We start from the raw sequence: 105,024 nt of genomic DNA on the forward strand, positions 1-105,024 counted from the left end.
GGTTGCGATTCGTGTATTTTGTGCCGTTCTACCTGGCCAGGCTCGCGATCAGCGAGCCCCCACAGGCACAGCCCGAAGGGCCAAGCGGTCAAAGGACGGGAAGGTACCGGTCGAGCTCGAACTCGGTGACCTGCCGCCGGTAGTCGTTCCACTCCGACCGCTTGTTCCGCAGGAAGAAGTCGAACACGTGCTCCCCCAGCGTCTCCGCCACGAGCTCGCTCTGCTCCATGATCCCGATGGCCTCGTCCAGCGACTGCGGCAGCGGCCGGATCCCCAGGGCTCGGCGCTCGGAGCTGGTCAGCGCCCAGACGTTGTCCTCGGCGGCGGGAGGCATCTCGTACCCCTCCTCGATGCCCTTGAGCCCCGCGGCCAGGATGATGGCGTAGGCGAGGTAGGGGTTGCACGCCGAGTCCAGGGAGCGGAACTCGATCCGGGTGGAGCCGCCCTTGTGCGGCTTGTACATGGGCACCCGCACCAGGGCGGAGCGGTTGTTGTGCCCCCAGCAGATGTAGGAGGGCGCCTCGCCGCCCATGCCGGCGATGGCCTCGGCCCCACCCCACAGGCGCTTGTAGGAGTTGACCCACTGGTTGGTGATCGCGGTGATCTCGGCGGCGTGCTTGAGCAGCCCGGCGATGAAGGAGCGGCCGATCTTGGAGAGCTGGTACTCGGCGCCCGGCTCGTGGAAGGCGTTGCGGTCGCCCTCGAAGAGCGACATGTGGGTGTGCATGCCGGAGCCGGGGTGCTGGGTGAAGGGCTTGGGCATGAACGAGGCCCAGATGCCCTGCTCCAGCGCGACCTCCTTCATGACCAGGCGGAAGGTCATGATGTTGTCGGCGGTGGTGAGGGCGTCCGCGTAGCGCAGGTCGATCTCCTGCTGGCCGGGCGCGCCCTCGTGGTGGCTGAACTCGACGGAGATGCCCATCGACTCCAGCATCATGATCGCCTGGCGGCGGAAGTCGTGGCCGGCGCTGTGCGGGGTGTGGTCGAAGTAGCCGCCGGCGTCGATCGGCTCGGGGCGGTCGCCCGGGGCGGGCCGGTTCTTCAGCAGGAAGAACTCGATCTCCGGGTGGGTGTAGAAGGTGAAGCCCATGTCGGCGGCCTTGGCCAGCGCGCGCTTGAGCACCCAGCGCGGGTCGGCGTGCGAGGGCGAGCCGTCGGGCATCAGGATGTCGCAGAAGATGCGGGCCGCGCCGGGGGTCTCGCTGCGCCAGGGCAGGATCTGGAAGGTCGCCGGGTCGGGCTTGGCCAGCATGTCGGATTCGTAGACGCGGGCGAAGCCCTCGATCGCCGAGCCGTCGAAGCCGATGCCCTCGGCGAAGGCGCCCTCCAGTTCGGCGGGGGCGATGGCGACCGACTTCAGGAAGCCCAGGACGTCGGTGAACCACAGGCGGATGAACCTGATGTCACGCTCCTCGAGCGTGCGCAACACGAACTCCTGCTGACGGTCCACTTGCGCTCCTACAGTGTGCGGCTACCCCTACAGGATGCCCTGCCCGTGTTTCGCACACGTTACGAGGTGCGCCTCGCTGACAAACCGCCCCGCCGTTGCCTAGTGTGATCACGCAGAGTCTCGGGGGAGGCGAACATGCCTATTGACCTGCGTGATCACAAACTGGATCGCGCCTTCGGGCATCTCGACGTCGACGGTGGCGGCGAGATCGAGCGGGAGGACCTGCTGGGGCTCGGCGCGAGGTTGCTCGTGGGCTTCGGGGAGTCCCCGACCTCGCTGACCGGACGCCGCCTGGTGGACGGGTTCGACGGGATCTGGGCCGCGCTGGCGGCGGCGCTCGACCGCGACGGCGACGGGCGGCTGACCGCGGCGGAGTTCAAGGCGGGCATGACGGTCGCGTTCATCGAGGGGGGCGGGTTCGACCCGGTCTTCCTGCCCGCGGCCGAGGCGGTGGCGGATCTGTGCGACCAGAACCGCGACGGCCAGATCGGCGTGCACGAGTTCAGGATGCTGCTGTCGGCGTTCGGCACGCCGTACGACGACGTGGCTGAGGCCTTCGACCGGCTCGACCGTGACCACGACGGCACCCTGACGGTGTCGGAGCTGGTCACGGCGGTCAGGGAGTACTACACCGGCGACGATCCCCACGCCGCGGGCAACTGGCTGTTCGGTCCGCTCTAGGAGTCGTTGTGAGGTCCGTCCTGAAATCGCTGTCCAGCCTCATCCCACGGTCGCGCGTTCCCGCCCGGACCAGTGCCGAGCTGCTGCTGCCGCTGACCGAGCGGGTGCCGGCGATGGCCGCGCCCTGCCGCATGCACCCGTCGGTCTACGCGGTGGAGGCGGCGCTCATCGACTGGGCCCGGCGCACCGGCCTGCGGGCCGACGCGGGGGCCGGCTACCACCGGCTGGCGGCGCGGGCGTTCGCCGAGTTCGACGCGGCCGCGGCGGCGCTGTTCGCGCAGTGGCTGACCTGGCTGTTCCACCTCGACGACGAGCTGGACGAGGGGCCGTGCCCGCTGGAGGTCTTCCCCGGCCTGCTCAACGGTACGGCGGGGCATCCCCTGGAGGCGGCCTTCGCCGACCTGTGGCGGGTGACCAGCGCGCGGATGAGCGACCACTGGCGGTCGAGGTTCGCCGGGCACCTGAAGACCCAGTACGACGCCTGCCGTACCGAGGCGGAGAACCGGCTCACCGGGCGCACGCCGACGTTGCGCGAGTACCCGGCGCTGCGCCGGGGCACGGTCGGCCCCTACGTCTACGACCTGATCGAGCCGTGCCTGCGGGTGGAGGTCCCGGCGTGGCTGCACGGCGGGCCGCCGTGGCAGGAGCTGGTCGCGGCCTGCTCCGACGTCGTCGCCTGGTGCAACGACGTGGCCAGCCTGCCGAAGGAGCACGGGGATCCGCACAACCTGGTGGTGCTGGCGACGCACGAGTACGGGCTGGACGAGCACGCGGCGGTCGCCTGGGTGCTGGACCGCATCGCCGAGCGGTGCGCGGACATGCACGCGGCGACCATGGCGCTGCCGCTGGGCGACGTGGATCCGAAGACCGCGCGGGACGTGAGCAAGGTGGCGTGCGCGTTGCTGGCCGCGCCGCGGGCGCACCTCGACTGGCTGCTGGAGTCCAGCCGCTACGCCTAGAGCGGCAGCGGCGTGAGCCCGGCGGCGCTCAGCCTCCCGGCCACGTCGCCGGGGCGGCCGGCCGGGTAGACGACGAGGGCGCAGGGGTGGCCAGGCCGGCCGTCGAGCAGGTCGCCGAGCAGGGCGGCCGGGTCGGGGCGCACCAGGACGGCCAGCTCCAGGCGCAGGGTGTACGGCTCCGCCGTACCGAAGCGTGGTGAGGGGATGCGCGGTTCGGCCGCGGCCATGAAGGCTTCGAGGTCGAGGGCGTGGAAGCGTTCGGCGGGGTCGGGCCGGACGTCGAGTTCGACGGCGGCCAGCAGGTCGGCCCCGAGCGCGCCGGCGCGCAGGGCGGTCACCCGCACCGCGGCGATCTCGGCGGCCCGGCCGAGGACGCGCCGGGCGAGGGCGGGCGCGGCCGGGACGAGCGCCTGGGCGAGCATGGCTGGATCGCCCAGCCGCGCGAGCGCGCGGTCGCGGAAGCCGGCCATGCCCCGAGCATCGGCAGCGCCGTGAGCTGGGACAATGGGTAGCAGTACGTAGGGCACCCGGTGATCGGGCTAGGCGCAGGCCAGCGAGTCGCCGACGGAGGTGCGGCGGTACAGGACGCGCTTGCCGTCCCGCAGCCCGACGGTGAGCCCGCTGCCGGTGAGCACGCCGAGGTGCTGGCTGACCGCGCCGGGGGTGAGCGCGATGCGGCGCGCGAGGGCGGAGGTGGTGGCGGGCTCGGCCAGCGCGAGCAGGATCTGCGCGCGTGTACGGCCGATGAGCGCGGCCAGGGCGTCGGGGGCGGGCGGCGGCCCCTGCTCCCACAGCGTGCCGACGCCCTGGACCGGATAGACCAGCATCGACTGGTAGGGCGCGGTCATGACCGCCACCGACGGCCAGTAGAACGCGCTCGGCAGCAGCACCAGGCCGTCGCCGTGCAGCCCTTCGGTGGTGCACCAGGGGCGGTCGATCAGCAGCCGGTCGCCGGTCCAGACGACGGCCGGGTCAAGCGAGGAGAAGAGCGCGTGCGCCCCGCCCTGGGCCAGCAGCCGGGAACGGCGCAGCACGTCGCGTTCGAGCAGGCCGTACACCCGGGGCCAGTACTCGGCGAAGCAGGCCTCCCAGTAGGCCTCCAGCGCGTCGGCCACCCGCCGGAGCCCGGCCGCGGGGTCGGCCTTGAACCGGTCGAGCGGCCCGGACAGCAGCCCGGCCTCGTGCCGCGCCCGCTCGGGGTCGGCCCGGCGGACCCGGTCGAGCTCGGCGGCGAAGTCGGGCAGCGGGGTGTCCGGCGGCGGGGTGAGGAAGTCGGCGAGGTAGCCGTCGGCGGGCACCAGGGCGAAGAGCTCGGCCAGGTCGAGCCCGGCCAGCCGGGGCCGCACCGCCTTGATCCACGGCAGGTGGAGCGCCTGCCGGGCCGGGTCCTGGAGGGTGCGCAGGCTGGCGACCAGCTCCCACATCGGGGAGAAGGCGAAGCGGATGCGAGCCATGTCCTCCGGCTTGAGACGCCATTCGATGCCCATGCATTTAGTCTGCACTAAATCGATGGCTCCCTCGACCCGTCCCCGGCCACCATGCTTCGCATGAGCGCGACGACTTTCATGCAGGCCAAGGTCGGTGGCCTGCCCCGCCCCTTCTGGGCCCTGTGGGGCGGCACCCTGGTGAACCGCCTGGGCACGGTGGTGGCTCCCTTCATCGGCGTCTACCTGACGCAGAGCCGCGGCCTGTCGGTCACCGACGCGGGCCTGGTGCTGGGGGTCTACGGAGCCGGGACGGTCGCCTCGCAACTGGTGGCCGGCGCGCTGACCGACCGGATCGGCCGGCGGGCGACGCTCTCGGGCGGCATGCTGGCCACCGCGGCCACGCTGCTCGCGCTCGGCTACAGCACCACCATGCCGACGCTGCTGGCCTCGATGTTCCTGCTCGGGCTGGTGATCGACGTCTACCGGCCGGCCTCCAGCGCGCTGGTGGCCGACCTGATCTCGCCGCAGGACCGGCCACGGGCCTACGGGCTGCTGTTCTGGGCGATCAACCTCGGCTACGCGGTGGGCATGACGGCCGGCGGGCGGCTGGCCGAGATGGGCTTCACGCTGCTGTTCTGGATCGACGCGGTGTCCAGCGTGATCTTCGCGGTGCTGGTGTGGCGGGCCGTACCGGAGACCAGGCCCGAGCGGGTCAGGTCCGGCGGCTTCGGCGAGGTGCTGCGCGACCGACTGATGGTCGTCTTCACGCTGCTCACGGTGGCGCACGCGCTGGTCTACCTGCAGACGGTGACCATGCTCCCGGTGGCGATGGTCGAGGCCGGGCTCACCAAGAGCGAGTTCGGCCTGGCGATGGCGCTCAACGGGGTGCTGATCGTCATCGTCCAGCCGCTGGTGTCCGACCTGCTCACCCGCTACGACCTGGCCCGCGCCGAGGCGCTCGGGCTGGCGGTGATGGGCGTGGGCTTCGGGCTGACCGCCTTCGCCACCAGCACGCTCGGGCTGGCCGGCACGATCGCCGTCTGGACCTTCGGCGAGATCATCACCGCCGGCGTCGGCGGCACGATCGTCGCCACGCTGGCCCCCGCGCACCTGCGCGGGCGCTACAACGGGCTGTACGGCCTGTCCTGGGCGGTGGCCATGGTGCTGGCGCCCACCCTGGGCGGCGTGCTGCTCGGCGTGAGCAGCCAGGCGTTGTGGTTCACCGTCGCCGGGATCGGCCTGCTGGCGGCGGCGGGGACGCTGGCGATCGGCCCGGCGATCCGGCGGCGGGCGGCCGCGTTGACCGAGCATTGATCCGTCGTTGGCAGATGTCAGCTATGTTCCCCTTCAACCATGGGGAACACGCGGCTGAGCTGGCAGGCGAGCGTGGCGATCGCGATCGCCACGCTCGCCGTCATGCTGGAGGTCGCCGACATCTGGATCACCGCGCAGCTCCCGCCGGTCCCGGGCAACCCGCTGCCCTTCCAGCCCGAGGACATGGCCGGCACGACCTTCCCGGTCTTCGGCGCGATCCTGGTGCACAGCCGGCCCCGGCTGCCGATCGGCTGGCTGCTGTGCTCGGGCGGGCTGGCCTCGGCGGTCAACATCGTCTGCGGCAACCTCGACAAGCTCTACGGGCCGCACCCGCTGCGCTGGCCGCTGGCGCTGCTGGCCTGGCAGGTCTACGCGCTCGCGGTGGGCGTGCTGCTGCCGCTGCTCTACCCGACCGGCCGGCTGCCGAGCCGGCCCTGGCTCGCGGTAATCGTTGTCAGTGCCCTGCTCGCCGTCGCCGACTGGATCTCCTGGATCTGGTACGCCCCGGCGTTGCCGCAGCTCGGTGAGGTCTACCTGGCCGTGATGGCCGCCGCCGTCTCCTCGCTGGCGTTACGGCTGCGCGGCGCCGGGCCGGTCGAGCGGCGGCAGATCCTCTGGCTCCTGCTCGCCCTGCCCTTCGCGCTCGTGCCCTACCTCGCCGGCTGGCCGGCCTGGTGGCTCGCCTCGCTCACCCTGCCGCTGCTGCCGGCCGCGATGTGGGTGGCCATCCAGCGGCACCGCCTGTTCGGCATCGACACCCTGATCAGCCGGGCGCTGGTCGGCACCGGGCTCGCCGTGGTGATCGCCGGGGCCTACCTGGCCGCCGGCGCCGCCTCCAGCCTCTTCCTGGCCGACGTGGACCAGCTCGCCGGCCTCGCCGCCGCGCTCGGCGCGGGCGTCTTCCTGCAGCCGATCCGCCGCCTCATGCAACGCGGCGTCGACCGGCTGCTGTACGGCAGCACCGGCGACCCGGCCACGCTGGCCGAGGAGAGCAAGCGCCGCCTGCAGCAGGCCGATCCGGCGCAGGGCCTGCTCTCGGTGCTGGAGGTGCTGCGCGAGGGCCTGGCGGTCACCGGCGCGGCGGTGGACGTGGACGGCGTCCGCACGGTCTCCGGCGAGGTCCCGCACACCGCCCGCGCGGTCGCGCTCACCTGGCACGGCGAGCCGGTGGGCACGCTGCTGCTCGGGCCGCCCGGCAAGCGCCGCTTCCCGGCGGCGCACGACGAGCGGGTGCTGGCCACGCTGGTCCCCTTCATCGCCGACGCCACGCATGCCGTACGGCTGACCGCGGACCTGCAGCGCTCGCGCGAGCGCATCCTGTCCGCGCGCGAGGAGGAACGCCGCCGGCTGCGCCGCGACCTGCACGACGGCCTGGGTCAATCGCTCAGCGGCATGGCCATGTCGCTCAACGCGGCCCGGATCACCATGCGCCACTCCCCCGACCAGGCCGAACGGCTGCTGGCGCGGCTGCGCGAGGGGATGGACGAGGTGAGCGGCGACATTCGCCGCCTCGTCTACGGCCTGCGCCCGCCCGCACTCGACGAGCTGGGCCTGGCCGGGGCGATCGCCGACCTGCTGGACGAGCCGCCGCCCGGCCTCGCCGAGCAGGCCGAGCTGGGCGAGCTGCCCGCGGCCGTCGAGGTGGCCGCCTACCGGATCGCCCAGGAGGCCATCACCAACGCGCGCAAGCACTCGGGCGCGACGCGTATCGTGGCCACGCTGGAGCGGGAGGGCGGAATGTTGCGGATCACCGTTCAGGACGACGGCTGCGGCCTGCCACGACACCTTCGCGCCGGCATCGGGCTCGGCTCGATGCGCGAGCGCGCGGCCGAACTCGGCGGCGCCTGCACGGTCCGCCCGGCACAGGGAGGCGGCACGCTTGTCAGCGCCGTGCTACCAGTATGAAAGTGGCGGATCTACGCTTACTGATGCCATGTTGACCTTTCACACGCTCGGACCGTTCCAGGTCTGCATCGACGCGGAACCGCTTGACCTGGGCGGACTCCGCCAGATGGCGGTTCTGGCCCGCCTTCTGGTCGCCCGGGGCCGAGCTGTGCCCGTCACCACGCTCATCGACGAGCTCTGGCCGGGCACCCCGCCCGCCCAGGCCCTGTCGACCATCCAGGGGTACGTCTCCCGGCTGCGCCGCTCGCTGGAGCCGGCCCGTGCCCCCCGCGAGGAGGCCTCGGTCCTGGTGACCGCGCCGCCCGGTTACGGCCTGCGCGCCACGACCGAGCAGGTCGACTCCTGGCGGTTCGAGACCGTCGTGCTCCAGGCCGGGGGCGATCCCGGCCAGGTGTGGGACGAGATCGACGCCGCCCTCCACCTGTGGCGCGGGCCCGCGCTGGCCGAGTTCGCCGACCTGCCGTGGGCCATCACGGAGGCCGGCCGGCTGGAGGAGCTGCGCCTGGTCGCGGTCGAGCGCCGCGCCGACGCCGGGATCCTGCTCGGCAAGGCGACCGCGCTCGTGCCCGACCTGGAGGCGCACGCGTTCGCGCACCCGCTGCGCGAGGAGGCCTGGCGGCTGCTGGCGCTGGCCCTCTACCGCACCGGCCGCCAGGGCGACGCCCTGGCCGCGCTCCGCCGTGCCCGCGCGGCCTGGCGGGACGAGCTGGGCCTCGACCTGTCGGCCGCACTCCAGCGGCTGGAGAGCGACATGCTCGCCCAGCGCCTCGACCCCGAACCGGCCCCCACCGCGCCGGTCGCGGTGAGCACGCCCGGGCCTGCCACCCGGAGCCTGCGGGTGCTGGTCACCGACGACCAGGCGCTGGTGCGCACCGGCATGCGGGTCGTGCTGGACTCCGAGCCGGGCCTGGAGTTCGCCGGCGAGGCCAGCGACGGCGAGCAGGCCATCGCCGCGGTCGCCGAGCTGCGGCCGGACCTGGTGCTGCTCGACATCCAGATGCCGCGGCTCGACGGGCTGACCGCCGCGCGGCGCATCCTGGCCCAGCCGGACCCGCCGAAGGTGATCATGATGACCACGTTCGGCACCGACGACAACCTCTACGCCGCGCTGCGGGCCGGGGTCAGCGGGTTCATCCTGAAGACCTCGCCGCCCGAGCAGCTCATCGCCGCCCTGCGGGCCGCCGCGGCGGGCGACGCGCTGATCGACCCCGCGGTCACCACCCGGCTCATCGCCTCCTTCGCCGGGCGGTCCGACCCGGCCGCTCCCCCGGCGCTGGCCGGCGTGACCGACGACCAGCTCGACCTGCTGCGGCTCATCGCGCGGGGGCTGACCAACAAGCAGATCGCGCTCACCCTCCACCTGGACGAGCCCGCGGTGGGCGCGGCCATCTCGGGGCTGCTGGAGCGGCTCGGCCTGATCGACCGGGCGCAGCTCGTCGTGCTCGCCTACGAGTCGGGGCTGGTGAGACCGGCGCGATGACGGGTGCTCGCTTACGGGTCCGGGCCGGTGAGACCGGCGCGATGACGGGTGCCCTCTGATGGTGCGGACGCCGGTCGCGGCCGGGCTGGCGGTGCTGTCCGCCGTGCTGGCCGTCGGCGGGCTGGTGCTGGGCCTCAGCCTGCCCGAGCCGTGGCAACCGGCCCGCGCGCAGCAGGGCGTCGTGGTGCTGCCGGACTTCGCCGCCGCCCTCGTCCTGCCGGCCATCGGCGCCTTCATCGTCAGCCGCCAGCCCCGCCACGGGCTGGCGTGGCTGGCCATCGCCGGCGGGCTGGCCTGCGGCCTGCGCGGGGCGGGCGCCTCGGCCATGGCCTTCGCCGCCTCGATGGGCGAGCTGACCGCCGCCGGCTGCCTGCGCTGGGTCTCGCACACCGGCTGGGCCGCGGGCGGCATGCTGCTGGCCGTCATCTTCCCGCTCTACCTGCCCGACGGCCGGCTGCCGTCCAGGCGCTGGCGGCCCGTCGTGGTGATCGCCACCGTGCTGGTGACGCTGGAGATCGTGCGCGGCATCGTCCGCCCGGACCCGCCGCTGGCGGGCTACCCGTGGCCGGTGGTCATCCCCAACCCGCTCGGCTGGGACGCGCTGGCCGGCCTCGGCCCGGCGCTCAACCGCACCTACTACGTGTCCGTCCAGATCCTGCTGCTGGTCAGCCTCCTCGGCATGGCCCTGCGCGCCCGGCGCGGCAACGCCGTGGTGCGGCGGCAGATCGCCTGGCCGCTCACCGGCTTCGCGCTCTACGTGGCCGGCATGCTCGCCGGGCCCGACTTCTCCGTGCCCGCGGTGCTAGGCGTCTTCCTCACCGCGCTCGGCATCTGCTTCTCGGTGCTGCGCTACCGATTGTTCGACCTCGACGTCATCGTCAGCCGCGCGCTGGTCGGCGCGGGCATCGCCGCCGTGGTCGGCACCGTCTACCTCGCCGTCTCCGGCGCGGTCGGCCTGGCCGTCTCCGGCTACGACCGGCAGGCCGGGCTGGCCGCCGCCCTCGTCGCCGGGGCCTTCTTCCATCCGCTGCGCACGCGGCTGCGCCGCCTGGTCGACCAGCACATGTACGGCAGGCACGGCGACCCACGGCACCTGGCCGAGCGCCTGTCGGCCGAGGCGGGCAGCACCGACCCGGCCCGGGCGCTGACCACGATGGCCGAGATCACCATGGACGGCCTCGGCGTCGCCGGCCTCGCCGTCGAGGTGCGCGACACCCGCCGGACCGAGCTGGGCCGGCTCGGGCCCCGACCTCGTGAACTGCCGCTCGTCTGGCACAACGACCTGGCCGGCACCCTCCTGCTGGGGCCGCCCGGCGAACGCCGCTTCTCCCGCGAGCACACCGACCGGCTGATCGCGGCGGCGCTGCCGTACCTCGCGGACGTGGCGCACGCGATCGGCGTCTCGGAGGACCTGCAGCGTACCCGGGAGCAGATCATGGCCGCCCGCGAGGAGGAACGGCGGCGGCTGCGGCGAGACCTCGACCACGGGCTCGGCCAGGCGCTGGCCGGGATGGCCCAGTCGCTGAACCAGGTGCGCACCAGCCTGCACAGCGCGCCCTCCTCCGCCGAGCAGCTCCTCGGCGACCTGCGCGAGGGCATGGACGGGGTGGCCCAGGAGGTGCGGGAGCTGGTGTACGGGCTGCGTCCGCCCACGCTGGAGAGCCTCGGGCTGGAGGGCGCGGTCCGCGCGCTGGCCGGGAGCGAGGCCCGGGTGAGCGTGCGCGGCTCGCTCACCGGGCTGCCGGTCGCGCTGGAGGGCGCGGCCTACCGGATCGTCCGCGAGGCTCTCGCCGACCTGCGCCGCCACGCCCGGGGGCACGACGTGCGGATCCTGCTCGACGCGGGCGCCGAGGCGCTCGTCGTCCGGGTGGAGGACGACGGGCCGTGGGCGGCCGGGTCGCTGGGGAGCGGCCTGGAGGCGATGCGGGAGCGTGCTGCCGAGGTGGGCGGGACGTGTGTCGCGCTTCCCCGTCCGGGCGGCGGGACCAGGGTCGAAGCGGCCCTCCCCTGGTTATCGTCAATGTGACGATAGGTGTTAGGCTTGATCCATGGGACAGCTCCGCATCGCCCTGGCACAGACCAACCCGGTCGTCGGCGACTTCGCCGCGAACACGGCCAAACTGCTCGACTACACGCGTGAGGCCGCCGCGCGCGGCGCGCACCTGGCCGTCTTCACGGAGATGTTCCTCACCGGATACCCCGTCGAGGACCTGGTGCTGCGCACCTCCTTCGTGGAGGCCTCCATCGCCGCCCTCGACTCGGCCGCCGCCGCGCTGGCCGAGGCCGGGCTCGGCGGGCTGCCCGTCCTGGTCGGCTACGTCGACCGCGCCGGGCTCGCGCCCCGGGTCGGCCAGCCCAAGGGGGCGCCGCTCGACGCCGCCGCGCTCCTCTACGAGGGACGGGTCGTCACCCGGACGGCGAAGCACCACCTGCCCAACTACGGGGTCTTCGACGAGTACCGCTACTTCGTCCGCGGGGACCGGCTGCCGATCTTCCGGCTGCACGGCGTGGACGTGGCGGTCGCGGTGTGCGAGGACCTCTGGCAGGAGGGCGGGCCGGTCGCCGTCGTTGGGCAGGCGGGGGCGGGGCTGCTGGTGGTGCCGAACGCCTCGCCGTACGAGCGGGAGAAGGACGACGCGCGCCTGGAGCTGGTGGCCCGGCGCGCCCGCGAGGCCGGGTGCGCCCTGGCCTACGTCAACCAGGTCGGCGGCCAGGACGAGCTGGTCTTCGACGGCGACTCGCTGGTCGTCTCCGCCGAAGGCGAGGTGCTCGCCCGGGGCGCGCAGTTCCAGGAGGACCTGCTCGTCGTGGACCTCGACCTGCCGCTGGCCACCGCGCCCTTCGGGCAGGCCGCCCACGACGCCGGGGACGGCACGACGATCACCGTCGACCGGTTCGAGCTGTCGGCCGAGCCGGTGGCGCCCTACCCGGCCGAGCCGCCGGTCATCGCGCCCCGGCTGGACGACGTGGGCGAGGTCTACGCCGCCCTGGTGCTCGGCGTGCGCGACTACGTCGCCAAGAACGGCTTCGAATCGGTCATCCTGGGGCTGTCCGGTGGCATCGACTCGGCGCTCACCGCGACCATCGCCGCCGACGCCATCGGCCCCTCCCGCGTGGACGTCGTCCTCATGCCCTCGCGCTACTCCTCCGACCACTCCATCGGCGACGCCGAGGAGCTCGTGCGGCGGCAGGGGCTCAACTCGCGGGTCGTGCCGATCGCCGAGATCGTCACCGCCTTCGAGAAGGAGATCGACATCTCCGGCCTGGCGGCGGAGAACCTCCAGGCGCGGGTGCGCGGCATGCTCCTGATGAGCCTGTCCAACCAGCACGGCCACCTGGTGCTGACCACCGGCAACAAGAGCGAGCTGGCCACCGGCTACTCGACCCTCTACGGCGACTCGGCCGGCGGTTACGCGCCGATCAAGGACGTGCCGAAGACGATGGTCTGGGCGTTGTCCCGCTGGCGGAACGAGCACTCCTACCCGTGGTTCCTCCTCGACGCGGCGACGCCCATCCCGGAGAACTCCATCACCAAGGAGCCCAGCGCCGAGCTGCGGCCCGACCAGCGCGACACCGACTCCCTGCCGCCCTACGAGGTGCTGGACCGGCTCCTGGACGACTACGTGGAGAAGGACATGGGCTCGGCCGAGCTCGTCGCGGCCGGGCACGACGCCGCGCTGGTCGCGCGGGTGATCCGCCTGGTGGACCTCGCCGAGTACAAGCGGCGGCAGTATCCGCCGGGCCCGAAGATCACGCCCAAGAACTTCGGCCGGGACCGCCGCCTGCCCATCACCAACCGCTGGCGCGAGACGCTCTGACCCGGCCGCGAGGAGTCTGCGCCGCGCCTCAGGCCGGGGGCAGTCCGGCCGCCGTTCTGGCCGCCTGCTCCAGCCTGGCGTGGTAGACCTGCCACCAGGCCTGGTCGCCCTCGACCAGGTTGTCGTTGCCCTGGACGAGCCCGGCCGACCCGTCGAGGGTCTCGCGCAGGATGTCGGCCTGGCCGGCGTGCCGGTTGAGCTCCGCGACCAGGTGCACCAGGATCTGGTGGAGGCTGACCTCGCGGCGCGCCTCCCCCCACCAGGGCACCGTCCCGCGCGAGTCGAGCTCCAGCGCCTCGACGGTCGCCGCCGCGTGCTCGCGCACCCGCCGGTAGAGGTCGAGGATCTCCTCCCGCGACTCCTCCTCCGTGGCCCACATGTCCGCGTTGGGCTCGGCGTCCCCGAGCATCCACGGCCGGGTGTCGGGGAACGGCCGGTCGAACACCAGCCCCAGGTAGCCGGCTTCCACCGAGGCCACGTGTTTCACCAGGCCCAGCAGGTTGGTGCCGGTCGGGGTCAGCGGGCGGCGGACGTCGTACTCCGGCAGCCCGTCGAGCTTCCAGAGCAGCGCGTCACGGACGCTGTCGAGGTAGCGGAGGAGGGTGGCCTTGGGGTCGGGGAGGGTCATGCGCAGCCTTTCGTCAGGTGCGGGAAGTCTACGAAGGCCCACCGACAGTTCCCTCCGCCCGCCCGGGGGTCAGGCCAGGCGGCGGGCGAGGTAGGAGCGCAACATCTCCTTGGTCTCCTCGACCATCTCCGGGTCGGCGTGATGGGTGCGCAGCAGGGCGTCGGCGGTCTCGACGGCCAGGAGCAGCGCGCGGCGGGCCCGGGGCGCCGGGGTGACGCCGAGCAGCGCGGCGAGCGCGTCGGCGACCTCCGCGTTGGCCCCGAAGTCGAGCACCGCGAAGCCGGGCACGGTGGCCTTCATGTCGAGGTACTCGTCCACGACGAGGTCCACGACCTGCGCCCAGGACAGGCCCGGCGGCTCCCGGCCGGCGAGGCGGGCGGCGAGGCGGGCGGCGATCCGGCCGAGGAAGGAGTCGAGGTTGCGCCGGGCCAGGGCGTCGGCCAGAGCGCGTTTGTCCTGGAAGAAGCGGTAGATGGAGCCGATCGGCAACCCGGTGCGGGCGGCGACGGCCCGGGTGCTGAGCGCGTCGTACCCGCCCTCGTCCAGCAGGGCGGCGGCCACATCGAGCATCTGGTTGACACGCTCGACGCTGCGCTGCTGGAGCGGGGCGCGCCTCATGCGGCGAACAGCAGGGTCAGGCCGCCCAGGGTGTAGCTGAGCATGAGCACGAACAGCGGGATCTGACCGGCGACCGCGCGCTCGGGGCGCAGCAGGCGGACCGAGCGGTCGTGCGCGGCCACGACTCCCAGGACGTGCCCGACGATGATCGCGGAGACCTGGACCGTGGCGATGACCGCCGGAGACACGATCTCCTGGTCCACGGTGGCGCCGTCCAGGCCGAGGGCGAGGATGGCGGCCCGTTGCCCCTCGATGACCAGCAGCGAGAAGTAGTGCGCGACGAGGTAGCCGATGGCGACCGGGACCAGCGAGTGCGCGAAGCGGGCGGGCAGGTCGCGGGCGCCGCCGATGGCCGCGGCCAGCCGCAGGCAGGCGGCGTAGAGCAGCGCGACCAGGACGATCGCGGTGAGGAGGCCCAGGGTGCCGGTGCCGACGCGGCCGAGCGGGGCCGACTGCAGCGTCTGCACCCAGACCGGAGCGGTGGAGAAGCCGTCGTAGCCGGTGCTGCCGAGCAGCACGCAGACGGTGGCGACCAGGCCGGGGGCCGGGGCGAGGGCGTCGAGTCCGTTGAAGGGGCTGCGCAGCACCCACCGGCCGTCGCCGCGCCGGCCCAGCGGGGACAGGTGGCCGATGAGCGTGGAGTAGACCTCGAACGGGTCGCCGCGCTCCAGCCAGGCGTGGCCGTGGCGCAGGGTGCCGGCCAGTTGGGCCAGGCCGTACCCCACCAGGAAGACCAGCAGGGTCGGCGGCGCGGCGGGCTCCGGCGCGACCAGTTCCATCCAGGTGAAGGCGAACAGGCCCGCGGCGGCGGGCCAGTAGCCGAGCCGGGCGGGCAGGGGGCGGCGGGCGGTGTCCGGGAGCAGGCGGAAGGGGTTGAGCGTCCGCCAGACCGGGCCGAGGAGCATCGAAGCGGGCACCAGGCCGACCCAGAACACCACGTAGATCAGGTACGGCGCGGCATTGTCCTCGGCCGGACCGGCGATCAGCCAGGCCGCGGTGTAGAGCAGTGCGGCGAGGGTGAGCAGGCGCAGGCCGCGCACCAGCCACGGCAGCGGCCGCACCGGCAGCACACGGCCCGCCAGCTCGCCCCGGAAGCGCGAGTCGGCCCACAGCAGGCCGAGCGCGAGGAAGGAGATCACCAGCGCGGCGAAGGCCCCGGCGTAGGCGTAGAACAGCGGGATCGGCAGGTCGCTGCGGCTGCCGACCCCGTGCGCCAGCACCCCGTCGACGACGCTCACCGGAGCCTCGCCCAGCTCGCGTGCCGGCCAACCGGGGCTCCCCGGCTCATGTGACGGCCACCTGCGTCGGGACCCGGCCGCTCCCCGCTCACTTGACGGCCACCTGCGTCAGGACCAGGCCGCTTCCGTGGGTCTCGACCTCGAAGACCCCCGTCATGTTCGCGGTGAAGCGCAACGTGACCGGCACGCCGGGGGTGACGGCGGCCTCCACGTCGTAGCCGTGCACGTGCACGGTGTCGGCCACGTCGCTGGTGACGGTGAGGCTGACCGAACCGCCCTTGGCCACCTCCAGCCACCCGGGCGGCGGCGACACCCGGCCGCCCTTGATCACGATGTCCGCGTGCCGCTCCCCGGGAGGCACGCCGGCCGCGCCGGTGACCACCTCGTGGCTGGTCCCGGGCCGGTGGTGCGTCTCGGCGAGCGTCCCACACCCAGCCACCAACACCGCACCCACCAGCACCGCGCCCTTCAGCACCGGGACCCCCGCCGGAACAAGCCCCCGCGCCGCCGGTCTCACGCGGCCACCTCCCGGACCGGTTCGGCCGGCTCGGCGGTACGGCGAGGCCGCGGCGCGAGAACCACGACCGCCCACAACACCCAGACCCCGGTCAGCAGCCCCCGGATCCACCCCGGCCCCAGCGGCAGGAACGGCAGGAGGTGCACGCCACGGTCGAAGGCGTCGGCGAAGCACAGCACCCCGAGCACGACGGTGAACCAGCCGAACACCGGCCGCGCCCGGCGCGACTCCCAGCCGAGCCCGGTCAGCCACATCCCCATCCCCACCAGCGCGACCGCGGTCAGCCAGACCGATCCGGCCGCCGCCGCCCACACGTCGAGCGCCAGCCCGGCCAGCCCGGCGGCCGTGGCCACGCCGAGGAAGAGCCCGTCCACGCCGCGGCGGAGCCGTACCCAGAACAACACCGCGAGCAGCCCCAGCACCACGGAGCCGCCGAGCGCGAGCTGCGCCTCGACCTTGCCGAGCGCCCGGGCGCCGAACCAGTCGCACCCGGCCGGGAGCCGGACGTCCTGGGCGCTGAAGTCGGCGCAGAGGTAGAGCTTGAGCACCTTGATCGGCTCGGCGACCAGCCGGGCGGCGCCGCCGGACAGCTCGGGCGCCTTGGCGGCGCAGACCGGGAGCACGGCCGGGTCGGAGCGGCCGGTGTCGCCCTGCCAGCAGTTGCCGGTGCCCTGCCCGTCCCACCAGACGTCCAGGCCGTTGCCCTCGAAGCGGTTGGCCTCGTAGCGGTTGAAGTTGGAGGTGTCGGCCTGTTTGGCCAGCGCCTCCTCGCCGCGGATGAAGGCGGGCACGCCGAAGAGCTGGAAGGCGGCCCGGTCGTGGCCGGTGATCTGGTTGCCGCGGAAGACGTTGTAGTTGCCGCCGGCGACCAGGATGCCGGTGCCGGGCGGGACGCCGACCTGCGGGCAGACCACGCCGTTCTCGTAGCCGCGCTCGGCCGGGGGCTTCTTGCAGGTGCCGTCGCGCAGGTAGCGGTAGTAGTCCTCGTTGTTGTCGTAGATCTTGTTGTTCTCGAACTTGGCGTGGTTCTGCGGCAGGCCGGGGTGGTCGGGCCAGAGCGAGTCCATCGTGGCGCCGACCATGTTGTTGTAGAACTCGTTGTCGTGCACCCACATGCTGTCGCCGGCGGTGCCGGAGTAGCCGAGCGCGTTGTGGTGCGACTTGCAGCGGGTGATCTCGATGGCGTAGCGCGGGACCTCGTGGCCCCGGCCGTCGTTGAGGTTGGAGGCGCTGCCGGGGTAGAGGCCGCCGTCGCCGTTGCCGTAGGCCTCGCAGTCGGTGTAGAGGCCGTGGTCGCTGGCGAAGGTGAGGAAGCCGTACTCGTCGGTCCAGCGGCCGAGCACCCGGTCGATGACGAAGCCGTCGGTCTCCAGGATGTAGACGCCGTTGAAGGTGGTGCGCTGGGCGGTGAAGTTGCGGAAGTAGATGCCGTCGGCCCGGTCCGCGCGGATCGCGTTGAGCTTGCGGTACTCCGCGTCGATGACGACGTCCTTGGGGTCGGCGCCCGTGCCCTCGATCTGCAGGTCCTTCTTGCCGAGGATGGCGACGAGGTTCTGGTTGTGCGGGCACTGCTGCTGTTGCTCGAAGCTGAGGATCTGGTAGCCCCAGCTTGACCAGCGGGCGGGGAGCGCGGCGCAGGCTCCGGTGGGGGCGGCCTGACCGGGTTCTTCACGGTAGAGGCCGGGGAGGATCGCGATGGTCATGCCCGGGCGGTCGACCTTGTCGACGGCTTCCTGGAGGTGCCGGGATCCGGATTGCTGACATTTCTCGAAAAGGCCGATATTTCGGGCTTTGAGGTCGGCGGGGAAGGCGGCGATGCGGCGGTCGAAGTCGGATTTGTCGCTCTTGCAGACGAGGAGGTCGGGTTCGGCGTCCGCCCGGTAGGCCGGGACCTTCCCCGATCCGTCGGGGATGGTGACCTTGCGTTCCTCGTGGGCGAAGGCGGCACCGGCGGGTAACAGCAGGCCTAAGGTGAGCGCGAGGAGGGTCAGTAACCTGCGCGAGGGGGGCATGGCGGCGAGATTAGAGCATTGTTCACCTTCTGCCTAGGCCCAGCGCCCGGGACTGCCCAGGCCCAGCGCACGGAGCCTGTTCGGGCCCTGTGTCCGGGGATGCGAAAGGCCCGCCGCAGGGTGCGACGGGCCGCTTGCCGTACATGACCTGAGTCAGGGAGCGAGGCCCCGCAGGGCCAGGTCGACCACGCGCTCGGCCAGGTCGTCCGGCAGGACCTCGCCGTGCGCCGCCCACTTGCTGTGGATCACCATGGCCCCGGTGAGCGCGGTCATCGCGAGCTGCACGTCGAGGTCGGCCCGCAGCTCGCCGGTCCGCTTGCCCCGCTCCAGCACCTCGCGGACCGCCCGCTGCCGCGGCTCGATGGCGATCCGCCGGAAGCGCTCGAACAGGTGCGGGTAGCGGTCGGACTCGCCCATCGCGATGTTCATGACGCACCGCGTCCGGGTCGAGCCCGCCTCGCTGCGCATCGTCTCCAGCATCGTGACGAGGTCCTCGCGGACCGAGACCCCGGCCAGCTCGGGGACGGGCGCCTTGAGCGCGGCGAGCGCGTCGACGACCAGGTCCTCCTTGTTGGACCACCGCCGGTAGATGGTGGTCTTGCCCACACCGGCCCGGGCCGCGATCGCCTCGATCGACAGCTCGGAGACGCCGACCCCCTCGCCGATCAGGTCGAGGGTGGCCTCGATGATGGCCTTCTCGGCCTTCTCGCTGCGCGGACGGCCCGCGGGCCGGGCCGCCGTGGTCTCAGTCCTGTTCATCGCGGCCTCACACTACCGCTGGTTCCTTGCTTTCCCGCAGATCCGGTACGGCAGGCGCCTTCCCGGGCATCCAGCGCGCGACCACGACCACGCCCACCAGGGTGATCGCCGCGGAGACCAGGGTGGTGACGTGCATGCCGTGGATGAAGGCGTCGAACGCGGGATCGATCAGCGCCTTGCCCTGCGGGCCCGCCGAGGCGACGACGCCCATGGTGCCGGTCAGGCCCTCACCGGCGGCGTGCCTGGCCGCTTCGGGCAGCCCGGCCAGCGCGGGCTCGATCTCGCCGCGGTAGATCGCCGACAGGACCGAGCCGAGCACGGCCACGCCGAGCGCGCCGGCGACCTGGCGGACGGTGTTGCTCATGGCCGAGCCGACGCCCGCCTTCTCGCGGGGCAGCGCCTCCATGATCGCGGTGGTCGCGGGCGGCATGATGTTGGCCATCGCCGCGCCCTGGATGAAGAAGACGACCTCCATCAGCAGCACGGGCGTGTCCCGGTCGAACAGCGCGTAGGTCAGCAGCGCGCCGGTCACGACCAGCAGGCTGACGGTCGAGGTGAGCTTGGCGCCGAAGCGCTCGTTCACCCGCTGGCTGAGCGGGGCGAAGATGAGCTGCGCGGCGGCGAACGGGATCATCAGCGCGCCCGCCTGGATCGGGCTGAACCCCTTGACGATCTGGATGTAGAACGTCAGGAAGAACATCCCGCCCATCATCGCGAAGAAGACGATGCCCATCATGCCGATGGCGGTGGAGAAGCGGACGTTGCCGAAGTTGCTCACGTCGAACATGGGGTTGGCGACGCGCCGCTCCCACCAGATGAACACGCCCAGGATCACCACGCCGCCCAGCAGCGGCAGGAGCACCTGGACCTCGGCGAGGGTGGCCAGCTCGCCGGCGCGAATGATGCCGTAGGTCAGCGCGACCAGGCCGAGGATGGACAGCACCACGCCCACGAGGTCGAGCCGGGCCGGCTTGGGGTCGCGCGACTCGGGCACCAGGGTGGCGATGAGCACCATGCTGATCAGCACGATCGGCACGTTGATCAGGAAGACCGAGCCCCACCAGAAGTGCTCGATCAGGAAACCGCCGGTGATCGGGCCGATGGCGACCGCGAGGCCGACGCCGCCGGCCCAGATGCCGATGGCCTTGCCGCGTTCCTTGGCCGGGAAGACGTTCGAGATGATCGCCAGCGTGGCCGGCATGATCGCCGCACCGCCGATGCCCATCGCGGCCCGCGCCAGGATCAGTTGCATCGGGTCCTGGGAGTAGGCGCTGGCCAGCGAGGCCAGGCCGAACAGCAACATGCCGATGAACAACATCCGCTTGCGGCCGGTCCGGTCACCGATCACCCCGAAGGTGAACAGCAGGCCGGCGAAGACCAGCGTGTAGGAGTTGATCGCCCATTCCAGCTCGGCCTGGGTGGCGCCCAGGCCTTCGACAGGATCGGAGATCGTTTTCATCGCGACGTTCAGGATGGTGTTGTCCAGGACGACGGCCAGGAGGCTGAAGACCAGGACGCCAAGGATGGTCCAGCGCTTTGGATGCCCGGCTTCGGCATCTCGGAGATCGGACATGACGGCCCCTTATTTCGATACGATTGAGTTTCGCAACGCCACCGTATCGCGAGCCATTCCGATACGCAACGGTTTCGTTTCGTAAACTCGGCTCTGACTTCCGGTCAGCCGGCTCCGGTCAGATCGGTTCCGGGCAGATCGCTTCCGGGCAGATCGCTTCCGGGCAGATCGGTTCCGGGGCAGATTGTCGGGGGCGCTGGCTAGCCTGACCCGATGCGCGAAACCACCCACGAACTCGCCGAGCTCCAGACCCTGCTCGACGCCTCCCTCACCGGCTCCACCGCCCACCTGCGCTCGATCATCAACGGGGAGCGCGCCCTCTCCGCCGAGCAGCTCACCCGGGTGCTCACCGGCATGTGCACCCTCGCCCTGTCGACCGTGACCGCGAAGGGCGAGCCGCGCATCAGCGGCGTGGACGGGCACTTCCTGCACGGCAAGTGGATCTTCGGTACGGCCCGCAGCGCCGCCAAGGCCCGCCACCTCGCCGCCCGCCCCGCCGCCAGCGTCGCCCACCTGCGGGGCGACGACCTCGGCGTCTTCACCCACGGCACCGTCGAGACCCTCAACCCGCAGGACGGCCCGCCGGCCGCCGACTGGCCCGACGTGCTGGCCTACCTCAAGGACTTCTACGGCGGCGACGCCTTCGACTGGGACCAGGACATCGTCTACTACCGGCTCCAGCCGCACTGGATGACCGCCTACGCCCCGGATGTGGCGAAGCTCCTGTAAACGGCACATCGCCCGGGCTATACTCGCAGCGGAGTATTCCGCTGCGAGGAGATCTCATGCCCGTCCGCCGCAAGGTCGGCAACCTGCTCGGCCTGGCCGTGCTGACCGTCCTCGTCGACCGGCCGATGCACCCCTACGAGATGGCCACCGTGATCCGGGCCCGGGGCAAGGACCAGGACATGGAGATCAAGTGGGGCTCCCTGTACCGGGTGGTGCAGAACCTGGAGCGGCACGGCTTCGTCGAGGCGGCGGGCAGCGAGCGGGCCGGGGCCCGTCCCGAGCGCACCGTCTACCGCCTCACCCCCACGGGACGGGCCGAGCTGGAGGACTGGGCCCGGGACCTGGTCGCCGTCCCCGAGCCGGAGCATCCCCGTTTCGAGGCTGGGCTGTCGGTGCTCGCCATCCTCGACCCGGACGAGGCCGCCGGCCTGCTGCGGGCCCGGGCCGCCCTGGTCGAGCGGCGGCTCGCCGCCCAGCGGGCCGAACTCGCGCACGACCGGGGAGAGACGCCGCGGCTGTTCCTGCTGGAGCGGGAGTACGACCTCGCCGTCGGGCAGGCCGAGCTCGACTGGACCCGCGCGCTCCTGGCCGAACTCCTCGACGGCACCTTCCCCGACCTGCCCCTGTGGCGCTCCCTCCACCCGCCACCCAGCCCCCCTCATCCAGGAGGACGCGATGGTCGTCACCGGTGAAACCGCCCTCTCCCCCGACGGCACCCCGATCGCTTTCACCCGCCTGGGCAAAGGCCCCGGGCTCGTGCTCGTCCACGGCGGGATGGAGCACGCCGCCAGCCACCTCCAGCTCGCCGAGGCGTTGTCCGGCCGGTTCACCGTCACCCTCTACGACCGGCGCGGCCGGGGCACGAGCGGCCCGTACGGCGGGGCGTACACGATGGCCAAGGAGGTGGCCGACCTGGGCGCGCTCCTGGCGGCGACCGAGACGGAGCAGGTGTTCGGCGTCAGCTCCGGAGCGTTGATCGCGCTGGAGGCGGCCCTGGCTCTGCCCGCCGTACGCCGGGTGGTGGCCTACGAGCCGCCGCTGCTCGTCGAGGAGCCCTTCGAGCCCGCGTACATGGACCGATATGAGCGGCTGCTCGCCGCCGGGGACCTGGCCGGGGCGATGGTGACCGGGATGCAGGGTGCCGAGATGGGGCCGCCCCTGCTGAACCGGCTGCCCGGCTGGCTGCTCAGGCCCATGGTGCGGCTGGCCATCCGCCAGGAGGACCGCCGGGCCGGGGCGTACGCCTTCACCATGCGGCAGGCTGCTCCCACCCTGGCGCGGGACTTCCAGCTCGTCCGGGAGGTGGCCGGGCGGGTGGACCGGTATGGGGATGTGGAGGCGGACGTCCTCCTGCTCGGCGGCGACCGTAGCCCGCGCTACCTCAAGGCGGCCTTGGACGCTCTGGAGGCCGTCCTTCCCCGGGTGCGCCGGGTCGTCTTCCCGGGGCTCGGCCATGGCGGCTCCGGCAACACCGACCGCGGTGGCGCCCCCCGCACGGTCGCCGCCACCATCACCCCTTTCCTGCACGCCTAGCTCCCGCCGACTCACGGTCTCGGTGGCCCACCCCGGGCCCCCCTACCTCCCGGCCCGCCCCAGCTCCTCGGGGTCGGTGGGCTGGAACTGGGGGTCCTCCAGGGTTGCCTGGCCCCCGTTCCCAGAGTCCCCCAAGCCGACGGCCGGGGTCAGGTGGTGAGGTTGGCCACCGGCGGCTGGTCGGGTTCCGTCGTCGACGGCTCGGCGGGCTGGTCGGGGGTGGCGAGGGCGTCCTGGGGGCGGCGGCGCCAGAAGGGGAGGGCCAGGGCCACCATGCCGACGCCGACCAGGCCGGCCACCAGGAAGGCCCAAGGAGGTCCGGCGCCGTCGATGATGGCGCCGGCGATGGGGGCGGAGGCGGCCCCGCCGATGAGCAGCGCGGTGCCGTGGAAGCCCATGGCCTCACCACGCGCCCCGGCGGGCACCCAGCGGCTGAGGACGTCGACGGTGGAGGACAGGGAGGGCGCGCAGAGAAGGCCGGCGGGCAGCAGGGCGAGGACGAGCAGGCGCCAGTCGCCGGCGAGCAGACCGACGGGCACGGTGAGCAGGCCCATCCCGGCGATGAGCACGAGCGGCGAGAAGCCGCGCGGCAACATGCCGTAGACGAACCCGCCGACCAGCGAGTAGACGCACCAGATGCCGATCGCGAGCCCCACCCAGGCCTCGGCGCCGGCCGTGTTCATCGTGGCGACCAGCGACAGCTCGGTGGCGGTGAGCACGAAGGTGGCCGCCATCGTGGTGCCGAGCAGCGCGAAGAAGCCCGGCGTGAACCAGGTCCTGCGGCTGACCTTGGCCTGCGGCTGGCGCAGTTCCTCGGCCGAGCGGACCGGCGGGTCGAGCAGGAGCAGCCCCACGCCCGCGCCGGTGAGGCCGACGGCGATGAGGGCGAAGGTCCAGGTGCTGCCCAGCGCGATGATGCCGGCGACGGACAGGGCGGGGCCGGTCATGTAGGACAGCTCGACGAACATGGAGTCGATGGAGAAGGCCACCCGCCGCTGCTCGACCGGGACCATCGCGGCCAGGCTCTGCCGTACGGCGCTGAAGACGGGCAGCGCCAGCAGCCCGGCCACGGCGGCGGCGACGGCCAGCAGCCAGTACGGCATCGCCCACGCCGTGCTCCAGAACACAGCCTGCGCGATGGTGGTCACCAGCAGCACGGGGCGCAGGCCGTACCGGTCGACGAAGCGGCCGGACAGCGGGGAGCCGACGGCCATGCCGATGGTGCTCACCGCGGTCACCAGACCGGCGAGCGCGTAGCCCAAACCCATGCGGCCCATGCCCTGCTCGGCCACGTGCAGCGTGAGCGCCATGCCCGTCGCGGTCGAGGGGATGCGGGCGAGCAGCCCCACGAGCAGCAGGGTGCGGACGCCCGGCAGCCGAAGCAGACGCCGGTAAGGTTCGATAGCCATCTTGATTACTTACCTCCGCCTCTATTGTGGCGTGAGGCACCGACAGTTTCGCCACCGGATTACCTGTTCACCGCCGGGTGTTGAATCCTGTGCAGCGCATGCAATCATCAGAAACGTCCGGGTACGCCACAGGGGCGCCTCGAGACTCATCTGGAGGGATCGCTATGTCCTCTACCAGCCAGCCGACCACTCTCTATGGCGGCCAGGCGGGACGCAGGGTCACCGTACGCGACCTGGCCGCGGCCAAGGACCGCGGCGAGAAGTGGCCGATGGTGACCGCCTACGACGCGATGACGGCGCGGGTCTTCGACGAGGCCGGCATCCCGGTCATGCTCGTCGGCGACTCGGCGGCGATGGTCGTCTACGGCTACGACTCGACCCTGCCGGTCACCGTGGAGGACCTCCTCCCGCTGACCGCGGCGGTGGTGCGTGGCTCCAGCCGGGCGATGGTCGTCGCCGACCTGCCGTTCGGCTCCTACCAGTCCTCTCCCCAGCAGGCGCTCGAGACCGCGGCCCGGTTCATGAAGGAGTCGGGCGCCCACGCGGTCAAGCTCGAAGGCGGCCGGCGCGTGCTTCCCCAGGTGGAGGCGCTGGTCAGCGCGGGCATCCCGGTGATGGCGCACCTCGGGCTCACCCCGCAGTCGGTCAACGTCTTCGGCGGCTACCGCGTCCAGGGGCGCGGCCAGGCCGGTGACGAGCTCATGGCCGACGCCAAGGACCTGCAGCAGGCGGGCGCCTTCGCGGTCGTGCTGGAGTGCGTGCCGTCGGAGCTGGCGGAGAAGGTCACCACGTCGCTGGCGATCCCGACGATCGGCATCGGCGCCGGCCCGTCCACCGACGCGCAGGTGCTGGTGTGGCAGGACCTGATGGGCCTGACCCCGCACCCGGCCAAGTTCGTCAAGCAGTACTTCAACCTGCACGAGGCCATGGACCAGGCGGTGCGCTCCTTCGCCGACGAGGTCGTCGCCGGCGCCTTCCCCGCCCCGGAGCACAGCTACCGCTGACCCCGCCGGACGGTCAGGAGAGGGTGGCGGGGTCGGTGTTCGAGCCGCACACCACGACCGCCACCCGCTCCCCCGGCTCCGGCGTGTACGCGCCGGACAGCAACGCCGCGTAGGCGGTCGCGCCCGAGTGCTCGGCCGCGATCCGCTGCTCGGCCCAGAGGGTACGGCGGGCCGCCACGATCGCCTCGTCCGGCACCAGCACGCTCCGCGCTCCGGCCCGCACCAGCAGGTCGAAGGCGAGCCCGCCCAGCCGTGAGGCGCCCAGCGCGTCCGCCGCGACCCCGCTGACCGGCACCCGCACCGGTTCCCCCGCGGCGAGGGCGGCGTGGAAGGTGGGGATCAGCTCCGGTTCGACCGCCACGACCCGCGGCCCGCCGGCGCCCATGCCGAGGGCGATGCCGGCCGCGAAGCCGCCGCCGCCCACCGCGACCAGCACGGTGTCCACCGCCCCGAGCTGCTCGACGAGTTCGAGTCCCGTGGTCCCCTGCCCCGCGATCACCTCCGGCTGGTCGTAGGCGTGCACGGACAGCGCCCCGGTCTCGGCGGCCCGCTTGGCCGCGGCCTCGGCGGCCTCGGCGTAGACCGCCCCGGTCTGGGTGATCTCCGCCCCGAGCGCCCGCAGCCCGGCGACCTTCACCGGGCTGGTCACCTCGGGCACGAAGATCTCCGCCCGCACCCCGAGCACCCGGGCCGCGTAGGCCACCGCGAGGCCGTGGTTGCCGCCGCTGGCCGCGATCACGCCGGCCGGCGGCAGCTCGCCCGCCGAGATCATCCGGTTGAAGGCCCCGCGCACCTTGAACGAGCCCGACCGCTGCAGCAGCTCCAGCTTGAGGGCGAGGGTGGGCGACAGGTCGAGGACCGGCGTGCGCAGCACGTAGGGGGCGATGCGGGCGGCGGCCGCCCGGACGTCGTCGAGGGTGAGGGTGTTCACGTCATCCATTGTTCAGGACAGCGCCTGCTCGATGTCCGCCCACAGGTCGTCGGGGTGCTCGATGCCGACGGCGAGCCGTACCGTCCCCTCGGTGACGCCGGTGCGGGCCAGCTCGGCGGCGTTGAGGGCCCGGTGCGAGGTGCTCGCCGGGTGCAGGACGAGGGTCTCGACCCCGCCGAGCGAGGGCGCCAGGAGCGCCAGCCGGATGGAGGCCATGAAGGAGTCGGCGGCGGCCCGTCCGCCGGCGAGGTCGAAGGCCAGCACGCCGCCGAAGTCGGCCAGCACCTTGCGGGCGACCTCGTGGGAGCGGTGGTTCTCCAGCCCGGCCCAGTGCACGGCGCTGACCGCCGGGTGCGCGGCCAGGCGGGTGGCCAGGTGCCGGGCGTTGGCGCAGTGGCGTTCCATGCGCAGCGCGAGCGTCTGCATGCCGCGCAGGCTGAGCCAGGCGGCGAACGGGTCGGGGGTGGCGCCGAGTTCGATGGCGAAGTGCCAGACCTTGCCGTGCAGTTCCTCGTCGGCGAAGACCGCGATGCCGCCGACGACGTCGGCGTGGCCGGAGAGGTACTTGGTCACCGAGTGCAGCACGATGTCCGCGCCGAGCTCCAGCGGCCGGCACAGCAGCGGCGTGGCGAAGGTGTTGTCGACGACGGAGATCAGGCCGAGGTCGCGGGCGGCCGAGCACATCGCGGGCAGGTCGGCGACCTGGCCGACCGGGTTGGCGATGGTCTCCAGGTAGACCAGCTTGGTGGCCGGGGTGACCGCGGCGCGCAGGGCGGCCGGGTCGTCCTCGGGCACGTAGCTGACGGTGATGCCGAAGCGCGAGACCAGGTCGTTGATCATCGCGGCGGTCCCGCCGTACAGCGCCTCCTGGGCGATGAGGTGGTCGCCGGGCTGGAGCAGGCCGAGCAGCACGCAGTTGATCGCGCCCATGCCTGAGCCGGTGGCGATGGCCGCGGCGCCGCCTTCGAGGCCGGCGACCGCCTCCTCCAGGGCGCGGACGGTGGGGTTGGAGTAGCGCCCGTAGACGTAGGCGCCGCCCGGCCGGCCCATCTCCTCGGCGAAGGCGGCCGGGTCGTCGAAGACGAAGCCGGAGGTCTGGTAGATCGGCATCGAGATGGGGACGCTGCCGGTGACGGAGGGCTTGGGCAGGTGCACGGTCCGAGTCTCAGGTCGCATATCACCAGGATTGTCGGTTTCCGCGTGCGAGATGAGAGCCAATGCGGCAAAATTGGTCCATGAATGGGGCCAATCTTGACGACCTGGTCGAGCTGCTCGGCCGGTGGGGGTCCGGGCGCGGGCCGCTCTACCTGCTGCTCACCACCCGGCTGCGGGCCCTGATCGACGACGGCATGCTCGCGCCCGGCGTGCTGCTGCCGCCTGACCGGGTGCTGGCCGCCCGGCTGGCGGTCGGCCGCGGCACCGTGGTGGCCGCCTACGACCTGCTCCAGCAGGAGGGCCGGGTGATCCGCCGGCAGGGCAGCGGCACCCGGGTCGCCGAGCCGGCCGGCCCGCCGGCGAGCGAGCGGCCGCCGGGCGACGTGGTGCCCAACCCGCTGCTCATGCACATCCTCAACCCGCCGGACGGGGTGCAGTTGCTGACCTGCGCCGCGCCGGACGAGCCGCCGCCGCAACTCGCCGAGGCCTACCACGCCGCCGCCCGGCGGCTGTCCGGGCTGCGGCACGACCTCGGCTACCAGCCCGCCGGGCACCCGCTGCTGCGCGAGGCGGTCGCCGCCCGCTACCGAGCCCGCGGCCTGCCCACCACGGCCGAGGAGATCATCGTCACCACCGGCGCCCAGCAGGCGCTCACCCTGCTCACCGGGCTGCTGGTCAGCCCCGGCGACACCGTGCTCACCGAGTCGCCGACCTACCCGGGGGCCCTGGAGGTCTTCCGCCACGCCTCGGCCGTGATCCGCCCGGTCGCGACCGACCCGGTCTCCGGCTCCCTGGGCGCCGCCCTGCGCGAGCGGGCCGCCCTGCTCTACGTCGTGCCCACCGCCTCCAACCCGGCCGGCGGCGTGATGGACAACACCACCCGCCGCCACGTCGCCGACCTGGCCGCGCGGCACGGCGTGCCGGTGATCGACGACGAGGTCTGCGCCGAGCTGTGCTTCTCCGGCGAGGTGCCGCCGCCCCTGGCGCTGCACTCCCGGCAGGCGATCACCATCGCCTCGCTCAGCAAGGTCGTCTGGGGCGGCCTGCGCGTCGGCTGGGTGCGGGCGCCCGCTCCCCTGATCTCCCGCCTGGCGCGGCTGCGCGCCATCCACGACCTCGGCGGCGACACCGCCGGTCAGCTCGCCGCCGCCTGGCTGCTCGACCACCACGAGGAGGTACGGCAGGCCCGCATCGCCACCCTGCGCGCCCGGCACGACCACCTGACCGCCGAGCTGCGCACCAGGCTGCCCGGCTGGGAGTTCGAGCCCGCGCTCGGCGGCCAGACGCTGTGGGTGCGGCTGCCCAGGGGCGACGCCGACTCCTTCGCCCAGCTCGCGCTCCGGCACGGGGTGGCGGTCGCGCCGGGCCGCGCCTTCGACCCGCTGGGCGGGTTCGGCGACCGGCTGCGGCTGCACTTCCTGTTCGAGCCCGCCGAGCTCACCCGCGCGGTCGAGGCGCTGGCCGCGGCCTGGGACGCCTACGACGGCAGCCGCACCCGGGTGAGCGGCCACGCGCTCATCGTCTGACCCCGCGCGTCCCGGATCCGGGCCTGAAACCGGGGCCGCCGGGGAAGGACATCGGCATGGCCCCCACCTACGTGCTGCTGCACAGCCCCCTGCTCGGCCCCGCCTCCTGGGCGCCGGTCGCCGAACGCCTGCCGAGCGCCGTGGTGCCCGACCTGCGCGGCCTGGCGGCGCCGCCGTACTGGCGGGAGGCGGTGGAGACGGTCGCCGCGCAGGTCCCGGACGGGCCGCTGGTCCTGGTGCCGCACAGCAACGCCGGGGTGTTCACGCCCCTGCTGTGCCGGGCGCTGGAGGTCAGCCGGTGCGTCTTCGTCGACGCCCTGCTGCCGCCCGCCCACGGCGAGGCCTCGGCGGCGCAGGGCGAGCACCTGTCGTTCCTGCGCAAGCTGGCCGACGTCGACGGGCTGCTGCCGCGCTGGAGCGAGTGGTGGGTCGGCTCCGACGTGGCCGCGCTCTTCCCCGACCGCGAGACCTGCGAGCGGGTGCTCGCCGAGCAGCCGCGGCTGCCGCTGGCCTACTTCGAGGAGAACGTCCCGGTCGAGGCGGGCTGGGACGGCCTGCCGTGCGCCTATCTGTGGTACTGCGAGCCGTACGCGGAGGACGCCAAGCGGGCGGCGGCTCGCGGCTGGGCGGTGGAGCGGCTGCCCGGCAACCACCTGCACCACCTGAGCGAACCGGACGCGGTGGCGGAGAAGTTGCTGAAGATGTGAATTCCTCACTGCCGCCGGAGCGCTGAGCGGCCGACCATCGAGGCATGACAGCGATCACGGTTCGGGACTTGCGCAAGTCCTACGGCGGCTTCGAGGCGGTACGGGGCGTCTCCTTCGACGTCGCCGCCGGGGAGATCTTCGCGCTCCTCGGCCGCAACGGCGCGGGCAAGACCACGACGGTCGAGCTGCTGGCCGGTTTCCAGCGCCCCGACGGCGGCCAGGTGCGGGTGCTGGGCCACGACCCGGTGAAGGACCGCCGCCGGGTACGGCAGGCGTGCGGCATCCTCCTGCAGGAGGCCGGGTTCTTCCCCGACCTGACGGCGGCCCAGACCGTCGAGGCGTGGCGCGCCTTCACCCCGGCGGCCCGGCCCGCGGGCGAGGCGCTGGAGCTGGCCGGGCTGGGCGAGAAGGCCGGCACGAAGGTCCGGCAGTTGTCGGGAGGCGAGAAGCGCCGCCTAGACCTGGCCCTCGCCCTGCTGGGCCGGCCCGAGGTGCTCTTCCTCGACGAGCCGACCACCGGCATGGACCCGGCGGCCCGCCAGGCCACCTGGCAGGTCGTGCGCGACCTGGCCGCGGACGGCACGGCCGTGCTGCTGACCACGCACTACCTGGAGGAGGCCCAGCAGCTCGCGCGCAGCCTGGCCATCCTCGACCGGGGTGAGCTGGTGACCTCGGGCGGCATGGCCGAGACGCTGGCCGGCGGCTCGGGGCGGGTCAGCTTCGAGGCGCCGCCGGGCGTCGGGCCCGAGGACCTGCCGCTGCCGGTGACGCTGGAGGGGGGCCGGATGCTCTGCCGTACGCAGGACCCGGACCTGGCGGCGCAGGAGCTGGTGGGCTGGGCCGCGGCGCGCGGCCTGCGGCTGCGCGGGCTCGAGGTCCGCACGGCGTCGCTGGAGGAGCTCTTCCTGGAGGTGGGCGGAGATGCGTGAGACCGTCGCGGTGGCCCGGTTCGGGGCCAGGCTGCTCTGGCGCGACAAGGTGGCGCTGTCCACCTCGGTGGCGCTCTCGCTGGGGCTGGGGATCTTCCTGCCGCTGATGATGCACAAGCTGGGCGTCTCCGGCGGACTCCGGGTGCACCTGGGCCTGCTGGCGATGATCGTCACGATCAGCGCCTTCCAGCAGACGGTGATCACCCTCACCGCGCGGCGCGACCAGCTCATCCTCAAGCGGATGCGGGCCACCGGGCTCGGCGACGGGGCGATCCTCGCCGGGGAGATCGTGAACGTGGCCGCCCAGGCGCTGGCGGTGATGCTCGCCATCACGGCGACGTTGCTGCTGGCCGGGGTGATCGAGCCGCCCGCGCAGCCGGTGCTCGTGGTGCTGATCCTGGCGCTCGGCGCGCTGGCCCTGGCGGTGCTCGGCGCGGCCTACACCCTCGCGGTGCCGCGCGCGGAGCTGGCGGCCGTGCTGGCGATGCCGTTCTTCCTGCTCGGCGGGGTGGGCGCGGGCGGCTTCGGGCCGTTGACCGAGTTGCTGCCCGGCTGGATCACCCAGGTGCTGCACTGGCTGCCCAACGTGGCCTTCGCCGACCTGCTGGAGCAGGCGCACACCGGGGCCGGCGGCTACCTGCCGCCCCTGGCCAGGCTGGCCGTCTTCGTCGCGGTGGCGGTGCTGGCCATCCGCCTGCGGTTCCGGTGGGAACCACGGCGGACATAATGGACATCTGATGACCCTCTCCGCTCGCAGGCTGGCGATCACCGTGATCGCCGGCCTTTCCCTTCTGTACGTCGCCTGGGCCGCGGTCCTGTACCTCGGCCGCGGCATCCCCTGGCTCACCGCGACGGTCTGCGCCGCCCTGCTCGGCGTCTACCTGCCGCACGTGCTCAACATGCGCGCCGCGCTGGCCGGCCGGCGCCCGCCCCTGCATCCGCTGCCGCTGCTGGTCCAGGTGGCGGCCACCTACGTGCCGGACCTGATGCTGCCCGACGGCTGGTCCGGCGTCACCGCCCCGCTGCTCGGCGGCGCGGTGCTCGCGCTGCTGCCGCTGCGCTGGGCGGGCCCGGTCCTGCTGGCGATGAGCGGCTACCTGTTCCTGCAGCTCCTGCGCTCGGTCGGCCACCTGGCCATGCCCACCGACGTCCTCGTCGTCACCTTCGCCACCCAGGCGTTGCAGATGGCGCTCACCAGCACGGTCATCTACGCCCTGATCCGGCTGGTCCGGGTCACCACCGAACTGGAGCAGGCCCGCGCCGACCTGGCCGAGGCGGCCGTGCTCAAGGAGCGGCTGCGCATCTCCCGCGACCTGCACGACGGCCTGGGCCGCAGCCTGACCGCGATCGCGCTCAAGGGCGACCTGGCCGCCCGGCTGCTGGATCGCGACCCGGCCGCGGCCCGCACCGAGGTGGGCGAGTTGGTCAGCGTCGCGCGGGAGGCGGCCCAGGACGTCCGGCAGGTCGTGCGCGGCTACCGCGAGCTGTCGCTGGCCGGCGAGGTGCACCGGGGCCAGGCCCTGCTGGAGGCCTCGGGGATCGCCTGCCTGGTCAACCTGGCCGAGGTACGGCTGCCGCAGCCCGCCGAGGCGGCCCTGGCCTGGGGCGTGCGCGAGGCGGTCACCAACGTGCTGCGGCACAGCCGGGCGACGACCTGCTCGATCAGCACCGCGCTCGACGCCGGGCGGGCCCGGCTGGAAGTGGTCAACGACGGGGTGGCGGGCTCCGCCGTACCGGACGGGCACGGTCGCGGGCACGGGCTGACCGGGATGCGGGAACGGGCCGAGCAGGCAGGCGGGCGGCTGGAGGCCCGCGCCGACGGCGAGGCCTTCCGGCTGACGATGGAGGTGCCGGTGTGATCCGCGTGCTGCTGGCCGAGGACATGCACATGATCAGGGCCGCGCTCACCGCGCTGCTGCGGCTGGAGCGCGACATCGAGGTGGTCGCCGAGGTGACCAGGGGCGACGAGATCGTGCCCGCCGCGCTGGAGGTCCGGCCCGACGTCGCGGTGCTCGACATCGACCTGCCAGTGCTCGACGGCATCACCGCGGCGGCCACGCTGCGGGAGCGGCTGCCCGGCTGCCGGATCCTGATCCTGACCGCGATGGGCCAGCCGGGGCAGGTGCGCCGCGCGCTGGCCGGCGGCATCGAGGCCTTCCTGGTGAAGGACGCGCCCGGCGACCGGCTGGCCGACGCCATCCGGCGCACCGCGCAGGGCTTGCGGGTGCTCGACCCGGAGCTGGTCGCCGCCGCGATGGAGTACGGCGAGAGCCCGCTCACCCAGCGGGAGGCCACCGTGCTCAGGGAGGCGGCGCACGGCTCGTCGGCCGAGGAGATCGCCCAGCGGCTGCACCTGTCCACCGGCACCGTGCGCAACTACCTGACCGGCGCGATCACCAAGACCGGCGCCCGGAACAAGATCGACGCCATCCGCATCGCCGAGGACGCGGGCTGGTTGTGATCGCCGGGCGCGGGGCAGAATCAGCTCCATGAGCGAAGCAGAGGACGGCGGACCCTGGTGGTTCTGCCTGACCCACCAGCGGGTCGAGCCGGACCGGGGCTGCCCGAACAAGGACCGCATGGGCCCCTACGACTCGCGCGAGGAGGCGGCCGGAGCCCTGCGCCGCGCCCGGGAGCGCAACGAGTCCTGGGACAAGGCCGACGAAGACTGAGTAACGGGGTACTCATGCCGACGACGCCGCCCGCGCCGCAGACTCTGAGAGGTTCCGCCTCTCGGAAAGGTCCGGCCATGTCGCGGTTGACAGAGCTGTTGCAGTCCCTCCCCGACGGCCTGGTGGTCACGGCCGTGTCCCCGCACGCGATCCTGATCACCGAGGCGGGCCCCGACGACGCCCTCACCAAACGCGAGAGCGCCGTGCTCGGCCTGGTCGCCCGCGGGCTCACCAACGGGCAGATCGCCAGGAGGCTGGAGATCAGCCCGCGCACCGTCGAGAAGCACGTGGAGAACGCCCGCGGCAAGCTCGGCGCGGCCAACCGCACCGAGGCCGCGCTCCTGGCCTACGGGATGACCGCGTAGGCCCGCACCGGGAAGGTGCCCATGCCGGCGATCATGGGCGGGGCGGCGTGGAAGCGGAACCCCTCGGCGGGCAGCGCGCCGAGCCCGGTCAGGTGCTCCACCACCGGGATCTCCGCCCCCAGCAGCAGCGTGTGGGCGGGCCGCTCGCCGCGCGGCGGGGTGTCGTCGATGTTGAGCGAATCGATCCCGACCAGCGCGGCCCCCTGCTCGGCCAGCCAGGCCGCCGCCTCCGGCGCCAGGTAGGGATGGCCGGAGAAGTACCGGTCGGTGGCGAAGTGCCGGTCCCAGCCGGTGTGCAGCAGCACCGCCCGGCCCCGCACGTCCAGGCCGGCGAACCGGTCCAGGCCGACCTCGCGGCCCTCGCCCGCCCGCACGACCAGGCCGGGGAGGTCGGCCAGCTTCTCGATCGGCACCCCGGACAGGTCCGCGCCCCCGGCGTAGCGGTGGAAGGGCGTGTCGAGGTAGGTGCCGGTGTTGGCGGCCAGGGTGATCGTCCCGATGTGGAAGGTCGTGCCCGGCGCGTAGACGTCCTTCGACGCCTCCCGGCTCAGGTGCTCGCCCAGCACCGGCGCGGGCACGCCCGGGTAGGTGATCATGCCTTCGACGATGCGGTGGCTCAGTTCGACGATCACTGCGCCACCTTCGGCCGGGCCAGCTTCACCAGGGCGGCCACGCCGATCCCGGTCCACACCACGTTGAGGATCGCCGACGGCCAGGCGCCCTGGTAGGCCGAGTTCAGCATCAGCGTGAGCGCGCCGACCAGGTTCACGAGCTGGTACGGCAGGCCGTCCCCGGTCATCCGCCCAGCGGAGACCATCGCGTACCCGAAGACCAGCAGGGCGGCGCCGAGCCAGCCGATCACTGTCAGGAGGATGTCCATCCCCGAATTCTGGGGAGCGGCGCAGGTAAAGGACAAATAAAGGTCTCTAAAGCACAGCGTAAGCTGGGCTGCATGGACATCGACCCCCGGCGGCTGCGCGTGCTCCACGAGGTGGCGCGCCGCGGCGGGGTCACCCGGGCGGCCGAGGCCCTGCATCTGACCCCCTCGGCCGTCTCCCAGCAGCTCGCCCAGCTCGAACGCGAGGTCGGCCTGGCGCTGATCGACCGCTCCCAGCGCACCGTCTCGCTCACCCCCGCCGGCCGCGTGCTGGCCGGGTACGCCGAGCGGGTCGAGGAGGAGCTCACCGAGGCGCGGCGCGAGCTGACCCGGTTCACCGAGCGGCTGTCCGGGCCGGTGACCATCGCCGCCTTCCCCACGGTGATCCGGCACATGCTCGTGCCCGCCATGCGGGAGCTGGCCGTACGGCACCCGCGCATCACCCCGGTCATCCACGAGGTGTACGGCGCGCCCGCCCTGCAGGAGTTGCGGCTCGGCGCGGTGGACGTGCTCATCACCGAGCAGGACATGAGCCTGCCCGCGCTCTCCCAGCCGTCGCTGACCACGCGCACGCTCTACATCGACGAGTACCGCATCGTGGTCCCGCCGCACTGGACCGCCTCCTACCGCACCGTCGCCGAGCTGGCCGAGGTGCCGTGGGTGGCCGGCGAGCCGTCCCAGGCCTGCGGCCAGGCACTCGAACGGCTGGCCGCCCGGCACGCCTTCGAGCCGCGCCGGGTGCACGTCATCACCGAGTTCGGGCCGACGCTGGCGCTGGTCGCGGCGGGGCACGGGGTGGCGATCGTGCCCACGCTGGCCCTGCTGGACGTGCGCGAGGGCGAGGTGCGGGTGAGCGAGATCACCGACGTCGGCGCGCGGCGGCTCGACGTGGTCACCCGGGTCAGCCGGACGCGCTCCGGCGAGCCCGACCCGGTGCAGGCCGTGGTGATCGGCGCCATCGAGGAGGCCACCCAGTCCATCGGCGCCGGCCTGGCCGACCGCCTGCCCACCTCGACGGAACCCGCCCTCGACTGAGGCGGGGATCCGGTGGGGGTGGTGCACTGGGGTGCCCGGAGCCGGGCGCTGGTTCGCCGAGGTCGTTGGTGCGGGGCGTGTCAGTCGGTGAGCTGGGGGCCGCTGACCTTGTCCAGCAGGCGGGCCAGCCGATCACGCAGGCTCTGGCGCCGCCGTACCTCACCCGCCGCCGAGCTGACCAGATGCTGCGCCCCGTCGAAACTCACCGGACCCTGAAGCGGCACCGCGATCGCGTCATGCGCCAGCCCCGCCAGCTCGGCGTCCCCGTTCTCCAGCGCCAGGATGGTCGCCCCGGTCCGCCGCGCGTCGTCCACCCGCTCCAGCAACGGCACCGGCGCGGCGCTCTCGGCCACCACCAGCAACGTCTCCCCCCGCCGCGCCGCCTCCAGCCGGTCGAGCCCCACCCGCAGATGCGGCGGCGCGTCCACCGGAGGCCGCCAGCGCACCAGCGTCGGAGCGAGCTGAGGCAGTTCCGCCAGCCGCGCCTCGTCCCCGAGATGCGCGGTCAGATGCCAGGGCTCCTCCTCGGGCGTACCCACCAGCAGCAGCCCGCCGGGCGAGCGGGTGGCCCGCAGGGCCAGGCCGAACTCCCTGGTGCGCTCGATCCACCCCGAGCCCTCCAGCAGCTCGCGCAGGAAGGCCACCGACCCAGAGTCCATCCGACCATGGTGCCCGACACCACGCCGCGGCGCGGGCGATTCCGGACTGATCGCCGGACGCCGGACCCACCGGCTGGATCCGCCAGCCGGAACCGGGCCGCGGCCGCTCCGGCGGCACCTGGCATGATCTCGGTATGACTGACGTGAGCGGACTTTCCATCGGCATCCTGGGCGGCACCGGCGACCAGGGCAAGGGCCTGGCGCGCCGGTTCGCCCTGGCGGGCCACCAGGTCATCATCGGATCCAGGAACGCCGGCCGGGCCGAGGAGGCCGCGGCGGAGATCGGGCACGGCGCCACCGGCGCGGAGAACGCCGCCGTCGCCGCCGAAGCGGACCTGATCATCGTCGCGGTGCCGTGGGACGGGCACAAGGCGCTGCTGGAGTCCCTGCGCGAGCCCCTCGCCGGGAAGATCGTCATCGACTGCGTGAACCCGCTGGGCTTCGACAAGCAGGGCGCCTACGCGCTGCCGGTCGAGGAGGGCAGCGCCGCCCAGCAGGCCGCCGCCGTCCTCCCGGACAGCCGGGTCGTGGGGGCCTTCCACCACGTCTCGGCCGTGCTGCTGCTCGACCCGGCGGTGGAGAAGGTGGACCTCGACGTGCTCGTGCTCGGGGACGACCGGGAGGCTACCGACCTGGTGCGGGAGCTGGCTGCGGTCATTCCCGGGGTGCGGGGGGTTTATGGGGGGCGGTTGCGGAACGCTCACCAGGTTGAGGCGTTCACGGCCAACCTCATCTCGATCAATCGGCGGTACAAGGCTCATGCTGGGCTTCGGATCACTGATGTGTGAGCTGGTCGGCGGCGCCGTACAGGATCACCGCCCGCCGCACGGGGTTCTCGCCGCATAGATGCCCGGGACCGGCGGCCGCCCCCCCAGCGCGCCGCCACCCCCGTCCCACCTCCCGGCCCCGCCCTCTCTTCCGGCCACCTCCCCCGCCCCCTGCTCCCTCCCCCAGCCACCTCCCCGGCCCCCCCGGCCCCCACCCACCCAGCCGAGCCGCTGCTCCGTCCTGCCCTTGTGTCCCGCCCCCTCCGCCCCCGGGCCTGCCCTCCGCCGCCGGCCTGCCCCCTGACCGGTCCCTCCGGCCCCCCTCCGAGCCAGCCACCCCTCCAGCTCCACCCTTCCGCCCAGCCCTCCCCCTTCCTCCTCAGCACCCCCTCCCGCGCAACCCGGCTCCCCCGCAACCCTCCCCCGAGCCACCCGTCCCCAGGGTGAGTGTTCATCGGTGGGTGGCCCCCGTTCATCCTGTGGCCATCCCGCAGACCACCGCCGCCGCTACCTTTCGTGCCATATGTCCCCTTTGGTGCACGAGAGGTCCCTGAACGTGTCTCGCCTCCTGGCCTCGGCCGCCGCGCTCGCCGCGGGTGCCGCGCTGGCCGCAACCGTCCTCACCCCCGCCGCCGCCACGGCCGCCCCGCCGGTCAAGGCGCCGAAGGTGGTCTCCGACGTCGAGCTCCCCGCCCCGGCGCTGGCCGACTTCCAGCCGGTCGCCGACGACCGCGGCGTCAAGCTGGGCGGGCTGGGCAGCGGCCTGTTCCCGGCCAACCGCAAGGGTGACTTCTGGATGGTCACCGACCGCGGCCCGAACGGCGAGCTGGGCGACAAGCGCACCTTCCCGGTGCCGGACTTCGCGCCCGCCATCGTCCGGGTCGAGGTGCGCAAGGGCAAGGCGGAGATCACCCGCGCCCTGACGCTCAAGAAGAGCGACGGCACCCCCATCACCGGCCTGTCCAACCAGGAGGGCCAGGAGAAGCCGTACTCGTGGGACGGCTCGGAAGTGCTGCCCTTCGACCCGAACGGCCTGGACACCGAGGACATCGTCCGCGACCGCGACGGCACCTTCTGGCTGGTCGACGAGTACGCCCCGTCGCTGGTCAAGGTGGGTGGCGACGGCCGCATCCTGGCGCGGTACGTCCCGCAGGGCCTCGGACTGAAGGGCGCCGGCTACCCGGTGCACGAGACGCTGCCCGCGATCCTCGCCAAGCGCCAGGACAACCGCGGCTTCGAGGGCCTGGCCATCCGCGGCGGCAAGCTCTTCCTCGCCGTGCAGAGCCCGCTGGCCAACCCGGACAAGAAGGCCGGCAAGGCCAGCCGGATCGGCCGCCTGCTGGTCGTCGACCTGAAGACCGGCAAGCCGACCGCCGAGCACGCCTACCAGTTCGAGGAGGGCAAGGCCTTCGGCGCCGAGCAGAAGGACCTGAAGATCTCCGGCCTGGTCGCGCTCAGCGACACCCGCCTGCTGGTCGAGGAGCGCACCGACGAGGTCGCCCGCCTGTACACCGTGGACCTGCGCAAGGCCACCGACCTGCTCGGCGGGCAGTACGACAAGACCCTGGAGTCCGGCGCCAGCGGCGCGGTCCCGGTGAGCAAGGAGCTCGCGGTGGACCTGGAGGCCATCCCCGGCGTCCCGGACAAGATCGAGGGCATCGCGCTGCTCGACCCCCGCACGCTGGTCATCGCCAACGACAACGACTTCGGCGTGGGCGAGTTCGGCGAGGACGGCCGGCTCAAGGACTCCGGCGTCAAGGGACGGATCCTGACGATCCGCCTGCCCAAGCCGCTCCACTAGACTCGGCTCCATGACGACTGTGCTCCAGCCAGGGCGGATCTCGCCCCTGCGAAAGGTTCCGGCCCACATCGCGAGGCCGGAGTACGTCGGCAAGGCCCGCCCCAAGGTCGGCGAGGACGACGTCAAGACGCCCGAGATCATCGAGCGCATGCGGGTGGCCGGCCGGATCGCCGCACAGGCGCTCGACGAGGTCGGCCGCAACGTCCGGCCGGGCATCACGACCGACGAGCTCGACCGGATCGGCCACGAGTTCCTCCTCGACCACGGGGCCTACCCCAGCACGCTCGGCTACCGCGGCTACCCCAAGTCGCTGTGCACCTCGATCAACGAGGTGATCTGCCACGGCATCCCGGACGACACCGTCCTCAACGAGGGCGACATCGTCAACGTGGACATCACCGCCTTCATCGGCGGCGTGCACGGCGACACCGACGCGACCTACCTGGTCGGCGAGGTGGACGAGGAGTCGCGGCTGCTGGTCGAGCGCACCCGCGAGGCGATGATGCGCGCCATCAAGGCGGTCGCCCCCGGCCGTCAGCTCAACGTGGTCGGCCGGGTCATCGAGGCCTACGCCAAGCGCTTCGGCTACGGCGTGGTGCGCGACTTCACCGGGCACGGCATCGGCACCACCTTCCACTCCGGGCTGATGGTGCCGCACTACGAGGACCCGAAGCTGCAGGTCGAGCTGAAGCCGGGCATGACCTTCACCATCGAGCCGATGCTGACGCTCGGCACGATCGACTACGAGATCTGGCCCGACGGCTGGACGGCCGTCACCCGCGACCGCAAGCGGACCGCCCAGTTCGAGCACACCATCCTGGTGACCGACTCCGGCAGCGAGATCCTCACCCTCGCCTGACCGGAGACGGGATCGGAAGCCTAACCCGCGACCGCCGTCATGGTGGTGCCCTCTCCGGGCACGTGGTTGACGGTCACCTTGCCGCCGAGCTCCGCGAAGATCGCGCGGAGCCGGGTCTCCTCCCAGGGCGTGCCCCCGCCGTCGTCGCTGACGGTCATCCGCAGGCCGCGCCGCGACCGGGTGACCGCCACCGACACCGTGCGGGCGCCGCTGAAGCGTTCCACGTTGGCCAGCGCCTCCCGCAGCGCCGCCTCGGCCCCCTTGGCCAGCGGAGCGGACACCCCTCCGTCGGGAAGCGCCCAGATCTCCACCGCGACCCCCGTGCGGGCGGACCACTCGCGGAGCACGTCCGTGAGCGTCTCCGCCAGATCGCGGCCCCCGAGCATGCGCGTCTCTTCCACCATTCACTCGCCTTCCAGAGCACCGACAACACCGGTCCCCGTCCGGCGCGTGACGATCCCGGAGCCGCTAGGCGCGAGCCGTCGTCATCCTGATGCCCGATCTCCCCCACCATCAAGGCTACCCGCGGGTCGGGAAAGCTGGAGGAAGTAGTACGCAGAACCTAGCCCCGGGGCTACTGGACTGCCAGCCACCTTGCAGGAACGGGTGTCATTCGCCCCGGTCCGCCTTGTTCAGCTTGGCGAGGTAGGCGTTGTAGGAGTCGAGCTCGGTGTCGCCCTTCTCCGCCCGGCGGTCGGAGCGGCGGGCCTTGCGCTCCTCGTCGTGGTACCACTGGTAGGCCAGCGCGATCAGCACGATCAGCGTCGGGATCTCGCCGAAACCCCAGGCGATGGCGCCGCCGTCGCTCTGGTCCTCCAGCAGCGGCGCCCCCCACAACCGGCCGAGCTGGTCGTACCAGTCCTGGGCGATGACCGTCCCGTACATCATCAGCGCGATGCCGAAGAAGGCGTGGAAGGGCATGGTGACGAAGAGCGTCAGCAACCTCCCCACGTACGGCAGGCGATACGGCGACGGATCGACCCCGATGATCACCCAGAAGAACAGCGACCCGCTCAGCAGGAAGTGCGTGGTCATCACGATGTGCCCCAGGTGCTCCTGCATGGCCTCCTGGAACAGCGGCGTGAAGTAGAGCGCGTAGGTCGAGGCCACGAAGATCGCGGTGGCGATGGCCGGGTGCCCGATGACCTTGACGAACCGGCTGTGCAGGATCGTGGTCAGCCACTCGCGCGGCCCCCGGTCGCCGCGCCGGGCGGCGGGCTTGAGCGCGCGCAGCGCCAGCGTGATCGGGGCGCCGAGGACGAGGAAGATCGGCACGACCATGGTGAGCGTCATGTGCTCGACCATGTGGGCGCTGAACATCACCATCGCGTAGCGGGCCAGGCCGCTCTGCGTGGCGACGACCAGCACCGCGATGCCGACGAACCAGGCCGCGGTGCGGCCCCACGGCCACTTGTCGCCGCGCCGGGCCAGCCGGAGGACGGCTGCGCCGTACAGGCCGGCCAGGACGGCGGCGATGGTCGCGGTGAACAGGTCGAAGCGCCACAGGGTGGCCAGGTTGGCCAGCGAGATCTCCGGCGGCATGGTGTAGCCGAGCAGCTCGTAGGCGCGGTCGGCGGGCTGGACCACCGGCGGCGGCGGGGTGCGCGACAGCGCCACGGCCAGGCCGACGGTGGCCGCCATGACCAGCACCTCGCCCACGGCCAGCCGGAGGAACGCGCCGGGCGTGCCGGCGGCCAGGCCGGCGAGGGTGCGCTGGCGGTGCCACCAGCCGGCGTAGCCGAGCAGGACGAACGCGACGGTCTTGGCGACCAGCAGCACGCCGTAGGAGGAGGTCCAGAGCGCCTCGACCGACTCCAGCCGGGCCAGCACGCTGAACAGGCCGGACAGGCCGACCACGACGTAGCACCACAGCGCCATCCGGGAGAACCGGTCGGCGGCGAGCTCCAGCTTGGGGCCCCGGCGCAGCGCGTGCGCGACCACGACGGTCAGGCCGCCCACCCAGAGCGCGACGCCGATCACGTGCAGCGCCAGGCCGGAGATGGCCATGTCGTGGTTGGGCGAGCTGGCGGAGTGGCCGGTCAGCGCGGGCGGCAGCAGCGTGGCCACGGCCAGCACCAGCAGCCCGCCCGCCGCGCCGACGGTGATCGCCCCGCGCGCGAACAGCGCGAGGGCCAGCGCGAACAGCACCACGAGGGTGAGCGCGATGCCCTGGCTGGTCTGGCTGGCGAAGCTCGGCAGGTAGTCGGCCGCCACCACGTCCAGCGGCTCGGGGAAGTTGTCGGCGGCGGTGAACAGCATCAGCGCCGCCGCCGCGCCCGCCCACACCACGGCCGACCACGAGGCCGCCTTGACGTAGCCGGTCGCGGCCGGGCCCAGCATGCCCTTGTCGCTCACGAAGAAGGTGGCCGCCGCGACCAGCAGGCCGACGGTCAGCATCCCGCCGAGGTCCATCGTCAGCTTCGACAGCGGCAGCGCCCAGCGCACGAACGCGCCGGCGTTGGGCAGGCCCGCGATGATCCGCGGGAAGGCGGCGCCGCCCGCCACCATCGCCAGGGCCAGCCCGGCGACCGCCGCCGCCGCGGCGGCGAATCCGAACCGCGCGACCCGGCCGCCGGTGAGGGCCGGGGTCGCGGACCCGCTCGCCGCCGTCGTCATGGCTTGGGGCCCGCCTTCTTCGCGCTGATCAGGAATCCGATGCCGATGCCGACCACCGCGCCGACCACGATGATCAGCCAGATCGGGAAGCCGCCGCCCTCTTCCTGAGGCTGCTCGGCGGCGGCCGGCGAGGCGGCCTCAGGCGAGGCGGCGGGCGAGTCCGTCTCGGGCAGCTTGGTGGCGCTCCAGGTCGCGGCGCCCGCGGACTCCGTGGGCGCCGGGGTCGCCTGGGTCGCGGGGGCGCTGGTCTCGGGGGCCTCGGCTCCCTCGACCTTGAACGGGATCTCGCCCTCGATCGGGTGCCCGTCGGAGGAGATGACGCGGTAGGCCATCGTGTACGCGCCGTCCGGCAGCGTCTTGACCGCCTGCGTCACCACCTTCCCCTCGACCTCCGCGTCGCCGTCCTCGAACTGCTTGCCGCCGGAGTCGCGCACGATGACGTACGGCATGCGCACCGACGCGCTGAACTCGAGCCTGACCTGCTCCAAGGCCTTGACCGTGGAGCCCTTTTTCGGGTCGCTGCCCTTGAGCACGTCGTGCGCCAGGGCGGGGCCGGCCGTACCGGCGACCAGGACGGCGGCGAACAGGGCGGCGAGGAGCGCGGTGAGGGCCGCGAGTGGGGATCTCTTCATGGCATCACCAAGGCTACCCACGCCACCGCCCGGTCCGGACGCCGCTACAGCCCCGCGGCGGCGAGGGCCCGCTGGTAGGCGTCCACGGAGTTGTCGGAGTCGCCGAGCAGCTCGTAGGACTCGGCCACCGCGTACCACGAGGCGAGCCCGTAGGTGCCGCCGCTGAGCTCGTCGATGCGCTCGCGCGCGGCGCGCAGCTCGGCGCCGGCCTGCTCGCCCTCGCTGCGCAGGGTGAGGATGCGGCTGCGCAGCAGGTGCATCTCCACCACCGAGCGCGAGGCCATCTCGGGCAGGTGGCGCTCGACGTCGGTGACGAACTGCAGCGCCCGGTCGAGGTCGCCGCCGATGATCTCGGCGCGGGCCTGCTCCAGGCGGGCGTTGGTCTGCTCGAAGGAGCTCGCCGAGGTCTCGGCCATCGTCTGCGCCGCGCGGGCCAGCAGCTCGCGGGCCCGGCCGATCTCGCCGGGACGGACGCCGAGGTAGAGGTGGGCCAGCGTGACCTGCATGCGCGCGGTGTTGCGCGCGGCGCCGTTCTCCTCCTGCACCGCGATCGCCCGCTCGGCGAAGGTCAGGGCGTCCTCGCCGTGCTGGGTCCAGAGGGCGGCGTAGGCGGCGTTCCAGTTGGCGGCGACGATGGCGCGCGGGGTGCCCAGCGCGTCGGCGGCGTCGAGCAGCTCGGCGGCGAACTGGCGCGAGCGCAGCAGGTCGCCGCGCTCCAGGTAGGCGGCCAGCAGGGTGGCGCCCAGCTCGACCAGGCCGTCGGTCCAGGCCGGGCGGCTGGCGGAGGTGAGCATGCCCTCGGCGACCTCGACCGCCTCGGACAGCCGGCCGCCGACGCGGTAGACCCGCGACAGCGCGATGGCGACCTCGATGCGCCGCTCGGCGGGCAGGTCGTCCTCGCGCAGCCGACGCAGCACCGCCACCGCCTGCTCAAGGTCGCCGCACGCCTCGTGCGCGCGGGCAAGTCCGAATTCCACCGCTTGACGAAGTGTGGCGAGCCCTGTCAGGTTGTTGTCCGCCATCAGTTCAAGGAACCTGGTGCGGGCCTCCCGTGCCTCTCCGTTCTCGAGCGCGAGCTGCGCGTACCCGAGAGCGAGCTCCAGATCCTCCATCTGCTCGGCGGTCACGCCGTTGAGCAGGTAGGACAGCGAGCAGTCCAGTTTCTGGGCGAGGAGTTCCAGGACTGCGGGCGTGGGAGTCCGCTTACCGCTTTCGATCAGGGAGATGTAGCTGTCCGACAACTCCGGGTGCGCGAGTTGCGCCTGCGAGAGCCCCCGCTGGCGGCGGACCGTCTTGATACGCAGCCCGACCAAGTCCGTTGTGGTCATAGCCACCACTCCCTGAGAAGATATGTCCGAGCACACTCACCTGGCGAGGGAGATCCCCCATGCGCACGCGCCTTGCCCTGTCCGTACTCGTTGCCACTATCGCGGCCTTTGTAGCTATCGGGGCCAATAGTACGACCGCTACCGCCGCTACGTCCCCCCGAGTTTCCTTCCAAGGGGACCTCTGCTGCTGAGGACCCTGGCGCATTCCGCACCGCACGCGGAATGCGCCAGGCACTCACCTGGCGGTGATCGGCCGTTGCGACCGGCCGCCCGCCTCCTCCGGCCCTGGCATCGCCGGAGCGGCCCTCACGCTAACCGTCGCTTCTACATTCCATCTACACGGGCCTTTACGTGATCCCCGATTTGGTTAGGCTGCTTTACTGACCCCATCCTCGTCGGCCGGGAAGACCGTGTTGACTGACAGCGTGTTCGTGCGCCTGCTGGGTCCCGTCGCCGCATCGCGCGGATCCGAGGAGATCCCGCTGGGCCCCCCGCGGCAACAGGCCGTGCTGGCGATGCTGGCCTGCGGAGCCGGGCAGCCCTTCTCGCTCGACCAGCTCGTGGACGGCCTGTGGGGCGAACGCCCGCCGCGAAGCGCCCGGCAGAGCATCTACACCTACGTCGCCGGACTGCGCCGCGCGCTCGACCCGCGCCGGGGCCGGCGCGCCCCCTCGGGCCTGCTGCACGGCGTCGCGAACGGCTACCTGCTCGATCTCGGGCCCGACGGGGTCGACTGCCTCCTGCTCGCCCGCCGCCTCGACGAGGCCCGCACCTCCTCGTCCGCGCACGCCCTCGACCTGGTGGAACAGGCGCTGGAGCTGTGGCGCGGGCCGGCCCTGATCGGCGTGCCGGGCCCCTTCGCCGAGAGCGAGCGGCTGCGGCTGGACGACCTGCGGCTGCGCGCGGAGGAGGAGCGCGGCCGGCTCCTGCTGACGCTCGGCCGTCCCCGCGAGGCGGTGGCCGGGCTCACGGCGCTGACCAGGTCGCACCCGCTGCACGAGCCGGCCCGCGAACTGCTCATGATCGCCCTGGATCGCGCCGGGCGCGGGCCCGAGGCCGTGGAGGTCTTCGAGGAGGGCACCCGGGTGCTGCGAGAGGAGCTGGACACCGCGCCCGGCGACCGGCTGGTCCGCTGCCGCGAGCTGGTCTCGCTGGGCCGGCTCGCCCCCTCGGTCCCGCGCCAGCTCCCGCGCGACCTGACCGGCTTCGTGGGCCGGGAGGCGGTCAGCACGCTGGTCCGGGCCCGGCTCGCCCCGGCCGACGGCTCCGGGCCGACGCCGGTCGTGGCGATCTCCGGCGCGCCCGGCGCGGGCAAGTCCGCCCTCGCGCTGCACGTGGCGCACCGGGTGCGCGACCGCTTCCCGGACGGGCAGCTCTACGTCAACCTGCACGGCGCGACGCCGGGGGTGAGCCCGCTGGCGCCGCTCGACGTCCTCGGGCGCTTCCTGCGCGCGCTGGGCGTGCCAGGGGCGCAGGTCCCGCCGAGCCTGGACGAGGCCTCCGCCCTGTGGCGCAGCACGCTGGACCAGCGGCGGCTGCTCGTGGTCCTCGACAACGCCGCCGGTGCGGCCCAGCTCCGGCCGCTGCTGTCGCTGCCGGCCGGCTGCGCCGTCCTGGTGACGAGCCGGGAGTCGCTCTCGCATCTGGACGACTGCGCGCAGACGACGCTGGAGCGGATGGGCGACACCGAGGCCTTCACCATGCTCTCCCGGCTGATCGGGCCCGAGCGGTGCGCCGCCGAGCGCGAGGAGGCCGAGCGCATCGCCCGGCTGTGCGACTGGCTGCCGCTCGCGCTGCGCATCGCCAGCGCCCGGCTCGCCGACCAGCCCGGCTGGAGCCTGGCCGCCTTCGCCGCCCGTCTGGACGACGAGCAGCGCCGGCTCCAGGAGCTGGAGACGGGCGACCTCGCGGTCCGGGCCAGCTTCACCACGAGCTGGCGGGTCCTGCGCGACAGCGGCAGCCGGCTCGACCGGCAGGCCGCGCGGGCGCTGGCGCTGTTAGGCCACCTGCACGTCCCCGACGTCACCGTGGAGGCCGCCGCCGCGCTGCTCGGTTCCGGCACGGCCCAGGCCGAGGCCGCCCTGGAGCGGCTGGCGGCCGGCCACCTCCTCGACCGCGGCGGGCCCGGCCGCTACCACATGCACGATCTCGTGCGGCTCTTCTCGGCGGGGCTGACGCCGGCCAAGCACCGCGCGGTCCTGCTGCGCGCCCTGGGCCACTACGCGGCGACCGCGCGGGTGGCCGCCCGCCTCACCGACCCGCACCGGGTGCAGCCGGTCGGGCCGCCGGTCCGTGCCCGGCCGATGTTCCTGGCCGACGCCGAGCAGGCCCGCGACTGGCTGGGCACCGAGCAGGCCAACCTCGTCGCCGCCGCGAGCCAGGCGCTGGCCGAGCCGGACGACGACGTCGCCAGGCTCGGGGTGGCGGTCACCTTCGCCCTCTACTGGTTCCAGCACGTGAGCTGCCAGGCCCACGACCAGCTCAGGCTGAACGAGCGGGTGCTGGCGGTCAGCGAGCGGCTCGGCGACGACCGCATGGCGCTGGAGGCCCACAACCACGTCGCCGCCGCCCAGAACATGATGGGCCGCGTCACCGAGGCGCTGGCCCACCACACCACCCATCTGGGCCTGGCCCGGCGGATCGGCGACCGCTTCTGCGAGCAGCGCGCGCACGCCAACATGGCGGCCACCCTGCACACCGCCGAGCGGTACGGGGAGTCCCTGCACCACGCCGAGTGCCAGCTCCGGATCGCCACCGAGATCGGCTCCGAGGTCGGGCAGCGCTACGCGCTGATGATGGCGGCCTCCTCGCTGCTCGGCCTGGGCCGGCCGGCCGCCGCCCGCAGCCGGTTGGAGCGGGCGTGGCGGATGGCGCTGGAGTCGGGCGACCGCTGGCATCTCGGAGTGGTGCTGTGCAAGCTGGCGGCGGTCTGCCTGGAGCAGGGCGAGCTGGCCGCCGCCCTGCGGCACTACAGCGAGGCCAAGGTGGTGATCGTCTCCGGTGCGCGGATCACCGAGATCGAGTGCGCGCTCGGCCTGTCACGGACCCACCGGCTGCTCGGCGACCTGAAGACCGCGCACCGGCACTGGGCGGAGGCCGAGCGGCTGGCCGGCAGCAGGGCCGGTAGCTGGGACAAGCCCCTGCACGAGGAGAGCCTGCTGCTCCAGCAGGCGCGCGACGCGAGCGCGTGGCCTCACCTGGCGCGCAACGCCAGGTAGAAGTCCACCCGGTCGGCCATCGCCGACAGGTCTCGCCCGGTCAGCTCCTCCACCCGCCTGATCCGGTAGCGCACCGTGTTGACGTGGACGTGCATGCGCTCGCCGCACAGGTGCCACGATCCGGCGCAGTCGAGGAAGACCTCCAGCGTGCGCAGGAGCTCCGACTGGTGGCGGCGGTCGTAGTCGAGCAGCGGGCCCAGCAGCCGGCGGGTGAAGGAGGCGCGCACGTCGGCCGGGGCGGTGGCGATGAGCAGGGCGTGGGTGTAGATCTCGGCGCTGGTGACCACGCCGCCGGAGCGCGACTCGGCCAGGTGCCGGGCGTGGCCGGCCTCCTCCAGGCCGCCGCGCAGGGCGTCGGCTCCGGTGAGGGTGCCGCTGAGGCCCAGGGCGAGGGCGGGGTCGCCGAGCACCTCGACGCCGCGGCGGAGCCGTACGGACAGGTCGCCGGGGTGGGCGACGAGGCAGACGGCCGCGCCGGCGAAGGGCGCGGCCACGGCGGTGCGGCCGACGAGCTGCTCCAGGACCTCGGGCTCCGTGCCGGCGCTGACCACGGCGTAGGGGTCGCCGGGGCCGATGCCGCAGGTCTGCAGGCGCGGGCCCAGGTCGGTGCGGGCGGCCAGCAGCTCGGCCAGCAGGCGCCGCTCGACGCGCCGGCCCTCGTCCAGGCGGCGGCGTTCCAGGGCGACGCAGGCGGCCAGCTCGTAGCCGACGTCGGCGCGCTCGGTCAGGTCGCCGTCCACGACCAGCGCCCACCCCGCGGCGCGGGGCATCCGCCCCACGCCGAAGACGGTCCTGCCCTCCACCAGGTACGGCAGGCGGGGCGCGGTGAGGTAGGCGCGCGCCAGCCGTACCGGATCCTCGGCCGTGCCCACGATGAGCTCGCCGGTCGCGGAGACGACCGCGCCTGTGACGCCGAGCTCGGCCGCGGTGAGCGCGAACAGCTCGGGCAGGTCGGCCCCCTCGGCGACGGCGGCGACGATGCGGCGGTGCCGGCCGAGCGCCTCGCGCACGTCACCGGCGAGCCGCCCGACGGTGACGTCGACGATCTCGCGGAAGGAGACCTCGGCCGGGATCTCGATCAGCGGCAGCCCTGCGGCCTCGCAGGCCCGCACCAGGTCCTCGGGGATGCGGCCGAGCCACGCCTGGCCGGCGCCGAGCGCGGCCACCCGCGAGCGGACGAGCGCGGCGACGAAGGCGGCCGAGTCCTCCTCGCCGTGCCACCACATCAGGCCGCTGAGCACCAGCTCGCCGCCGGACAGGTAGCGGCCCGGATCGGGCAGGTCGGTGACGTAGACCGCGCTGAACTCCCGCTCGGCGTCGCCGGTGAGCAGCCGGACGCCGAGGCGCTCCAGGTCTCTGATCCGCACTTGGAGGAATATACAAGCCAAGCCTTACCGCGATCTGCCGTGATTTCACGCGCGGGGCATAGGACCGCTCCGCACGCCGGTGCTGTACTCGGAGGATGAGTCACACCGCGATCTCCCAGGGCGTCGGCGCGAGCACGCTGCGGCCCGACGCCACGCTCAAGGTGACCGGCGAGTTCGCCTACGCCTCCGATCTGTGGCTGGAGGGCATGGTCTGGGGGGTGACGCTGCGCAGCCCGCACCCGTCGGCGTGGATCCGCTCGATCGACATCGGGCCGGCGCTGGCGGTGCCGGGCGTGCTGGCGGTGCTGACGCACGAGGACGTGCCCGGTGAGAAGTTCTACGGCCTGGAGCACAAGGACCAGCCGGTGCTCGCCATCGACCAGGTGCGCTACCAGGGCGAGGCGGTCGCGCTGGTGGCCGCCGAGCACCCGGAGACCGCGCGGCGGGCGGCGGCGGCGATCGTGGTGGACTACGAGGTGCGCGAACCGGTCACCGATCCGCGCCTGGCCACCGAGGTGCTGCGCCGCCAGCCGGTGACGGTCGGATCCGTCTTCGAGGCCGAGGTCGTGGTGCGCGGCGAGTACGAGGTCGGCATGCAGGACCAGGCCCCGCTCGGGCCCGAGTCGGGGCTGGCCGTACCGGCCGAGGACGGCGGCGTCGACCTCTACATCGCCACCCAGTGGCTGCACGTCGACCGCGACCAGCTCGCGCCCTGCCTGGGCCTGCCGCCGGAGAAGGTACGGCTGACGCTGGCCGGGGTGGGCGGCGCGTTCGGCGCCCGCGAGGACCTGTCGATGCAGGTGCACGCCTGCCTGCTGGCGCTGCGGCTGAACCGGCCGGTCAAGATGTCCTACAGCCGCGAGGAGTCCTTCTTCGGCCACGTCCACCGCCACCCCGCCTGGATGCGTTACGAGCACGGCGCCACGCGCGACGGCCGGCTCGTCTACGTGCGCGGCGAGATCCTCCTGGACGGCGGCGCCTACTGCTCCTCCTCCCCCGCCGTCGTCGGCAACGCCGCCTCGCTCGGCGTCGGCCCCTACGAGGTGCCGAACGTGGACCTGGTCGCGACCGGCGTCTACACCAACAACCCGCCCTGCGGCGCGATGCGCGGCTTCGGCGCGGTGCAGGCGTGCTTCGCCTACGAGTCGCAGATGGACAAGCTCGCCGAGGCCTGCGGCCTGTCGCCGCTGGAGGTGCGCCGGATCAACGCCGTCTCCCAGGGCTCGCGGCTGGCGACCGGCCAGCTCGTCGACTCCCCCGCGCCGCTGGCCGAGATGCTGGTACGGCTGGCCGAACTGCCCGAGCCCGCGCCGCTGGAGCCCTCCGACCTGCGCTCCCTGCCCGGCGGCGTCTCCCAGACCACCCACGGCGAGTCGGTACGGCGGGGCATCGGGTACGGCGTGGGCATCAAGAACATCTGCTTCTCCGAAGGCTTCGACGACTACTCCACCGCGCGGGTGCGGGTCGAGCTGGTCGACGGGGAGCCGCACGCCACCGTGCACACCGCCGCCGCCGAGGTCGGCCAGGGCCTGGTCACCGTCCAGGCGCAGATCGCCCGGACCGAGCTCGGCGTGGAACGGGTCACCGTGGCCACGGCCGACACCACGGTCGGCTCCGCCGGCTCCTCCTCGGCCTCGCGGCAGTCCTACGTCACCGGCGGCGCGGTGCGCGAGGCGTGCCTGGCCGTCCGCGAACGCTTCAAGGGGCTGCCGGTACGGGAAGCGCTGGAGCGGTTCGGGCCGGTCGAGGAGACCCGCGAGTACCGGCACCGGCCCACCGTCGCGCTCGACCCGGTCACCGGGCAGGGCGACTCGCACACCCAGCTCGCGCTCTGCGTGCACCGGGCGGTCGTGGACGTCGACGTGGAACTCGGGCTGGTGAAGGTGGTCGCGCTCGACGCCGTTCAGGACGTCGGCAAGGCGCTCAACCCCTTGGCGCTCGAAGGGCAGATCCACGGGGGGTCGGCGCAGGGGCTGGGGCTGGCGTTGATGGAGGAGATCCAGGTCAAGGACGGGATCGTGCGGAACCCGTCGTTCACCGACTACCTGATCCCCACCGTGCTCGACATGCCGCCCATGACCGTACAGATCCTGGAATTTCCGGATCCGCATGCCCCCTACGGGCTTCGCGGCGCCGGTGAGCCGCCCACCCTCTCCTCCACCCCGGCCATCGTCGCCGCCGTCCGCGCCGCCACCGGCAAACCCCTCGCCCGCGTGCCCGTCCGGCCCGAGGACATCGTCTTCGGCTGACCTCCGACGCGCGGCCCGGCTTGGAGTCGGTAGATTGGCCGCCAACTAACGGGAGGTATTGCGATGTCTGACGTGCGTGACGCGGCCCGCGCCGAGTTCGAGCGGTTCGACGTGGACGGCAACGGGCGGATCTCGGCCGCCGAGATCCGCCAGGTGAACGAGGCCCTCGGCGCCGACGGGCTGTCCGACGGCGAGATCGAGGCGGCCATCGCCGCGGCCGACGCCGACGGGGACGGGCTCATCGGGCTGGACGAGTTCGTTGCCTTGGTGGGCGGCGGCAAACACGAGAAGCACTGACCCTTACGGCCGGCCGGTCACGGGGGCGTAAGCGGGGGCCCCACGGCCCCCGCCCAACCGGCCCGACCCCCACCATGGTCCGGCCCGGCCCGAACCACCCTGGCCCGGGCCGTCCCCCCACCCTTGGCCTCCCCCACCATCCCAGCCCCACCCCCCGGCACCGCCCAACACCCCAGCCCCACCCCTCGGCACCGCCCAACACCCCGGCTTTGCCCATCGGTAACCGCCCAGCACCCCGCCTCGCCGCGCCCCTGAAGCGGGTCGGCCCCCTACCGCCGGTCCGCCTCCTCGTGCTGGCTGCCGGCCCAGCCCCCCCAGGGGTGTGGGCCTGCGCCCTCGGTTCCGCCGCGTCTTCTCCGAGGGTCGCGGCACCGGCTGCTTCGCCGTACAGGATCATCTCCCGCCGCACCCTCATCCCGCCGCATCGATGCGCGGGGGCGGGGGCTGGCGGGAGCGGGGGCAGGCGGGGGTCGGGCACGTGGCGGGCGTCATGCGCCAGGCGGGCGTGTGGTGGGCGGGCACGTGGCAGCCGGTCATCTGGTGGGCGGGCGCGTGGCGAGCCGTTTGTAGCGGGCGGTCATGTGGTGGGCAGCCCGGAACCGGAGGGATTTTGCTCCACCCCCCGCGGGTAAGGACACCGGCATCCCCCGTGATCGTGAAGGGGGCTGTCATGGACCGGTTCTTCGAGCTGTCCGCGCGCGGGACCACGCCCGGGCGTGAGGTGCGCGGCGGGATCACCACGTTCATGGCGATGGCCTACATCATCCTCCTGAACCCGATCATCCTCGGCGGAGCCACCGACGTCACCGGCGCCAAGCTCTCGATCGCCCAGCTCACCACCTCAACCGCCCTGGCCGCCGCGCTGTGCACGCTGCTGATGGCGTTCGTGGGCAACGCGCCCTTCGGGCTGGCAGCCGGCCTGGGGCTGAACGCGGTGGTGGCCTACCAGGCGGCGCCGTACATGACGTGGGCCCAGGCGATGGGCCTGGTGGTCCTGGAGGGCCTGGTCATCATCCTGCTGGCCGTCTCCGGCCTGCGCACCCTGATCATGAACTCCATCCCGCTGGCCCTGAAGCACGCGATCGGCGTCGGCATCGGCCTGTTCATCGCGCTGATCGGCCTGGTCGACGCCGGGTTCGTCGCCAAGGGCGCGGGCACGCCGGTGCAGCTCGGCGCCACCGGGCACCTGACCGGCTGGCCGGTGGCGGTGTTCTGCTTCGGCCTGCTGCTGATGATCGTGCTGTACGTCCGCCGCACCCCCGGCGCGATCCTGATCAGCATCGTGCTCACCACGGTCGTCGCGGTGGTGGTCAACTCGGTCGGCGTCATCGACCCGAAGAGCTGGGGCGTGGTGGTGCCGCGGATGCCCGAGTCGCTGGTCGCGTTGCCCGACTTCGGGCTGGTCGGGCAGTTCGACGTGTTCGGCGGTTTCGCCCGGGCCGGGGTGCTCACCGCCTCCGTCGTGCTGTTCACGCTGGTGTTGTCCGGGTTCTTCGACGCGATGGGCACCATCATCGGCGTCAGCGACGAGGCCGGGCTGGTGGACGAGCGGGGCCGGGTGCCGCGGCTGGGCCGCATCCTGACCGTGGACGGCATCGCCGGCGTGGTCGGCGGCACGATGAGCGCCTCGGCCAACACCGTCTTCGTCGAGTCGGCCGCCGGCGTCGGTGAGGGCGCCCGTACCGGCCTGGCCAGCGTCGCGACCGGCGCGCTGCTGGGGCTGACCCTGCTGTTCACCCCGCTGGCCGCCGTGGTCCCGGCCGCCGCGGCGGCCCCGGCGCTGGTGCTGGTCGGGGCGCTGATGATGACGCAGAGCCGGAGCGTCCCGTGGGACGACCTCGACCTGGCCATCCCGGCCTTCCTGACCATCGCCCTGATGCCGTTCACCTACAGCATCACCAACGGCGTCGGCGCCGGCGTCATCGCCTACACCGTCATCAAGGCCGCCCGCGGCCGCTTCCACGAGATCCCCTGGCTGCTGTGGATCGTCTCAGCGATCTTCGTGCTCTACTTCGCCGTCGGCCAGTTCGGCTAGGCCGCCCGGCCACCGGGTCACAGGTCGCCGGAGTTGCAGGCGACGCCGTTCCTGTCCTTGTCGACGTAGTAGTCGTACTCGGGACGGCCCTTGTGGTACGGCCCGCCGTACCCGTTCTCGAAGGCTTCGGCGCAGGTGGCGAACTTGGGGTCGACGCCGCCGTCGCCGGCGCGCGGGGAGGCGGTGGCCGGGGCGGTCTGGGGGGTCGGGGTGGTGGGCGGTGGCGTCGCCGGGGTGCCGGGGGGCGGGGTGAAGGTGCCGGGGGACGAAGCGGGTTCAGGGGCGGTGGTGGGGGCGGTCTCGGGGCCGCGGAGGCGGGCGGCGAGTTCCTCGGCGGCCTCCTGGGTGAAGCCGGAGATCATCAGGCTGTCCCCGGTCATCTCCTGGGTGACGGCGGGGGCGGCGACGACGGTGAGGTTGTGGACGACGGCGAGCTGCCGCTGGTCGGTGTAGAGCTCGTTGACCAGGTCGGCCATGCGCGGCAGGAAGGCGGGCGCGAAGGCGATGCGGACGGCGTAGCCGCTCTTGAGCTTGAGCGCCTCGATCTCCTGGACGGCGGTGACGGTGACGCCCTCCTCCAGGATGTAGCAGGTCATCTTGGCGTCGAGGAAGCCCTTCTCCCCCGGGCAGGCCGGCTTGGCCTCCTTGACCGGGGCGAAGTGGATGCTGAGCGCGAGTTGCTTCGGCGGCCGTCCGCCGAGGAGGGGGCTGTCGGGGTTCTTGGTCATCAGCACCGCGACCGTGCCGAGCACGCCGGCCGTCAGGACGACGAGCACCAGGGAGGTGAGCAGCACGATGGTGGTCAGCCTGCTCGCCCTGGCCGCCTCCGCCTCCGGTGCGGGCGGGGGCGGGGTCTCGGCGGGCGGCTGCTTGTCCGTCGACGACACGGGGCGAGCCTATCGAGGAGGAGCGGCGGCCGGGTAATCGCAGATTCCTCCCGCTTTGTGGGGGAAGTGGGTTGGTATGAAGGTCGGAGTTCCACGCGAGGTCAAAAACCACGAGTACCGGGTCGCCCTCACCCCAGCCGGCGCCCACGAGCTCATCCGGCAAGGCCACCAGGTCTACGTCGAACACGACGCGGGCGCGGGCTCGGCGATCCCGGACGAGTACTTCACGGCCGCGGGAGCGGTCATCCTGGGCAGCGCCGACGAGGTGTGGGCCGAGGGCGACCTGATCCTGAAGGTCAAGGAGCCGGTGGCCGAGGAGTACCACCGGCTGCGCAAGTCCCAGATCCTCTTCACCTACCTGCACCTGGCCGCCTCGGCCGAGTGCACGCGGGCGCTGCTGGAGGCGGGCACGACCGCGATCGCCTACGAGACGGTGCAGACTCCGGACGGCCGGCTGCCGCTGCTGGCGCCGATGTCCGAGGTGGCCGGACGGCTGGCGCCGCAGGTGGGCGCCTACCACCTGATGCGGCCGGAAGGCGGCCGGGGCGTGCTGATGGGCGGCGTCTCGGGCGTGCGCGCGGCGCACGTGGTGGTCATCGGGGCGGGCGTCTCGGGCATGAACGCCGCGGCGATCGCGCTCGGCATGCAGGCCGAGGTGGTCCTGCTGGACCGCAACATCGACAAGCTGCGCCAGGCGGACGTCATCTACCAGGGCCACTGCCAGACGATCGCCTCCAACGCCCTGGAGATCGAGAAGGCGGTGCTGGAGGCCGACCTGGTCATCGGGGCGGTGCTGGTGCCGGGCGCGAAGGCGCCGACGCTGATCAGCAACGAGCTGGTCAGCGCGATGAAGACCGGGTCGGTGCTGGTGGACATCTCCATCGACCAGGGCGGCTGCTTCGAGGACTCGCGGCCCACGACGCACGCCGAGCCGACGTACCCGGTGCGCAACTCGCTGTTCTACTGCGTGGCGAACATGCCGGGCGCGGTGCCGCACACCTCGACCTACGCGCTGACCAACATGACGCTGCCCTACGCGCTGGCCCTGGCCGAGCGCGGGCTGAGCGCGCTGCGCGAGGACCCGGCGCTCGCGCTGGGCCTCAGCACGCACGAAGGGCACCTGGTCAGCGAGCCCGTGGCGCAGGCGCACGGGCTGGACTGGGTGCCCTTCGAGGAACTGCTGACGTGACCGGCTAGCTCTTGGTCGCCGAGGGGACGGCCGACGGCGTGGCCGAGGGAGCGCCCGAGGGGGCGGTCGACGGCACGGTCGCCGGGTCGGCCTTGGGCTCCGGCGGCAGCGGCTGCTCTGCGGTGGTGGTGATGGCGTTCTCCCCACCGCAGGTGGCGCCGGGCTCAGGGGTGTCCGGGCCGTTCTGGTACTTCTTGATGAAGGCCCGCAGGCGCGGCTCCTCCAGCGTCTGGAACTTCAGCTGGTGGCCCCACGAGCTGGCGACGATCGGCGCGGGCAGGCCCTCGTACGGGCTGACCAGCATGTACTCGCTGTTGCCCGTGCTGCCGGCGATCTCCTTGATCTTGTCCACCTGGTCCTTGGGCAGGTCGGGACGGTAGGTGATCCAGACCGCGCCGTGCTCCAGCGAGTGCACCGCGTGCTCGTTGTGGATCGGCTTGTCGTAGACGTCGCACTGCTGCCAGTAGTTGTTGTGCTCACCGCCCATGGGCGGGGTCTGCGGGTACTTGACGGTGTTCCAGACGTGGTTGCCGCCCTCGAACTTGGCCGAGATGGCGCCGTCCAGCGAGGTCTCGCGGCCCTGCTTGACCAGGTAGAAGCCGACCAGCCCGACGAGGAGCAGGATGACGGCACCGCCGGCGCCCCACATGATCAGTGCGGCGCGTCGCTCCTTGCGCTGCTGCTGGGCACGGGCCTTCGCCAGCTGCTCGCGCCTGGCGACGGCCTTCTCCTTCGTCATCGTTCCTCCATCGGGATGGCAATCAGGGGTCACCTTATGCCCTACGGGCGTATATGGAGAATAAGCTGCCTTTATCTGCTGGTCGGTACGCTGGACGTGCCATGCAAAAGCCCAGAATGATCATCGCCGGCGCCCTCGCCCTGCTCCTGGTGGCGGCCGCCTTCCTCTTCCTGCGGGACGGCACGCCGTCCGACGCCTCGGCCGAGGCCGGGTTCGCCCGTGACATGGGGACCCATCACGGCCAGGCGGTCGAGATGTCGTTCCTCGTCTACAACCGCACCCAGGACGCCGACGTGCGCAACCTGGCCTTCGACATCATCAACACCCAGGCCACCCAGCGGGGCCGGTTCACCGGCTGGCTGGAGCAGTGGGGGCTGCCGGAGGTCGGCGAGCGGCCGTCGATGGCGTGGATGGCCGGGCACGCCGGGCACGGCGCCGCACCGTCGGCGGGAGCACAGTCGGCAGGAGCACAGTCGCCAGGAGCACCGTCGCCAGGAGCATCGGAAGCGGGAATGCCGGGGATGGCCTCCAAGGAGGAGCTGGCCAAGCTCAAGAGCCTGACCGGCAAGGAGGCCGAGGTCCTGTTCCTGCAGCTCATGATCCGCCACCACGAGGGCGGGGTGCAGATGGCCGAGGCGCTCATCGAGCGCTCCGACCGGGACGAGGTGGTGCGCATGGCGCAGAAGATCGTCGGCGGGCAGAGCGGGGAGATCAAGCTGATGACCGACCTGCTCCGGCACCGGGGCGGCCGGCCGTACCCCTCGATCCTCACCCGCTGAGGCGGGCCGTCAGCGGCGGCGGGTGGCCAGGATGAGGCCCGGGCCGTGCGGGAGCTCGGCCGCGACGAGGCCGGGGTCGCCGAGCAGGCGCTCGCGGACCGCCCGCTGCCGCGCGCGGAAGTCCTCGGGCCAGGTGGAGCCCGGGTACTCGGTCATGTCGTCCACGATCAGCGTCCCGCCGGGCGCCAGGGCGGCCACCGACAGGTCGAGCCCGTGCTGCTTGCCCGCCGCCGCGTCGGCGAACAGCAGGTCGCAGCGGCCTCGCACGGCCTGAAGCAGTTCGAGGGCGTCGCCCTGCTGGAGGTCCACGAAGTCGGGCCACGGCAGCCGGGCAGCCGCGGCGGCGCGCTCGGGGTCGTTCTCGATGGTGGTCACCGTGACGTCGGTGCGCGGCAGCAGGCCGGAGACCAGCCAGGCCGCGCCCGCGCCGGTCCCGGTGCCGATCTCGATCACCCGGCCGCCGGCGCGGACGCCCGCGGCCAGCGTGGCCAGCAGGCGTCCGGTGCCGGGGTCGCAGGAGTGGGGGAAGGCCGCCGCGTCCGCCGCGGCGAGCGCGGCCCGCACCAGCCCCGGAAGGGCGGTCACGCGGAGGCCATCTCCTCACGCAGGGCCGCGGCGAAGGCGTCGATGTCGGCCTCGGTGGTGTCCCAGGCGCACATCCAGCGCACCTCGCCGCTGACCTCGTCCCAGGTGTAGAAGTGGAAGCGCTTTTGCAGCCGCTCGGTGACCTCCTTGGGGAGGATCGCGAAGACGCCGTTGGCCTCGACCGCGCGCGGGATCCGCACGCCGGGGATGTCGCGCACGGCCGTGACCAGCCGCTGCGCCATCGCGTTGGCGTGGCGGGCGTTGCGCAGCCACAGGTCGCCGGACAGGAGCGCCTCGAACTGCACAGAAAGGAAGCGCATCTTCGAGGCGAGCTGCATCAGCGACTTGCGGATGTACTCGATGCCCTTGGCCGCCTCCGGGTTGAGCACGACGACCGCCTCGCCGTACAGCAGCCCGATCTTGGCCCCGCCGAAGGAGAGCACGTCCACCCCGGCGTCGGTGCTCAGCGCGCTGAGCGGGACGTCGAGCGCGGCGGCGGCGTTGCACAGCCGCGAGCCGTCGAGGTGGACGAGCATGCCCAGCGAGTGGGCGTGCTCGGTGATCGCGCGGATCTCCTCGGGCGTGTAGACGGTGCCCTGCTCGGTGGTGTTGGAGATGGACACCACGCGCGGCTGGGCGCGGTGCACGTCGCCGAAGCCCCAGGCCTGGAGGTCGATCAGGTCGGGGGTGAGCTTGCCGTCCGGGGTGGGGACCGTGCGGAGCTTGATGCCGCCGGCCACCTCGGGGGCGCCGCCCTCGTCGGTGTTGATGTGCGCGCTCTCCGCGCAGACGACCGCCTCCCAGGGGGCGGTCATCGCGCGGAGCGAGACGACGTTGGCGGCCGTGCCGTTGAAGACCGGCCAGACGGTGGCCCTGGGGCCGAAGTGCCGCCGGAAGACCTCCTGGAGCGCCTCGGTGTAGACGTCGTCGCCGTAGGGGCTCTGGTGGCCGCCGTTGGCCTCGACGATCGCCTGGAGGATCTCGGGGTGCACGCCGGCGTAGTTGTCGCTGGCGAGTCCCTTGCTGGAGGGGTCGTGCCTGGGTGTCACTGGGTGAGGTCCAATCGCGTGCCGTTGATCTGCTCGGCGGGCCGCTCGTACAGGGCGGCGGCCGCCTCGGCGAGGGTATCTACGTGCGTGAAGCCGGCGAACTTGGCCTCCGGCTTGGCGGCGATCATCGCGTCGTTGAGCAGGGCCTTGACCACCAGGACGGTCGCCGCCGAGCCGGTGTCGCGCAGGCCGTCGGCCAGGGACATGACCCACGCCTCCGAGGCGGCCTTGGCCGCGGCGTAGGCCGCGCCGCCCGCGGTCGGGCGCTCGGCGGCCTTGGCCGAGACGATGGCGAAGCGGCCGTTGTCGCTCTTGCGCAGCAGCGGCTCGAAGGCCAGCGAGACGTGCTGGAGGGTGCGGACCAGCAGGTCGTGCAGCAGGTCCCAGTCGGCCAGGTCGGTCTCGGCGAAGGTCTTGCCGCCGCGCCAGCCGCCGACCAGGTGGAAGACGCCGTCCACCCGGCCGTGCTCGGCCTCGACCGAGCGGGCCAGTTCCTGTACGGCGGCGCGGTCCAGGAGGTCGACGTCGTCCTTGTCGACCGCGATCACGGTGTGGCCGTGCTTGGCGAAGTGCGCGGAAAGGGCCTGGCCGGTCGGCCCGCCGCCCCCGGTGATGAGGATGATCATCCCTTGATCCCCTTCGTGGACTCGACGACGTCGGTGAGCTTACGCCGCAGGGCCTCGTAGAACATGCTCAGGGGGAACTCGTCGGACAGCACCGCGTCCACCATGGCCTTGTTCTCCTCGGGCAGCTCGCGCCGCTTCCAGTTCGAGGAGGGGTGCGGCTCGACGTAGGCCGAGACCAGGTCGTAGGCGGCCAGCCAGTGCGCGGCCTTGGAGCGGTCGATGCCGTCGCGGTAGAGCTTCTCCACCTCGCCGCGCAGGTCCGCGACGCCGTCGGCGACGCGCGCCCAGTCGACCAGGAGCCGGTTGTCGGTCCAGCGGACGATGTCGTTGCGGTGCAGGTAGGCGAAGAGCAACTGGCCGCCGAGCCCGTCGTAGTTGCGCACCCGGTCCCCGGTGATCGGGAAGCGGAAGAGCCGGTCGAACAGGATCGCGATCTGCACGTAGCGCGCCTGCGGCACGCCCTCGGCCTCCAGCTTGACCGCCTCGCCGAAGGCGGTCAGGTCGCAGCGCAGCTCCTCCAGGGAGTACATCCAGTACGGCATGCGCTGCTTGATCATGAAGGGGTCGAAGGGCAGGTCGCCGTGGCTGTGGGTGCGGTCGTGGATGAGGTCCCACATGACGAAGGTGTCCTGGGCGAGCCGCTGGGAGGCCAGCAGCCGCTCGGCGTCCGGCGGCAGGTCGAGCTTGAGCGTCTGCGCCGCGGCCTCGGAGACGCGGCGGAAGCGGGCCGCCTCACGGTCGGCGAAGATGCCGCCCCAGGAGAACTTCTCCGGCTTCTCGCGCACCGCGACGGTCTCGGGGAACAGCACCGCGGAGTGGGTGTCGTAGCCGGCGGTGAAGTCCTCGAAGGCGATCGGCACGAACATCGGGTTGTCGTAGCCGGAGGACTCCAGCTTGGCCAGCCACTCGGGCCAGATCGTGCGCAGCCAGACCGCTTCGAGGTTGCGGGCCGGGTTGCCGTTCTGGGTGTACATCGGGAAGACCACGAGGTGCTCCAGGCCGTCCACCCGCTGGGTGTCGGGGTGGAACAGGTCGAGCGAGTCGAGGAAGTCGGGCACGCCGAGGTCCCACTTGGCCAGGTCGGCCCGGACCTGGGTGAGGTAGGCGGCGTCGTGCGGGAAGAAGGGCGCCAGCTCGCCGATCTTGGCGGAGATCGCGGCGATCAGGGCGCGCGCCTCGTCCTGGCGCTCGGGGACGGAGCCGTCCTTGACCTGGAGCGGGCGCAGCTCCTCGACCAGGGCCTTGAGCTCGCCGAAGAGGGCGGCCTTGCGCTCGTCGCGGGCGGCGGCCGAGCCGGCGTCGGCGGGCACGCGGGCGGCCCAGGTGACGACGTTGCCCCACAGGGTCAGGTGGTCGTAGTCGGCGATGGAGTCGTCGCCGAACAGGTCGGAGTCGGCGAAGACGACCACGCGGCCGTTGCCGTGGGGGAGGGCGACGGCCAGCGGGGCTCCGGCTGGCACGGCCTCGGCGGAGCTGGCGAAGAGCACGGTGGCGTCCTCGGGGGCGGTCAGCGCCCCGGCACGGTAGAAGCAGGCCTGCTCGACGCCGGCCAGCAGGCCGCCGCGGCCCGGCACGCCCAGCACCCAGGTGGCCACGTCGCGGTGCGCGTGGCGCACGTCCCGCACGGTGGTGTGGGTCACGCCGACGCCGAAGCGGCCGAGCAGGGCGGCCAGGTTGTTGCCGTACTTGTCCTGCTCCTCCTCGGCCAGCACGACCAGGCCGCCGCCGCCGCGGACGAACTCCTCGATCGCCGCCAGCTCGGCCTCGCCGTACACCGGGCTGCCCTGGCCGGTGGTGCGCTCCCAGCGCTCCTCGGCGGGGTGGGCGATCACCAGGACGTCGGCGCCGGCCAGTACCTCGGCGGTGAGCTCGCCGCTCTCGTGCGCGCTCACCGTGTGCCCGAGGTGGCGCAGCCGCTCGGCCGCGCGGGCGTAGCTGCTGTCGTCGGGATGGCCGGGGTTGCGGGTCACGGCCAGTTCGCGGCGGATGGTCCACGCCTGGCTGTGGGCCTCGTCGACCAGCACACGGGGGAACGCGCTCATAGAAAATCTCCTGCCGAAGACGCTATCTGACGAAAAATATACACATAGTCGGCGGAAACTCCACCAGAGTGTCCACCTGGCGGACGACGAGGAGTAGGCCCCCGGAGGGACGACCGCGCCCTGGACGCGCGATTAACGTCCCGTTCGACAACCCCTCTGACGTCAGGAACCACCGTGCTCACCGACCATGTGCGATTCCGCCGGATCACCTCCGGCCTCCTGCTGATCGCCGGCCCGCTCCTGCAGGGCCTGGCGGTCGTCGTCGACCCCGGCACCTGGGGCGACGACCGCGAAGCCGTCAGCTTCGGCGACAACCCCGCGCTGGCCCAGCTCCAGTCGGCCTTCTACCACTGGAGCTGGATCCTGACCGCGCTGGCCGCGCTCGGCCTGATGCACCTGATCCGGCGCAGCCACCCGCGCTCCGGCGCGATCATCGGCTCGATCACGGTGCTCGGCTACATCAGCGCCTCGGCGCTGCTCATGACCGACCCGGTCGAGTGGTGGCTCGGGCAGCACCACACGCCGGAGCAGGCCCAGAAGATCCTGGACGAGATGATGAACCTGCCCGGCATGCTCATCGCCTTCCAGATCCCTGGACTGGTCGCCATGTTCGGCGCGCTGCCGCTGCTACTGGCCCTGGTCTGGCGCTCCGGCTTCGTCGGCTGGTGGGTGCCCCTGGTCACCGCGGCCGGGTACGTCGGCAGCATGTTCGTGCCCTACGGCCCGGCGATGGTGCCCATGTGGTGGCTGCCGGTCGTCGCCGTGGGCTACGTCGGGATGAAGATCCTCCGCATGTCGGACGAGGACTGGGCGGGCTTCTACGCCCCCGGCCGGACCACCCCGGCCTCGTACGCGAAGACGACCGCCTGAGCGCGGTCGCGCAGCCGCAGCTTCATGAGCACCCGGGCGACGTGGGTCTTGACGGTGGCGTCGCCCACGAACAGCTCCCTGGCGATCTCGGCGTTGGTCAGGCCCCTGGCCAGCAGGCGCAGGACCTCCAGCTCGCGCGGGGTGAGCTCGTCGAGCTGCGGCGGCGGCGCCGGGTCGTAGCGCCCGGCGAAGGAGGCGATGACGCGGCCGGTGACCGCCGGGTCGAGCAGCGCCTCACCGGTGTGCACGACCCGGATGGACTCGATGAGCTGCTCGGGCGGCGAGACCTTCAGCAGGAAGCCGCTGATGCCCGCCCGGAGGGCGGCGTAGAGATTCTCGTCGGTGTCGAAGGTGGTCAGGATGATGACCCTGGGGGCGAGGGAGGCCTCCAGGATCTGCTTGGCCGCCGCGATCCCGTCGAGGCGCGGCATGGTGATGTCCATGAGGACGATGTCCGGACTTGTCCGGCGGACGACCGAGACGGCCTCGAGCCCGTCGGAGGCCTCTCCGACGACCTCCATGTCCGGCTCGTTGTCCACGACCATGCGAAGGCCCACCCGGACCATCGCCTGGTCGTCGGCGATGACGACGCGAATACCCACAGCGGGAGGGTAATCCCCCGAGGTCAATCGGCGACAGCCCGGCCAAGCCGTCCGCAAGTGAGCCGCAAGTACCGCCGCCCGCCGTACAAGATCGACGCCGGGCGGGCGGCGTCCGGTCAGGTCAGCCTGGCACTGCCCCGCATGCGCTCCTCGGTCGCCGGCCGGCACGCGGTCGGCGCGCAGTAGTAGAGCAGCAGCAGCCGCTTGCCCGCGCGCTCGACGACGTACCCGGTGAAGGCCAGCCGGGCCGCCCGGCCCTGCCGGTCCACCATGACGCCCTCGAACTTGCGCGCCGGGGTCGTGCCCAGGGCGTCGTCCACCGGCTTGCCGGTGATCTCCACCTCGCCCGGCAGCATCGTGTCCAGGGTGGCCTTGAGCTGCGCCGCGTCGGCCTTGGTGTCGATGGTGTCGGCGAGCTGCGCGTAGAAGCCCGCCGCCGCCTCCGGATCGGCGGAGATGACCGGCCCGACCTCCGACCAGTCGGCGGTCGCGCCCGCGACGAAGAGCCGCTCGAACTCCGTCACCCGCGGCGAGACCACCGCGAACAGGTCGGAGTGCGTCTTGGCCGTCCACTCGGCCGGGTACTCGAAGGTCACCGGCGCGGCCGGCGAGCCCGGGTAGACCGTCCACTCCGGCTCGTCCGCCCCGCCCAGCACCAGCAGCGCGACCAGCGTGATCGCCGCCACGGCCGCCACCAGCGAGGCGAGGATGAGCGGCAGCCGCCCGCCGCCCGGCTTCCGGCCGATCGCCGGCACCGGCCGGGTGGGCGGCGCCTGCCCGCTGATCGCGTCGCGCAACGCGGCCACGAACTCGCCGCAGGAGTCGAAGCGCTGCTCGGGCGACTTGGCCAGCGCCCGCATCATCACCGCGTCCACCGCGGGGGGCAACTCGGGCCTGAGCTGCGACAGCGGCGCGGGCGACTCGGCCAGGTGCGCCCACAGCAGCGCGATGTCGTTGTCGCGCTCGAACGGCAGGCGCCCGGTCAGCGCCTCGTAGACCACGCACGCCAGCGCGTACTGGTCGCACCGCCCGTCGATGACCTCCTTGTTGATCTGCTCCGGCGCCATGTACCGGGGCGTGCCGATGAACTGGTCGGTCTGCGTCAGCCCCGAGATCGAGGTGCGGTGCTTGGTGATGCCGAAGTCGGTCAGGTAGACGTGGTCCCCGGCGACCAGGATGTTGGCCGGCTTGACGTCGCGGTGGATCAGGTCGTGGTTGTGCGCGGTGTCGAGCGCGGCGGCGACCTGGGCGAAGAGCTGGTTGGCCTGGCCGAGCGGCAGCGGCCCGCGGTCGATGATCAGGCGGCGCAGGTCGAGGCCCTCGACGTAGCGCATGGCGATGTACAGCACGCCGCCCGGATCGGCGCTGGCCTCGTAGATCGGGATGATGTTCGGGTGCTCGATGCTGGCGACGGTGCGCGACTCCAGGATGAAGCGCTGGCGGAAGCGGTCGTCCACGCTGAGCACCGGGTTGAGGATCTTCAGCGCCACCCGGCGGGACAGCCGGGGGTCGAGCGCCAGGTAGACGACGGCCATGCCGCCCTTGCCGATGATGTCCTCGATGTAGTAGCCAGCCACCTCCTGGCCGATGAGGGAACGCTCGTTCAAGTGCATCACGTCTCGCTGGGATGTCCGCAGAAGCCGCAGAACCGGTGGCCCCGGCCCAGTTTCATGCCGCAGGCCGTACAGAACTTGACCTCCTGCGCGGTCAGCACCGGCTGCGGCTGGGAGTGGGATTGGGAGTGCTGCTGCAGGGCGTCCTGGATCTGCGAGCGGCGGACCACGACCGTCTGGTGGGCGCCCTCGTCGACGGGCGTCCTGGCGGCCGCCACCGGTGGCGGCACCGGCCCGGGCGGCGGGGCCGCCGGTTCGGGTGCGGCGGCGCGGCGGCGGCGCCACAGCAGGAAGATCCCGGCCAGCGCCGCCACCAGCAGCACGGCCGCGGCGGCGATGAACGGCCACAGCGGCAGCGCGGACTTGACCGGCTTCTTGGCCGCCTGCCGGGCGGTGCCCTGGTCCTCGGCGGTGCCCCGCTTGGCCAGCGAGGTCTTCAGGTGCTCGGCGGCGACCGTGTGGCCCGGGTAGAGGTCGAGCACCCGCTGGAAGCCGGGCGTGGCCTCGGTGTAGTACTTCGTGTGGAAGCGGGTCAGGGCGTGCTCGAAGGCGGCGTCGACCGCGCCGCGCCGCGGCGGGATGCCGGCCTTGTTCAGGGCCGCGGTGATCTCGCGCACGCCGATCATCCTGGCGTCCTTGCCGCCGCCAATCAGCAGGCCGATCACGTGCCCGTCCTTGTCGCCGATCACCGGCGCGCCGAGCATGCCCTTGTCGACCAGGGCGCCCAGCTTCACCGGCTCGTCGACCTTCTTGTACGGGTCGGAGAAGGGCCGGCCGCCCTCGCCGGCGCCGCCCTTGCCCAGGTGGGCGATCTCGGTGGTGAGCTTGAGGGTGGGCGAGGGCCTGCCGAGGAAGCCGGCGATCGAGGTGGGCGAGCCCTCCTGGTCGGGCACCTTCTGCGCCAGCGGGGCGGTGGGCAGGCCCACGCTGCCGTCGGCGCGGCCGGAGGGCACCAGCACCGCCGGGCTGTCCGGCTTGTCGCCGGTCGAGGCGACCTCGGCGGCGAAGCCCTTGGCGTCCGGGGGGTTGATGTTGGGGAAGACGGTGACCGTGGTGGTCACCTTGGCGATGCAGGTGGCGGTGCTGCGCTTGGGCGGGTAGCAGGCCTGCAGGTGCCGGTTGAGCAGCGGGTCCTTGAGCTCGTGCTTGGCGAAGTCGCCCGGCACCTTGACCTTGTGGTGCTCGGCGAAGATCTTGTTGGCGGCGTAGATCGCTGCGTCCTGTTCGGACTTGACCACCCGGGTGAGGGTGACCACCGCGCCTTCCGGGTTGACCACGATGCCGGTGCCGCTGCCGAGCGGCACCTCGTAGCTGCGCTCGATGTGCACGAGGTCGCCGATGTGGTCTAAGAGGGTGATGTCGACGCGCTGACTCGCCTCGACTCGTACGACCGACGGGGTCACCAGATCGGTGATGCCGCTGGGATGCTCGTGCGCCAGGGCGGGCAGTGCGCACACGAGGAGCGCAGCGGCCGCGCCCGCGGCGAGAGCGGTGACTCGGGCCATCTCTGTCTCCCCTGCAGAGCCTAGGACCAGGGTCCCAACCGATGGGCGGAAGTCAAGGGCGACAAGCGCTTGGTACGTGATTTACCGTACTGCCGTGACCTTCGGTTCGGCCGGCCTCGCCATCGACGTCGGCGGCACGTTCACCGACGTGGTCCTGCGTGACGAGACGGGCTCGTCGTCGGTCGCGAAGGTCCTGACCACCCCCGACGATCCCATCGCCGCGATCGTCTCCGGCGTTACTCGCCTCGTCGCCGAACCGGCCCGGATCGGCCGCGTCGTGCACGCCACGACCCTGGCCACCAACGCCGTCCTGGAGGGCGGCGGCGCCCGCGTCGCCTTCGTCACCACGCGCGGCTTCCGGTCGATGATCCCGCTGGGCCGCTACGCCCGGGTCGAGGAGGACCGCTACGACCTGCGCTTCACTCCCCCGGTGCTCGACGCCGAGTGCTTCGAGGTCACCGAGCGCACCGGCAGCCGCGGCGAGGTGCTCGTGCCCCTCGACCCCGAGTCGGTACGGCAGGCCGCCCGGGAGATCACCGCGCGCGGCCTCACCTCGGCGGCGGTCTGCCTGCTGCACTCCTACGCCAACCCCGCCCACGAGGAGCGCGTCGCGGCCATCCTGCGCGAGTCGGTCCCGCACGTGGTGACCTCGGCCGAGGTCTGGCCCGAGATCCGCGAGTACGAGCGCGCTACCACCACCCTCGTCTCGGCCCGGGTCGGCCCGCTCATGGCCGCCTACCTCACCCGTCTGGGCGAGGCCCTGCGCGCGCTCGGCATCACCGCGCCGGTCTACGTCATGGACTCCGGCGGCGGGGTCGTCTCCGCGCCGCTGGCCGCCCGGCGGGCCGTGGTCACCATCGAGTCCGGCCCGGCCGCCGGCGCGCTCATGGCCGCCCGGTACGGCGAGGCCGTCTCGTTCGACATGGGCGGCACCACCGCCAAGGCCTGCGTCATCCGCGCCGGCCGGCCCGCGATCACCCGCGAGTTCCACGTCGGCGGCAAGGGCAGCTTCGGCGGCCGGCGGGCCGGGACCGGCATCCCGATCCGCACGCCCGCCATCGACCTGGCCGAGGTCGGGGCGGGCGGCGGCAGCATCGCCTGGCTGGACCCGGCCGGGTCGTTGCGCGTCGGCCCCGTCTCGGCGGGCTCCTCGCCCGGACCGGCCTGCTACGGGCTGGGCGGCCTGGAGCCCACGGTCACCGACGCCGACCTCGTGCTCGGCTACCTCGGGGCGGCCTCGCTGCCGCTGGATCCGCTCCTGGCGGCCAAGGCGCTCGACCGGCTGGCCGCCCCGCTGGGCGTCGGCCGCGCCGCCGCCGCGCACGCCGTGCACGAGATCGTCAACGCCGCCATGGCCTCGGCCGTGCACGTGGTCACCGTGCAGCGGGGCATCGACCCGAGGGGGTTCGCGCTGGTCGCCTTCGGCGGGGCCGGGCCGGTGCACGCCTGCCGGATCGCCGAGCGGTTCGGCATCGGGCACGTGATCGTGCCGCCGCTGTGCGGCGTGGCCTCCGCCGCCGGGCTGCTCGCCGGGCCGCTGGCCACCTCCCGGGTCCGCACCCGGCTCGGCGCGGCCGACCCCGAAGCGATCTTCGCCGAGCTCGCCCGTTCGGCCGCCGACGATCTCGAGGTCGGCCTGGACGATCCGGGCGTGAGCGTCTCGCGGGCCGTGGACGTGCGCTTCCACGGCCAGTCACACGATCTCACGGTGGACTGGAGCGAGTCGCGCGCCGAGCTGGCCGCCCGCTTCCGCGCGCGCTACCGCGAGGTCTACGGCATCGACCAGGAGGGCGAGATCGAGGTGGTCTCCTACCGCGTCCGGCTCGCCCGCGACTTCCCCGCCGCCCCGGTCGTGGCGGCCGAGCCCCAGCCGCCGCCCGCCGCGCGGCGCCGGGACGCCTACTTCCCCGAGCTGGGCGGGTACGTGGCCACCCCGGTGCTGACCCGCGCCGAAGCCGACGGCGTGCGCGGCCCCGCGATCGTCGAGGACCCCGGCTCCACCCTCGTCATCCCTCCCGGCTGGCAGGCCGGCCTGGCCGCCGACTCCAGCCTCCACCTGCACCGGAGGCCCGCGTGACCGCCCCCGACCCGCTGACCGCCGAAGTGCTGCGGCACGCCCTGGTGGTGGCGGCGGAGGAGGCGAGCATCGTGGTGGTGCGCTCGGCCTACTCCACCTTCATCGTCGAGGGCTCCGACGCCTCGGCCGCCGTCCTGGACGCCCAGGGCCGCCTGGTGGCCCAGTCGGTGGCCACCACGCTGATGAACAGCATGGCCCTGCGCACCGCGCTGCCCGAGCTGCTGCGCGACATCCCCGCCGAGCGGATGCGCGAGGGCGAGGTCTACGCCATGAACGACGCCTACCGGGGCGGCGTGCACACCAACGACCTGCTGGTCTTCCGCCCGGTCTGGGCCTCGGGCCGCCCGCGCTACTTCGCCGCCACGATGATCCACGTCTCCGACCTGGGCGGCCTGTCGGCGGGCGGGATGGCGCCGCTGGCCACCGACATCTTCCTGGAGGGCCTCCAGCTCCCCCCGGTACGGCTGGCCACCCGCGACGGCCTGGACCCGGCGATCGAGGCGGTCCTGCGCGCCAACAGCCGCACCCCCGACAAGGTGATCGGCGACGTCCGCGCCCTGGTCGCCGGCACCGCGGTGGCCGCGGCCCGGCTCGACCGGCTGCTGGCCGAGTACGGCGAGGCAGGCCTGGCCGCGGGCGTCGAGGCCTACCTCGACCACGCCGAGTCCCGCACCCGGGCCGCCGTCGCCGAGCTGCCGGAAGGCCGCTTCGAGGCGGCTTATCCGATCGACGACGACGGCTTCGACCTGGACCGCTCGCACACCGTCCGGGTCGCGGTGGAGATCTCCGGCGGCGCGGTGCGGCTCGACTTCGCCGGCACCGGCCCCCAGGTCCCCGCCGCGATCAACGCCTCGGCCTCGCAGTCGCTGGCCGCGGCCGTCTTCGCGGTGCGCTGCTTCCTCGACCCCACGATCCCGATGAACGAGGGCTGCCTGCGGGCGCTGGACATCCGGCTGCCGGAGGGCTCGCTGCTGAACGCCCGGCCGCCGCACCCGTGCGGGGGGCGGTTCGTGCCGATCTACGCGGCGATGGAGGCGGTCTTCCAGGCGCTGTCCACCGCGCTCCCGGAGCGGGCCATCGCACCCAGCGGGATCCTGCAGCCGTTCTCCGTCGCGGCGGTCGGCCCGCCGTACTGGATCCACCTGTCCTACGACTTCGGCGGGGTGGGCGCGCGGCGCGGCCTGGACGGGCCGGACGCGACCGGGGTGCACTTCGGCGTCGGCCGCAACTCGGTGCCGCAGGTGGAGCCGGTGGAGAGCCGGTGCCCGCTGGTGGTGGAGTCGGTCGAGACCATCGACGGCTCCGGCGGCGCCGGGCGCGACCGCGGCGGGCGGGGCACCAGGACGGTCTTCCGCTTCCTGGCCGACTGCCACGTCAGCACCCGCGGCGACCGGCTCCGGCTGCCCCCGCCGGGCCGCGAGGGCGGGCTGCCGGGCCGGGCCGGCGGCTTCTTCAAGCGGCACCTGGACGGGCGGCTGGAACGCCTGCCGTCCAAGGCGGGCAACGTGCGCTTCGCCGCCGGCGAGGCCTTCGTGGTGGAGACCAGCGGCGGCGGCGGGCTGGGGCCGCCGGCCGCCGGGTGAGGCACGCGGTCCTACTGCGGGAAGCGGTTCTCGCAGTTCAGGAAGGGCTCTTCCTTGCCCGAGTCGAACGCGACCCGGTCCGGCCCGTCGCCGCAGTCGAGGACCAGGTCGCGCAGCCCGTCGGCGGCGCGCAGCAGGTCGTCGCCGCCGAAGCCGCGCAGGGTGTCGGCGCCGCCGTTGCCGGTGAGCTGGTTGGGCAGCGCGTTGCCGCTCAGGGTGTCGCCGAAGCGGCTGCCGATGAGGTGCTCGACCTCGGCGTTGTCGGTGTCGGCCGCGCGGCCGTCGACGGCGGGGCGGCCGTCGTTGGCGGCGTTGTCGAGGGTGGCCACCACGCGGTCGGTGGCCTGCTCGAAGCTGACGGTGTCACCGCCGTTGCCGCCGACGTACCGGATCGAGCTGGCGGCGCCGGCGGCGCGGCCGGCGTGGAAGGTGTCGAAGCCCTCGCCGCCGCTGACCGTGCCGGTCAGGCCGATCAGGCTGGTGAACTGGTCGCTGGCACTGCCGAGGTCGGCGACGACGCGGGTGACGCCGGCGCTGCACCGCACCACGGTGGCGTCGGCGCCGGGCTGGCAGCCGGGGCCCGGGGTGATGGCCACCGAGTCGTCCACCACGGTGGCGCCCGAGGCGTCACGGGAGACGGTCACGGCGTTGACCAGGGCGGTCCCGGTGTACACGAGTTCCAGGCGGCCGTTGCTCTGCTGGACGCGGGCCTGGGAGGTGTCCATCGCGGCCTGGCCGGGCGTGGCCAGCGTGCCGAGCGCGGCGAGCGAGGCGGCGGTGAGAACGGCCAGCCGGAGGTGCTTCTTCATGGGTCTCTCCTTCGGAAAGGGCGCGAGGGACGGCCTCTCCGCCCCCGCGACGTCTCCCAGGATGGCCCTGTAAACGTTTTCCGTCTGCGCACAAATGCGCACAGCGCCGATCAGGCGAACCGGGACGCGACCGCCTCCCACTCGGTGGCGCCCTGCCGTACCGCGCGGTGGACGGCGCGGGCCAGCCGCGCGCCCCACACCGAGCGCGGCCCGCCGAAGAGCTCCTCCTCCCCCGCCGAGGGCACCACGACGCAGACCGCGTCGGACGCGGTGCCGGTGCCGGCGAAACCGGTCTCGGCCAGCGCCTGCGACTTGGCCTCGGTGACCGTCATGACCGCGTTGACCAGCGCCGCGTCGGTCATCGCCACCGGCAGCACGGCGACGATGTTGATCGTCCCGACCCGCATCGGGCGCAGCTCTGGATCGGCCGCGCCGGGCGGGGCGGCGGCCCAGGTCGGCACGCGCAGCCCGACCGTGGCCACGGCGGTGACGCCCTCGTCCTCGGCCTCGACGAAGGCCGGGACGTGCGCGGCGGTCATCATGCCGACGCCGGGCCCCTCGGCCGGGCCGAGCGAGCGCAGGTGCTCGACCGGGTCCATGCGCGAGTAGCCCGCGATCACCTGGGCGTTCAGCACCCAGGAGACCGGGCCGATGCCGCCGCCCAGCATGGCCGAGGAGATCGCCCGGTGGCCCGGCCCGAACTCCCACAGCAGCGCGCCCAGCCGCGCGCCCTCCTCCTCGCGGTAGCTCAGCCTCATGGCCCGCCTCTCACCAGATGCACGACGGGCCGCCCGTCGGGGCCCGGCTCGATCTTCACATGCGCGCCGAAGTGCCGGCTGACCAAGGCCTCGGTCAGCACCTGGGCCGGGCGGCCCGTGGCCGCCGCGCGCCCGTCGGCGACCAGCAGGAGGGAGTCGGCGTACTGCGCGGCCAGGCTGAGGTCGTGCAGCGTGGTGAGCACGGTCAGCCCGTCGGCCCGGCGCAGCCGGTCGACCAGCTCCAGCACCTGCTGCTGGTGCCCGAGGTCGAGCGCGGTCGTCGGCTCGTCCAGGAGCAGCACCGGCGCCTGCTGCGCCAGCGCCCGGGCCAGCACCGCGCGCTGCCGCTCGCCGCCGGACAGCCGCTCGAGCTGGCGTCCGGCCAGGCCGGTGAGGTCGAGCCGCTCCAGCACCGAGGCGGTCACCTCCCGGTCGTGCCTGCTCTCCCGCCCCAGATAGGGGATGTACGGCGTGCGCCCCAGCAGCGCGTAGTCGAACACCGTCATGTCCGGCGGCAGCGAGGGCGACTGCGGCGCGTAGGCCACGAGCCGGGCCAGCGCCCGCGGCTTGAGCGGCCCCGCCCCCGCACCGGCGAGCGTGACGCTCCCCTCGTGCTTGATCAGGCCCATCAGGGCGCGCAGCAGGGTGGACTTGCCCGCGCCGTTGGGCCCGATGACCGCGAGCCACTCGCCGCGCTCGACGCGGAGCTGGACGTCGTGCAGGACGCGCCGCTCCCCGAGCGTCACCGACAGCCCGTCGACGGAGATCATCACACCGTGACCTTCCTGGTCATGCGGAGCACCGCGACGAAGAACGGCGCGCCGACGAACATGGTCACGACCCCGATGGGCAGCTCGGCCGGGGCCAGCACGGTACGGGCGACCAGATCGGCGACCACCAGGAAGGCGGCCCCGGCCAGCAGCGAGAGCGGCAGCACCACGCGGTAGCTGCCGCCGAACAACCGCCGCACCACGTGCGGCACGACAATGCCGACGAAGCCGATCAGCCCGCTCACCGCGACCGCGGCGGCGGTGGCCAGCGAGGCCGCGAGCAGCACCATCAGGCGCACCCGGGCGGCGTTCAGCCCCAGGCTGGTCGCCTCCTCCTCGCCCACCGAGAGCACGTCGAGGGTGCGGCCGTGCAGGAGCAGCACCACCGCCGAGAGCGCGGCGTAGGGCAGCACCAGCGTGAGCTGGTCCCAGCCGCCCCCGACGTCGCCGAGGATCCAGGAGTAGATGCGCTGCAACTGCTCGACCTTGAGCTGCTGGAGGAAGGTCTGGATCGCGGTCAGGAAGGAGGTGACCGCCACCCCGGCCAGGACCAGGGTGGCGGTGCCGCCGGCGCGGCCCGCGGTGTTGCCCAGCGCGTAGGCGAGCAGCACCCCGCCCAGCGCGCCGAGGAAGGCGGCCAGCGGGATGCCGAACGACGGGTCCGGCACCATCACGATGACCAGCGTCACCGTCAGTCCCGCGCCGGCCGCCGCGCCCAGCAGGTACGGGTCGGCCAGCGGGTTGCGGAAGACTCCCTGGTAGCCGGCGCCCGCGATGGCCAGCAGCCCGCCCACCACGGCCGCGATCAGCACCCTGGGCAACCGCAGCTCGTACAGCAGCCCCTGCTCGACCGGGCTGAGCCCGGAGTCGAGGTCCACGAGGGGCAGCCAGTCGAGCGCCTGGACGACGACCTGCCCGGGCGAGATGTCCGCCGCGCCGCCCAGCAGCCCGGCGACCATGGTCGCCAGGAGCAGGACGGACGTCGCCGCGACCGGGACGAACCGGGCTCTCGTCGCCTTCATCGGCTCAGGCGGCCTTGCCCACCGCGGCGGAGATGGCCTTGGCCAGGTCCACGACGCGCGGGCCCCAGCGGGAGGCGATGTCGTCGTCGAGCTGGATCACCTGGTCGTTCTTGATCGCCGACAGGTTCTTCCAGCCCGGCCGCTTGGCCAGGGTGTCCTTGCTCTGCTGGCAGCACTTGACGTCGGCGAGGAAGATCAGCGCCGGGTCGGCCTGGGCCACGAACTCGGCCGAGAGCTTCGGGTAGCCGCCGGCCGCGTCGGGCGCCTTGTCGGCGATGTTCTCCAGCCCGAACAGGCTGTAGACCTGGCCGATGAAGGTGGTGGAGGTGGCGGCGTAGGGCGTCTGGTCGAGCTCGTGGTAGTAGCTGAGCTTCTTGTCCTTGGGCGCCTCGGCGGCCAGGCGCTCCAGCTCGGTCTTCATCGTGGTGACGGTCTGCTGGGCCTTGTCCGGGTTGCCGGTCGCGGCGCCGAGGTCGGCGATCTCGTCGTAGGCCTCCTCCAGCTTGGTGGCGGCCGGCTCCAGCAGGACCGGGATGCTGAGCTTGGTCAGCTCGGCGACGACCTTGTCGGTGTCGTTGGCGACGACGACCAGGTCGGGCTTGTGCGCGACGATCGCCTCGACGTTCGGCTTGAAGCCGGACAGCTCGGTCTTCGGCGCCTCGGCGGGGAAGTTCGACTGGTCGTCGACCGCGACGACCTGCGGGCCCGCGCCGATGGCGAAGAGGGTCTCGGTCGCGGTGGGCGAGAGCGAGACGATGCGCTCGGGGCGCTTGGCGATGGTGACCTGGCCGTTGCCGGCCTCGACGGTCACCGGGAAGGCGGCCTCGGCCTGCGGGGAGGCGGAGCCGGATGCCGCCGGCGCGGAAGCGGAGGGTGCGGAGGCGGGGGTACTGGACGCCGGTGCGCCCGTGCTCTGACCGCAACCGGCCAGAGCGAGAACACCCAGCATCGCACCCGCGAAAGCCTTTCCTACGGGCCTCACGAGTAGTCCTTTCACTGCTGGAACCGAGAGACCCGCGTCGATGTCGACGGATCACCCTTTTCCACGAGGGTTGATGACGTCAGCGCGGAGGCAGGCGACCTGGCTATGACAGTTGCGGGACAGCGCCGGATTCCCACCGGACTTCGCTGCAACTCTGCGCGTCGGACAAACGCTATCAATTCTCCGGAATACTCTTACGTCAAGAGCTGCTTCTCGGCGTCGTCGATGATCCGCTGCAGGTGGAGACCGTGCTGGGCGTCGAGGGGGTGGCCGCCGCCCCGCCGTACGGTCTCGGCGAACTCGGCGGCGATCACGTCGAGCGGGTCGTCGCCGTCGTAGCCGCCGAACTCGGCGCTGCCCTCGGCGCCGAAGACGGCGTAGCGGGAGGTCCAGGTGCCGGCGGCCATGGTGAGGGACATCTCGCTGAGCGCGCCGCCCTCGTGCTCCAGCAGCAGGCCGGTCCAGCCCAGCGTGTTGCCGCGGGCGCGCACGCCGGTGATCGTGCCCAGGGCGGCGTCCATGAGGTCGAGCGAGTGCGGGGCGACGTCGAGCAGGACGCCGCGCTGCAGCCGCCACGGGGTGGCGTAGGCGCCGCCGTGCCGCAGCAGGCCGCCGACGACCAGGGCGTTGCCGCCGAAGGGGCGCACGGCGCCGGCCTGCTTGAGGAACTCGCGCGTGGGCGCGGCGTAGCGCAGCGTCAGCATCATCTGCGAGGGCACACCGGTCTCACCGATCACCTCGGCCAGCCGTACCGCGTTGTCCAGAGTGTCGGCGAGCGGCTTCTCCAGCAGCAACGCCTTGCCCGCGCGGGCGGCGCGGACGGCCAGCTCCGCCTGGACGCCGGGCGGCACGCAGAAGGCCACCGCCTCGCAGTGCTCGAACAGCTCGTCGAGCCGCTCGAAGACGGGCGCGCCGAGCCGGGCGGCCGCCTCTGGCCGCCGGGCCCAGACGCCGGCCAGCCTGGTGTGCGGCCCCGCCTTCAGCATCGGCGCGTGCGCGTCCTCGGCCCAGGGCCCCGCCCCGATCAGTCCCACCGAAATCGGTTCCACAGAATGAGTATGGCCTACTCATGCAGGCCGGCTCCGGGCGGCCGACGCTCGTACCATGACTGGTCTCGCCACCACTCCCCGCTCGGGCGCCGACACCTTCGCCCGGTACGCGATGATCGCCTGCGCCTTCGTCTCGCCGCTCACCATCCTGGCCGGGCTGCTGCTGAGCCCCATCCAGGCCACCGCGGAAGGGCAGGCCTACGTGCAGGCCCTGGTCGACCACGCCGGCAGCTACCCGGCCACCGCCTGGCTGGCCGCGCTCGGCGCGCTGACCATCATCCCGGCGCTGCTGGCCGTCTCCAAGGTCGCCCGCGCCGGGCGGCCCGTGCTCGGCCTGGTCGGCACGATCCTGGCCTTCAGCCTCGCCGTCCCGATCTCCACCGACAGCGACGACCTCATCTACGCCGCGCACAAGGCGGGCCTCGACGTGCCCACGATCACCAGGATCGAGCAGGTCTACGTCGACGGGCTGCCCACCTCGCCGCTCGGCATGCTCTGGTTCGCCGCGATGCTCGGCCTGCTCCTGCTCGGCCTGGCGGCCCTGCTGGGCCGCAGCGCGCCGGCCTGGGCGGCGATCGCGCTGGTCATCGCGCCGGTGCTGGTGCCGCTGCCCTGGATCCTGGGTCTGTCCACGCTGCTGGCCGCGGTGCCGTGGGCGATCATGGTCGCCGGGATGGGCGGCGTGGCCCTGGCCCTGCTCAAGGAGCCGGTCCGCTGAGGCCGGGGGCGGCTCAGGTCCTGGTCCAGGCGACCGGGAGCGAGGTCAGCCCGCGTCCCACCAGCGACCTGCGGTAGCTCGGGGCTCCCCCGGTCAGCCGCAGGTACGGCAGGCGCCGCCCCAGCACCTCCAGGGCGGTGCGAAGCTGCAACCGGCCCAGCGCGGCGCCTACGCAGAAGTGGATGCCGTAGCCGAAGACCAGGTGGGCGTCGGCGTTGGGCCGATCGGGCACGAAGCGTTCCGGGTCGGGGAAGACGCTCTCGTCGTGCCCGGCCGAGTCGCTCGACAGCAGCACCAGCGAGCCGCGCGGAATGGTCACCCCGTGCAGCTCGACGTCGGTTGCGGCGTAGCGGAAGGAGCCGAGCGAGGCCCCGTCGATGCGCATGCACTCCTCGACCGCCCCCGCCAGCAGCGCGTCCGGCACCGGCCACAGCCCCTCGCGCAGCAGCCGGTGGACGCTGTTGCCGAGCTGGTTGGGCACGGTGTCGTTGCCGCCGAGCAGGATGGTGGAGATCAGCTCCACGACCTCCCGGTGGGCCAGCCCACTGCGGGTCATCAGGGTCACGAAGTCCTCGCGCGGCTCGGCCCGGCGCCGCGCCACCAGCCGGTCCACGTAGTCCAGGTAGGTCAGGAAGCTCCCGGCCAGCTCGAGTTGCCGTTCCGCGGGCTGGGGCGACAGGAAGAGCTGGAACCAGTCCTTCACCCTGGCCTGCACGAACGCCTCGTCGGCCGCGGGGACGCCGATGAAGCGGGCGGTCAGCCGGACCGACGGCTCGTGACCCAGGTCCGTGACGAAGTCGGCCTCGCCCCGCGGCTCGACGCGGTCCAGGAGCTCCTCGTTGAGCCGGCGGAACTCCCGCTCCAGCGCCGCCACCGCGCGCGGGGTGAAGGCGCGCGAGACCGAGCGGCGCAGCCGGGTGTGGTCGGGCGGGTCCACGTTGGCCACGAAGCTGGACAGGAACGAGCCGTGCTCGCCCAGCTTCGCCCGGGTCTCCTCGGTCAGGCTGCGGGAGATGGTCAGCGAGCCGCGCGAGGAGAACCGGCGGGGGTCGCCGTAGGCCGCCCGCACGTCGGCGTAGCGCGTCAGCACGTACGCGCCCAGGTGCTCGCTGGAGAAGACCGGCTGCTCGCGGCGCAGCCGGCTCAGGAAGGCGTACGGCGAGGCGACGTGCCAGGCGGCGGTGACGTCGAAGTCCATCCGAGGATCCTTCGCGGGTTGGCGACGAGCATCTGGTCGATCTGCTCCGCGGTGACGCCCCGCCGGCGCAGCTCGGGCAGCACGTCGCGGGTGAGGTGCAGCAGGTGGTAGTTCGGGTGGCGCCGCCGTACCACCTCGGCGTCGAAGCGGTCGTTGAAGCAGTAGGAGTCGTGACCCAGCACCAGCCGGCCGGCGTGGCCGCGCTCGCACAGCGCGGCGACGGTGGCCACGCGCTGCTCGAAGGGCGTGATCGCGTCCAGGCCGAAGCGGTCCATGCCCAGGTAGGAGCCCGCGGCCAGCAGTTCCTCCAGGTAGGCCAGGTCGGTGGAGTCACCGGCGTGGCCGATGATCACGCGGCTCAGGTCCACGCCGCAGGCGGCCAGCAGCCGTTGCTGCTCCAGGCCGCCGGGCTCGTGGCTGTGCGTGCTGATCGGCGCGCCGGTCGCCAGGTGGGCCTCGGCCACCGCGCGGAAGACGCGCTCGCAGCCGGGCGTCATGCCGGGGCGGTCGGTGGCGCACTTGAGGATCGCCGCCTTCACGCCGGTGCGGCCGATGCCCTCGGTGAGGTCGCGGACGAAGAACCCGGCGAGCCGTTCGGGCCCGCCGAACAGCGAGCCGGGGCCGCGGTTGCCGAAGTACGGCGGCAGCGCGTCGTAGGTGTACAGGCCGGTGGCGGCGACGATGTTGACCGTGGTGAGCGCGGCCACCTCCTGCACCGCCGGGACGTAGCGGCCCAGGCCGACCACGGTCAGGTCGACGATGGTGTCGATGCCCTCGGCCCGGAGCGCCTCCAGCTTGGCCGCCGCCTGCTCGACGTCGCGCTGCTCGGGGATGTCCGGCCAGTTCCAGAGGATCTCCGGGCTCAGGCCGAAGACGTGCTCGTGCATGAGCGTGGCGCCGAGGTCGGCGACGGGACCCCTCACGGTCTCAGGCACGGGAACCTCTCGTGCTCGAACGGCTCGTTGACCGTCAGGCCGAGCCCGTCGGTCTGCGCGTACGGCGCGCCGGTGTAGAGGGTCGCGGCGTCGAAGTAGGTGGCGGTGAACGACAGCCGGGCCCGGCCCAGCCGGTTGGCGGGCGCCCCGTGCACGGTGAGCGAGTGGTGCACGGTGGCGTCCCCTGCGGCCAGGTCGAGGGCTGGCGACAGGTCGTGCTCGCGCAGCCAGGGATGCACGCTGAGCTGGTCGTCGCCCGCGCGCAGGAAGCTGCGGCCGAGCAGCCCGCGGGTGTGCGAGCCGGTGAAGAAGCGCAGCGAGCCCATCTCGGCGGGCACGTCCACCAGCGCCAGCCACAGCGTGAGCATGGCCGAGCGGTCCATCGGCATCCACGGGAAGTCCTGGTGGAAGGCGGTCTCGCCGTGCTCGCCCGGCTCCTTGACCAGCAGGTTGCTGACCTGGACCCGGACCGCGGCCACCCCGTGCAGCAGCTCGACCGCGCTCGGGCCGAAGGCGGTCATCACCGCGCCGAAGCGCTCGTCCTCGGCGGCCACGTCGCGGGACTGGCCGAAGGCCTCCTCCACCCGGCCCGCGTGGCGGGTGGTACGGCTCGCGAGCCGGGCCCTGGCGCGTTCGGCCAGGTCGGCGACGGTGGCGGGATCCACCAGGCCGGGCAGGTGCGCCCAGCCGTCGCGGTCGAAGGCGGCGGCCTCGGCCTCGGTGACCCGGCGCATCTCCATGCGCCCCAGTGTTGCTCGTAGCAAGCGCTTGGTAAAGTCCGCTCATGCGGCGGTTCAGATTCGCGGCGGTGCTGCGCGGGGCCGAGTCGGCCCGGGCCTGGCGCGAGGCGGCGCGGCGGCTGGAGGACACCGGCTTCGACGTCCTGCTCGTTCCCGACCACCTGGTCGGGCCGCGCTTCGCGCCGCTGGCCGCGCTCACCGCCGCCGCGTGCGCGACCACCCGGCTCAAGGTCGGCACGCTCGTGCTGGCCAACGACTTCCGGCACCCGGCGGTGCTGGCCAAGGAGGCCGCCACGCTCGACCTGCTGTCCGGCGGGCGGCTGGAGGTGGGGCTGGGCACCGGGTGGATGGCCGGCGAGTACGGCGCGGCGGGCCTGCCGTACGACCCGCCGGGGGTGCGGCTGGCGCGGCTGGCGGAGGCGATCATCGTGTTCAAGGGGCTCTGGACGCCCGGGCCCTTCACCCACCACGGCGAGCACTACCGCGTCGACGGCCTGGAGCAGTGGCCCCTGCCCGGCCGGCAGCCCCGGCTCCTGCTCGGCGGCGGCGGGCCGCGCCTGCTCGACCTGGCCGCCCGCGAGGCCGACACCGTCCACCTGACCATGCGCATCCGCGCCGACGGCAGCGGCCCCGACCCCGGCGACGGCGGCGAGGCCGCCTTCCTCGCCAAGCTGGCCCGGCTCCGCGCCGCCCCCCGCTACCCGGGCCTCGAACTGGGCACCAGCATCCTGCGCGCCGGCGAACCGCGCCCCGAGGAGCCGTGGAGCGCCGCCCGCTCGGCCGCCCTCGAAGGCACCCCGCAGGTGCTCCCCGGCACCGCGGCCGACATCCGCGACCGCCTCCGGCACTGGCGCGACACCCACGACGTGTCCTACTTCGCCGTCCACCACGAACGCGACCTGCCCGCGCTGACCCCGGTCGTGGAGGAACTCGCCGGGACGTAGATGATGGCGGTATGGATGAGATGGTGCTGCTCAGGCATGGCGAGACCGAGTGGAGCAAGAACGGGCGGCACACCGGCCGGACCGACCTGCCGCTGACCCCGCACGGCGAGGACCAGGCGCGGGCCCTGACCCCCGTGGTGAAGGCGCGCACCTTCGGGCTTGTGCTGGTCAGCCCCGCCGCCCGCGCGCGGCGTACCGCCGACCTGGCCGGATTGACCGACTACGAGATCGACCCCGACCTGTGGGAGTGGGACTACGGCGGCTACGAGGGCATCACCACGCCCCGCATCCGCGAGGACCGGCCGGACTGGTACCTGTGGCGTGACGGCGTGATCCCTGGCGCGACGCCCGGCGAGAGCGCCGCCGACGTCGGCGCCCGCGCCGACCGCGTCATCGCCCGTGCCCTCCGTGAGCCCGGGACCGTCGCCCTGGTCGCCCACGGGCACTTCCTGCGCGTGCTCGCCGCCCGGTGGCTCGGCCTTCCGCCGGAGGACGGGCGCTTCTTCCGCCTGGACACCGGCACCTACTCCCGCACGGGCTTCGAGCACGCCAAGCCCGTCCTCCTCACCTGGAACGCCCCCGTCTGACCACGGCCCGGACGAGAGCGGAGGTCAGGGGGCAGGGGCTAGGCGGCAGCCGGGGTAGGGGACCAGGAGGGTTTCCCGCCAAGGCCCGTCAAGGAAGTGGCGTGCCCGTCGCCCCCATTCCAGCAGCCGCGGGTCGCCCTCCACCTCGTCGTCCAGCCCGAGGGCGGCGTCCCGGGCGCGCTGGGTGGCGAGGTGGTCGTCCAGGGAGACGGCCCAGAGGGTGACCACCTCGCTGTCGGCGAAGAGGACCTCGTACAGCCCCACCAGGGTGTGGCCGTGCTCGCGCAGCACCGGCTCGCGTTCGGTCCGGACGGCCTCCAGGTAGTCGAGGGCGCTGCCGGGCCGTACCCGGGCGCGCTCGTAGAGGTAGAGCGGCGCGACCGCCTCCCCCAGCACGGGTGTGCCGGGGACGGAGCCCAGGGGCCGGGAGACGGCGGAGAAGCGCAGGTCGTCGATGTCGGACAGGAAGAGCTTGTCGTCGACCCGGTCGTAGATCTCCATCATCTGCCGCCAGCCGCCCTCCCAGCCGCCGTGGCACTCCCACAGGGTGATCACCTTGAACTGGCGGTGCCCGGTGATGCCGACGGCGTAGAAGGCTCCTGCCAGGTCGATGTCGCGGGAGCGGATCGACATGCCGCTGGTCAGGGCGTGGGTGGCGCGTTCGCGGTCCTCGCGCTTGTAACGCGTCAGCCAGTCCAGGTAGTCGAGGGGCCGGCGGGCGTTCATGGGCCGGAAGTCGACTTCTTCGATCAGGTAGATGCCGCGGCGCACGGGGCCTCCTCGCCAGGTAATACCAAGCGATTGCTAGGCTACCATCGGCTGCGGCCCCCGTCCGGTGAGCCAGTCCAGGACCTGCCGGTGGCCGGAGGCGGCCTCCTCGAACCGGCCCCAGTGCCAGTAGCGCGGCTGGTCCCGCAGGCCGGTGACCCAGGTCCGGTAAGCGATTCCAGCGGGGTCGGCGGCGATGCCGTACGTGCGGACGACGACCTTGCCGCCCGGGGCGATCAGCACGTCGTCGGCGATCGGGTAGAGAGTCATCTGGTCGAGCATGGGATCGATGGTGCCCGGCGTCCGATCTTGACCGGTTACGCCTCCGGCGCATCCGCGTTAACGGATCCGCCGGAGGTTAACTCCGCATTTCCGCGCCGGCCGCGGACAGGGTCACACCAGGAGGCTGTCGAACTCGCCGTCCTTGACCCCGAGCACCAGGGCCCGGATCTCGTCGCGGGTATAGATCAGCGCGGGGCCCTCGGGGAAGCGCGAGTTGCGGACCGCGATCCCGCCGTCGGGGAGCTCGGCGAGCTCCACGCAGTTGCCCTGCGAGTTGCTGTAGCGGCTCTTCCGCCAGTCGACCTGCTGCAGGTCGGTGGCGGGCATGCCGTTGTAGGTGTGCTTCATCTACATCTTTCTGAGATGGCGGTCGATGAGCTCGACGGTGCCGCCCGGCGTGGTGCTCTCCACGCACAGTTGATCCATGGCGGTGAGGTAGGGGTCGATCTCCTCACGCTTGTCCAGGTACAGGGCACCCCAGAGCTGTTCGACGTAGACGACGTCCGACAGGTCGGACTCGGGGAAGCGCAAGATGCTGAAGGCGCCGCCCTCGGCCGCGTGCGAGCCGAACTTGAACGGCATCACCTGGATGGTGATGTGCGGAAGGGTCGCGACGTGCAGAAGGTGCTGGAGCTGCTCGGCCATGACCTGCCTCCCGCCGATGATCCGCTTCAGGGCGGCCTCGTCGATCACCGCCCACAGGCGCGGGCCGTCCTTCTGGGTGAAGCGCTGCTGGCGCTGCATGCGCGCGTGCACGAGCTTCTCGATCTGGTCGGGAGTCTTGTCCGGGTTGCCGAGCTGGTAGACCGCCCGGGCGTAGTTGGCGGTCTGGAGCAGGCCGGGGACGAACTGCACCTCGTAGGTGCGGATCAGCGCCGCGGCCTCCTCCAGCCCCACGTAGGTGGTGAACCACTGCGGCAGGACGTCGGAGTACTTGTGCCACCAGCCCGGGGTGTTGGCCTCGCGCACCATCTCCAGCAGCGCGCGGCGTTCGGCGCCGTCGACGACGCCGTACAGGGTGAGCAGGTCTTCGACGTCACGCGTCTTGAAGCCGACACGTCCGAGCTCCATGCGGCTGATCTTCGACGCCGACGCTCTGATGTGGAATCCGGCTTCGTCCCGCTCCAGCCCGACACTCTCGCGCAGTCGGCGCAGGCTGGCTCCGAGCATGATGCGCCGAACGGTCGAACCGGTTCCCGGCGGATCCATGGACACGTGCTGCTCCTTAGTCGGTCCTGAGTCAATAGTCTGCCAGGAAGGGTTCCTTTCCCCCGCAGTTCCCTTTTTCCTGCGGCAACCGTAGCGAATGCACCGGGCTTCTGCACGTGCATCCGATCTTGCACATGCACGACATTCTGCATCAGAATGATCGTCGTGCAGTCCACGAGCTCCACCTGGACCACCTTCGACTGGTGGCCGCCGGTCGGCTGGTGGCCCGAAGCCGCCCGTGACCTCCTGGAACACCCTCCGGGGCCGGTCGCGAGCGCCACCTTCGCCCTCCCGCCGCACGCCTCCTCGGTCCACAGCGCCCGCAGCTTCACCTCCGGCGTGCTCGCCGGCTGGGGGCTGGAGGGCGTCATCGAGACCATGGAGCTCGTCGTCTCCGAGCTGGCCACCAACGCCTTACGGCACGGCCTGTCGCTCGGGTCGGCTCCGCCTGCCGTACAGATGTCACTGGTACGGCGGGGCGCCCTGGTGACCTGCGCCTTCACCGACCCGGGGCCGAAGGTCCCGGTCCTGAGGTACGGCGGGCCGCTCGATGTGGGCGGTCTGGGCCTGCACATCGTGGACTCGGTCAGCCTCCGCTGGGGCTGGTCGGCGCTCTCACCAAAAGGGAAGATCGTCTGGGCAGTCCTCTCCTGACGGGCGTTGATCTGCACTACCGTGGATGGTCATGGCTCACGGCGAGTCCCGCGCGCGACCCCTGAGAGTGCTGACCGATGGATGATCACCTGCTCGGCTGGCTGCGAACACTCGACGAAGACAGGCTTGCCCGCGTTCTCACGAACCGTCAGGACGCCATCGCGGCCCCCTGGCCCCGGCGGCTGGAGTCCCTGGCCCAGCGGCTGGGCAACGGCTTCGCCGTCATGGAGGCCATGCGCAACCTCCCCCTGCCGTGCCTCGAACTCGCCCAGACCTGCCTGGTGCTCGACAACCCCACGGTCGACCGGCTGGCCGCCTTCCTCGACGCGACGCCCGCCGAGGTCACCCGCTGGCTCGACCGCCTCTACGACAACGCGCTGGCCTGGCCCGACCGTGACGGCCGGGTGCACCTGGCCGAGGCGGTCGCCCGCTGGTGGACCGCGCCGCTGGGCCTCGGCGAGCCGCTCGACCACTACCTGAACTCCTGGACGATCTCCAACGACACCCTGCGCCTGCTCTCGCGCAACCTCGGCCTGCCCCCGCACGGCAACCGGCGGCGCACCATCGCCCAGGTCGCCGAGGTCCTCGGCGACGAGCACCGGCTGGCCGCGCTGCTCACCAACGCCCCGCCCGGCACGCGGCGGCTGCTGGAGGAGTTCGCCTGGGACGGCCCCATCCGCGACGTGGACGGCAACCGCTTCGTCGCCCCCGGCGCCCCCGAACGCTGGGCCTCCGACCACGGCCTGCTCTACCGGCCCAACTGGCACGTCGCCGAGATGCCGCGCGAGGTCGCGCTGAGCGTGCGGGGCGGCGACTACCACCCGCCCTTCACGCCCGACGCCCCCGAGGTCGCCACCCTGCCGGTCGATCCCGAAGAGGTCGACCACCTCATGACCCTGGCCGCCCCGCACCTGGTGGAACGGTGCGCCGCGCTGCTCGACAACGCCGCCAAGACGCCGCTGCCGCTGCTCAAGACCGGCGGCGTCGGCGTGCGCGAGGTACGCCGGCTGGCCAAGGAGACCGGCTGCGACGAGGACGAGACCCGGCTCCTGCTGGAGGTCTGCGCCGTCGCCCGGCTGCTGGCCTGGGACGAGAAGTCCGGCGGCATGGTGCCGACCGACCGCTTCGACCGCTGGCGGCTCGACGAGAGCGCCGCCCGGCTGCGCGTGCTGCTGTCGGCCTGGTGGCGGATGGAGCGCTCCTCGCTGCGCAAGATCGACGGCAAGTACCCCACCGCCCTCGGCGACGACCAGGCCGGCCCCTCGGTCGCCCGGGTACGGCGAGCCGTCGTGCAGGTCCTGGCGCACCTGCCGGCCGGCACCGCCTTCGCCGACCGCGGCGGCCTGGTGCGGGCCGTGCACTGGCACGCCCCCCTCCTCGACCAGGCGCTCCTCGCCGAATGCGCGCCGGCCGTGCTCGACGAGGCCCGGCTGCTCGGCGTCCTGGCCAACAACGCCCTCACCGACCTCGGCCGCGCCCTGGCCGGGCTGGCCGGCAAGGCCGGCGACGAGAACGCCGACTCCGTGCCCGCCGTCGAGCACGACCCCGCGCTCATGGAGGCCTCCACCCGGGCCCTGGCCAGCGTACGGCGGAGCGCCCTGTTCGGCCCCGACCTCACCGCGGTCGTGACCGGGCCGCCCTCGGCCGAACTCGCCGCCCTCCTCGACCGGGTCGCCGAACGCGAAGCCCGGGGCGCCGCCTCGGTGTGGCGCTTCACCCCCGAGAGCGTGCGCAGCGCCCTCGACCAGGGCCACGACGCCGACGAACTGCTCGAAGAACTCGCCGGCGTCGGCACCGTGCCGCAAGCCCTCGACTACCTCGTCCGCGACGTCGCCCGCCGGCACGGCGAGGTCACCGTCACCACCGTCGGCTGCATCGTCCAGGCATCCGACCCGGCGCTGCTCGCCGAGATCGCCGCCCACCGCCGGCTCACCCGGCTCGGCCTGCGGCTGCTCGCCCCCACCGTGCTCGTCAGCTCCGCGCCCGCCGAACGCACCCTCAACGCCCTGCGCGACAACGGCTACGCCCCCGTGCCCGTCGCCGACACCGGCGAGATCACCATCCGGCGGACCCTGCTCACCGAACCCGCCGAGCGGCAGCAGAACGGCAAGCTGATCCTCCTGCCCGGCGGGCAGGTCGCCGAGGTGGCTCCGCCGTACATCATCGCCGAGCCCACCCCCGACCCGCACGAGCACGCCAAACGCCTCGTCGCCACCCAGACCGACGGCGAGCAGCACGGCCGCACCTGGGCGGTCATCGGGCGGATGGCCACCCGGTTGCCCACCGCCCAGCAGTCGCTCCTCGGCTTCGTCGTGGACCGGGGGGTGCGGGCCGGCATCCGCCTCACCGACGGCCTCACCGCGACCGTCAGCCACGGCGAACTCCGCGGCGCCACCTTGGACGCCTGGTGTGAGGAGGCGGGGGACTACCTGGAGTTCCCCCTCGCCGACATCGTCGAGGTCCGCGGCGCCTTCTGACATTCGGGCCTCGCCCTTCGGGCTCGGGCCGTTCTTCGTGGGGGGCGGAGCCCCCCACACCCCCACTCCACCGGAATGAAGCACTTCACCACGAGGCCCCCATGAGGCCGGGAGCAGCCGAGGGCGACCAGGAGCTTCCCGTGTGCGGCCCCAGACGATCCGCGGATGACCCACAGAAACCTCCGATGAGTCCCCGCACATTCGCCGATCTCCCTTGTGAGCGAACGAAAGATCGGGTTATGTTTCATCCGATCTCTCCCCCCACATAGGAGTGCCATGCTCCGCCTGAAGCGCATCCTCGCCCTCTCCACCCTCCTTGTCATCGGATGTATCCCGGCCCAAGCCGAAGCCCAGACCACCCCCGACCCCTACGAGCCAACCGTAGAGTCGCTGAACAGCCATCCGACCCCTAAGTGGTTCAACGACGACAAGTTCGGCATCTTCCTGCACTGGGGCGCCTACTCCGTCCCCGCCTGGGGTCCAAGGGGCAGCTACGCGGAGTGGTACTGGTACTACATGAACTCCCCCGGCAACGCGACCAACGCCTACCACCGGGCGACCTACGGGGAGGACGCCGACTACGACCGGTTCGCCCAGCAGTGGAAGGCGGAGAAGTTCGATCCGGCCGACTGGGTGAAGCTGTTCAACGACGCCGGGGCCAAGTACTTCGTGCTCACCTCCAAGCACCACGAGGGCGTCGCCCTGTGGGACAGCAAGGTGAGCGGGCGGGACACGGTGGCGATGGGGCCGAAGCGCGACCTGGCCAAGGAGCTGTTCACCGCGGCCCGCAAGGACGGGAAGTTGCGCGCGGGCTTCTACTACTCGCTGATGGAGTGGTACAACCCGCAGTTCACCGGGCAGCCGGCGCGCAACCCCTACACGGGCCAGCCGGTGCCGTACACGGGCGGCCAGGAGGGTGGCGACTACGTCAAGGACTACATGCTCCCGCAGATGCGCGAGCTGATCGACGGCTACGACCCGGACATCCTGTGGTGCGACGGCCAGTGGGACCGCTCGGCCGCGCAGTGGCAGACCGCCGGGGTGATCGCGGACTACTACAACAAGGCCGCCAGGGCGGGCAAGGAAGTGGCCGTCGCCAACCGCTGCAAGATCGAGAGCGGCGCGCTGGAGAGCCCCGAGCTCGACTTCCAGACGCCGGAGTACTCCGTCAAGCCGGACATCGACCCGGTCAAGTGGGAGTCCAGCCGCGGCATCGCGCACTCCTACGGCTTCAACCAGAACGAGCCGGTCGAGGACTACCTGACCTCCGACCAGCTCGTGGACTCCTTCGTCGACATCGTCAGCAAGAACGGCAACCTGCTGCTCAACGTGGGCCCGAAGGCCGACGGCACCATCCCCGAGCTGCAGCGGCAGCGGCTGCTCGACATGGGCGCGTGGCTGAAGGTCAACGGCGAGGCGATGTACGGCACGACGTACTGGACGCGCGCCGAGGAGAAGGGCGGCCCCGACGACCTCAGGTACACGGTCAAGGACGGCGCCCTGTACGCGACCGCGCTGAAGTGGCCCGGCGAGCAGCTCACCCTGGGCGCGGACGTGCCGGTCGGCCCGGGGACGCGGATCACGCTGCTCGGCTCCGACGGCGGCGCGCTGCCGTGGACCCGGGACGGGCAGGGCCGCGTGGTGGTCACGACCCCGGCCGAGACCGGGCAGTGGGCCTACTCCTTCAAGATCGAGACCCCGGGTGTGGCGGCCCTCCCCCGCTTCGCCGACGACGTGCCGCAGCACGTGCAGGCCGGGCAGAGCGTCACCGGCAAGGTGACCGTCACCAACACCGGCTCGCGGCCGATGCGCGCGGCGACGCTGTCCGTGGCCGCGCCCGAGGGCTGGACCGTCACCCCGGCCACCAGCCGGCTCGGCCACGTGGAGCCGGGCGCGAGCGTGGAGGTGCCGGTCAGCGTGAGCGTGCCCGAGGGCGCGCAGCCGGCCGACCTGAGCCTCCAGGCGACGCTCAAGACCGGGCGGCTGCGCGTGCCGTACTCCATCCCCGTCTCGGTGGTCCTGCCGGACCTGGCGCAGGGCAAGCCGGCGACGCAGCAGAGCACCGGCTACGACGCGCCGGCCTCGCGGGCGGTGGACGGCAACACCGACGGCGCCTTCTGGGCCGGCTCGGTCAGCCACACCGCCGAGCCGGCCAGGCAGGCGTGGTGGCAGGTCGATCTGGGCGCGGCGGCGTCCCTGGACAGCGTCGAGATCTGGAACCGCACCGACTGCTGCGCCGACCGGCTGCGTGACTACTGGGTGATCGCCTCCGAGCAGCCGATCACCGCCGACGGCCTGGAAGAGGCCCGCTCCGCGCCCGGCGTGACCGCGGTGCACGTGCGGGAGCAGGCCGGCCGGCCGAGCACGGTCAAGCTGCCCGCGGGCACGACCGGACGGTACGTCCGGATCCAGCTCGCCTCGGAGACGCACCCGCTCACCCTGGCCGAGGTGCGTGTCAGAGGGCGTTGACCGCACGCAGGAACCCGGCACCCGGCATGATCGTTCACCTGGACGCAGATCCGCACATCCGACAGGAGAACAAGCTCGTGGTCTTCAAACGCATGCTGGGTGCCTTCGGCGTCGGCGCGCCCTCGGTGGACACCGTCCTGGCCACGCCGAGCATCCAGCCGGGCGGCTCGCTGTCCGGTGAGGTACGGCTGGCCGGCGGCGACTTCGACGCCGAGATCGAGCACGTCACCCTCCACCTCGTCGCCCGGATCGAGGTGGAGCACGGCGAGGCCGAGTCCGGCGCGCTGTCGGAGTTCGGGAGCGTGCGCGTCTCCGGCCCGTTCACGCTGGCCAAGGGCGAGCAGAAGGTGATCGGCTTCGAGCTGCCGACCTCTTGGGAGACGCCGGTCACCCGGATCGGCGGCCGGCCGCTGACCGGGATGGCGGTCGGCGTCCGGACCGAGCTGGCCATCGCCAAGGCGGTGGACAAGGGCGACCTGGACGTCTTCGCCGTCGAGCCGCTGCCCTCGCAGCGGGCCATCCTGGAGGCGCTGCTCGACCTCGGCTTCCGCGTCAAGTCCGCCGACCTGGAGGCGGGGAGCCTGTACGGGGTGCGCCAGGAGCTGCCGTTCTACCAGGAGATCGAGTTCCACCCGCCGGCGCAGGCGCCGGTCGGCGAGATCGAGATCACCTTCGTGGCCACCCCGCACACCCTCGACGTGATCATCGAGGCGGACAAGGCGGGCGGGCACTACACCGACGACGCCATCGGCCGCTTCTCCCTCACCCACGAGGAGGCGCTGCGCACCGACTGGCCGCTGCGGCTGCGCGAGTGGCTGACCGGCCTCAGCTCGTACGGCACGCCGCACTACCGGCCGCACGGCCTGTCCGGCCACCACGAGGGCGGCGGCTTCGGCGGCGTGGCCGTCGGCGTCGCGGCGGGCGTGGCCGGCGGCCTGATCGTCGGCGAGGTCGTGGAGGAGGTCGTGGAAGAGGCCGCCGAGGAGGTCTTCGACGGCGGCGACGAGGGCGGCGACTGGTGACCCGGCCGTAGACCGGGCGGCCGGCCGCGGGAACATTCGTCCAAGACGGGCGGCCGGCCACCCGGGCACGCTCCCAGCATGACCGAGCACACAACCGAGCACACAACTGGGCGCACAACTGGGCACACCATCGAGCACTCGCACGGCATGCACGTGGTCCACGACGGGCCACGACAGGCGCCGCCGTTGCTGCTCATCCACGGTTCGGGCGCCTCGAGCGGGTTCTGGCAGCCGATGGTCCCGGCGCTGGCGGCCCGCCATCACGTCATCCGGGTCGACCTGCCGGGCTGCGGCCAGTCCCCGCCCGCCTCGTCGTACGAGGTGTCCGCGCAGGCGGCCCAGGTGGCGGCGCTGCTGGACGAGCTCGGCCTGCGGCACGTCACCGTGGCCGGGCACTCCAGCGGCGGCTACGTCGCCACCGCGCTGGCCGAACACCGCCGCGACCTCGTCGGCTCGCTGGCCCTGATCAGCAGCGGCCCGAGCCCGGACGCGCTGCTCCGGCAGCCGCTCATCCTCCGGATCATGCTGGCCCCTCCGCTGGGCCCGCTGGTGTGGTCGAGGCGCTCGGATGCGCTGATCCGCAAGGGGATCAGCGCGACCGCCGCGCTCCCGGTGAACCTCCCGGACGACGTGGTGGCCGACGTCCGCGGCATCTCCTACCCCGTGATGCGGACCGTGCTGCGCCGCAACACCGAGTACCTCGCCGAGCGCGGCGTGCCCGAGCGGCTGGCCGGCCTCGGCCTGCCGGTGCTGGTGATCTTCGGCGCCGCCGACCCCCGCTGGGAGCCGTCCTCCGCGCGCCGGTACGAGGCGGTGCCCGGCGCCCGGGTCGAGCTGCTGCCCGGCGTCGGGCACCTGCCCATGCTGGAAGCGCCCGAGGCGACCGGCGACCTGCTGCTGAGCTTCGCGGCGCGCTGAGCTACGGGACCGGGGTCGCCCGCGAGTGCGGCACCACCATGGGGGTCGCGGTCCGGGGATCGGGCAGCACGTCGCAGCCGAGCTGGAACACCTCCTGGACCAGCTCGGAGGTGACCACCTCGGCGGGCGGCCCCTGCGCGACGACCTGCCCCCGGTGCATGACGATCAGGTGGGTGGCGAAGCGCGCGGCCTGGTTGAGGTCGTGCAGCACGGCCACGATGGTGCGGCCCTCGGCGTGCAGCTCGCGGCACAGCTCCAGCAGGTCGTACTGGTGGGCGATGTCCAGGAAGGTGGTCGGCTCGTCGAGCAGGAGCAGCTCGGTCTGCTGGGCCAGCACCATCGCGATCCACGCGCGCTGGCGCTGTCCGCCGGACAACTGGCCGGCCTGGGCGTGCGCGAGGTCTCCGAGGCCGGTGCGGTCCAGGGCGAAGGCCACCGCGCTCTCGTCGCCGGGCGACCACTGGCGCAGCAGCGTGTGGTGCGGGTAGCGGCCCCGCCGTACCAGGGCGCCGACGGTGATGCCCTCGGGGGCGAGCGGGTTCTGCGGCAGCAGCGCGACGTGCCGCGCGGCCTCCCGGCCCCGGTAGGACCACAGGTCCTTGCCGTTGAGCAGGACCTGGCCGGAGGCGGGCTTGTGCACCCGGCCCAGCGCCTTGAGCAGGGTCGACTTGCCGCACCCGTTCGGCCCGATGATCATCGTGAACTCGCCGGCGGGGAGGTCGAGGGTCAGGTCCCGCACGACGGGGGCTCCGCCGTACGAGATGGTGAGGTCGCGGGCTGCCAGGCTCACAGGGTTCCCTTTCGCCATTCACGGATCAGCAGGTAGCCGAGGTAGAGGCCGCCGAGGGCCAGGGTGTAGATGCCGACCGGCAGCGCGGTGGGCAGCGGGAGCTGCTGCGCGGCGAGGTCGGCCAGGACCAGCAGGAGCGCGCCGGTCAGCGCGGAGAGCGTCAGGTGCGGGCCGGGCAGCCGGGTCAGCCGCCGGGCGATCTGCGGGGCGGTGAGCGAGATGAAGGAGATCGGCCCGGCCACCGTGACCGCGCCCGCGCTGAGCACGATGGCCAGCACGACGGCGGCGGTCCTGGCGCTCTTGGGCTCGGCGCCGAGGCCGGCGGCCAGCTCGTCGCCGAACTCCGAGACGTTCAGCCGCTGCGAGACGAGCATGGCGAACGGGACGACCGCCGCCAGCACCATCCAGATGGTCAGCGCCTGCTCCCAGGAGCGGGTGTTGAGGCTGCCGTTGACGTAGGCGGTGAGCACGGTGGCCTTGTCGCGCTCGACCGCGTAGACCACGTACTGGATGATCGCGACGCCGATGGCGTGCACGCCGATGCCGGCGACGATGAGCCGGCCGGGGTGGCGGAAGCCGGAGCCGGTGGCGAGGTACACCACGAGCATGGCCAGCGCCGCCCCGGCCAGCGCGCCGAGCGGGGTGGGCACGACGCCGGGCAGGAGCAGCGCGACGAAGGCGGCGCCCGCTCCGGCTCCGGCGCTGAGGCCGATGACGTCGGGGCTGCCGAGCGGGTTGCGGGTGACGGTCTGGAAGAGCGCCCCGGCCAGGCCGAGCGCGACGCCGACGCCGAGGGCGACGACCAGGCGGGGTCCGCGCAGCCGTTCGAGGACGAAGGCCTGCTTGCCGTCGGCCGCGCCCTGGGTGAGCGCGGTGTACAGGTCCTCGACGCTCAGCCCGAGCCGGCCCAGGGTGAAGGTGGCCACGCTCGCGGCCAGCAGGCAGGCCAGCAGCGCGGCGAAGGTCACGACGGCGGCCCGCGCGATCGGGATGCGGACGATCCGGCTCACGAGGTGCCCCGCATCCGGCGTACGGCCAGCAGCAGCGCGGGCGCGCCGATGAACGCGGTGATCACGCCGACCATGAGTTCCTGGGGCTGGAGCACGATGCGGCCCGCGACGTCGGCCAGGAGCAGCAGGGCGGGCCCGACGACGGCGGAGAAGGCGATCTGCGCCCGCATGTCCACCCCGGACATGGCCCGCGCGATGTGCGGGACGGCGAGGCCGACGAAGGCGATCGGCCCGACGGCGGCGGTGGCCGCGGTGCTGAGCAGGATCGCGGCCAGCAGGCCGCCGGCGCGCATCAGGGCGGGGCTGGCGCCGAGCGCGGCGGCGGACTGGTCGCCCAGCGCGAGGGTGTTGAGGCCGGGGGCGAGCAGGACGGCGAGCACCAGCCCGGCCACGGCCAGCGGGAGCACCGACCACAGGACCGGGAAGTCGCGCCCGCCCAGCGCGCCGACCACCCAGTAGCGGTAGCTGTCGAAGACGCGCGGCAGGCTGAGCGTGGCCGCCTGGACGTAGGCCGAGAGCACGGCGGTGACGACCGCGCCGGCCAGCACGAGCCGGGCCACGCCGCCGCCCCCGCCGGCCGAGCCGATGACGTGCACGACCAGGCCGGCCAGCAGCGCGCCGGGCAGCGCCCACCAGACCGCGCCGCCCTGGCCGGCGGCGCCGAGGAAGGCGATCGAGGTGACGACCGCGGCCGAGGCGCCGGCGGTGATGCCGAGCAGGCCGGGGTCGGCCAGCGGGTTGCGGGTGACGCCCTGCATGAGCGTGCCCGCGACGGCCAGGCAGAGCCCGGCGAGGATGCCCAGCGCGGTGCGCGGGTAGCGGCTCTCGACCACCGTCACCAGGTTCGGGTCGGCGGTGCCGGACAGGACGGCCACCACGTCGCCGAGCGAGGTGGGATGGCTGCCGAAGGCGATGCTGGCCAGCACGGCCAGCGCCAGGGCCAGCACGGCCCCGGCGAAAAGCAGCACCCGCCGGCCGGTGGCCGGCGGGGCTTTCACGGTGGTGAGGGTCACTTCTCGGCGGTGGCGACGGCCTTGTCGATCAGCGGCAGGTACTTGTCGATCACCCACGGCACGGTCAGCGGGGTGATGATCGAGGAGGCGGTGACGAAGGGCGCGTCGTGGCTGTAGACGACGCCGCCGCGCTTGATCGCGGGGATCTCGGCGTAGAGCTTCTGCGCCTCGATCTCCTTGCGGGTCTTCTCGTCGGTGTAGAAGGTGAAGATCACGTCGCTGTCCTTCAGCTTCTGCGCGTTCTCCAGCCCGATGATCGCCGAGTCGGTGCCCTCGGTCTCCTTGAAGGTCTCCACGACCGGGTCGGGGGTCAGGCCGAGCATGCTCACCATGGCCGCGCGCTGCTCGGTCGGCTTGAAGACGCCGAGCGTGCCGGGGCCGGTGGTGTAGATGTAGGAGAAGGTCTTGCCCTGGTACTGCGGGCGGGTCGCGGCGGCGTCGGCGAGCTGCTTCTTGACCTGCTCGACGAGCTTGGGGCCTTCCTCGGCCTTGCCGAGCGCCTTGGCGACGATTTGGATCTGCTCGTCCCAGTTCGTGCTCCAGGGCAGGTCGGGGTAGCCGACCGTGGGCGCGATGTCCTTGAGGACGGCGTACTGCTCCTTGGTCACGCCGGACCACGGGGCCAGGATGACGTCGGGGTCGAGCTCGACGATCTTCTCCACGTCGATGTTCTCGCCGCCGTCGAACTGCACCGGCAGGGTGGCGCCGGCCTTGGTCACCGCCTCGTGGATCCACGGCAGGTAACCGGTCTTCGGGTCGCTGCCCCAGGCGTAGCTCTCGATGCCGACCGGGACGACGCCGAGCGCGATCGCGGTCTCCGCCGAGCCCTGGCCGAGGGTCACCACGCGCTTGGGCTCCGCGGGGATCACGGCCTGGCCCAGGGCGCTGTCGATGGTGACCGGGAAGGCCGCGGCGGGCGCGGCGCTGGAGCCGGCCGGCGCGGGGGCCGAGGCGCTCGGCTGGGCCGAGGGGGTGGCGGAGGAGCAACCGGCCAGGGCGAGCGCCGAGGTGACGGCCGCCGCCAGGGCGAGCTTGCGGGGGAAGCTGAGCGACATGCGTGATCCTTGTCCTTGTGGCACGGCGGAGCGCGCCCACAGGGGGTAACCGAACTTAGGTAAGACTAACCTACCTAGCCCCGATCCTTCACATTCGCCCCACCATGTCGCTTATCGCCGCACGCGCCCGCCCCTCCCCGCACTCCTCGACCAGCGCGCCGGCCTCCTCCGCCGACAGCGCGGCGAGCAGCACGCCGGCCAGCGCGCCGGCGTCCCGTTCCGGCGCCGCCTCGGCCAGCAGCATCGCCACGTGCTGCCGCCAGAAGCGGTAGGCGCCGATGCGCTGGCGGGCGCCGGGGCTCGCCGTCTCCGACATGCGCACCAGGTCGAGGTGGGCGAGCAGGTAGTCGAGATAGGCCGAGACGAAGGCGGCCAGCCGCTCGCGGGCGGGCGCGCCGGGGCCCAGCGGCGGCGGGCCGGACAGGATCGCGGTCTGCAGCTCGCGCTCCCGGGCGTCGAGCAGCGCCACGGCCAGCCCGGACTTGTCGCCGAAGCGGCGGAACAGGGTGCCCTTGCCGACGCCCGCCTCGGCGGCGACCGCGTCCATCGAGACCGCCGCCACGCCCTTCTCGCGAAAGAGCTTGGCCGCGGCCTTCAGCACCTTCTCCCGGTTGCGCGCGGCGTCGGCCCGCTCCTTCGGCCTTGACGAAGCGGACTGCGGTCCGCTAATTTCTGAGGCATCCACAGAAACGGACTGTAGTCCACTTCGTTCGGAGGCCGCAATGTCCACACCCCTGATCAGCCGCACCGAGCTGCGCGCCGCCATCGAGGCCGGCACGGTGACCGTGGTCGACGCGCTCGGCGGCGACTACTACGCCCAGCAGCACCTGCCCGGCGCCGTGGCCCTCGTCGAGAGCGAGGTCGCCGCGCGCGCGGCCGAGCTCCTGCCCGACCGCGACGCGGCGATCGTCACCTACTGCTCCAACCCGGCCTGCCCCAACAGCGAGGCGGTCGCCCGCAAGCTGCTCGCGCTCGGCTACACCGACGTGCGCAAGTACCGCGAGGGCATCCAGGACTGGGTCGAGGCCGGGCTGCCGGTCGAGAGCGGGGTCGCCGTCTAGCGGATGCCGCAGCGCCGTACCACCAGGAGGGCGAGCGCGCGGGTCACCTCGCGCAGCTCGCTCAGCTCCACCTGCTCGCGCGGCGCGTGCGCGAAGCGCACGTCGCCGGGCCCGTAGTGCAGGGTGGGGATGCCGCCGCCGTTGTACAGCCGCAGATCGCTCCCGTACGGCGCGGCGGACTCGGCCGGGACGCTCCCCCGCACCTCGGCCACGACCGCGTTCACCTGGTCCAGCAGCTCGTGCCCCGCGGGCAGCCGGCCGCTGGCGAACTGGCCGCCCGGCCAGGTGACGACCGGCGGGTTGTCCCGCAGCCACGAGCCGGCCGCCTCGGCGAGGGCCTGCTCGAAGGCGGCGCGCGCCTCAGCCGGGTCCTCGCCCAGCCGCACCCCCAGCCGCCCCTCGGCCACCAGCAGGTCCGGCACGCTGCTGGACCAGTCGCCGGCCCGCACGGTGCCGACCTCGATCGGGTACGGCAGCGCGTTCCCGGCGAACACCGCGGGCAGGTCCCGGTTCCGCTCGCCCTCCAGCCGCCGGATCGCCTGGAACAGCGGCCAGAACACCTCGATCGCGCTGACCCCCTCCTGCCGCGAGGCGCCGTGCGCGGCCCGGCCCGGCACCTCGATGCGGAAGGTCAGCGCCCCGGCGTTGGCGGTGATGACGGTGCCGCTGGTCGGCTCGGTGATCACCGCCGCCTCGCCGGTGTGCCCGCGGGCCAGCGTCGCGAAGGCGCCGAGCCCGCCGTCCTCCTCGCTGATCACGCAGTGCAGCGCCAGCGGCCGGGCGAGCCGGATCCCCGAGCGCCGCAACGCCCGCACCACCGCCAGGTTGGCCACCAGCCCGGCCTTCATGTCGCACGCGCCGCGCCCGTGCAGCGTGTCGCCGGTGATCCGCGGCGCGAACGGGTCGCTGCCCTTCCACTTGGTCAGGTCGCCGGTGGGCACCACGTCCACATGCCCCTGCAGGATCAGGGCGGGCCTGCCCTCGCCCTCGGTCACGCCGACCAGACCGTAGCCCTCGCTCCTGGGCGCCTCGATGCCGGGGAAGTCCGGCCGGGCGCACAACCGCTCCAGGTCGAGCTTCCAGAGGTCCACGTCGAGATCGGCCTCGCCGAACAGCCCGGCGTAGTGGTGCAGCAGCTCCGACTCGGCGTCGGTCCCGGTCACGCTGGGCACCCGGATGGCGTCGGCCAGCAGGTTCACCGTCTCGGCGTCGTCGATCGCGTCGAGGATTCTGGTTTCGGCATCGTGCATGCCGCCATCCTGGGGGACGAACCGGTCCGCGCGCGAGTGGAGATACCACGACATGAGATGGATCTTCTGGCCGGTCGCGGCCCTCCTGGCGGTCTGGGCACTCCTGCGCACCTCGGGAGTGGAGGGGCCGTGGGCGTGGGTGGCCCTCGTGGCCTTCACGCCGTACGTCGCGCTCGGCTCGGCGCTCACCCTCCTGGCGGCGACGCTGGCGCGTGACCGGGTGGCGACCGGCGTGCTGCTGGTCACCACGCTCGTGCTCGCCGGCGCCGTGACGCCCCGCTACCTCCCGGACGGCGAGCACTCCACCGGGCGGCCGCTGCGGGTGTTGTCGGCCAACCTCATGCTCGGCGTGGCCGACCCCGAGGCCGTCCTGGCGCTGGTGCGGCGGCTGCGGCCGGACGTCTTCGCCGTGCAGGAGCTCACCGCCGAGTCCCGGGAGCGGCTGGCGCCGCTGCGCGAGCTGCTCCCGCACGCGGTCGAGCGCGCCACGCCGGGGGCGGTCGGCTCGGCGATCTACTCCCGCCACCCGCTGAGCGAGCTGCCGATGCTGGAGTTCGGCGCGTTCCGGCAGAGCCGGGCGCTGGTCCGGCCGGCCGGTGGGCCGGAGTTCGAGCTGGTCTCGGTGCATCCGTGCGCGCCCAAGCCGGAGACCCGGCTGCCCTGCTGGCGCGACGGGCTGCGGGCGCTGCCCCGGGGCGGCCCGCGGCTGACCGTGCTGGCCGGGGACTTCAACGCCACCCTCGACCACGGGCACCTGCGGGAGCTGCTGGACAGCGGCTACCGCGACGCCGCCGAGGTCACCGGGCACGGGCTCACCGCGACCTGGCCGATGCTGGCCTACGGTCCGGTGCCCGGGGTGACCATCGACCACGTGCTGGCCGACCGGCGGATCGGCGTCACCGCCTTCGAGGCGGTCACCGTGCCGGGCACCGACCACCGCGCGGTGTTCGCCGCCCTCACCCTGCCGGCCGTTGGATCTGGCCCTCGGTGAGGCGGACGTCGGTGAAACGCACCGGGAAGCCCTTGCCGGCCGGAGCCGCCGCCATCACCCCGGCGAGCGCGGGCTGCTCCGGCGGGAAGTAGGCCAGGCGCACCATCTCCTCCGGCTCGGCGCCGTCGAGGCCGTAGCGGACGAAGACCGCGTCGCCCTCGCGGCGCAGGTCGAGCGTGACCGGCCCGGCGGCGCCCGGCAGCGGCAGCACCGACCAGTCGGAGACCTCGCGGGTGACGACCGTGCTCAGGTGCAGGCCGCCGTCCACGTACTCCACGCCCGCCTTGGTCCAGGTGCGCTCGTCGATGCGCAGCACCACCCCGGCCTGGTCGTACTGCTCGCCGTACTCGCCGGCGAAGGTGGCGGTGAGCCGCAGGTCGCCGGGCAGGACCCGGCCGAACAGGTGGGCGGTGTCGTAGACGTAGCCGTAGTGCGTCCGGCGCCACAGGTCGGTGCCGGGATCGCAGAAGACCCGCAGGCCCCCGTCGGCCACCCATTCGCGGGGCGGGTTGATCCACTGCCAGCCGGTCGTGCCGAAGGCCATGATCATGGCGTCATCCTGCCACGAGCGGCCTGCCGTGGTAAGCCGGAAGATCACCCCACGGCTGCGGCCCGGAGCGGTCGGTGGCGTAGGCCAGACCGGCGAAGCGCACGGCCCGGCGCATCGTCGGTTCGAGCTGGCGGGAGGGCACGTCGTGGACGAGGTGGCAGAAGCGGCCACGGGCCAGCGAGCGGGCCCAGGCCGGCTCGCGCATCGCCTTGTAGGCCGACAGCGGCCCGTCGAAGGTGACCAGCACGTCCGCCAGGTCGGCGTAACGCGGGTCGGGGTAGACGCCCGGGTTGAGGACGATCGTGCCCCGCACGCCGTCGACGATCTCGCGGTAGTGGCCCAGCCGGTCCTCGCCCGCCGCGGTCTGGTCGAGGAAGACGCCGCGCACGCCGTACCACGCCCGGTAGCGCCGCAGGTCCGCGCGGACCTCGGCCACCGGGCGGAGCCCGAAGTCGGTGTCGACGTAACCCAGCACCTCGGTGCCGGCCGCCAGCAGCCTCGCCACCAGCGGCGGGAAGGCGGGGTCCTTGGCCTCGCCGGGCCCGTCGCCGAGGTTGAGCACCACCATGCGCGGCGGGTGCGCCAGCAGCCGCCGCCAGGCGTCGCCGCCCTGGCCGGGGTGGAAGTAGGCGGGCACGCAGGCCGGCACCGGCGCCGCGAGCAGCCGGCTCGCCGGCTCACTCATCGCCGGCCTCCTCGGGCTCGCGCGGGGCGTCCTGCTGTCCGGCGGCCTCGCCGGTGAACTCCCAGGCGTGCTGCAGGGCCTGGCGCAGGCTGATCTCCGGGCGCCAGCCGAGCGCCTGACCGGCGGCCGTCGCGTCCGCGCACAACCACGGCACCGCCTCCGGCGCGGTCTCCCCCGGCGTCACCCGCCGCCCAGGGCCGGCCAGCTCGACCAGCGTCGACACCAGATCCCGTACGGCTGTCGCCTCCCCGCCGCCGAGGTTGAGCACCGGCGGCAGGCTCTCGTCGCTCAGCGCCGCCAGGGCCACCGCCCGGGCCACGTCCCGCACGTCCACGAAGTCGCGGTAGAGCTCCAGCCCGCCGACCACGAGGTCGCCGCCCGCCCGCAGGTCGCGCACCAGCTTGCCGACCATCGTCGCGCCCGGCCCGACGACGTTGAACGGCCGCAGCACCGTCGCCTCGGCCTCGGAGGCGCGGATCAGTTCGGTGGCGGTCAGCTTGGTCAGCGCGTAGGGGGTGACCGGCAGGCACGTCGTCTCCTCGGTCACCGGCGGCCCCATGGGCACCCGGCCGTACTCGGTCGCGCTGCCGACGTGCAGCAGCCGCGTGCCCGGCTCGATCATCGCCAGCAGCCGGGAGACCAGCACGACGTTGGCGGCCACCAGCTCGCCCGGCCTGCCGCGGGTGGCTCCGGCGCAGTTGATCACGACCTTGGGCGTGAGCGGGCGCGGGTCCTCCCCCCTCGGCAGGACGACGACGTCCTGCGGGGTCAGTTCCCGCAGCGCGGCCTCGACGTGACGGCCGATGAATCCAGATCCCCCGAGCAGCACAATCACCGGACGGTTATAACCGACCAGGGAGATCATGCACCGGCGAAGACACTTACCTGCGCAAATGTCCGGGGGCCTACACTACGTGGTGTGCCAGACCCGAAATTCGAGATCCAGATGCTGCACGACCGGGTGATGATCCGGCTGGAGCAGGAGGCCGAGGAGCGCCGGAGCGGAGCGGGCATCGTCATCCCCGCCACCGTCAAGACGCCCAACCGCCTGGCCTGGGGCGAGGTCTGCGGCGTCGGCGCCAACGTCCGCACCGTCAAGGTGGGCGACAAGGTGCTGCTCAACGCGGAGGACCAGTTGGAGGTCGAGCTGCACGCCACGACCTACCTCGTGCTGCGCGAGCGCGACCTGCACGCCGTGGCCACCCAGGAGACCGACCACGGCACGGGGCTCTACCTCTGAAGCAGGTCGTGACCGACCTGGACGAGGTCGATGCCGATGCTCTTCATGCCCAGGTAGATGATCGCGGCCATGGTGGCCAGGGTCACCAGCAGCACGATGATGCGGACCGTCCAGCCCTGCCGCTTGTACCACTCCGTCCAGGCGTGCAGCACCCGCTTGCCGAACTCCAGCAGCCGGTGCGCCCAGTGGAACTCGGTGGCCAGCACCGCCAGTCCCGCGAAGACGACCAGCCAGCCGGGGCCGGGGAAGGGCACCATGATCAGCCCGCCCACCACCATCACGGCGCCGATGGTGCCGATGACGATCTTGAGGGTCAGGGCGCCGGTGCGGGTCGAGCGGACCCGCTCCAGCCACGTGTGTATGGGTGAACGCCGCGCAGCCTCGTCTTTGAGCTGGTCGGCGTCTCCGGTCTCCTTAACGGCCACGACTCCAGGATACGAGCCACGACTTGCAACCCGGTTGATGCACACTCGTCCCGACTAACCGTTTCCTCGGTAAAGCTTTCCGCTCAGGTAGTAAGTTTTCACGATTTTTCGGTTAATGTCTGGCATGCCCGAGGTCATGCTCCGCGCCGTCACCGGCCCGATCCGCGTCTCCACCCTGCACGGGACCGTGCTCCCCCACGAGCGCCTGCGCACCGATCTGCGCTGGGCCGTGGGCATCGACTCCGACCCGCACCGCTGGCTGGACGAGGAGCAGGCGGTCACCGCCGAGCTGCGCGACCTGCGCCAGTCCGACCAGCTCGGCCTGGTCGTCGAGCTGAGCTGCATCGGCACGGGCCGCGACGCCGCCTCCCTGGTCCGCATCTCCTCCGGCAGCCGCGTGCCGGTCATCGCGGCCACCGGCCTGTTCGCCGAGCCGTTCGTCCAGGCCGGCGACGCCGACGTCGAGGAGCTCACCTCGCGGCTGATGTTCGAGATCACCTCCGGGCTGGACGGCACCGGCGTCTTCCCCGGCGTCATCGGCGCCGTCGGCTGCTGGGGCGCGACCCCGACCGCGGTCGAGGAGCGGTGCCTGGTCGCCGCCGCCCGCGCCTCGCTCTCCTCCCACCTGCCCATCGCCACCCACGGCCAGGACGGGCTGGGCCTGCTGGAGATCCTCATCGGCGAGGGCGTGCCCGGCTCGCGGATCAGCGTCTCCTACACCGGTGACGACGTCGCCGTCGCGCGCAAGCTGGCCGAGGCCGGGGCGTACGTGGCCCTGACCTCCATCGGCGGCGCCGACCCGCTGCCGCTGGCGCTCGGCCTGCTCGCCGACGGGCTGGGCGACCGCATCCTGCTCAGCTCCGGCGTCAGCCGGGTCGCGCAGATCCAGCGTTACGCCGGGCCGGGGTACGCGCACCTGTACCACCTGCTGCTGCCGCGCCTGCGCGAGGCGGGCGTGGCCGAGGAGCAGATCACCGCGATCACCCGCGACAACCCGCTGCGCTGGCTGTCCGGCTCCTGACCCGGGCCGCGGCCGCCCGCCCGGGTGGCTAGGATCGGGGACACCATGGGGGGATTGCGCGAGGCCCGTCCGGGCCGCCTGCGGAGGTCGCTGGCGGCCGTCTCCCGCGTGGGCGACCTGCCCGCGGTCGCCATGCTCGCCTGGGCGGGCTGGCTCGCCGTCCCGTGGCCCTTCGCCGCCGCGGCGGCCCGCACCGCCACCGAGAGCCTCCAGCCGCCGGCCCCGCCCGCCGCGACCGTCACCAGCGCCGCCCGCACCGACCTGCCCTCCGGCCCTCCGGTGGAGTCCGCCGGCTTCGCGGTGGGGTCTCCTGGTTCTTCCGGGGAGCCCGCCGGCTTCGCGGTGGGGTCTCCTGGTTTTTGCGGGGAGGCCGCCGGATCCGCGGTGTCTTCCGCCGATCCGCTGGCGGCCGAGCGGGCCCGGCTGGCCGCGCAGGTGCACGACGTGGCCGGGCACGGGTTCGCCGCCATCTCCCTCCAGGCCGGGATCGCCCTGCGCCTGCTGGAGCAGGACCCCGCCCAGGCCAGAGCCTCCCTGGAGGCCATCAGGGCGACCAGCGCCGAGGCCCTCACCCGGCTGCGCGGCGCCCTGGACGAGCTCGACCGCGCCCCCGTGGAGCCCGGCGACCTGCCCCGGCTCCTCGACGGCGTGCGCGCGGCCGGGCTGGAGGTGGCCGTCGAGCAGTCCGCCCCCGCCATCCCCGCCCACCTGCGCGAGCCGGTCTTCGGCGTGGTGCGCGAGTCCCTGACCAACGTCCTGCGGCACGCCGGCTCCGAAACCGCGCTGGTACGGCTCGCCGCCGACCCGTGCGAGTTCGTCGTCGAGGTGGCCGACCGGGGCCGCGGCTGGGACGGCGGCGGCGAAGGCCGCGGCTTGGCCGGGATGCGGGCCCAGGTGACCGCCGCCGGCGGCGACTTCAGCGCCGGCCCACGCGACGGCGGCGGCTTCCGGGTCCTCGCCCGGTTCCCGGCCACGTGAACGCCCCCGACCCCGCCGGCATCACCGTCGCGGTCGCCGACGACCAGGCCGTGGTCCGGATGGGCCTGCGGGCGCTGATCGACAGCGAGCCCGGCCTGAGCTTCGCCGGCGAGGCCCCCGACGGCCGGGCGGCGCTGGCGCTGCTCGCCCGCGTCCGGCCCGACGTGCTGCTGCTCGACATCCAGATGCCCGGCCTCGACGGCCTGGAGACCCTCCGGGCCATCGCCGCCGATCCCGCCTTGCGCGCGACCCGGGTGGTGATGGTCACCACCTTCGCCCTCGACCAGTACGTCTTCGCCGCCCTGCAGGCCGGGGCGAGCGGCTTCGTGCTCAAGGACAGCCCGCCCGAGGAACTGGTCAACGCGATCCGCGTCGTCGCCGCCGGCGAGGCGCTGCTCTCCCCGGCGATCACCCGCAAGGTCATCGCCCGCTTCGGCGGCCGGGGCGAGGCCGCGCCGGTCGAGGGGATCGAGACGCTGACGCCGCGCGAGCGGGAGCTGGTGGCGTGGGTGGCCGGCGGCCTGTCGAACGAGGAGATCGCCAGGGAGCTGGTGATCAGCCCCGACACGGTCCGCACGCACGTGAGCCGGGCCATGGTCAAGCTCCGCGCCCGCGACCGGGCCCAGCTCGTCGTCTTCGCCATCCGCGCCGGCCTCGCCCAGCCGTAGCCCGGGGTCAGAGCGCGCCGTTGCGCAGCAGGCCCTCGTAGTCGCGCTGCTGCACCTGCGCCTCGACCTGCTTGACCGTCTCCAGCCCCACGCCCACCATGATCAGCACCGTCGCGCCGCCGAACGGGAAGTTCTGCTGGGTCGCCGGATCGCGCAGCACCGCGAAGGCGATCAGCGGGATCAGCGACAACGCCGCCAGGTAGGCCGCCCCCGGCGCCGTCAGCCGCGACAGCACGAAGCCCAGGTAGGCCGCGGTCGGCCGGCCAGGACGCAGGCCGGGCACGAAGCCGCCCTGCCGCCGGATCGCGTCGGCCACCTCGACCGGGTTGAAGGTCAGCGAGACGTAGAAGTAGGCGAAGGACACGATCAGCGCGGTGTACACCAGCATGTAGACCGGGTGGTCGCCGCGCATGAGGTAGACCGCCACCCAGTCGCCGAGCACGGGCTGGAGCAGCACCGGCAGGTAGAGCAACGACGAGGTGAAGATCACCGGGACGATGCCCGCCTGGTTGACCTTGAGCGGGATGTAGGTGCTGCTCCCGCCGTAGACGCGCCGCCCGACCATGCGCCGCGCGTACTGCACCGGCACCCGCCGCTGCGCCTGCTCGACGAAGACCACCGCGGCGACGAGGAAGACGCCGCTGGCCAGCATGACCGCCAGCGCGAACGGGCTCATCACGAAGATGCTCGACAGGTAGGACGGGAAGACCGCGACCACCTGGGTGAAGATCAGCAGGGACATGCCGTTGCCGATGCCCCGGTCGGTGATCAGCTCGCCGAGCCACATGACCACGCAGGCCCCGGCGACCATGGTGAGCACCAGCACCACCAGCGCGAACGGGCTGGTCGTGTGCAGCAGCGGGGTCGCGCAGTTGCCGATGAGCTGCCCGGTGGCCGCCATGGTGACGACCGTGGCGGCGTTCAGCACGGCCAGCCCGACGGTCAGGTAGCGGGTGTACTGCGTGAGCTTGCGGGTCTCGCCCGCCTTGCGCAACGCGTCGAGTCGCGGGATCAGGGTGCCGAGGAGCTGCATCAGGATGCTGGCGGTGATGTACGGCATGACCCCGAGCGCGAACACCGACAACCGGAGCATCGCGCCGCCGCTGAAGAGCTGGAGCATGTCGTAGACGCCGCCCTTGGCTCCGGCGGCGCACTGCCGTACCGCGACCACGTCCACCCCGGGGGCGGGCAGGACCTGCCCGAACCGGAACAACACGATCACCCCGAGGGTGAAGAGGATCTTCTTCCGCAGATCGGGCAGGCGCAGGGCGGTCAGCAGCATGCCGCGAGTCTGGCCGCGGCACGCGCGCGGGTCGTCCGCTCAGGCGCGGCACCGCCGTACGCGAAATAGCGTAGGCCGCATGGTTCCAGCATGGGTGATCAGCGGCCCGCCCGGCGCGGGCAAGTCCACCGTCGCCGCCGAGCTGCTCACGCGGCTCGACCCCGTGCCCGCGCTGCTCGACAAGGACGTCGTCTACGGCGGCTTCGTGGCGGCGGTGCTGGAGGCGTACGGCAGGCCGTTCGGCGAGCGCGAGGGGCCGTGGTACGACGAGCACGTCAAGCGGCACGAGTACGGCGGGCTGACCCGGCTGGCGCGCGAGATCCGCTCGCGGGGCTGCCCGGTGATGCTGGACGGCCCGTTCACCTCGCAGATTCACGACGCCGAGCTGTGGCGCGAGTGGGTGGAGCAGCTCGGCGGCCCGCCCGTGCACCTGGTGTGGATCCGCTCGGACGCGGCGACCCTGCGCGAGCGGCTGCGCAGCCGCGGCCGGGCCGAGGACGCCGCCAAGCTGGCCGATTTCGACGCCTGGACCAGGGCGATCCGGGTCGACGAGCCGCCGGTGGTCCCGCACCTGGAGGTGGACCGGCGGCTGGGGGCTAAGCTCGCAGCCGATGACGAGCACCGAGCCGAGCCCTGGGACGAACCATGGGACCAGCCCTGGAACCAGCCCTGGGGCGAGCCCTGGGACGAGCGCTGAGCTGATCGCCCTGCCGCCCGGCCGGGTGACGCTGTCCGACCGCCGCACCAGCCGGAGCTGGACCGTCGAGGTCGCCGCCTTCCACCTCGGCGCGACGCCCGTCACCCAGGAGCGGTACGCCGAGGTCACCGGCCTGCGCCCGAGCGCCGCCACGGGCGATCGGCTGCCGGTCGAGAGCGTCTCCTGGCTGGACGCGGTCCGCTTCTGCAACGCGCTGTCGGCGGCCGAGGGCCGCACCCCCGTCTACCGGGTCGAGGGCCACAGCGCCGAGCGGCTGCCCGGCGACGGCTACCGGCTGCCCACCGAGGCCGAGTGGGAGTACGCCTGCCGCGCCGGCACCACCGCGGCGCGCTACGGCGCGCTCGACGAGATCGCCTGGCACCGCGGCAACTCCGGCGGCCGGGTGCACGAGGTCGCCGGGAAGCGGCCCAACGCCTGGGGGCTGTCCGACACCCTGGGCAACGTCTGGGAGTGGTGCTGGGACGTCTACGACGCCGAGGTCTACGGCGGCTACCGGGTGCTGCGCGGCGGCGGCTGGTTCGACGAGCACTGGAGCTGCCGCGCCTCGGTGCGGCGGCGCAGCCACCCCACCCTGGTCATCGACGACGTCGGCTTCCGCGTCGCCCGCTGAGGCCGCTGAGGCCGCAGCCGGTCAGTCGAACAGGTCCGGCTCCGAGCGGACGATCTGGTCGTACAGCGGCTGGAAGTTGATCCAGCCGACCAGGTCGTTGCCGATCTGACCGTGGGTGAGCTTGGCCTGGTCGTGGTCGAT

General features: G+C 73.0%; 102 protein-coding genes and 1 riboswitch. Of the genes, 48 read left to right on the top strand and 54 right to left on the bottom strand.

What is annotated here, in order from left to right:
* Nucleotides 1-88 precede the first annotated feature (88 nt).
* The gene (locus AB0I67_RS33480) at nucleotides 89-1,450 is read right to left on the bottom strand and encodes a glutamine synthetase family protein (RefSeq protein WP_357931887.1); all 1,362 of its coding nucleotides are present in this window, start codon (nucleotides 1,448-1,450) and stop codon (nucleotides 89-91) included.
* A 135-nt stretch (nucleotides 1,451-1,585) separates the two neighbouring features.
* On the opposite strand from AB0I67_RS33480, the gene AB0I67_RS33485 reads away from it, so the two are divergent.
* Nucleotides 1,586-2,131 carry an EF-hand domain-containing protein gene (locus tag AB0I67_RS33485; protein WP_357931889.1) on the top strand — a complete coding sequence of 182 codons (546 nt, stop codon included), beginning with the start codon at nucleotides 1,586-1,588 and terminating at the stop codon, nucleotides 2,129-2,131.
* Between the two features lie 8 nt (nucleotides 2,132-2,139).
* Nucleotides 2,140-3,090 carry a terpene synthase family protein gene (locus AB0I67_RS33490; RefSeq protein WP_357931892.1) on the top strand — a complete coding sequence of 317 codons (951 nt, stop codon included), beginning with the start codon at nucleotides 2,140-2,142 and terminating at the stop codon, nucleotides 3,088-3,090.
* Here the strand turns inward: AB0I67_RS33490 and AB0I67_RS33495 are convergent.
* Together AB0I67_RS33495 and AB0I67_RS33500 are read right to left on the bottom strand one after the other, a co-directional pair.
* Nucleotides 3,087-3,560, bottom strand: coding sequence for a hypothetical protein (locus tag AB0I67_RS33495; protein ID WP_357931894.1), 474 nt, complete (start codon nucleotides 3,558-3,560; stop codon nucleotides 3,087-3,089). The genes AB0I67_RS33490 and AB0I67_RS33495 overlap by 4 nt on opposite strands.
* A gap of 69 nt (nucleotides 3,561-3,629) precedes the next feature.
* Nucleotides 3,630-4,577, bottom strand: coding sequence for a DUF5937 family protein (locus tag AB0I67_RS33500; RefSeq protein ID WP_357931897.1), 948 nt, complete (start codon nucleotides 4,575-4,577; stop codon nucleotides 3,630-3,632).
* Nucleotides 4,578-4,637: 60 nt separating this feature from the next.
* Here AB0I67_RS33500 and AB0I67_RS33505 point away from each other — a divergent pair, with 60 nt between their 5' ends.
* The 5 genes from AB0I67_RS33505 to AB0I67_RS33525 are packed head-to-tail and all read left to right on the top strand — an operon-like array spanning nucleotide 4,638 to nucleotide 13,034.
* Nucleotides 4,638-5,831, top strand: coding sequence for an MFS transporter (locus AB0I67_RS33505; protein ID WP_357931900.1), 1,194 nt, complete (start codon nucleotides 4,638-4,640; stop codon nucleotides 5,829-5,831).
* A gap of 39 nt (nucleotides 5,832-5,870) precedes the next feature.
* A complete protein-coding gene (locus AB0I67_RS33510; RefSeq protein WP_357931902.1) occupies nucleotides 5,871-7,736 on the top strand; it encodes a histidine kinase in 1,866 nt (621 codons plus the stop codon).
* Nucleotides 7,737-7,764: 28 nt separating this feature from the next.
* Nucleotides 7,765-9,216, top strand: a complete 1,452-nt coding sequence (locus AB0I67_RS33515; protein WP_357931906.1) for a BTAD domain-containing putative transcriptional regulator — start codon at nucleotides 7,765-7,767, stop codon at nucleotides 9,214-9,216.
* Nucleotides 9,217-9,274: 58 nt separating this feature from the next.
* Nucleotides 9,275-11,242 carry a histidine kinase gene (locus AB0I67_RS33520; RefSeq protein ID WP_357931909.1) on the top strand — a complete coding sequence of 656 codons (1,968 nt, stop codon included), beginning with the start codon at nucleotides 9,275-9,277 and terminating at the stop codon, nucleotides 11,240-11,242.
* Between the two features lie 22 nt (nucleotides 11,243-11,264).
* On the top strand, nucleotides 11,265-13,034 hold the full coding sequence (locus AB0I67_RS33525) for an NAD+ synthase (RefSeq protein ID WP_357931911.1): 1,770 nt from the start codon (nucleotides 11,265-11,267) through the stop codon (nucleotides 13,032-13,034).
* 28 nt (nucleotides 13,035-13,062) lie between these two features.
* Here the strand turns inward: AB0I67_RS33525 and AB0I67_RS33530 are convergent, their stop codons facing one another.
* From AB0I67_RS33530 to AB0I67_RS33560, 7 genes are all read right to left on the bottom strand, one after another.
* Nucleotides 13,063-13,662, bottom strand: coding sequence for a DinB family protein (locus AB0I67_RS33530; RefSeq protein WP_357931914.1), 600 nt, complete (start codon nucleotides 13,660-13,662; stop codon nucleotides 13,063-13,065).
* A 69-nt stretch (nucleotides 13,663-13,731) separates the two neighbouring features.
* Nucleotides 13,732-14,280: a TetR/AcrR family transcriptional regulator gene (locus AB0I67_RS33535; protein WP_357931917.1), complete on the bottom strand. Its 549-nt coding sequence runs from the start codon at nucleotides 14,278-14,280 to the stop codon at nucleotides 13,732-13,734.
* The gene (locus AB0I67_RS33540) at nucleotides 14,277-15,518 is read right to left on the bottom strand and encodes a hypothetical protein (RefSeq protein WP_357931919.1); all 1,242 of its coding nucleotides are present in this window, start codon (nucleotides 15,516-15,518) and stop codon (nucleotides 14,277-14,279) included. The genes AB0I67_RS33535 and AB0I67_RS33540 overlap by 4 nt, the downstream gene beginning before the upstream one ends.
* An 88-nt stretch (nucleotides 15,519-15,606) precedes the next feature.
* Complete coding sequence (locus AB0I67_RS33545; RefSeq protein WP_357931922.1) at nucleotides 15,607-16,035, bottom strand: hypothetical protein; 429 nt, start codon at nucleotides 16,033-16,035, stop codon at nucleotides 15,607-15,609.
* A complete protein-coding gene (locus tag AB0I67_RS33550) occupies nucleotides 16,032-18,047 on the bottom strand; it encodes a right-handed parallel beta-helix repeat-containing protein (protein WP_357931924.1) in 2,016 nt (671 codons plus the stop codon). Before AB0I67_RS33550 ends, AB0I67_RS33545 begins: the two co-directional genes overlap by 4 nt.
* Before the next feature lie 153 nt (nucleotides 18,048-18,200).
* Nucleotides 18,201-18,806: a TetR/AcrR family transcriptional regulator gene (locus AB0I67_RS33555; protein WP_357931927.1), complete on the bottom strand. Its 606-nt coding sequence runs from the start codon at nucleotides 18,804-18,806 to the stop codon at nucleotides 18,201-18,203.
* Between the two features lie 7 nt (nucleotides 18,807-18,813).
* Complete coding sequence (locus AB0I67_RS33560) at nucleotides 18,814-20,379, bottom strand: MFS transporter (protein ID WP_357931929.1); 1,566 nt, start codon at nucleotides 20,377-20,379, stop codon at nucleotides 18,814-18,816.
* Nucleotides 20,380-20,592: 213 nt separating this feature from the next.
* On the opposite strand from AB0I67_RS33560, the gene AB0I67_RS33565 reads away from it, so the two are divergent.
* From AB0I67_RS33565 to AB0I67_RS33575, 3 genes are read left to right on the top strand one after another with little or no spacing between them, the layout of a single operon-like run.
* Nucleotides 20,593-21,108, top strand: coding sequence for a pyridoxamine 5'-phosphate oxidase family protein (locus tag AB0I67_RS33565; protein ID WP_357931931.1), 516 nt, complete (start codon nucleotides 20,593-20,595; stop codon nucleotides 21,106-21,108).
* Between the two features lie 56 nt (nucleotides 21,109-21,164).
* On the top strand, nucleotides 21,165-21,800 hold the full coding sequence (locus tag AB0I67_RS33570; protein ID WP_357931934.1) for a PadR family transcriptional regulator: 636 nt from the start codon (nucleotides 21,165-21,167) through the stop codon (nucleotides 21,798-21,800).
* Entirely contained in the window at nucleotides 21,784-22,641 is an 858-nt protein-coding gene (locus AB0I67_RS33575) for an alpha/beta hydrolase (protein ID WP_357931937.1), read from the top strand. The genes AB0I67_RS33570 and AB0I67_RS33575 overlap by 17 nt, the downstream gene beginning before the upstream one ends.
* A 149-nt stretch (nucleotides 22,642-22,790) precedes the next feature.
* Here the strand turns inward: AB0I67_RS33575 and AB0I67_RS33580 are convergent, their stop codons facing one another.
* The gene (locus tag AB0I67_RS33580) at nucleotides 22,791-24,050 is read right to left on the bottom strand and encodes an MFS transporter (RefSeq protein WP_357931940.1); all 1,260 of its coding nucleotides are present in this window, start codon (nucleotides 24,048-24,050) and stop codon (nucleotides 22,791-22,793) included.
* A gap of 164 nt (nucleotides 24,051-24,214) precedes the next feature.
* Here AB0I67_RS33580 and panB point away from each other — a divergent pair, with 164 nt between their 5' ends.
* Nucleotides 24,215-25,054 (top strand): 3-methyl-2-oxobutanoate hydroxymethyltransferase, encoded by an 840-nt coding sequence (gene panB / locus AB0I67_RS33585; protein WP_357931943.1) that lies wholly within the window; start codon nucleotides 24,215-24,217, stop codon nucleotides 25,052-25,054.
* Between the two features lie 13 nt (nucleotides 25,055-25,067).
* Here panB and AB0I67_RS33590 read toward each other — a convergent pair whose 3' ends face one another.
* Together AB0I67_RS33590 and AB0I67_RS33595 are read right to left on the bottom strand one after the other, a co-directional pair.
* Nucleotides 25,068-25,985, bottom strand: coding sequence for a threonine/serine dehydratase (locus tag AB0I67_RS33590; protein WP_357931946.1), 918 nt, complete (start codon nucleotides 25,983-25,985; stop codon nucleotides 25,068-25,070).
* Nucleotides 25,986-25,997: 12 nt separating this feature from the next.
* On the bottom strand, nucleotides 25,998-27,161 hold the full coding sequence (locus tag AB0I67_RS33595) for an aminotransferase class I/II-fold pyridoxal phosphate-dependent enzyme (RefSeq protein ID WP_357931948.1): 1,164 nt from the start codon (nucleotides 27,159-27,161) through the stop codon (nucleotides 25,998-26,000).
* 59 nt (nucleotides 27,162-27,220) lie between these two features.
* Between AB0I67_RS33595 and AB0I67_RS33600 the strand changes: the two genes are divergently transcribed.
* The 8 genes from AB0I67_RS33600 (at nucleotide 27,221) to AB0I67_RS33635 (ending at nucleotide 33,339) form a co-directional block, all read left to right on the top strand.
* Nucleotides 27,221-28,666, top strand: a complete 1,446-nt coding sequence (locus AB0I67_RS33600; protein WP_357931951.1) for a PLP-dependent aminotransferase family protein — start codon at nucleotides 27,221-27,223, stop codon at nucleotides 28,664-28,666.
* 56 nt (nucleotides 28,667-28,722) lie between these two features.
* On the top strand, nucleotides 28,723-29,373 hold the full coding sequence (locus AB0I67_RS33605) for an alpha/beta hydrolase (RefSeq protein ID WP_357931954.1): 651 nt from the start codon (nucleotides 28,723-28,725) through the stop codon (nucleotides 29,371-29,373).
* A gap of 44 nt (nucleotides 29,374-29,417) precedes the next feature.
* Nucleotides 29,418-30,302: an ABC transporter ATP-binding protein gene (locus tag AB0I67_RS33610; RefSeq protein WP_357931957.1), complete on the top strand. Its 885-nt coding sequence runs from the start codon at nucleotides 29,418-29,420 to the stop codon at nucleotides 30,300-30,302.
* Nucleotides 30,295-31,029 carry an ABC transporter permease gene (locus tag AB0I67_RS33615; RefSeq protein ID WP_357931959.1) on the top strand — a complete coding sequence of 245 codons (735 nt, stop codon included), beginning with the start codon at nucleotides 30,295-30,297 and terminating at the stop codon, nucleotides 31,027-31,029. The genes AB0I67_RS33610 and AB0I67_RS33615 overlap by 8 nt, the downstream gene beginning before the upstream one ends.
* 10 nt (nucleotides 31,030-31,039) lie before the next feature.
* Nucleotides 31,040-32,161, top strand: coding sequence for a sensor histidine kinase (locus tag AB0I67_RS33620; protein ID WP_357931961.1), 1,122 nt, complete (start codon nucleotides 31,040-31,042; stop codon nucleotides 32,159-32,161).
* Nucleotides 32,158-32,763, top strand: coding sequence for a response regulator transcription factor (locus AB0I67_RS33625; protein ID WP_357931963.1), 606 nt, complete (start codon nucleotides 32,158-32,160; stop codon nucleotides 32,761-32,763). The genes AB0I67_RS33620 and AB0I67_RS33625 overlap by 4 nt, the downstream gene beginning before the upstream one ends.
* A gap of 28 nt (nucleotides 32,764-32,791) precedes the next feature.
* Nucleotides 32,792-32,974: a hypothetical protein gene (locus AB0I67_RS33630; RefSeq protein ID WP_357931965.1), complete on the top strand. Its 183-nt coding sequence runs from the start codon at nucleotides 32,792-32,794 to the stop codon at nucleotides 32,972-32,974.
* A 77-nt stretch (nucleotides 32,975-33,051) separates the two neighbouring features.
* Complete coding sequence (locus tag AB0I67_RS33635) at nucleotides 33,052-33,339, top strand: helix-turn-helix transcriptional regulator (RefSeq protein ID WP_357931968.1); 288 nt, start codon at nucleotides 33,052-33,054, stop codon at nucleotides 33,337-33,339.
* On the opposite strand, the gene AB0I67_RS33640 is transcribed toward AB0I67_RS33635, so the two are convergent.
* Both AB0I67_RS33640 and AB0I67_RS33645 read right to left on the bottom strand, forming a co-directional pair.
* Nucleotides 33,321-33,971: a cyclase family protein gene (locus AB0I67_RS33640; protein ID WP_357931970.1), complete on the bottom strand. Its 651-nt coding sequence runs from the start codon at nucleotides 33,969-33,971 to the stop codon at nucleotides 33,321-33,323. The genes AB0I67_RS33635 and AB0I67_RS33640 overlap by 19 nt on opposite strands.
* Nucleotides 33,968-34,219, bottom strand: coding sequence for a hypothetical protein (locus AB0I67_RS33645; RefSeq protein ID WP_357931972.1), 252 nt, complete (start codon nucleotides 34,217-34,219; stop codon nucleotides 33,968-33,970). Before AB0I67_RS33645 ends, AB0I67_RS33640 begins: the two co-directional genes overlap by 4 nt.
* Nucleotides 34,220-34,291: 72 nt before the next feature.
* On the opposite strand from AB0I67_RS33645, the gene AB0I67_RS33650 reads away from it, so the two are divergent.
* A complete protein-coding gene (locus AB0I67_RS33650; RefSeq protein ID WP_357931974.1) occupies nucleotides 34,292-35,251 on the top strand; it encodes a LysR family transcriptional regulator in 960 nt (319 codons plus the stop codon).
* Between the two features lie 80 nt (nucleotides 35,252-35,331).
* Here AB0I67_RS33650 and AB0I67_RS33655 read toward each other — a convergent pair whose 3' ends face one another.
* Nucleotides 35,332-35,910, bottom strand: a complete 579-nt coding sequence (locus AB0I67_RS33655) for a hypothetical protein (RefSeq protein ID WP_357931977.1) — start codon at nucleotides 35,908-35,910, stop codon at nucleotides 35,332-35,334.
* A 134-nt stretch (nucleotides 35,911-36,044) separates the two neighbouring features.
* On the opposite strand from AB0I67_RS33655, the gene npdG reads away from it, so the two are divergent.
* The 3 genes from npdG (at nucleotide 36,045) to map (ending at nucleotide 39,337) form a co-directional block, all read left to right on the top strand.
* Nucleotides 36,045-36,698, top strand: a complete 654-nt coding sequence (gene npdG / locus AB0I67_RS33660) for an NADPH-dependent F420 reductase (protein WP_357931980.1) — start codon at nucleotides 36,045-36,047, stop codon at nucleotides 36,696-36,698.
* A 535-nt stretch (nucleotides 36,699-37,233) separates the two neighbouring features.
* On the top strand, nucleotides 37,234-38,478 hold the full coding sequence (locus AB0I67_RS33665; protein ID WP_357931983.1) for an esterase-like activity of phytase family protein: 1,245 nt from the start codon (nucleotides 37,234-37,236) through the stop codon (nucleotides 38,476-38,478).
* Nucleotides 38,479-38,488: 10 nt separating this feature from the next.
* Nucleotides 38,489-39,337 carry a type I methionyl aminopeptidase gene (map, locus tag AB0I67_RS33670; protein WP_357931985.1) on the top strand — a complete coding sequence of 283 codons (849 nt, stop codon included), beginning with the start codon at nucleotides 38,489-38,491 and terminating at the stop codon, nucleotides 39,335-39,337.
* A gap of 20 nt (nucleotides 39,338-39,357) precedes the next feature.
* Here the strand turns inward: map and AB0I67_RS33675 are convergent, their stop codons facing one another.
* The 4 genes from AB0I67_RS33675 to AB0I67_RS33690 all read right to left on the bottom strand — a co-directional run bounded on the left by AB0I67_RS33675 (nucleotide 39,358) and on the right by AB0I67_RS33690 (nucleotide 43,913).
* Nucleotides 39,358-39,741 (bottom strand): hypothetical protein, encoded by a 384-nt coding sequence (locus AB0I67_RS33675; RefSeq protein ID WP_357931988.1) that lies wholly within the window; start codon nucleotides 39,739-39,741, stop codon nucleotides 39,358-39,360.
* Between the two features lie 205 nt (nucleotides 39,742-39,946).
* Complete coding sequence (locus tag AB0I67_RS33680) at nucleotides 39,947-41,953, bottom strand: cytochrome c oxidase assembly protein (RefSeq protein WP_357931990.1); 2,007 nt, start codon at nucleotides 41,951-41,953, stop codon at nucleotides 39,947-39,949.
* Nucleotides 41,950-42,585 carry a copper resistance CopC family protein gene (locus AB0I67_RS33685; RefSeq protein ID WP_357931993.1) on the bottom strand — a complete coding sequence of 212 codons (636 nt, stop codon included), beginning with the start codon at nucleotides 42,583-42,585 and terminating at the stop codon, nucleotides 41,950-41,952. The genes AB0I67_RS33680 and AB0I67_RS33685 overlap by 4 nt, the downstream gene beginning before the upstream one ends.
* A 44-nt stretch (nucleotides 42,586-42,629) precedes the next feature.
* Entirely contained in the window at nucleotides 42,630-43,913 is a 1,284-nt protein-coding gene (locus AB0I67_RS33690; RefSeq protein WP_357931995.1) for a helix-turn-helix domain-containing protein, read from the bottom strand.
* Between the two features lie 413 nt (nucleotides 43,914-44,326).
* Here AB0I67_RS33690 and AB0I67_RS33695 point away from each other — a divergent pair, with 413 nt between their 5' ends.
* Nucleotides 44,327-47,131 carry a BTAD domain-containing putative transcriptional regulator gene (locus AB0I67_RS33695; RefSeq protein ID WP_357931998.1) on the top strand — a complete coding sequence of 935 codons (2,805 nt, stop codon included), beginning with the start codon at nucleotides 44,327-44,329 and terminating at the stop codon, nucleotides 47,129-47,131.
* Here the strand turns inward: AB0I67_RS33695 and AB0I67_RS33700 are convergent.
* Nucleotides 47,107-48,498 carry a helix-turn-helix domain-containing protein gene (locus AB0I67_RS33700; protein WP_357932001.1) on the bottom strand — a complete coding sequence of 464 codons (1,392 nt, stop codon included), beginning with the start codon at nucleotides 48,496-48,498 and terminating at the stop codon, nucleotides 47,107-47,109. The two genes, AB0I67_RS33695 and AB0I67_RS33700, sit on opposite strands and share 25 nt — an antisense overlap.
* A gap of 95 nt (nucleotides 48,499-48,593) precedes the next feature.
* Here AB0I67_RS33700 and AB0I67_RS33705 point away from each other — a divergent pair, with 95 nt between their 5' ends.
* From AB0I67_RS33705 to AB0I67_RS33715, 3 genes are all read left to right on the top strand, one after another.
* A complete protein-coding gene (locus AB0I67_RS33705; protein ID WP_357932004.1) occupies nucleotides 48,594-50,747 on the top strand; it encodes a molybdopterin cofactor-binding domain-containing protein in 2,154 nt (717 codons plus the stop codon).
* Between the two features lie 63 nt (nucleotides 50,748-50,810).
* Nucleotides 50,811-51,044 (top strand): EF-hand domain-containing protein, encoded by a 234-nt coding sequence (locus AB0I67_RS33710; RefSeq protein WP_357932007.1) that lies wholly within the window; start codon nucleotides 50,811-50,813, stop codon nucleotides 51,042-51,044.
* 670 nt (nucleotides 51,045-51,714) lie between these two features.
* Nucleotides 51,715-53,079, top strand: a complete 1,365-nt coding sequence (locus AB0I67_RS33715; protein ID WP_357932010.1) for an NCS2 family permease — start codon at nucleotides 51,715-51,717, stop codon at nucleotides 53,077-53,079.
* 17 nt (nucleotides 53,080-53,096) lie between these two features.
* On the opposite strand, the gene AB0I67_RS33720 is transcribed toward AB0I67_RS33715, so the two are convergent.
* Nucleotides 53,097-53,966 (bottom strand): excalibur calcium-binding domain-containing protein, encoded by an 870-nt coding sequence (locus AB0I67_RS33720; RefSeq protein WP_357932013.1) that lies wholly within the window; start codon nucleotides 53,964-53,966, stop codon nucleotides 53,097-53,099.
* Between the two features lie 76 nt (nucleotides 53,967-54,042).
* Here AB0I67_RS33720 and ald point away from each other — a divergent pair, with 76 nt between their 5' ends.
* On the top strand, nucleotides 54,043-55,155 hold the full coding sequence (gene ald, locus AB0I67_RS33725) for an alanine dehydrogenase (protein ID WP_357932016.1): 1,113 nt from the start codon (nucleotides 54,043-54,045) through the stop codon (nucleotides 55,153-55,155).
* Between the two features lie 4 nt (nucleotides 55,156-55,159).
* Here ald and AB0I67_RS33730 read toward each other — a convergent pair whose 3' ends face one another.
* Nucleotides 55,160-55,894 (bottom strand): DUF3105 domain-containing protein, encoded by a 735-nt coding sequence (locus AB0I67_RS33730; protein WP_357932018.1) that lies wholly within the window; start codon nucleotides 55,892-55,894, stop codon nucleotides 55,160-55,162.
* 101 nt (nucleotides 55,895-55,995) lie between these two features.
* Between AB0I67_RS33730 and AB0I67_RS33735 the strand changes: the two genes are divergently transcribed.
* Nucleotides 55,996-56,673 (top strand): DUF305 domain-containing protein, encoded by a 678-nt coding sequence (locus AB0I67_RS33735; protein ID WP_357932021.1) that lies wholly within the window; start codon nucleotides 55,996-55,998, stop codon nucleotides 56,671-56,673.
* A 9-nt stretch (nucleotides 56,674-56,682) separates the two neighbouring features.
* On the opposite strand, the gene AB0I67_RS33740 is transcribed toward AB0I67_RS33735, so the two are convergent.
* Genes AB0I67_RS33740 through AB0I67_RS33755 form a run of 4 tightly spaced genes read right to left on the bottom strand, consistent with a single transcriptional unit; the run spans nucleotide 56,683 to nucleotide 60,975 of the window.
* Complete coding sequence (locus AB0I67_RS33740) at nucleotides 56,683-57,258, bottom strand: class I SAM-dependent methyltransferase (protein WP_357932022.1); 576 nt, start codon at nucleotides 57,256-57,258, stop codon at nucleotides 56,683-56,685.
* Entirely contained in the window at nucleotides 57,255-58,307 is a 1,053-nt protein-coding gene (locus AB0I67_RS33745) for a low specificity L-threonine aldolase (protein ID WP_357932023.1), read from the bottom strand. The genes AB0I67_RS33740 and AB0I67_RS33745 overlap by 4 nt, the downstream gene beginning before the upstream one ends.
* A complete protein-coding gene (locus AB0I67_RS33750; RefSeq protein ID WP_357932026.1) occupies nucleotides 58,304-58,933 on the bottom strand; it encodes an SDR family NAD(P)-dependent oxidoreductase in 630 nt (209 codons plus the stop codon). The genes AB0I67_RS33745 and AB0I67_RS33750 overlap by 4 nt, the downstream gene beginning before the upstream one ends.
* A complete protein-coding gene (locus AB0I67_RS33755) occupies nucleotides 58,930-60,975 on the bottom strand; it encodes a DUF6421 family protein (RefSeq protein ID WP_357932028.1) in 2,046 nt (681 codons plus the stop codon). Before AB0I67_RS33755 ends, AB0I67_RS33750 begins: the two co-directional genes overlap by 4 nt.
* 174 nt (nucleotides 60,976-61,149) lie before the next feature.
* Here AB0I67_RS33755 and AB0I67_RS33760 point away from each other — a divergent pair, with 174 nt between their 5' ends.
* Entirely contained in the window at nucleotides 61,150-61,845 is a 696-nt protein-coding gene (locus tag AB0I67_RS33760; protein ID WP_357932031.1) for a hypothetical protein, read from the top strand.
* Here the strand turns inward: AB0I67_RS33760 and AB0I67_RS33765 are convergent.
* The 3 genes from AB0I67_RS33765 to AB0I67_RS33775 all read right to left on the bottom strand — a co-directional run bounded on the left by AB0I67_RS33765 (nucleotide 61,794) and on the right by AB0I67_RS33775 (nucleotide 65,565).
* A complete protein-coding gene (locus AB0I67_RS33765) occupies nucleotides 61,794-62,447 on the bottom strand; it encodes a response regulator transcription factor (protein ID WP_357932033.1) in 654 nt (217 codons plus the stop codon). The two genes, AB0I67_RS33760 and AB0I67_RS33765, sit on opposite strands and share 52 nt — an antisense overlap.
* 116 nt (nucleotides 62,448-62,563) lie before the next feature.
* On the bottom strand, nucleotides 62,564-64,060 hold the full coding sequence (locus tag AB0I67_RS33770; protein WP_357932036.1) for a serine/threonine-protein kinase: 1,497 nt from the start codon (nucleotides 64,058-64,060) through the stop codon (nucleotides 62,564-62,566).
* Nucleotides 64,060-65,565 (bottom strand): zinc ribbon domain-containing protein, encoded by a 1,506-nt coding sequence (locus AB0I67_RS33775; protein ID WP_357932039.1) that lies wholly within the window; start codon nucleotides 65,563-65,565, stop codon nucleotides 64,060-64,062. The genes AB0I67_RS33770 and AB0I67_RS33775 overlap by 1 nt, the downstream gene beginning before the upstream one ends.
* Nucleotides 65,566-65,659: 94 nt before the next feature.
* On the opposite strand from AB0I67_RS33775, the gene AB0I67_RS33780 reads away from it, so the two are divergent.
* Together AB0I67_RS33780 and AB0I67_RS33785 are read left to right on the top strand one after the other, a co-directional pair.
* Nucleotides 65,660-67,642: a hydantoinase/oxoprolinase family protein gene (locus tag AB0I67_RS33780; protein ID WP_357932042.1), complete on the top strand. Its 1,983-nt coding sequence runs from the start codon at nucleotides 65,660-65,662 to the stop codon at nucleotides 67,640-67,642.
* Entirely contained in the window at nucleotides 67,639-69,225 is a 1,587-nt protein-coding gene (locus AB0I67_RS33785; protein WP_357932045.1) for a hydantoinase B/oxoprolinase family protein, read from the top strand. Before AB0I67_RS33780 ends, AB0I67_RS33785 begins: the two co-directional genes overlap by 4 nt.
* Before the next feature lie 11 nt (nucleotides 69,226-69,236).
* Here the strand turns inward: AB0I67_RS33785 and AB0I67_RS33790 are convergent, their stop codons facing one another.
* From AB0I67_RS33790 to AB0I67_RS33815, 6 genes are all read right to left on the bottom strand, one after another.
* On the bottom strand, nucleotides 69,237-70,034 hold the full coding sequence (locus AB0I67_RS33790) for a hypothetical protein (RefSeq protein ID WP_357932048.1): 798 nt from the start codon (nucleotides 70,032-70,034) through the stop codon (nucleotides 69,237-69,239).
* A gap of 110 nt (nucleotides 70,035-70,144) precedes the next feature.
* Nucleotides 70,145-70,792, bottom strand: a complete 648-nt coding sequence (locus tag AB0I67_RS33795; RefSeq protein WP_357932051.1) for an adenosylcobinamide amidohydrolase — start codon at nucleotides 70,790-70,792, stop codon at nucleotides 70,145-70,147.
* On the bottom strand, nucleotides 70,789-71,562 hold the full coding sequence (locus AB0I67_RS33800; RefSeq protein ID WP_357932054.1) for an ABC transporter ATP-binding protein: 774 nt from the start codon (nucleotides 71,560-71,562) through the stop codon (nucleotides 70,789-70,791). The genes AB0I67_RS33795 and AB0I67_RS33800 overlap by 4 nt, the downstream gene beginning before the upstream one ends.
* Complete coding sequence (locus AB0I67_RS33805) at nucleotides 71,562-72,584, bottom strand: iron ABC transporter permease (RefSeq protein ID WP_357932058.1); 1,023 nt, start codon at nucleotides 72,582-72,584, stop codon at nucleotides 71,562-71,564. The genes AB0I67_RS33800 and AB0I67_RS33805 overlap by 1 nt, the downstream gene beginning before the upstream one ends.
* Nucleotides 72,585-72,588: 4 nt before the next feature.
* Nucleotides 72,589-73,533, bottom strand: coding sequence for an ABC transporter substrate-binding protein (locus AB0I67_RS33810; RefSeq protein WP_357932060.1), 945 nt, complete (start codon nucleotides 73,531-73,533; stop codon nucleotides 72,589-72,591).
* A 104-nt stretch (nucleotides 73,534-73,637) separates the two neighbouring features.
* A riboswitch (cobalamin riboswitch) is annotated at nucleotides 73,638-73,758 on the bottom strand.
* 2 nt (nucleotides 73,759-73,760) lie between these two features.
* On the bottom strand, nucleotides 73,761-74,615 hold the full coding sequence (locus tag AB0I67_RS33815; protein ID WP_357932063.1) for a Gfo/Idh/MocA family oxidoreductase: 855 nt from the start codon (nucleotides 74,613-74,615) through the stop codon (nucleotides 73,761-73,763).
* Between the two features lie 55 nt (nucleotides 74,616-74,670).
* Here AB0I67_RS33815 and AB0I67_RS33820 point away from each other — a divergent pair, with 55 nt between their 5' ends.
* Nucleotides 74,671-75,333, top strand: coding sequence for a hypothetical protein (locus tag AB0I67_RS33820; protein WP_357932066.1), 663 nt, complete (start codon nucleotides 74,671-74,673; stop codon nucleotides 75,331-75,333).
* A gap of 13 nt (nucleotides 75,334-75,346) precedes the next feature.
* Here the strand turns inward: AB0I67_RS33820 and AB0I67_RS33825 are convergent, their stop codons facing one another.
* From AB0I67_RS33825 to AB0I67_RS33835, 3 genes are read right to left on the bottom strand one after another with little or no spacing between them, the layout of a single operon-like run.
* Nucleotides 75,347-76,531, bottom strand: a complete 1,185-nt coding sequence (locus AB0I67_RS33825) for a cytochrome P450 (RefSeq protein ID WP_357932069.1) — start codon at nucleotides 76,529-76,531, stop codon at nucleotides 75,347-75,349.
* Entirely contained in the window at nucleotides 76,477-77,466 is a 990-nt protein-coding gene (locus AB0I67_RS33830; RefSeq protein ID WP_357932072.1) for a phosphotriesterase-related protein, read from the bottom strand. The genes AB0I67_RS33825 and AB0I67_RS33830 overlap by 55 nt, the downstream gene beginning before the upstream one ends.
* Complete coding sequence (locus AB0I67_RS33835) at nucleotides 77,451-78,206, bottom strand: phytanoyl-CoA dioxygenase family protein (RefSeq protein ID WP_357932075.1); 756 nt, start codon at nucleotides 78,204-78,206, stop codon at nucleotides 77,451-77,453. The genes AB0I67_RS33830 and AB0I67_RS33835 overlap by 16 nt, the downstream gene beginning before the upstream one ends.
* Before the next feature lie 44 nt (nucleotides 78,207-78,250).
* On the opposite strand from AB0I67_RS33835, the gene AB0I67_RS33840 reads away from it, so the two are divergent.
* Nucleotides 78,251-79,150 (top strand): TIGR03621 family F420-dependent LLM class oxidoreductase, encoded by a 900-nt coding sequence (locus tag AB0I67_RS33840; protein ID WP_357932078.1) that lies wholly within the window; start codon nucleotides 78,251-78,253, stop codon nucleotides 79,148-79,150.
* An 11-nt stretch (nucleotides 79,151-79,161) separates the two neighbouring features.
* Nucleotides 79,162-79,737 carry a histidine phosphatase family protein gene (locus tag AB0I67_RS33845; protein WP_357932081.1) on the top strand — a complete coding sequence of 192 codons (576 nt, stop codon included), beginning with the start codon at nucleotides 79,162-79,164 and terminating at the stop codon, nucleotides 79,735-79,737.
* 24 nt (nucleotides 79,738-79,761) lie between these two features.
* On the opposite strand, the gene AB0I67_RS33850 is transcribed toward AB0I67_RS33845, so the two are convergent.
* The 4 genes from AB0I67_RS33850 to AB0I67_RS33865 all read right to left on the bottom strand — a co-directional run bounded on the left by AB0I67_RS33850 (nucleotide 79,762) and on the right by AB0I67_RS33865 (nucleotide 81,996).
* The gene (locus AB0I67_RS33850; protein ID WP_357932083.1) at nucleotides 79,762-80,508 is read right to left on the bottom strand and encodes a hypothetical protein; all 747 of its coding nucleotides are present in this window, start codon (nucleotides 80,506-80,508) and stop codon (nucleotides 79,762-79,764) included.
* Between the two features lie 33 nt (nucleotides 80,509-80,541).
* Nucleotides 80,542-80,787, bottom strand: a complete 246-nt coding sequence (locus AB0I67_RS33855) for a hypothetical protein (RefSeq protein ID WP_357932086.1) — start codon at nucleotides 80,785-80,787, stop codon at nucleotides 80,542-80,544.
* 111 nt (nucleotides 80,788-80,898) lie between these two features.
* Nucleotides 80,899-81,135 (bottom strand): DUF397 domain-containing protein, encoded by a 237-nt coding sequence (locus AB0I67_RS33860; protein ID WP_357932089.1) that lies wholly within the window; start codon nucleotides 81,133-81,135, stop codon nucleotides 80,899-80,901.
* Nucleotides 81,136-81,996 (bottom strand): helix-turn-helix transcriptional regulator, encoded by an 861-nt coding sequence (locus tag AB0I67_RS33865; protein WP_357932157.1) that lies wholly within the window; start codon nucleotides 81,994-81,996, stop codon nucleotides 81,136-81,138. It lies immediately after the preceding gene.
* 156 nt (nucleotides 81,997-82,152) lie between these two features.
* Between AB0I67_RS33865 and AB0I67_RS33870 the strand changes: the two genes are divergently transcribed.
* The 5 genes from AB0I67_RS33870 (at nucleotide 82,153) to AB0I67_RS33890 (ending at nucleotide 89,536) form a co-directional block, all read left to right on the top strand.
* Nucleotides 82,153-82,650: an ATP-binding protein gene (locus AB0I67_RS33870; RefSeq protein ID WP_357932092.1), complete on the top strand. Its 498-nt coding sequence runs from the start codon at nucleotides 82,153-82,155 to the stop codon at nucleotides 82,648-82,650.
* A 77-nt stretch (nucleotides 82,651-82,727) separates the two neighbouring features.
* A complete protein-coding gene (locus AB0I67_RS33875) occupies nucleotides 82,728-85,127 on the top strand; it encodes a helicase-associated domain-containing protein (RefSeq protein ID WP_357932094.1) in 2,400 nt (799 codons plus the stop codon).
* Between the two features lie 276 nt (nucleotides 85,128-85,403).
* Nucleotides 85,404-87,596 (top strand): alpha-L-fucosidase, encoded by a 2,193-nt coding sequence (locus AB0I67_RS33880; protein ID WP_357932097.1) that lies wholly within the window; start codon nucleotides 85,404-85,406, stop codon nucleotides 87,594-87,596.
* 26 nt (nucleotides 87,597-87,622) lie between these two features.
* Complete coding sequence (locus AB0I67_RS33885) at nucleotides 87,623-88,618, top strand: sporulation protein (RefSeq protein ID WP_357932100.1); 996 nt, start codon at nucleotides 87,623-87,625, stop codon at nucleotides 88,616-88,618.
* A gap of 78 nt (nucleotides 88,619-88,696) precedes the next feature.
* Complete coding sequence (locus AB0I67_RS33890; RefSeq protein ID WP_357932102.1) at nucleotides 88,697-89,536, top strand: alpha/beta hydrolase; 840 nt, start codon at nucleotides 88,697-88,699, stop codon at nucleotides 89,534-89,536.
* Between the two features lies 1 nt (nucleotide 89,537).
* Here AB0I67_RS33890 and AB0I67_RS33895 read toward each other — a convergent pair whose 3' ends face one another.
* The 5 genes from AB0I67_RS33895 to AB0I67_RS33915 form a co-directional block, all read right to left on the bottom strand.
* Nucleotides 89,538-90,344, bottom strand: a complete 807-nt coding sequence (locus AB0I67_RS33895; protein ID WP_357932105.1) for an ABC transporter ATP-binding protein — start codon at nucleotides 90,342-90,344, stop codon at nucleotides 89,538-89,540.
* Nucleotides 90,323-91,336: an iron chelate uptake ABC transporter family permease subunit gene (locus AB0I67_RS33900; protein ID WP_357932108.1), complete on the bottom strand. Its 1,014-nt coding sequence runs from the start codon at nucleotides 91,334-91,336 to the stop codon at nucleotides 90,323-90,325. The genes AB0I67_RS33895 and AB0I67_RS33900 overlap by 22 nt, the downstream gene beginning before the upstream one ends.
* Complete coding sequence (locus AB0I67_RS33905) at nucleotides 91,333-92,334, bottom strand: iron ABC transporter permease (RefSeq protein ID WP_357932111.1); 1,002 nt, start codon at nucleotides 92,332-92,334, stop codon at nucleotides 91,333-91,335. The genes AB0I67_RS33900 and AB0I67_RS33905 overlap by 4 nt, the downstream gene beginning before the upstream one ends.
* 11 nt (nucleotides 92,335-92,345) lie before the next feature.
* Nucleotides 92,346-93,404: an iron-siderophore ABC transporter substrate-binding protein gene (locus AB0I67_RS33910; RefSeq protein ID WP_357932114.1), complete on the bottom strand. Its 1,059-nt coding sequence runs from the start codon at nucleotides 93,402-93,404 to the stop codon at nucleotides 92,346-92,348.
* An 88-nt stretch (nucleotides 93,405-93,492) separates the two neighbouring features.
* Entirely contained in the window at nucleotides 93,493-94,089 is a 597-nt protein-coding gene (locus tag AB0I67_RS33915) for a helix-turn-helix domain-containing protein (RefSeq protein ID WP_357932117.1), read from the bottom strand.
* A gap of 37 nt (nucleotides 94,090-94,126) precedes the next feature.
* Between AB0I67_RS33915 and AB0I67_RS33920 the strand changes: the two genes are divergently transcribed.
* Nucleotides 94,127-94,465, top strand: a complete 339-nt coding sequence (locus AB0I67_RS33920) for a rhodanese-like domain-containing protein (protein ID WP_357932120.1) — start codon at nucleotides 94,127-94,129, stop codon at nucleotides 94,463-94,465.
* Here AB0I67_RS33920 and AB0I67_RS33925 read toward each other — a convergent pair.
* Nucleotides 94,462-95,715 (bottom strand): ArgE/DapE family deacylase, encoded by a 1,254-nt coding sequence (locus tag AB0I67_RS33925; protein ID WP_357932122.1) that lies wholly within the window; start codon nucleotides 95,713-95,715, stop codon nucleotides 94,462-94,464. The two genes, AB0I67_RS33920 and AB0I67_RS33925, sit on opposite strands and share 4 nt — an antisense overlap.
* A gap of 52 nt (nucleotides 95,716-95,767) precedes the next feature.
* On the opposite strand from AB0I67_RS33925, the gene AB0I67_RS33930 reads away from it, so the two are divergent.
* Complete coding sequence (locus AB0I67_RS33930) at nucleotides 95,768-96,706, top strand: endonuclease/exonuclease/phosphatase family protein (protein WP_357932124.1); 939 nt, start codon at nucleotides 95,768-95,770, stop codon at nucleotides 96,704-96,706.
* Here AB0I67_RS33930 and AB0I67_RS33935 read toward each other — a convergent pair.
* The 3 genes from AB0I67_RS33935 to AB0I67_RS33945 are packed head-to-tail and all read right to left on the bottom strand — an operon-like array spanning nucleotide 96,672 to nucleotide 98,776.
* Nucleotides 96,672-97,256, bottom strand: a complete 585-nt coding sequence (locus tag AB0I67_RS33935; protein WP_357932127.1) for a DUF1349 domain-containing protein — start codon at nucleotides 97,254-97,256, stop codon at nucleotides 96,672-96,674. The two genes, AB0I67_RS33930 and AB0I67_RS33935, sit on opposite strands and share 35 nt — an antisense overlap.
* 4 nt (nucleotides 97,257-97,260) lie before the next feature.
* A complete protein-coding gene (locus AB0I67_RS33940) occupies nucleotides 97,261-97,941 on the bottom strand; it encodes a spherulation-specific family 4 protein (protein WP_357932130.1) in 681 nt (226 codons plus the stop codon).
* Entirely contained in the window at nucleotides 97,934-98,776 is an 843-nt protein-coding gene (locus tag AB0I67_RS33945) for an NAD(P)-dependent oxidoreductase (RefSeq protein ID WP_357932133.1), read from the bottom strand. The genes AB0I67_RS33940 and AB0I67_RS33945 overlap by 8 nt, the downstream gene beginning before the upstream one ends.
* A gap of 84 nt (nucleotides 98,777-98,860) precedes the next feature.
* Between AB0I67_RS33945 and AB0I67_RS33950 the strand changes: the two genes are divergently transcribed.
* Entirely contained in the window at nucleotides 98,861-99,181 is a 321-nt protein-coding gene (locus tag AB0I67_RS33950) for a co-chaperone GroES (RefSeq protein ID WP_357932135.1), read from the top strand.
* Here the strand turns inward: AB0I67_RS33950 and AB0I67_RS33955 are convergent.
* Nucleotides 99,172-99,606 (bottom strand): TIGR02611 family protein, encoded by a 435-nt coding sequence (locus AB0I67_RS33955; RefSeq protein WP_357932138.1) that lies wholly within the window; start codon nucleotides 99,604-99,606, stop codon nucleotides 99,172-99,174. The two genes, AB0I67_RS33950 and AB0I67_RS33955, sit on opposite strands and share 10 nt — an antisense overlap.
* Before the next feature lie 115 nt (nucleotides 99,607-99,721).
* On the opposite strand from AB0I67_RS33955, the gene AB0I67_RS33960 reads away from it, so the two are divergent.
* The 3 genes from AB0I67_RS33960 to AB0I67_RS33970 are packed head-to-tail and all read left to right on the top strand — an operon-like array spanning nucleotide 99,722 to nucleotide 102,273.
* On the top strand, nucleotides 99,722-100,627 hold the full coding sequence (locus AB0I67_RS33960) for an aryldialkylphosphatase (protein WP_357932141.1): 906 nt from the start codon (nucleotides 99,722-99,724) through the stop codon (nucleotides 100,625-100,627).
* A 45-nt stretch (nucleotides 100,628-100,672) separates the two neighbouring features.
* Nucleotides 100,673-101,605 (top strand): histidine kinase, encoded by a 933-nt coding sequence (locus tag AB0I67_RS33965; protein WP_357932144.1) that lies wholly within the window; start codon nucleotides 100,673-100,675, stop codon nucleotides 101,603-101,605.
* Nucleotides 101,602-102,273 (top strand): response regulator transcription factor, encoded by a 672-nt coding sequence (locus tag AB0I67_RS33970; protein WP_357932147.1) that lies wholly within the window; start codon nucleotides 101,602-101,604, stop codon nucleotides 102,271-102,273. The genes AB0I67_RS33965 and AB0I67_RS33970 overlap by 4 nt, the downstream gene beginning before the upstream one ends.
* A 7-nt stretch (nucleotides 102,274-102,280) precedes the next feature.
* Here AB0I67_RS33970 and secY read toward each other — a convergent pair whose 3' ends face one another.
* Complete coding sequence (gene secY / locus AB0I67_RS33975) at nucleotides 102,281-103,555, bottom strand: preprotein translocase subunit SecY (RefSeq protein WP_357932149.1); 1,275 nt, start codon at nucleotides 103,553-103,555, stop codon at nucleotides 102,281-102,283.
* Between the two features lie 79 nt (nucleotides 103,556-103,634).
* Here secY and AB0I67_RS33980 point away from each other — a divergent pair, with 79 nt between their 5' ends.
* Nucleotides 103,635-104,252 carry an ATP-binding protein gene (locus AB0I67_RS33980; RefSeq protein ID WP_357932152.1) on the top strand — a complete coding sequence of 206 codons (618 nt, stop codon included), beginning with the start codon at nucleotides 103,635-103,637 and terminating at the stop codon, nucleotides 104,250-104,252.
* Nucleotides 104,167-104,883, top strand: a complete 717-nt coding sequence (locus AB0I67_RS33985; protein ID WP_357932154.1) for a formylglycine-generating enzyme family protein — start codon at nucleotides 104,167-104,169, stop codon at nucleotides 104,881-104,883. Before AB0I67_RS33980 ends, AB0I67_RS33985 begins: the two co-directional genes overlap by 86 nt.
* Nucleotides 104,884-105,024 lie beyond the last annotated feature (141 nt).

It is taken from the genome of Nonomuraea sp. NPDC050310, from assembly GCF_040655795.1.
In the GTDB taxonomy this organism is placed as follows: domain Bacteria; phylum Actinomycetota; class Actinomycetes; order Streptosporangiales; family Streptosporangiaceae; genus Nonomuraea.

Excerpts from the sequence above, each read along its gene's own strand:
- AB0I67_RS33485 (WP_357931889.1), top strand. The coding sequence starts at position 1,586 with ATGCCTATTGACCTGCGTGATCACAAACTGGATCGCGCCTTCGGGCAT.
- AB0I67_RS33495 (WP_357931894.1), bottom strand. The coding sequence starts at position 3,560 with ATGGCCGGCTTCCGCGACCGCGCGCTCGCGCGGCTGGGCGATCCAGCC.
- AB0I67_RS33500 (WP_357931897.1), bottom strand. The coding sequence starts at position 4,577 with ATGGGCATCGAATGGCGTCTCAAGCCGGAGGACATGGCTCGCATCCGC.
- AB0I67_RS33505 (WP_357931900.1), top strand. The coding sequence starts at position 4,638 with ATGAGCGCGACGACTTTCATGCAGGCCAAGGTCGGTGGCCTGCCCCGC.
- AB0I67_RS33510 (WP_357931902.1), top strand. The coding sequence starts at position 5,871 with ATGGGGAACACGCGGCTGAGCTGGCAGGCGAGCGTGGCGATCGCGATC.
- AB0I67_RS33515 (WP_357931906.1), top strand. The coding sequence starts at position 7,765 with ATGTTGACCTTTCACACGCTCGGACCGTTCCAGGTCTGCATCGACGCG.
- AB0I67_RS33520 (WP_357931909.1), top strand. The coding sequence starts at position 9,275 with ATGGTGCGGACGCCGGTCGCGGCCGGGCTGGCGGTGCTGTCCGCCGTG.
- AB0I67_RS33525 (WP_357931911.1), top strand. The coding sequence starts at position 11,265 with ATGGGACAGCTCCGCATCGCCCTGGCACAGACCAACCCGGTCGTCGGC.
- AB0I67_RS33530 (WP_357931914.1), bottom strand. The coding sequence starts at position 13,662 with ATGACCCTCCCCGACCCCAAGGCCACCCTCCTCCGCTACCTCGACAGC.
- AB0I67_RS33535 (WP_357931917.1), bottom strand. The coding sequence starts at position 14,280 with ATGAGGCGCGCCCCGCTCCAGCAGCGCAGCGTCGAGCGTGTCAACCAG.
- AB0I67_RS33550 (WP_357931924.1), bottom strand. The coding sequence starts at position 18,047 with ATGCCCCCCTCGCGCAGGTTACTGACCCTCCTCGCGCTCACCTTAGGC.
- AB0I67_RS33555 (WP_357931927.1), bottom strand. The coding sequence starts at position 18,806 with ATGAACAGGACTGAGACCACGGCGGCCCGGCCCGCGGGCCGTCCGCGC.
- AB0I67_RS33560 (WP_357931929.1), bottom strand. The coding sequence starts at position 20,379 with ATGTCCGATCTCCGAGATGCCGAAGCCGGGCATCCAAAGCGCTGGACC.
- AB0I67_RS33565 (WP_357931931.1), top strand. The coding sequence starts at position 20,593 with ATGCGCGAAACCACCCACGAACTCGCCGAGCTCCAGACCCTGCTCGAC.
- AB0I67_RS33570 (WP_357931934.1), top strand. The coding sequence starts at position 21,165 with ATGCCCGTCCGCCGCAAGGTCGGCAACCTGCTCGGCCTGGCCGTGCTG.
- AB0I67_RS33575 (WP_357931937.1), top strand. The coding sequence starts at position 21,784 with ATGGTCGTCACCGGTGAAACCGCCCTCTCCCCCGACGGCACCCCGATC.
- AB0I67_RS33580 (WP_357931940.1), bottom strand. The coding sequence starts at position 24,050 with ATGGCTATCGAACCTTACCGGCGTCTGCTTCGGCTGCCGGGCGTCCGC.
- panB (WP_357931943.1), top strand. The coding sequence starts at position 24,215 with ATGTCCTCTACCAGCCAGCCGACCACTCTCTATGGCGGCCAGGCGGGA.
- AB0I67_RS33595 (WP_357931948.1), bottom strand. The coding sequence starts at position 27,161 with ATGCGACCTGAGACTCGGACCGTGCACCTGCCCAAGCCCTCCGTCACC.
- AB0I67_RS33600 (WP_357931951.1), top strand. The coding sequence starts at position 27,221 with ATGAATGGGGCCAATCTTGACGACCTGGTCGAGCTGCTCGGCCGGTGG.
- AB0I67_RS33605 (WP_357931954.1), top strand. The coding sequence starts at position 28,723 with ATGGCCCCCACCTACGTGCTGCTGCACAGCCCCCTGCTCGGCCCCGCC.
- AB0I67_RS33610 (WP_357931957.1), top strand. The coding sequence starts at position 29,418 with ATGACAGCGATCACGGTTCGGGACTTGCGCAAGTCCTACGGCGGCTTC.
- AB0I67_RS33615 (WP_357931959.1), top strand. The coding sequence starts at position 30,295 with ATGCGTGAGACCGTCGCGGTGGCCCGGTTCGGGGCCAGGCTGCTCTGG.
- AB0I67_RS33620 (WP_357931961.1), top strand. The coding sequence starts at position 31,040 with ATGACCCTCTCCGCTCGCAGGCTGGCGATCACCGTGATCGCCGGCCTT.
- AB0I67_RS33630 (WP_357931965.1), top strand. The coding sequence starts at position 32,792 with ATGAGCGAAGCAGAGGACGGCGGACCCTGGTGGTTCTGCCTGACCCAC.
- AB0I67_RS33635 (WP_357931968.1), top strand. The coding sequence starts at position 33,052 with ATGTCGCGGTTGACAGAGCTGTTGCAGTCCCTCCCCGACGGCCTGGTG.
- AB0I67_RS33645 (WP_357931972.1), bottom strand. The coding sequence starts at position 34,219 with ATGGACATCCTCCTGACAGTGATCGGCTGGCTCGGCGCCGCCCTGCTG.
- AB0I67_RS33650 (WP_357931974.1), top strand. The coding sequence starts at position 34,292 with ATGGACATCGACCCCCGGCGGCTGCGCGTGCTCCACGAGGTGGCGCGC.
- AB0I67_RS33655 (WP_357931977.1), bottom strand. The coding sequence starts at position 35,910 with ATGGACTCTGGGTCGGTGGCCTTCCTGCGCGAGCTGCTGGAGGGCTCG.
- npdG (WP_357931980.1), top strand. The coding sequence starts at position 36,045 with ATGACTGACGTGAGCGGACTTTCCATCGGCATCCTGGGCGGCACCGGC.
- map (WP_357931985.1), top strand. The coding sequence starts at position 38,489 with ATGACGACTGTGCTCCAGCCAGGGCGGATCTCGCCCCTGCGAAAGGTT.
- AB0I67_RS33675 (WP_357931988.1), bottom strand. The coding sequence starts at position 39,741 with ATGGTGGAAGAGACGCGCATGCTCGGGGGCCGCGATCTGGCGGAGACG.
- AB0I67_RS33680 (WP_357931990.1), bottom strand. The coding sequence starts at position 41,953 with ATGACGACGGCGGCGAGCGGGTCCGCGACCCCGGCCCTCACCGGCGGC.
- AB0I67_RS33685 (WP_357931993.1), bottom strand. The coding sequence starts at position 42,585 with ATGAAGAGATCCCCACTCGCGGCCCTCACCGCGCTCCTCGCCGCCCTG.
- AB0I67_RS33690 (WP_357931995.1), bottom strand. The coding sequence starts at position 43,913 with ATGACCACAACGGACTTGGTCGGGCTGCGTATCAAGACGGTCCGCCGC.
- AB0I67_RS33705 (WP_357932004.1), top strand. The coding sequence starts at position 48,594 with ATGAGTCACACCGCGATCTCCCAGGGCGTCGGCGCGAGCACGCTGCGG.
- AB0I67_RS33710 (WP_357932007.1), top strand. The coding sequence starts at position 50,811 with ATGTCTGACGTGCGTGACGCGGCCCGCGCCGAGTTCGAGCGGTTCGAC.
- AB0I67_RS33715 (WP_357932010.1), top strand. The coding sequence starts at position 51,715 with ATGGACCGGTTCTTCGAGCTGTCCGCGCGCGGGACCACGCCCGGGCGT.
- ald (WP_357932016.1), top strand. The coding sequence starts at position 54,043 with ATGAAGGTCGGAGTTCCACGCGAGGTCAAAAACCACGAGTACCGGGTC.
- AB0I67_RS33730 (WP_357932018.1), bottom strand. The coding sequence starts at position 55,894 with ATGACGAAGGAGAAGGCCGTCGCCAGGCGCGAGCAGCTGGCGAAGGCC.
- AB0I67_RS33735 (WP_357932021.1), top strand. The coding sequence starts at position 55,996 with ATGCAAAAGCCCAGAATGATCATCGCCGGCGCCCTCGCCCTGCTCCTG.
- AB0I67_RS33750 (WP_357932026.1), bottom strand. The coding sequence starts at position 58,933 with ATGATCATCCTCATCACCGGGGGCGGCGGGCCGACCGGCCAGGCCCTT.
- AB0I67_RS33755 (WP_357932028.1), bottom strand. The coding sequence starts at position 60,975 with ATGAGCGCGTTCCCCCGTGTGCTGGTCGACGAGGCCCACAGCCAGGCG.
- AB0I67_RS33770 (WP_357932036.1), bottom strand. The coding sequence starts at position 64,060 with ATGCACTTGAACGAGCGTTCCCTCATCGGCCAGGAGGTGGCTGGCTAC.
- AB0I67_RS33775 (WP_357932039.1), bottom strand. The coding sequence starts at position 65,565 with ATGGCCCGAGTCACCGCTCTCGCCGCGGGCGCGGCCGCTGCGCTCCTC.
- AB0I67_RS33790 (WP_357932048.1), bottom strand. The coding sequence starts at position 70,034 with ATGAAGAAGCACCTCCGGCTGGCCGTTCTCACCGCCGCCTCGCTCGCC.
- AB0I67_RS33795 (WP_357932051.1), bottom strand. The coding sequence starts at position 70,792 with ATGAGGCTGAGCTACCGCGAGGAGGAGGGCGCGCGGCTGGGCGCGCTG.
- AB0I67_RS33800 (WP_357932054.1), bottom strand. The coding sequence starts at position 71,562 with ATGATCTCCGTCGACGGGCTGTCGGTGACGCTCGGGGAGCGGCGCGTC.
- AB0I67_RS33805 (WP_357932058.1), bottom strand. The coding sequence starts at position 72,584 with ATGAAGGCGACGAGAGCCCGGTTCGTCCCGGTCGCGGCGACGTCCGTC.
- AB0I67_RS33810 (WP_357932060.1), bottom strand. The coding sequence starts at position 73,533 with ATGCTGGGTGTTCTCGCTCTGGCCGGTTGCGGTCAGAGCACGGGCGCA.
- AB0I67_RS33820 (WP_357932066.1), top strand. The coding sequence starts at position 74,671 with ATGACTGGTCTCGCCACCACTCCCCGCTCGGGCGCCGACACCTTCGCC.
- AB0I67_RS33825 (WP_357932069.1), bottom strand. The coding sequence starts at position 76,531 with ATGGACTTCGACGTCACCGCCGCCTGGCACGTCGCCTCGCCGTACGCC.
- AB0I67_RS33835 (WP_357932075.1), bottom strand. The coding sequence starts at position 78,206 with ATGGAGATGCGCCGGGTCACCGAGGCCGAGGCCGCCGCCTTCGACCGC.
- AB0I67_RS33840 (WP_357932078.1), top strand. The coding sequence starts at position 78,251 with ATGCGGCGGTTCAGATTCGCGGCGGTGCTGCGCGGGGCCGAGTCGGCC.
- AB0I67_RS33845 (WP_357932081.1), top strand. The coding sequence starts at position 79,162 with ATGGATGAGATGGTGCTGCTCAGGCATGGCGAGACCGAGTGGAGCAAG.
- AB0I67_RS33855 (WP_357932086.1), bottom strand. The coding sequence starts at position 80,787 with ATGCTCGACCAGATGACTCTCTACCCGATCGCCGACGACGTGCTGATC.
- AB0I67_RS33860 (WP_357932089.1), bottom strand. The coding sequence starts at position 81,135 with ATGAAGCACACCTACAACGGCATGCCCGCCACCGACCTGCAGCAGGTC.
- AB0I67_RS33865 (WP_357932157.1), bottom strand. The coding sequence starts at position 81,996 with ATGGATCCGCCGGGAACCGGTTCGACCGTTCGGCGCATCATGCTCGGA.
- AB0I67_RS33870 (WP_357932092.1), top strand. The coding sequence starts at position 82,153 with ATGATCGTCGTGCAGTCCACGAGCTCCACCTGGACCACCTTCGACTGG.
- AB0I67_RS33875 (WP_357932094.1), top strand. The coding sequence starts at position 82,728 with ATGGATGATCACCTGCTCGGCTGGCTGCGAACACTCGACGAAGACAGG.
- AB0I67_RS33880 (WP_357932097.1), top strand. The coding sequence starts at position 85,404 with ATGCTCCGCCTGAAGCGCATCCTCGCCCTCTCCACCCTCCTTGTCATC.
- AB0I67_RS33885 (WP_357932100.1), top strand. The coding sequence starts at position 87,623 with ATGATCGTTCACCTGGACGCAGATCCGCACATCCGACAGGAGAACAAG.
- AB0I67_RS33890 (WP_357932102.1), top strand. The coding sequence starts at position 88,697 with ATGACCGAGCACACAACCGAGCACACAACTGGGCGCACAACTGGGCAC.
- AB0I67_RS33895 (WP_357932105.1), bottom strand. The coding sequence starts at position 90,344 with ATGGCGAAAGGGAACCCTGTGAGCCTGGCAGCCCGCGACCTCACCATC.
- AB0I67_RS33910 (WP_357932114.1), bottom strand. The coding sequence starts at position 93,404 with ATGTCGCTCAGCTTCCCCCGCAAGCTCGCCCTGGCGGCGGCCGTCACC.
- AB0I67_RS33920 (WP_357932120.1), top strand. The coding sequence starts at position 94,127 with ATGTCCACACCCCTGATCAGCCGCACCGAGCTGCGCGCCGCCATCGAG.
- AB0I67_RS33925 (WP_357932122.1), bottom strand. The coding sequence starts at position 95,715 with ATGCACGATGCCGAAACCAGAATCCTCGACGCGATCGACGACGCCGAG.
- AB0I67_RS33930 (WP_357932124.1), top strand. The coding sequence starts at position 95,768 with ATGAGATGGATCTTCTGGCCGGTCGCGGCCCTCCTGGCGGTCTGGGCA.
- AB0I67_RS33935 (WP_357932127.1), bottom strand. The coding sequence starts at position 97,256 with ATGATCATGGCCTTCGGCACGACCGGCTGGCAGTGGATCAACCCGCCC.
- AB0I67_RS33940 (WP_357932130.1), bottom strand. The coding sequence starts at position 97,941 with ATGAGTGAGCCGGCGAGCCGGCTGCTCGCGGCGCCGGTGCCGGCCTGC.
- AB0I67_RS33960 (WP_357932141.1), top strand. The coding sequence starts at position 99,722 with ATGTCTGGCATGCCCGAGGTCATGCTCCGCGCCGTCACCGGCCCGATC.
- AB0I67_RS33965 (WP_357932144.1), top strand. The coding sequence starts at position 100,673 with ATGGGGGGATTGCGCGAGGCCCGTCCGGGCCGCCTGCGGAGGTCGCTG.
- secY (WP_357932149.1), bottom strand. The coding sequence starts at position 103,555 with ATGCTGCTGACCGCCCTGCGCCTGCCCGATCTGCGGAAGAAGATCCTC.
- AB0I67_RS33980 (WP_357932152.1), top strand. The coding sequence starts at position 103,635 with ATGGTTCCAGCATGGGTGATCAGCGGCCCGCCCGGCGCGGGCAAGTCC.
- AB0I67_RS33985 (WP_357932154.1), top strand. The coding sequence starts at position 104,167 with ATGACGAGCACCGAGCCGAGCCCTGGGACGAACCATGGGACCAGCCCT.